103 protein-coding genes, 2 tRNA genes, 1 pseudogene and 2 riboswitches (2 of these 108 cut by a window edge) are annotated in these 114,836 nt (G+C 70.9%); of the genes and pseudogenes, 63 read left to right on the top strand and 43 right to left on the bottom strand.

Annotated elements, in window-relative coordinates; translation table 11 throughout:
* From DEI96_RS04410 to DEI96_RS04435, 6 genes are all read left to right on the top strand, one after another.
* On the top strand, window positions 1–616 hold the 3' portion of the coding sequence (locus tag DEI96_RS04410) for a sugar phosphate isomerase/epimerase family protein (protein ID WP_017887103.1). 338 nt of this gene lie to the left of the window's left edge; only the last 616 of its 954 coding nucleotides appear in the window; its start codon lies beyond the left edge, outside the window; its stop codon occupies window positions 614–616.
* 44 nt (window positions 617–660) lie between these two features.
* Window positions 661–1,722: a Gfo/Idh/MocA family protein gene (locus DEI96_RS04415; RefSeq protein ID WP_111022588.1), complete on the top strand. Its 1,062-nt coding sequence runs from the start codon at window positions 661–663 to the stop codon at window positions 1,720–1,722.
* A gap of 3 nt (window positions 1,723–1,725) precedes the next feature.
* Window positions 1,726–2,595: a sugar phosphate isomerase/epimerase family protein gene (locus DEI96_RS04420; RefSeq protein WP_027464526.1), complete on the top strand. Its 870-nt coding sequence runs from the start codon at window positions 1,726–1,728 to the stop codon at window positions 2,593–2,595.
* Window positions 2,592–3,704, top strand: a complete 1,113-nt coding sequence (locus tag DEI96_RS04425; RefSeq protein WP_111022589.1) for a transaldolase family protein — start codon at window positions 2,592–2,594, stop codon at window positions 3,702–3,704. The genes DEI96_RS04420 and DEI96_RS04425 overlap by 4 nt, the downstream gene beginning before the upstream one ends.
* A gap of 230 nt (window positions 3,705–3,934) precedes the next feature.
* A complete protein-coding gene (locus tag DEI96_RS04430; RefSeq protein WP_111022590.1) occupies window positions 3,935–5,128 on the top strand; it encodes a Gfo/Idh/MocA family protein in 1,194 nt (397 codons plus the stop codon).
* A 61-nt stretch (window positions 5,129–5,189) separates the two neighbouring features.
* A complete protein-coding gene (locus DEI96_RS04435) occupies window positions 5,190–5,597 on the top strand; it encodes a tautomerase family protein (protein ID WP_111022591.1) in 408 nt (135 codons plus the stop codon).
* Between the two features lie 143 nt (window positions 5,598–5,740).
* On the opposite strand, the gene DEI96_RS04440 is transcribed toward DEI96_RS04435, so the two are convergent.
* Window positions 5,741–6,499, bottom strand: coding sequence for a GntR family transcriptional regulator (locus DEI96_RS04440; RefSeq protein WP_071405736.1), 759 nt, complete (start codon window positions 6,497–6,499; stop codon window positions 5,741–5,743).
* 139 nt (window positions 6,500–6,638) lie between these two features.
* Window positions 6,639–7,304 carry an exonuclease domain-containing protein gene (locus DEI96_RS04445; protein WP_181435780.1) on the bottom strand — a complete coding sequence of 222 codons (666 nt, stop codon included), beginning with the start codon at window positions 7,302–7,304 and terminating at the stop codon, window positions 6,639–6,641.
* 44 nt (window positions 7,305–7,348) lie between these two features.
* On the opposite strand from DEI96_RS04445, the gene DEI96_RS04450 reads away from it, so the two are divergent.
* From DEI96_RS04450 to DEI96_RS04465, 4 genes are read left to right on the top strand one after another with little or no spacing between them, the layout of a single operon-like run.
* Window positions 7,349–7,906, top strand: coding sequence for a hypothetical protein (locus tag DEI96_RS04450; protein ID WP_111022592.1), 558 nt, complete (start codon window positions 7,349–7,351; stop codon window positions 7,904–7,906).
* Window positions 7,907–7,915: 9 nt separating this feature from the next.
* Window positions 7,916–8,125 (top strand): hypothetical protein, encoded by a 210-nt coding sequence (locus DEI96_RS04455; RefSeq protein ID WP_111022593.1) that lies wholly within the window; start codon window positions 7,916–7,918, stop codon window positions 8,123–8,125.
* A gap of 59 nt (window positions 8,126–8,184) precedes the next feature.
* Complete coding sequence (gene ychF / locus DEI96_RS04460; RefSeq protein ID WP_111022594.1) at window positions 8,185–9,258, top strand: redox-regulated ATPase YchF; 1,074 nt, start codon at window positions 8,185–8,187, stop codon at window positions 9,256–9,258.
* Between the two features lie 37 nt (window positions 9,259–9,295).
* Complete coding sequence (locus tag DEI96_RS04465) at window positions 9,296–9,685, top strand: DUF2510 domain-containing protein (RefSeq protein WP_083404368.1); 390 nt, start codon at window positions 9,296–9,298, stop codon at window positions 9,683–9,685.
* A 164-nt stretch (window positions 9,686–9,849) separates the two neighbouring features.
* Here DEI96_RS04465 and DEI96_RS04470 read toward each other — a convergent pair whose 3' ends face one another.
* Together DEI96_RS04470 and DEI96_RS04475 are read right to left on the bottom strand one after the other, a co-directional pair.
* Window positions 9,850–10,137, bottom strand: a complete 288-nt coding sequence (locus DEI96_RS04470) for a hypothetical protein (RefSeq protein WP_017887091.1) — start codon at window positions 10,135–10,137, stop codon at window positions 9,850–9,852.
* A 272-nt stretch (window positions 10,138–10,409) separates the two neighbouring features.
* Window positions 10,410–11,021 carry an HD domain-containing protein gene (locus DEI96_RS04475; protein ID WP_111022595.1) on the bottom strand — a complete coding sequence of 204 codons (612 nt, stop codon included), beginning with the start codon at window positions 11,019–11,021 and terminating at the stop codon, window positions 10,410–10,412.
* Window positions 11,022–11,160: 139 nt separating this feature from the next.
* On the opposite strand from DEI96_RS04475, the gene DEI96_RS04480 reads away from it, so the two are divergent.
* Both DEI96_RS04480 and DEI96_RS04485 read left to right on the top strand, forming a co-directional pair.
* The gene (locus DEI96_RS04480; protein WP_111022596.1) at window positions 11,161–11,970 is read left to right on the top strand and encodes a hypothetical protein; all 810 of its coding nucleotides are present in this window, start codon (window positions 11,161–11,163) and stop codon (window positions 11,968–11,970) included.
* A complete protein-coding gene (locus DEI96_RS04485) occupies window positions 11,967–13,823 on the top strand; it encodes an amidase family protein (protein WP_111022597.1) in 1,857 nt (618 codons plus the stop codon). Before DEI96_RS04480 ends, DEI96_RS04485 begins: the two co-directional genes overlap by 4 nt.
* A gap of 142 nt (window positions 13,824–13,965) precedes the next feature.
* Here DEI96_RS04485 and DEI96_RS04490 read toward each other — a convergent pair whose 3' ends face one another.
* The gene (locus tag DEI96_RS04490) at window positions 13,966–14,742 is read right to left on the bottom strand and encodes an isocitrate lyase/PEP mutase family protein (protein ID WP_111022598.1); all 777 of its coding nucleotides are present in this window, start codon (window positions 14,740–14,742) and stop codon (window positions 13,966–13,968) included.
* A gap of 112 nt (window positions 14,743–14,854) precedes the next feature.
* Between DEI96_RS04490 and DEI96_RS04495 the strand changes: the two genes are divergently transcribed.
* Window positions 14,855–16,042 carry a MalY/PatB family protein gene (locus DEI96_RS04495; RefSeq protein WP_258372720.1) on the top strand — a complete coding sequence of 396 codons (1,188 nt, stop codon included), beginning with the start codon at window positions 14,855–14,857 and terminating at the stop codon, window positions 16,040–16,042.
* A 394-nt stretch (window positions 16,043–16,436) separates the two neighbouring features.
* Complete coding sequence (locus tag DEI96_RS04500) at window positions 16,437–16,817, top strand: hypothetical protein (RefSeq protein ID WP_071404182.1); 381 nt, start codon at window positions 16,437–16,439, stop codon at window positions 16,815–16,817.
* A gap of 28 nt (window positions 16,818–16,845) precedes the next feature.
* Here DEI96_RS04500 and DEI96_RS04505 read toward each other — a convergent pair whose 3' ends face one another.
* Together DEI96_RS04505 and DEI96_RS04510 are read right to left on the bottom strand one after the other, a co-directional pair.
* Window positions 16,846–17,031: a hypothetical protein gene (locus DEI96_RS04505; protein WP_017887087.1), complete on the bottom strand. Its 186-nt coding sequence runs from the start codon at window positions 17,029–17,031 to the stop codon at window positions 16,846–16,848.
* Window positions 17,032–17,094: 63 nt separating this feature from the next.
* Window positions 17,095–17,583, bottom strand: coding sequence for a GNAT family N-acetyltransferase (locus tag DEI96_RS04510; protein WP_111022600.1), 489 nt, complete (start codon window positions 17,581–17,583; stop codon window positions 17,095–17,097).
* A gap of 68 nt (window positions 17,584–17,651) precedes the next feature.
* On the opposite strand from DEI96_RS04510, the gene DEI96_RS04515 reads away from it, so the two are divergent.
* The gene (locus tag DEI96_RS04515; RefSeq protein ID WP_111022601.1) at window positions 17,652–18,536 is read left to right on the top strand and encodes a LysR substrate-binding domain-containing protein; all 885 of its coding nucleotides are present in this window, start codon (window positions 17,652–17,654) and stop codon (window positions 18,534–18,536) included.
* A gap of 46 nt (window positions 18,537–18,582) precedes the next feature.
* Here the strand turns inward: DEI96_RS04515 and DEI96_RS04520 are convergent, their stop codons facing one another.
* Genes DEI96_RS04520 through DEI96_RS04535 form a run of 4 tightly spaced genes read right to left on the bottom strand, consistent with a single transcriptional unit; the run spans window position 18,583 to window position 20,482 of the window.
* Complete coding sequence (locus DEI96_RS04520) at window positions 18,583–18,837, bottom strand: hypothetical protein (protein WP_111022602.1); 255 nt, start codon at window positions 18,835–18,837, stop codon at window positions 18,583–18,585.
* Window positions 18,834–19,316: an FBP domain-containing protein gene (locus DEI96_RS04525; RefSeq protein ID WP_027464546.1), complete on the bottom strand. Its 483-nt coding sequence runs from the start codon at window positions 19,314–19,316 to the stop codon at window positions 18,834–18,836. The genes DEI96_RS04520 and DEI96_RS04525 overlap by 4 nt, the downstream gene beginning before the upstream one ends.
* Window positions 19,317–19,356: 40 nt before the next feature.
* Window positions 19,357–20,094, bottom strand: coding sequence for a M56 family metallopeptidase (locus DEI96_RS04530; RefSeq protein WP_071404179.1), 738 nt, complete (start codon window positions 20,092–20,094; stop codon window positions 19,357–19,359).
* Between the two features lie 13 nt (window positions 20,095–20,107).
* Window positions 20,108–20,482 carry a BlaI/MecI/CopY family transcriptional regulator gene (locus DEI96_RS04535; RefSeq protein WP_110860589.1) on the bottom strand — a complete coding sequence of 125 codons (375 nt, stop codon included), beginning with the start codon at window positions 20,480–20,482 and terminating at the stop codon, window positions 20,108–20,110.
* A 96-nt stretch (window positions 20,483–20,578) separates the two neighbouring features.
* A riboswitch (glycine riboswitch) is annotated at window positions 20,579–20,749 on the top strand.
* Window positions 20,750–20,851: riboswitch (glycine riboswitch) on the top strand.
* A 49-nt stretch (window positions 20,852–20,900) separates the two neighbouring features.
* On the opposite strand from DEI96_RS04535, the gene gcvT reads away from it, so the two are divergent.
* From gcvT to DEI96_RS04575, 8 genes are all read left to right on the top strand, one after another.
* Window positions 20,901–22,046, top strand: a complete 1,146-nt coding sequence (gene gcvT, locus DEI96_RS04540) for a glycine cleavage system aminomethyltransferase GcvT (RefSeq protein WP_111022604.1) — start codon at window positions 20,901–20,903, stop codon at window positions 22,044–22,046.
* 4 nt (window positions 22,047–22,050) lie between these two features.
* The gene (gcvH, locus tag DEI96_RS04545) at window positions 22,051–22,428 is read left to right on the top strand and encodes a glycine cleavage system protein GcvH (protein ID WP_017887079.1); all 378 of its coding nucleotides are present in this window, start codon (window positions 22,051–22,053) and stop codon (window positions 22,426–22,428) included.
* Window positions 22,425–25,346: an aminomethyl-transferring glycine dehydrogenase gene (gene gcvP / locus DEI96_RS04550; RefSeq protein ID WP_111022605.1), complete on the top strand. Its 2,922-nt coding sequence runs from the start codon at window positions 22,425–22,427 to the stop codon at window positions 25,344–25,346. Before gcvH ends, gcvP begins: the two co-directional genes overlap by 4 nt.
* 487 nt (window positions 25,347–25,833) lie before the next feature.
* Window positions 25,834–27,459, top strand: a complete 1,626-nt coding sequence (locus tag DEI96_RS04555; RefSeq protein WP_111022606.1) for a peptide ABC transporter substrate-binding protein — start codon at window positions 25,834–25,836, stop codon at window positions 27,457–27,459.
* 224 nt (window positions 27,460–27,683) lie between these two features.
* Window positions 27,684–28,613, top strand: coding sequence for an ABC transporter permease (locus tag DEI96_RS04560; RefSeq protein ID WP_111022607.1), 930 nt, complete (start codon window positions 27,684–27,686; stop codon window positions 28,611–28,613).
* Window positions 28,603–29,553 carry an ABC transporter permease gene (locus DEI96_RS04565; protein WP_111022608.1) on the top strand — a complete coding sequence of 317 codons (951 nt, stop codon included), beginning with the start codon at window positions 28,603–28,605 and terminating at the stop codon, window positions 29,551–29,553. Before DEI96_RS04560 ends, DEI96_RS04565 begins: the two co-directional genes overlap by 11 nt.
* Window positions 29,550–31,292, top strand: a complete 1,743-nt coding sequence (locus tag DEI96_RS04570; protein ID WP_071404173.1) for a dipeptide ABC transporter ATP-binding protein — start codon at window positions 29,550–29,552, stop codon at window positions 31,290–31,292. Before DEI96_RS04565 ends, DEI96_RS04570 begins: the two co-directional genes overlap by 4 nt.
* 62 nt (window positions 31,293–31,354) lie before the next feature.
* On the top strand, window positions 31,355–31,861 hold the full coding sequence (locus tag DEI96_RS04575; RefSeq protein WP_071404172.1) for a PH domain-containing protein: 507 nt from the start codon (window positions 31,355–31,357) through the stop codon (window positions 31,859–31,861).
* 179 nt (window positions 31,862–32,040) lie between these two features.
* On the opposite strand, the gene DEI96_RS04580 is transcribed toward DEI96_RS04575, so the two are convergent.
* Genes DEI96_RS04580 through DEI96_RS04590 form a run of 3 tightly spaced genes read right to left on the bottom strand, consistent with a single transcriptional unit; the run spans window position 32,041 to window position 36,100 of the window.
* Entirely contained in the window at window positions 32,041–34,185 is a 2,145-nt protein-coding gene (locus tag DEI96_RS04580; protein ID WP_111022609.1) for a dipeptide ABC transporter ATP-binding protein, read from the bottom strand.
* Window positions 34,178–35,116: an ABC transporter permease gene (locus tag DEI96_RS04585; RefSeq protein ID WP_071404170.1), complete on the bottom strand. Its 939-nt coding sequence runs from the start codon at window positions 35,114–35,116 to the stop codon at window positions 34,178–34,180. Before DEI96_RS04585 ends, DEI96_RS04580 begins: the two co-directional genes overlap by 8 nt.
* A 3-nt stretch (window positions 35,117–35,119) precedes the next feature.
* Complete coding sequence (locus tag DEI96_RS04590; RefSeq protein WP_110864437.1) at window positions 35,120–36,100, bottom strand: ABC transporter permease; 981 nt, start codon at window positions 36,098–36,100, stop codon at window positions 35,120–35,122.
* Between the two features lie 255 nt (window positions 36,101–36,355).
* Between DEI96_RS04590 and DEI96_RS04595 the strand changes: the two genes are divergently transcribed.
* Both DEI96_RS04595 and DEI96_RS04600 read left to right on the top strand, forming a co-directional pair.
* The gene (locus DEI96_RS04595) at window positions 36,356–38,074 is read left to right on the top strand and encodes an ABC transporter family substrate-binding protein (protein ID WP_110864438.1); all 1,719 of its coding nucleotides are present in this window, start codon (window positions 36,356–36,358) and stop codon (window positions 38,072–38,074) included.
* A 211-nt stretch (window positions 38,075–38,285) separates the two neighbouring features.
* Entirely contained in the window at window positions 38,286–38,750 is a 465-nt protein-coding gene (locus DEI96_RS04600) for a hypothetical protein (RefSeq protein ID WP_111022610.1), read from the top strand.
* Between the two features lie 114 nt (window positions 38,751–38,864).
* Here the strand turns inward: DEI96_RS04600 and DEI96_RS04605 are convergent, their stop codons facing one another.
* The 3 genes from DEI96_RS04605 to DEI96_RS04615 all read right to left on the bottom strand — a co-directional run bounded on the left by DEI96_RS04605 (window position 38,865) and on the right by DEI96_RS04615 (window position 40,951).
* Window positions 38,865–39,416, bottom strand: coding sequence for a PH domain-containing protein (locus DEI96_RS04605; protein ID WP_111022611.1), 552 nt, complete (start codon window positions 39,414–39,416; stop codon window positions 38,865–38,867).
* Between the two features lie 193 nt (window positions 39,417–39,609).
* The gene (locus DEI96_RS04610) at window positions 39,610–40,089 is read right to left on the bottom strand and encodes a peroxiredoxin (protein ID WP_071404167.1); all 480 of its coding nucleotides are present in this window, start codon (window positions 40,087–40,089) and stop codon (window positions 39,610–39,612) included.
* A gap of 112 nt (window positions 40,090–40,201) precedes the next feature.
* Entirely contained in the window at window positions 40,202–40,951 is a 750-nt protein-coding gene (locus DEI96_RS04615; RefSeq protein WP_111022612.1) for a CPBP family intramembrane glutamic endopeptidase, read from the bottom strand.
* A gap of 121 nt (window positions 40,952–41,072) precedes the next feature.
* Here DEI96_RS04615 and typA point away from each other — a divergent pair, with 121 nt between their 5' ends.
* The 7 genes from typA to DEI96_RS04650 all read left to right on the top strand — a co-directional run bounded on the left by typA (window position 41,073) and on the right by DEI96_RS04650 (window position 49,103).
* Window positions 41,073–42,995 carry a translational GTPase TypA gene (typA, locus tag DEI96_RS04620; protein WP_027464562.1) on the top strand — a complete coding sequence of 641 codons (1,923 nt, stop codon included), beginning with the start codon at window positions 41,073–41,075 and terminating at the stop codon, window positions 42,993–42,995.
* Between the two features lie 97 nt (window positions 42,996–43,092).
* On the top strand, window positions 43,093–44,286 hold the full coding sequence (locus DEI96_RS04625; protein WP_220039109.1) for an amidohydrolase: 1,194 nt from the start codon (window positions 43,093–43,095) through the stop codon (window positions 44,284–44,286).
* A gap of 117 nt (window positions 44,287–44,403) precedes the next feature.
* Window positions 44,404–44,952, top strand: a complete 549-nt coding sequence (locus DEI96_RS04630) for a hypothetical protein (protein ID WP_071404165.1) — start codon at window positions 44,404–44,406, stop codon at window positions 44,950–44,952.
* Between the two features lie 19 nt (window positions 44,953–44,971).
* Window positions 44,972–46,156 carry a PIG-L family deacetylase gene (locus DEI96_RS04635; RefSeq protein ID WP_111022614.1) on the top strand — a complete coding sequence of 395 codons (1,185 nt, stop codon included), beginning with the start codon at window positions 44,972–44,974 and terminating at the stop codon, window positions 46,154–46,156.
* A gap of 35 nt (window positions 46,157–46,191) precedes the next feature.
* Window positions 46,192–46,509 (top strand): ferredoxin, encoded by a 318-nt coding sequence (gene fdxA, locus DEI96_RS04640; protein WP_017887060.1) that lies wholly within the window; start codon window positions 46,192–46,194, stop codon window positions 46,507–46,509.
* Between the two features lie 12 nt (window positions 46,510–46,521).
* Window positions 46,522–47,640, top strand: coding sequence for a succinyldiaminopimelate transaminase (gene dapC, locus DEI96_RS04645; protein ID WP_111022615.1), 1,119 nt, complete (start codon window positions 46,522–46,524; stop codon window positions 47,638–47,640).
* Window positions 47,641–47,804: 164 nt separating this feature from the next.
* Complete coding sequence (locus tag DEI96_RS04650) at window positions 47,805–49,103, top strand: citrate synthase (protein ID WP_111022616.1); 1,299 nt, start codon at window positions 47,805–47,807, stop codon at window positions 49,101–49,103.
* A gap of 130 nt (window positions 49,104–49,233) precedes the next feature.
* Here DEI96_RS04650 and DEI96_RS04655 read toward each other — a convergent pair whose 3' ends face one another.
* The 3 genes from DEI96_RS04655 to dapD form a co-directional block, all read right to left on the bottom strand.
* Window positions 49,234–49,410, bottom strand: a complete 177-nt coding sequence (locus DEI96_RS04655; protein WP_181440459.1) for a hypothetical protein — start codon at window positions 49,408–49,410, stop codon at window positions 49,234–49,236.
* Window positions 49,411–49,435: 25 nt separating this feature from the next.
* Window positions 49,436–49,990, bottom strand: a complete 555-nt coding sequence (locus DEI96_RS04660) for a hypothetical protein (protein WP_111022617.1) — start codon at window positions 49,988–49,990, stop codon at window positions 49,436–49,438.
* A gap of 109 nt (window positions 49,991–50,099) precedes the next feature.
* Window positions 50,100–51,065, bottom strand: coding sequence for a 2,3,4,5-tetrahydropyridine-2,6-dicarboxylate N-succinyltransferase (dapD, locus tag DEI96_RS04665; protein WP_111022618.1), 966 nt, complete (start codon window positions 51,063–51,065; stop codon window positions 50,100–50,102).
* A 184-nt stretch (window positions 51,066–51,249) separates the two neighbouring features.
* Between dapD and dapE the strand changes: the two genes are divergently transcribed.
* The 4 genes from dapE to DEI96_RS04685 all read left to right on the top strand — a co-directional run bounded on the left by dapE (window position 51,250) and on the right by DEI96_RS04685 (window position 54,713).
* Window positions 51,250–52,332, top strand: coding sequence for a succinyl-diaminopimelate desuccinylase (gene dapE, locus DEI96_RS04670; RefSeq protein ID WP_071404160.1), 1,083 nt, complete (start codon window positions 51,250–51,252; stop codon window positions 52,330–52,332).
* On the top strand, window positions 52,317–53,561 hold the full coding sequence (locus DEI96_RS04675; protein WP_111022673.1) for a hypothetical protein: 1,245 nt from the start codon (window positions 52,317–52,319) through the stop codon (window positions 53,559–53,561). The genes dapE and DEI96_RS04675 overlap by 16 nt, the downstream gene beginning before the upstream one ends.
* A gap of 147 nt (window positions 53,562–53,708) precedes the next feature.
* Window positions 53,709–53,879 (top strand): DUF3117 domain-containing protein, encoded by a 171-nt coding sequence (locus tag DEI96_RS04680; protein ID WP_017887054.1) that lies wholly within the window; start codon window positions 53,709–53,711, stop codon window positions 53,877–53,879.
* A 114-nt stretch (window positions 53,880–53,993) separates the two neighbouring features.
* Entirely contained in the window at window positions 53,994–54,713 is a 720-nt protein-coding gene (locus tag DEI96_RS04685; protein WP_111022619.1) for an AAA family ATPase, read from the top strand.
* A gap of 27 nt (window positions 54,714–54,740) precedes the next feature.
* On the opposite strand, the gene DEI96_RS04690 is transcribed toward DEI96_RS04685, so the two are convergent.
* On the bottom strand, window positions 54,741–55,373 hold the full coding sequence (locus tag DEI96_RS04690; protein WP_017887052.1) for an O-methyltransferase: 633 nt from the start codon (window positions 55,371–55,373) through the stop codon (window positions 54,741–54,743).
* Window positions 55,374–55,437: 64 nt separating this feature from the next.
* On the opposite strand from DEI96_RS04690, the gene DEI96_RS04695 reads away from it, so the two are divergent.
* Window positions 55,438–55,806 carry a twin-arginine translocase TatA/TatE family subunit gene (locus tag DEI96_RS04695; protein ID WP_111022620.1) on the top strand — a complete coding sequence of 123 codons (369 nt, stop codon included), beginning with the start codon at window positions 55,438–55,440 and terminating at the stop codon, window positions 55,804–55,806.
* Between the two features lie 99 nt (window positions 55,807–55,905).
* Here the strand turns inward: DEI96_RS04695 and DEI96_RS04700 are convergent, their stop codons facing one another.
* From DEI96_RS04700 to DEI96_RS04720, 5 genes are all read right to left on the bottom strand, one after another.
* The gene (locus DEI96_RS04700; RefSeq protein WP_111022621.1) at window positions 55,906–57,204 is read right to left on the bottom strand and encodes a carbohydrate-binding protein; all 1,299 of its coding nucleotides are present in this window, start codon (window positions 57,202–57,204) and stop codon (window positions 55,906–55,908) included.
* Window positions 57,205–57,367: 163 nt separating this feature from the next.
* Window positions 57,368–58,216 (bottom strand): class I SAM-dependent methyltransferase, encoded by an 849-nt coding sequence (locus DEI96_RS04705; protein WP_111022622.1) that lies wholly within the window; start codon window positions 58,214–58,216, stop codon window positions 57,368–57,370.
* 9 nt (window positions 58,217–58,225) lie between these two features.
* A complete protein-coding gene (locus DEI96_RS04710; protein WP_111022623.1) occupies window positions 58,226–59,386 on the bottom strand; it encodes a P-loop NTPase in 1,161 nt (386 codons plus the stop codon).
* Complete coding sequence (locus DEI96_RS04715) at window positions 59,379–59,876, bottom strand: DUF1003 domain-containing protein (protein WP_042539423.1); 498 nt, start codon at window positions 59,874–59,876, stop codon at window positions 59,379–59,381. Before DEI96_RS04715 ends, DEI96_RS04710 begins: the two co-directional genes overlap by 8 nt.
* A gap of 52 nt (window positions 59,877–59,928) precedes the next feature.
* Window positions 59,929–61,248, bottom strand: a complete 1,320-nt coding sequence (locus DEI96_RS04720) for a magnesium transporter MgtE N-terminal domain-containing protein (protein WP_027464574.1) — start codon at window positions 61,246–61,248, stop codon at window positions 59,929–59,931.
* A gap of 104 nt (window positions 61,249–61,352) precedes the next feature.
* Between DEI96_RS04720 and DEI96_RS04725 the strand changes: the two genes are divergently transcribed.
* The gene (locus DEI96_RS04725) at window positions 61,353–62,237 is read left to right on the top strand and encodes a YflT domain-containing protein (RefSeq protein WP_111022624.1); all 885 of its coding nucleotides are present in this window, start codon (window positions 61,353–61,355) and stop codon (window positions 62,235–62,237) included.
* A gap of 386 nt (window positions 62,238–62,623) precedes the next feature.
* On the opposite strand, the gene DEI96_RS04730 is transcribed toward DEI96_RS04725, so the two are convergent.
* Both DEI96_RS04730 and DEI96_RS04735 read right to left on the bottom strand, forming a co-directional pair.
* Complete coding sequence (locus tag DEI96_RS04730; RefSeq protein ID WP_163343880.1) at window positions 62,624–63,094, bottom strand: GNAT family N-acetyltransferase; 471 nt, start codon at window positions 63,092–63,094, stop codon at window positions 62,624–62,626.
* A 15-nt stretch (window positions 63,095–63,109) separates the two neighbouring features.
* On the bottom strand, window positions 63,110–64,594 hold the full coding sequence (locus tag DEI96_RS04735) for an aminopeptidase P family protein (RefSeq protein ID WP_111022626.1): 1,485 nt from the start codon (window positions 64,592–64,594) through the stop codon (window positions 63,110–63,112).
* A 70-nt stretch (window positions 64,595–64,664) separates the two neighbouring features.
* Between DEI96_RS04735 and DEI96_RS04740 the strand changes: the two genes are divergently transcribed.
* The gene (locus DEI96_RS04740; RefSeq protein WP_111022627.1) at window positions 64,665–65,537 is read left to right on the top strand and encodes a PHP domain-containing protein; all 873 of its coding nucleotides are present in this window, start codon (window positions 64,665–64,667) and stop codon (window positions 65,535–65,537) included.
* A 179-nt stretch (window positions 65,538–65,716) separates the two neighbouring features.
* Here the strand turns inward: DEI96_RS04740 and DEI96_RS04745 are convergent, their stop codons facing one another.
* Window positions 65,717–67,222, bottom strand: coding sequence for a DEAD/DEAH box helicase (locus DEI96_RS04745; protein WP_111022628.1), 1,506 nt, complete (start codon window positions 67,220–67,222; stop codon window positions 65,717–65,719).
* 191 nt (window positions 67,223–67,413) lie between these two features.
* Between DEI96_RS04745 and DEI96_RS04750 the strand changes: the two genes are divergently transcribed.
* Complete coding sequence (locus tag DEI96_RS04750; RefSeq protein ID WP_231564082.1) at window positions 67,414–68,127, top strand: ferritin-like fold-containing protein; 714 nt, start codon at window positions 67,414–67,416, stop codon at window positions 68,125–68,127.
* Between the two features lie 66 nt (window positions 68,128–68,193).
* Here the strand turns inward: DEI96_RS04750 and DEI96_RS04755 are convergent, their stop codons facing one another.
* The gene (locus tag DEI96_RS04755) at window positions 68,194–68,490 is read right to left on the bottom strand and encodes a hypothetical protein (protein ID WP_111022629.1); all 297 of its coding nucleotides are present in this window, start codon (window positions 68,488–68,490) and stop codon (window positions 68,194–68,196) included.
* A gap of 4 nt (window positions 68,491–68,494) precedes the next feature.
* Window positions 68,495–68,719, bottom strand: coding sequence for a DUF3107 domain-containing protein (locus tag DEI96_RS04760; RefSeq protein ID WP_111022630.1), 225 nt, complete (start codon window positions 68,717–68,719; stop codon window positions 68,495–68,497).
* A gap of 127 nt (window positions 68,720–68,846) precedes the next feature.
* Here DEI96_RS04760 and DEI96_RS04765 point away from each other — a divergent pair, with 127 nt between their 5' ends.
* Together DEI96_RS04765 and DEI96_RS04770 are read left to right on the top strand one after the other, a co-directional pair.
* A complete protein-coding gene (locus tag DEI96_RS04765; protein WP_181440460.1) occupies window positions 68,847–72,002 on the top strand; it encodes a UrvD/REP family ATP-dependent DNA helicase in 3,156 nt (1,051 codons plus the stop codon).
* The gene (locus tag DEI96_RS04770; RefSeq protein WP_258372723.1) at window positions 71,999–75,310 is read left to right on the top strand and encodes an ATP-dependent DNA helicase; all 3,312 of its coding nucleotides are present in this window, start codon (window positions 71,999–72,001) and stop codon (window positions 75,308–75,310) included. The genes DEI96_RS04765 and DEI96_RS04770 overlap by 4 nt, the downstream gene beginning before the upstream one ends.
* 172 nt (window positions 75,311–75,482) lie before the next feature.
* Here the strand turns inward: DEI96_RS04770 and DEI96_RS04775 are convergent, their stop codons facing one another.
* On the bottom strand, window positions 75,483–76,481 hold the full coding sequence (locus DEI96_RS04775; protein ID WP_111022632.1) for a phosphotransferase: 999 nt from the start codon (window positions 76,479–76,481) through the stop codon (window positions 75,483–75,485).
* Between the two features lie 116 nt (window positions 76,482–76,597).
* On the opposite strand from DEI96_RS04775, the gene nudC reads away from it, so the two are divergent.
* Both nudC and DEI96_RS04785 read left to right on the top strand, forming a co-directional pair.
* On the top strand, window positions 76,598–77,533 hold the full coding sequence (gene nudC, locus DEI96_RS04780) for an NAD(+) diphosphatase (RefSeq protein ID WP_111022633.1): 936 nt from the start codon (window positions 76,598–76,600) through the stop codon (window positions 77,531–77,533).
* The gene (locus tag DEI96_RS04785; protein WP_181440461.1) at window positions 77,530–79,296 is read left to right on the top strand and encodes an ATP-dependent helicase; all 1,767 of its coding nucleotides are present in this window, start codon (window positions 77,530–77,532) and stop codon (window positions 79,294–79,296) included. Before nudC ends, DEI96_RS04785 begins: the two co-directional genes overlap by 4 nt.
* Here DEI96_RS04785 and DEI96_RS04790 read toward each other — a convergent pair.
* Both DEI96_RS04790 and DEI96_RS04795 read right to left on the bottom strand, forming a co-directional pair.
* Window positions 79,187–80,044: a TOMM precursor leader peptide-binding protein gene (locus DEI96_RS04790; protein ID WP_111022634.1), complete on the bottom strand. Its 858-nt coding sequence runs from the start codon at window positions 80,042–80,044 to the stop codon at window positions 79,187–79,189. The genes DEI96_RS04785 and DEI96_RS04790 overlap by 110 nt on opposite strands.
* A gap of 60 nt (window positions 80,045–80,104) precedes the next feature.
* Window positions 80,105–81,523 (bottom strand): zinc-dependent metalloprotease, encoded by a 1,419-nt coding sequence (locus DEI96_RS04795; RefSeq protein WP_111022635.1) that lies wholly within the window; start codon window positions 81,521–81,523, stop codon window positions 80,105–80,107.
* Window positions 81,524–81,675: 152 nt separating this feature from the next.
* Between DEI96_RS04795 and DEI96_RS04800 the strand changes: the two genes are divergently transcribed.
* From DEI96_RS04800 to DEI96_RS04815, 4 genes are all read left to right on the top strand, one after another.
* A complete protein-coding gene (locus DEI96_RS04800) occupies window positions 81,676–82,785 on the top strand; it encodes a YlbL family protein (protein WP_111022636.1) in 1,110 nt (369 codons plus the stop codon).
* 165 nt (window positions 82,786–82,950) lie between these two features.
* Window positions 82,951–85,938 carry a UPF0182 family membrane protein gene (locus DEI96_RS04805; RefSeq protein WP_181440462.1) on the top strand — a complete coding sequence of 996 codons (2,988 nt, stop codon included), beginning with the start codon at window positions 82,951–82,953 and terminating at the stop codon, window positions 85,936–85,938.
* Window positions 85,939–86,001: 63 nt separating this feature from the next.
* Window positions 86,002–86,078 (top strand) — tRNA-Met (locus tag DEI96_RS04810).
* A gap of 161 nt (window positions 86,079–86,239) precedes the next feature.
* Window positions 86,240–87,079, top strand: coding sequence for a carbon-nitrogen hydrolase family protein (locus tag DEI96_RS04815; protein ID WP_181440463.1), 840 nt, complete (start codon window positions 86,240–86,242; stop codon window positions 87,077–87,079).
* A gap of 32 nt (window positions 87,080–87,111) precedes the next feature.
* On the opposite strand, the gene DEI96_RS04820 is transcribed toward DEI96_RS04815, so the two are convergent.
* Window positions 87,112–88,320 (bottom strand): aminotransferase class I/II-fold pyridoxal phosphate-dependent enzyme, encoded by a 1,209-nt coding sequence (locus DEI96_RS04820; protein WP_111022638.1) that lies wholly within the window; start codon window positions 88,318–88,320, stop codon window positions 87,112–87,114.
* A gap of 191 nt (window positions 88,321–88,511) precedes the next feature.
* On the opposite strand from DEI96_RS04820, the gene DEI96_RS04825 reads away from it, so the two are divergent.
* The 5 genes from DEI96_RS04825 (at window position 88,512) to DEI96_RS04845 (ending at window position 94,708) form a co-directional block, all read left to right on the top strand.
* Window positions 88,512–90,461, top strand: coding sequence for a S1C family serine protease (locus DEI96_RS04825; protein ID WP_258372725.1), 1,950 nt, complete (start codon window positions 88,512–88,514; stop codon window positions 90,459–90,461).
* A gap of 182 nt (window positions 90,462–90,643) precedes the next feature.
* Window positions 90,644–91,687 carry a glycosyltransferase family 2 protein gene (locus tag DEI96_RS04830; protein ID WP_111022639.1) on the top strand — a complete coding sequence of 348 codons (1,044 nt, stop codon included), beginning with the start codon at window positions 90,644–90,646 and terminating at the stop codon, window positions 91,685–91,687.
* Window positions 91,688–91,691: 4 nt separating this feature from the next.
* Window positions 91,692–92,513, top strand: coding sequence for a CDP-alcohol phosphatidyltransferase family protein (locus DEI96_RS04835; protein ID WP_110864465.1), 822 nt, complete (start codon window positions 91,692–91,694; stop codon window positions 92,511–92,513).
* A 44-nt stretch (window positions 92,514–92,557) separates the two neighbouring features.
* Entirely contained in the window at window positions 92,558–93,433 is an 876-nt protein-coding gene (locus tag DEI96_RS04840; protein WP_220039111.1) for a glycosyltransferase family 2 protein, read from the top strand.
* A 42-nt stretch (window positions 93,434–93,475) separates the two neighbouring features.
* A complete protein-coding gene (locus tag DEI96_RS04845) occupies window positions 93,476–94,708 on the top strand; it encodes a CDP-glycerol glycerophosphotransferase family protein (protein WP_111022640.1) in 1,233 nt (410 codons plus the stop codon).
* A gap of 47 nt (window positions 94,709–94,755) precedes the next feature.
* Here the strand turns inward: DEI96_RS04845 and DEI96_RS04850 are convergent, their stop codons facing one another.
* The 4 genes from DEI96_RS04850 to DEI96_RS04865 all read right to left on the bottom strand — a co-directional run bounded on the left by DEI96_RS04850 (window position 94,756) and on the right by DEI96_RS04865 (window position 97,509).
* The gene (locus DEI96_RS04850) at window positions 94,756–95,058 is read right to left on the bottom strand and encodes a hypothetical protein (RefSeq protein WP_071405447.1); all 303 of its coding nucleotides are present in this window, start codon (window positions 95,056–95,058) and stop codon (window positions 94,756–94,758) included.
* A gap of 116 nt (window positions 95,059–95,174) precedes the next feature.
* A complete protein-coding gene (locus DEI96_RS04855) occupies window positions 95,175–95,945 on the bottom strand; it encodes an ABC transporter ATP-binding protein (protein WP_071405446.1) in 771 nt (256 codons plus the stop codon).
* On the bottom strand, window positions 95,945–96,769 hold the full coding sequence (locus DEI96_RS04860; protein ID WP_084741093.1) for an ABC transporter permease: 825 nt from the start codon (window positions 96,767–96,769) through the stop codon (window positions 95,945–95,947). The genes DEI96_RS04855 and DEI96_RS04860 overlap by 1 nt, the downstream gene beginning before the upstream one ends.
* Window positions 96,770–96,813: 44 nt before the next feature.
* A complete protein-coding gene (locus DEI96_RS04865) occupies window positions 96,814–97,509 on the bottom strand; it encodes a phosphocholine cytidylyltransferase family protein (protein WP_017887019.1) in 696 nt (231 codons plus the stop codon).
* A 297-nt stretch (window positions 97,510–97,806) separates the two neighbouring features.
* On the opposite strand from DEI96_RS04865, the gene DEI96_RS04870 reads away from it, so the two are divergent.
* From DEI96_RS04870 to DEI96_RS04880, 3 genes are all read left to right on the top strand, one after another.
* The gene (locus DEI96_RS04870; RefSeq protein ID WP_258372728.1) at window positions 97,807–99,099 is read left to right on the top strand and encodes an ABC transporter ATP-binding protein; all 1,293 of its coding nucleotides are present in this window, start codon (window positions 97,807–97,809) and stop codon (window positions 99,097–99,099) included.
* Entirely contained in the window at window positions 99,075–100,646 is a 1,572-nt protein-coding gene (locus tag DEI96_RS04875; RefSeq protein WP_111022641.1) for an ABC transporter permease, read from the top strand. The genes DEI96_RS04870 and DEI96_RS04875 overlap by 25 nt, the downstream gene beginning before the upstream one ends.
* Before the next feature lie 74 nt (window positions 100,647–100,720).
* Complete coding sequence (locus DEI96_RS04880; protein WP_099051947.1) at window positions 100,721–100,981, top strand: DUF3039 domain-containing protein; 261 nt, start codon at window positions 100,721–100,723, stop codon at window positions 100,979–100,981.
* A 179-nt stretch (window positions 100,982–101,160) separates the two neighbouring features.
* Here the strand turns inward: DEI96_RS04880 and DEI96_RS04885 are convergent.
* Window positions 101,161–102,453: pseudogene (locus DEI96_RS04885) on the bottom strand (nicotinate phosphoribosyltransferase); the annotation flags it as partial.
* 112 nt (window positions 102,454–102,565) lie between these two features.
* Here DEI96_RS04885 and murI point away from each other — a divergent pair.
* From murI to rdgB, 3 genes are read left to right on the top strand one after another with little or no spacing between them, the layout of a single operon-like run.
* The gene (murI, locus tag DEI96_RS04890; RefSeq protein ID WP_111022679.1) at window positions 102,566–103,411 is read left to right on the top strand and encodes a glutamate racemase; all 846 of its coding nucleotides are present in this window, start codon (window positions 102,566–102,568) and stop codon (window positions 103,409–103,411) included.
* Window positions 103,408–104,145 carry a ribonuclease PH gene (gene rph / locus DEI96_RS04895; protein ID WP_111022643.1) on the top strand — a complete coding sequence of 246 codons (738 nt, stop codon included), beginning with the start codon at window positions 103,408–103,410 and terminating at the stop codon, window positions 104,143–104,145. The genes murI and rph overlap by 4 nt, the downstream gene beginning before the upstream one ends.
* A complete protein-coding gene (rdgB, locus tag DEI96_RS04900; RefSeq protein ID WP_027464602.1) occupies window positions 104,142–104,735 on the top strand; it encodes an RdgB/HAM1 family non-canonical purine NTP pyrophosphatase in 594 nt (197 codons plus the stop codon). Before rph ends, rdgB begins: the two co-directional genes overlap by 4 nt.
* 95 nt (window positions 104,736–104,830) lie before the next feature.
* On the opposite strand, the gene DEI96_RS04905 is transcribed toward rdgB, so the two are convergent.
* The 3 genes from DEI96_RS04905 to DEI96_RS04915 all read right to left on the bottom strand — a co-directional run bounded on the left by DEI96_RS04905 (window position 104,831) and on the right by DEI96_RS04915 (window position 107,237).
* Entirely contained in the window at window positions 104,831–105,538 is a 708-nt protein-coding gene (locus DEI96_RS04905; RefSeq protein WP_027464603.1) for a DedA family protein, read from the bottom strand.
* Window positions 105,539–105,682: 144 nt separating this feature from the next.
* Window positions 105,683–105,763 (bottom strand) — tRNA-Leu (locus tag DEI96_RS04910).
* 166 nt (window positions 105,764–105,929) lie between these two features.
* Window positions 105,930–107,237 carry an MFS transporter gene (locus DEI96_RS04915; protein ID WP_111022644.1) on the bottom strand — a complete coding sequence of 436 codons (1,308 nt, stop codon included), beginning with the start codon at window positions 107,235–107,237 and terminating at the stop codon, window positions 105,930–105,932.
* Window positions 107,238–107,293: 56 nt separating this feature from the next.
* On the opposite strand from DEI96_RS04915, the gene mnmA reads away from it, so the two are divergent.
* From mnmA to DEI96_RS04935, 4 genes are all read left to right on the top strand, one after another.
* Window positions 107,294–108,400: a tRNA 2-thiouridine(34) synthase MnmA gene (mnmA, locus tag DEI96_RS04920; RefSeq protein ID WP_111022645.1), complete on the top strand. Its 1,107-nt coding sequence runs from the start codon at window positions 107,294–107,296 to the stop codon at window positions 108,398–108,400.
* A gap of 66 nt (window positions 108,401–108,466) precedes the next feature.
* Window positions 108,467–110,797, top strand: coding sequence for an NAD-dependent DNA ligase LigA (ligA, locus tag DEI96_RS04925; protein ID WP_111022646.1), 2,331 nt, complete (start codon window positions 108,467–108,469; stop codon window positions 110,795–110,797).
* A gap of 193 nt (window positions 110,798–110,990) precedes the next feature.
* Window positions 110,991–112,397, top strand: coding sequence for an alpha/beta hydrolase (locus DEI96_RS04930; protein ID WP_111022647.1), 1,407 nt, complete (start codon window positions 110,991–110,993; stop codon window positions 112,395–112,397).
* A 261-nt stretch (window positions 112,398–112,658) separates the two neighbouring features.
* Window positions 112,659–114,836: the 5' portion of a transglycosylase domain-containing protein gene (locus DEI96_RS04935; RefSeq protein WP_111022648.1), read on the top strand. Its footprint extends 141 nt past the window's final position; the window shows 2,178 of its 2,319 coding nt (coding positions 1–2,178); the start codon lies at window positions 112,659–112,661; its stop codon lies beyond the right edge, outside the window.

Genomic DNA, 114,836 nt, shown 5'->3' on the forward strand with positions numbered 1-114,836 from the left:
AGCGAAGCTCGGCGCCGAGCACCTGGTGACGATCCCGGACCTGTGGCGCTCGGACGCCACCGAAGAGGTGCTCGAGGCGCGCACGCTCACCGACGAGCAGTGGGAGCGTCTCGGCAAGGGACACGACCAGCTCGGCAAGGCGCTGCTCGAGGAGTACGGCGTCCACCAGCAGTTCCACACCCACGCGGACAGCCACGTCGGCACCTACAAGGAGACCGTGCGGTTCCTCGAGGTCACGAACCCCGAGTACACCAACCTCTGCCTCGACACCGGCCACTTCGCCTACTACGGCGGCGACAACCTCAAGCTCATCGCCGCCCACCCGGAGCGCATCGGCTACCTGCACCTCAAGCAGGTCGACACCGACCTGCTGTTCGACGTGCTCAAGAACGACGTGCCGTTCGCCACCGCCGTGTCGCAGGGCATCATGACCGAGCCGCCGCACGGCACCCCGGAGCTCGCCCCGATCATCGAGGCCGTCGCCGCGATCAACCCGGACGTCTTCGGCATCGTCGAGCAGGACATGTACGGCTGCTCCGTCGACGCCCCCGGCCCGATCGCCGAGCGCACCTTCCAGCACATCTTCGGCTCGACCTCGGCCGCCCGCGCCTCCTGACGCGCCGTCCACGCAGCGTCAACAACCACCAGGAGAACACCACCATGACCACCACGCAGAACCTCCGCGTCGCCGTCGTCGGCGCCGGCATGATGGGCGCCGACCACGTCCGCCGCATCACCGCCAAGATCTCGAACGCCGACGTCGTCGCCGTCGTCGAGCCCGACCAGGCCCGTGCCGCTGCGGCAGCCGCCCTGGCGCCCGGCGCGATCACCGCCGCGTCCTTCGACGAGGCGCTCGAGCAGACCGAGATCGACGCCGTCATCATCGCGACGCCGGGTTTCCTGCACGAGCCGATCCTGGTGACCGCGCTCGAGCGCGGACTCACCGTCCTGTGCGAGAAGCCGCTGACGACCAGTGCCGAGGACTCGCTGCGCATCGTCGAGCTCGAGCAGCAGCACGCCGCCCGGCCCGTCATCCAGGTCGGCTTCATGCGCCGGTTCGACGCCGGGTACCAGGAGCTCAAGGCCCTGCGCGAGTCGGGGGCGAACGGTGCCCTGCTCGCCCTGCACCACGCGCACCGCAACCCGACGACGCCGCCGAACTTCAGCGAGTCGATGCTCATCCACGACTCGGTGATCCACGAGATCGACATCATCCCGTTCCTGACCGGCGAAGCCATCACGAGCGTCGAGGTGAAGAAGCCGCGCAAGAACTCCCTCGCGCCGGCCGACCTGCCCGAGCCGCAGTTCGTCCTGTTCACCACCGAGTCCGGCACGATGGCGATCGTCGAGATCAACGTCAACGCCCAGTTCGGCTACCAGGTCACCACCGACGCCGTGTTCGAGTCCGGTGTCGCCTACATCGGCCGCGACACGTCGCTCTCGCTCGTCGCAGCCGGAGCGACCTCGCAGGGCGTCACGCCGTCCTTCAAGGAGCGCTTCGGTGCCGCCTACGACGAAGAGGTCCAGCGCTGGGTCGACGCTGCCCGGACCGGCGGCATCGACGGGCCGAGTGCCTGGGACGGCTACACCGCCTCCGTCGTCGCCGAGGTCGCGGTCCGGGCCCAGCAGTCCGGCGCACACGAAGTGGTCGAGTACGCGGTCACCAAGCCGGCGTTCTACGACGAGACGAGCGACGCGACCGCCGCGCTCGCCGGGGCCTGATCGATGCCGAAGATCGCGCTCGACCCGACCCCGTTCCACCACGACCTGTCGCTGCTCGAGTTCCCGCGCAAGGTCGCGGAGCTCGGCTACGAGTACCTGCAGCTCACCCCGCACAAGGACTTCATCCCCTTCTACCGGCACCCCAAGGCCGACGACGACCTGGTCGACGCGTTCGCCGCGGCCTGCCGTGACGCCGGGGTCCAGGTGGCGAGCGTGCTGCCGGTGCTGCGCTGGTCGGGTCCGGACGAGGACGCCCGACAGGCTGCGGTGCGGAAGTGGAAGCGGGTCATCGAGATCACGAAGCGCCTCGGCGTGGACACCATCAACACGGAGTTCTCCGGTCGCCCCGAGCGCGCCGAGGAGTCCGAGGACCAGTTCTACCGGTCGATGGAGGAACTGCTGCCGATCATCGAGGACGCCGGCATCCGTGTGCTCATCGACCCGCACCCCGACGACTTCGTCGAGGACGGGCTCGAGGCGCTCCGGGTGATCCGCGGCCTGAACTCGAGGCACGTCGGCTTCGTGTACGTCGCCTGCCACACGTTCCACTACGGCGGCAACATGGACGAGATCATCGACGCCGCCGGTGACTCGCTGCAGCTGGTCCACGTCGCCGACGCGTACGACCACCGTCGCTCGCACGGCCTGCGCTACATCACGAACCCGCCCGGAAACCCGGTCCGCGTGCACCAGCACCTGCCGGTCGGCCAGGCGGACGTCGACTTCGACGCCTTCTGGGCGGCACTCGACCGGGTCGGTTTCTCGGCGCGCGAGGACACCGTCGCGGTCTCGAGCGTCTTCGCCGAGGACGAGAACGCCGACGCGGTGTCGCGGTTCCAGCTCGACACGATCACGAAGGGACTCCACCGATGACCACCACCCTCGAGACGCAGGTGTCCACCGACGCCGATTCCCGTCCCGTCACCCTGCAGGCCGCGGAGCAGACCCCCACCGCCCTGTGGAACGACTCCGCCGACCCGCGCGAACTGTCGACCGCCATCCACGAGTACGGTGCCGTCGGTGCGACCTGCAACCCGGTGATCGCGTACACCTGCATCCAGCAGGACCCGGAGACCTGGGTCCCGCGCATCCGCGAGATCGCCGAGGAGCACCCGACGGCGGGGGAGTCCTGGATCGGCTGGAAGGCCGTCGAGGAGCTCTCCATCGCCGCCGCGGCGCAGCTGCTGCCCGCGTTCGAGGCGTCCGGAGGCCGGAACGGTCGACTGTCCATGCAGACCGACCCCCGGTTCCACCGCGATGCCGACGCGCTCGTCGAGCAGGCCGTCCGGTTCTCGCAGCTCGCGCCGAACATCATCGTGAAGATCCCCGCCACCAAGGTCGGCATCGCCGCGATCGAGGAAGCCGCCTACCGCGGGGTCTCGATCAACGCCACGGTGTCCTTCACCGTGCCGCAGGTCGTCGCCGTGGGCGAGGCCATCGAGCGCGCCCTCGACCGCCGTGCTGCCGAGGGCCTGCCCGAGCAGGAGTTCGGCCACGTCGTCACCCTGATGGCCGGCCGCTTCGACGACTGGCTGAAGACCGTCGTCAAGCGCGACCACGTGATGGTGGACCCGGGCATCCTCGAGTGGGCCGGTGTCGCCGCGGTGAAGAACGCCTACCGCGTCTTCCAGGAGCGTGGGTTCCGGTCGCGCGTGCTGGTCGCCGCGTTCCGCAACGCACTGCAGTGGTCGGAGTTCCAGGGCGGGGACCTGGTGGTCTCGCCGCCGTTCCAGTGGACGAAGGACATCAACGACAACGCGTTCCCGTTCCGTCCGCACGCCATCGACGACGAGGTCCCCGTGCACGTCATCGAGGCGCTCCGGGCCGCGACGCCGGAGTTCGCCCGCGGTTACGATGTGGACGGCATGACGGTCGACGAGTTCGACCGCTTCGGTGCGACCGTGACGACGCTCCGGCAGTTCCTGGACGCCGACGCGAAGCTCGACGCCCTGGTCCGCGACATCATCGTCCCCGCGATCTGAAACGCGATCTGAAACGCGATCTGAGTCGCGGTCTGATGCGCGGCACGATCCGCGGTCGCACCCACGGGTCGCGCCCCGCGCGCTGACGCACCAGCCTGGAGGCCCGGTGCCGGTCCCCGAGACCGGCACCGGGCCTCCAGGCGGTTGCGTCATGTGCTGACAAAGTCCGCCGCATCGGCTACGCTCGTTGTCGCGCTCCAATGCGCGTCACCTGAACGAAGGAGTTCTCCATGGACAGCATCGGCGTCGGGCTGATCTCGGTCGGCTGGATGGGGCGGTTGCACTCGCGTGCCTACCGAGCGTTGCCGGACCACTTCCCGGAGCTCGGCGTCCAGCCGCGGCTCGTCGTCGCGGCCGACCCGATCGAGGCGGCACGCGACCAGGCGGTGACGCGGCTCGGGTACGAGCGGGCCGTCGCCGACTACCACGAGGTCCTCGCCGACCCGGCGGTCGACGTCGTGTCGATCTGTTCGCCGAACTTCCTGCACCGCGAGATGGCCGTCGCCGCGGCCGAGGTGGGCAAGCCGTTCTGGATCGAGAAGCCCATGGGCCGGTACGCCAGCGACTCGCGCTCCATCCACCAGGCGGTGCAGCGGGCCGGCGTCATCACGAGCGTCGGCTTCAACTACCGGCACGCCCCGGCGATCGAGCGTGCCCGTGAACTCGTCCGGAGTGGACGGCTCGGCCGGATCACGAACGTGCGCGGCTCGTTGCTCGCCGACTACTCGTCCGACCCGGCGGCCCCGCTGACCTGGCGCTTCGAGCGTGAGCGAGCCGGATCAGGTGTGCTCGGCGACCTGCTGTCGCACGGACTCGACCTGGCGCAGTACGTGGTGGGGCGGATCGCCTCGGTCAGTGCGCTCGCCGAGACGTTCATCGAGTCGCGTCCCCGCCCGGGTGCCGGCATCGTCGACCGCAGTGCGGCGGCCACCGGCGAGCTCGGTGCCGTCGAGAACGAGGACTACGCCGCCCTGCTGTTCCGGTTCGAGGACGGTGCGGTCGGCACGATGGACTCGAGTCGGGTCATGCGTGGGCCGCACGCCGAGTACACGCTCGAGATCTACGGCACCCGCGGCTCGGTCCGGTGGGACTTCCAGCGCCTCAACGAGCTCGAGGTGTACCTGGACGGGCAAGAGGTCGACGGGTACGCGACGCACTACGTCGCACCCGGGGACGGCGACTTCGGTCGCTTCCAGCCCGGCGCCGGGACCGCGATGGGCTACGACGACCTGAAGACGATCGAGGCGGCGCAGTTCATCGCGAGCGTGCGGCGCGGGGAGCAGCTCGCACCCTCGGTCGCCGACGGGCTGGCTGCCGCGTCGATCGTCGAGGCGGCAGAGGCCTCGCTGGTCGACGGCGCGTGGCACGACGTCGATCGTGTCGACGGGCCGCTGACGTACGGGGCGCCGACGCCGAGGTTCTAGACACGTCGCGGTGCTTGCTTGTTAGTATGTAAGGACAAAGTCCGAGCAACCAGGAGGCACCATGCCGCTCGTCCGTATCGACCTCGCCACCGGCCGCTCGCCGGAGGCCGTCCGTGGCATCGCCGACGCCATCCACCAGGCCATCGTCGACGTGTACGGGATCCCGGTGCGGGACCGGTTCCAGGTGATCACCGAGCACCCGGCGCAGCAGATCATCGCCGAGGACGCCGGCCTGGGGTTCGAGCGCACCGAGGGCGTCATCGTCATCCAGGTGTTCACGCAGCGCGGGCGGACCGACGAGGCGAAGGCGGCGCTGTACCGGGCGATCCACGACGCCCTCGCGGCGATCGGTGTCGCGTCCGAGGACGTCTTCATCGGCTACGTCGAGAACGGGCCGCAGGACTGGTCGTTCGGCTTCGGACGGGCCCAGTACGTCACCGGTGAGCTCGGGGTGCCCGCGCTCGGCTGAGGCCGTGCGTTCGCGGGGTGGTCACGACACCCCGCTCAGTTCCGCCGAGTGGTCACGAACTGTCGGTTGCCGGGCGTCCGGGCGACAGTTCGTGACCACTCGGCGCATCACCGGCAGCGTGTCGTGACCCCTCGCCGAGCGACCTACTTGTCGACGAGCGTGACCTCGAACGAGTACCGGTCGGGGCGGTAGCAGTGCACGCCGTACTCGACCGCACGGCCCGAGGCGTCGTACGCGGTACGGCTCATCGTGAGCACCGGGTCGCCGTCCTCGATCTCGAGCAGGCCAGCCTCTTCGTCGGTGACCGCACGGGCGCCGATCCGCTGCTTCGCCACCCGCATCGTCACGCCGCGGCCGCGCAGCAGCTGGTACAGCCCGTACGCCTGCAGGTCCTCGTCGGTCAGGTCGAGGAACTCCGGCGGCAGGTAGTTCTCGAGGATCGCCATCGGGACGTCCTCGGCGAACCGCACCCGCCGGATGTGCGCGACGGTCGTGCCGGGCTCGATGCTCAGTGCCGCGGCGACCTCGTCGGACGCGGGGACGTCGTTGCGCTGCAGGAGCTTCGTCGCCGGAGCCTGCGCACCCTGCGCCAGGTCGTCGTACAGGCTCGTCAACTCGACCTTGCGGGTCACCGGCCCGTGCACGACCTGGGTCCCGATGCCCCGGCGGCGCACCAGCAGACCCTTGTCGACGAGGTCCTGGATCGCTCGACGGATCGTCGGCCGCGACAGACCGAGGCGCTCACCGAGGGCGATCTCGTTCTCGAGCCGGGCCCCTGGTGGCATCGCGCCGGAGCGGATCGACTCCTCGATGCGCGAGGCGACCTGGAAGTAGAGGGGCATCGGACCCGACCGGTCCAGGTCCATGAACAGGTCGGACGGCAGCTGGCCTTCGTTGGTCATCGCGGTCCTTCACACGTGCGGAGATGCCGGCGTCGGTGCCGACGGCATTGTCGTGACAATACCACCGGGGATGTGGCACCCCGGCCGCGCGCAGCGGGCGTTGCGTCAGTCGGTGAACACCGTCAGTCAGCGCAGACCGTCAGTCGGCGAACACCATCGGCCGGTTCGACAGCCGCGGCTGGTTCGCGGCCTTCGGCTTCTCGGCACGCGCACGGACCGGGGCGATCGTCACCCGGGTCACCGCGCCGAGCGCCTCGACCGTCTCGACCCCGTGGTGCCCGGCTGCGTGCACGACGATCGCGGCGCAGGCCTCGGCGTCGGCGGCGGCGTCGTGGTGCTGGAAGCCCTCGAACCCGGCGGCCATCGCGGCGACCGGCAGGCGGTACGAGTCGAGCGTGTAGGTCTTGCGGGCGACCGCCAGGGAGCACAACGAGTGGTGCTCGGCCAGGTCGATGCCCGTCGCGGAGCACCCACCGGCGATGACGCCCATGTCGAACCGGGCGTTGTGGGCCACCAGGACGTCACCCTCGGCGAAGGCCACCAGGTCGGGGTACTGCTGCTCCCACGTCTTGGCGTGCGTGACGTCCTCGGCGACGATGCCGTGGATCCGGGTGTTCCACTCCAGGAAGGCGTCGTGCCCGAACGGCGGGCGGATGAACCACGACGCCCGATCGACGACCCGGCCGGCGCGGACCTTCACGAGCCCGACGGAGCAGGCGCTCGCGGGCGAGCTGTTGGCGGTCTCGAAGTCGATCGCGGTGAAGTTCAACGGCACGGTCCCGATCGTCGCACGGGGTTCCGACATCGCCCTCCGTTCCCGTCGGCGTTGCGTGTGGCTACTGTCGGCGCATGGGGAACGAGACCGACCGCCGTCCGCTCGTCCTGGTGCTCGCCGGCGCCGGCTACGGGCAGCAGGCGCCGCTGCTCTGGTGGACGAGCGAGATCGCCGCCGCGGCCGGGTGCGAGGTCCTCGCGCCACGCTGGCACGTCGACGACGCCGCCGGTGCCGATCCGGTCGGGTTCGTCGAGACCGCTGTCGCCGCGGCTCTGGGGGACCGGCTGCCCGACCTCGTCGTCGCGAAGTCGTTCGGCTGCTTCGCCCTGCCGTGGGCGATCCGCCACGAGGTGCCCGGCGTCTGGCTCACCCCGGTCCTCACCCATGACGACGTGGCCACAGCGCTCGCCGCCGCCACCGACGTGCACGTCGCGATCGGGGGTGGCGACGACACCATGTGGCGGCCGGAACGGGTCCCGGGGACTACTGCGCGCCTCCAGACCGTCGACCGTGCCGACCACTCGCTGCAGGTGCCGGGGGACTGGCGGCGATCGCAGCGGCTGCAGGCCGACGTCTTCGACGTCGTCGAGCGGCGCATCACGGCCCTTCGTCCGCCGATGACGACGGACTAGGTTCGGCGCATGGGGGAACCGCAGGACATGGACGAGCTGTTGGCACAGGCGGAGCGCGTCGACGCAGCGCCGCACACCACGCGACGTGCCGTCGGGGTGGCCGCCGCGCTGATCGCGGCCGGTGCCGCCGTCGCGATCGTGGTGACGGGATCGGCGCACGGCCTGCTCGTCGCGATCCTGTGGCTCGTCACGCTGGGCGGGTCGCCTCCGCTGTCCTGACGGACGGACTGGAGGCCCGGGTCGGCTCCGACGGGCCGCCGCCGGTAGGCTCTTCTTCCGTGGCTCTCACCATCGGAATCGTCGGTCTCCCGAACGTCGGCAAGTCGACCCTGTTCAACGCCCTGACCAAGAACCAGGTCCTCGCCGCGAACTACCCGTTCGCGACGATCGAGCCGAACGTCGGGGTGGTGAACCTGCCCGACTCGCGGCTCGACCAGCTCGCCGAGCTCTTCCACTCGGAGAAGACCGTGCCGGCGCCGGTGTCGTTCGTCGACATCGCGGGCATCGTCAAGGGCGCGAGCGAGGGCGAAGGCCTGGGCAACAAGTTCCTCGCCAACATCCGCGAGGCCGACGCCATCGCGCAGGTCGTCCGCGGCTTCACCGACGACGACGTCGTGCACGTCGCGAACAAGGTCTCCCCGAAGGACGACCTCGAGGTCATCAACACCGAGCTGATCCTCGCCGACATGGAGACCATCGACAAGGCGCTCCCGCGGTACGAGAAGATGCTCAAGCTCAAGCAGGCCGAGCCGGTCGTGCTCGAGACCGCTCGCGAGGCCCGTGCCGCGCTCGAGCAGGGCACCCTGCTGTCCGCCACCAAGATCGACCTGACGCCGATCGCCGAGCTCGGCCTGCTCAGCGCCAAGCCCTTCATCTTCGTCTTCAACGTCGACGAGGCGATCCTGACCGACGAGTCCCGCAAGGCCGAACTGGCCGCGCTCGTCGCCCCGGCGCAGGCCGTGTTCCTCGACGCCCAGGTCGAGTCGGAGCTCATCGACCTCGACCCGGCCGACGCCGCCGAGCTGCTCGAGTCGACCGGGCAGACCGAGTCGGGCCTCGACCAGCTCGCCCGCATCGGGTTCGACACCCTCGGACTGCAGACCTACCTGACGGCCGGTCCGAAGGAAGCCCGTGCGTGGACGATCGGCAAGGGGTGGAAGGCTCCCCAGGCTGCCGGCGTCATCCACACCGACTTCGAGAAGGGCTTCATCAAGGCCGAGGTCATCTCGTTCGACGACCTGGTCGAGACCGGCTCCATCGCCGAGGCCCGCGCTGCCGGCAAGGCCCGCATCGAGGGCAAGGACTACGTCATGCAGGACGGCGACGTGGTGGAGTTCCGCTTCAACAACTGATCTGCCGGGGTGGTTCGTCGTGCGCCAGGATGAGCGCATGACGAATGCACAGGCAGGGTGGTACGACGACGGCTCCGGCACCATGCGGTGGTGGGACGGTTCCGCGTGGACGGAGCAGGTGCAGCAGCAGGCACCCGCGGCGTCGGGCGTCGGCGGAGTGATCGGCCGGATCCAGGCCGAGGCTGCTTCGGGTGGTCAGCCGCGTCCGGCACAGAACGGCATGAGCTACGTCGTGCTGCAGGTGGTGCTCAAGGAGAAGTTCTTCGGAACGGGGTCGGGCAACCTCACCGAGCTCGAGAAGGCGATCAACGCGCAGGCTGCGCTCGGGTACCGGCTGCACACGATCACGACGGCTTCCTCGGGGAGCACGGGCTTCGGCGGCGGAGACCGAGTGCAGGCCACGATGGTCTTCGAGCGCCTGAACTGAGGCGATGCCACGAACGGTGCGAGGTTCCGTGAACGGTGCGATGACCGCTGCCTCGCACGATTCACGGAACCTCGCACGAAGCCCGCAGTGATCCACGCTGCCCCGTGAACGACGAAGCGCCGCCGAGCGGACTCGGTGGCGCTTCGTGGTGGTGGTGGTCGGACCTAGGCCGCGAGGGCCATCTCGCCCGCCTGCACGGACTGTGCCTGCAGCAGGGTGCGGCTGGCCTCGCCCGCCCAGGAGCGGCCCGGGACGGTCCAGCCGGCCTCGCCGACGGCGTCGAGCCGGGTGCCCCGGGTGACGAAGGTCCCCAGGTCGTCGGCCGCGATGCGCACGAGGTACTCGCGCTGCGAGCGGTCGTCGCGAACCGGGAACTCGGCGATGCGGTCGGGGGTGATCGTCGGGGCCGCGAGTGCGGTCCCGAACACGGTGATTCGTTCGTTGCTGGTCATGGTGCTGTACTTCCTGGTCATTCGGCGCCAGGGCGACTCGGTGTCGGCGGACGTCTCAGTCCAGCGCGACGCATCGAGTGCGGGGCGCGCACGTCGAGTTTCAACGTGCAGCTCGTCCGTTCGGATCGAGCGGTATCTCGAGTGGAATGCGACTCGGGTGAGTCGGTGTCGAGAGGTTGGTGTGCGCGAGTCAGATGGGTTCGCTGCAGTGCACCAACCAGAGACTATACGCCCACCCTGCCGAGAAGTCCAGCGAGCGACCGGACCGAGCGTCAGGACGCCAGGAAGGCCGCCCAGCGGTCCCCGCCGGCGGCCACGTTGCCCGAGCCGTCGAGGCGGGCGGCCGCGGATGACGGCTTGCGGTCAGCCTGCTCGTGGATCAGCCCGTCGAACGACGCCGAGAAGTCCAGACGGGGCAGCGCGGCCGTGACGTCCCGCAGGTCGTCCGACGCCCACCTGTCGAAGCCCACGCCGGAGACGTCGAGCGAGGTCGCCACCTCGAGCAGGTGCCCCTCGGCGTCGAGCTCCGGGTCGACGGACCGCCACATGTGCCGCTCGACGATCTCCCCGACCCGACGGGCTCGCACGGCGTCCCACCCGGCACCGAGCGCGAACACCGAACCGACGGCGCCGCCGGCGTCCTCGAAGGGCACCTGGTGGGCGTCGAACGACGGGGTCACGCCGAGGTCGTGGAGCATCGTCGCGACGAAGAGCAGCTCGGGATCCGGTTCGAGGTCGACCGTCGGGGCGAGCAGGACGGCCCAGGCCCACGAGCGCAGGCAGTGGTGCACGAGGGCGGGTTCGGACCATGCCCGCACGACGTCCAGTGCGCGCGCAGCCACGGGGGAGGGCGGGGTGAGCAGGGCTTCGACGTCGAGCGACATGGCACGACAGTAGCGGCAGGAACGAGCCGTAACGGGGCGGAAACGTGCCGGGCCAGAACCGGAAACAGCGCCCCGTTAGCTTTCCGTTCACTGAGTACCCGCTCAGCGCCCCTCCACCCCACCCGAAGGAACTGCGCCCATGCAGCACCGACCACGGCTGCGCCCACGCGCGACGATCGTCTCCTCGACGCTCGTCGCCGCCGGGGCGTTCGGCCTCGCCGTCCTGACGGCCGCTCCGGCCCAGGCAGCGCCCACCGCGACCACCGCCACCATCGACGCCCCGGCCACCGTGACCGTCGGCACGGCGTTCGACGTCGACCTGACGATCCCGGACACCGCCGACGTCTACGCGTACGAGATCACGCTCGAGGCCGACTCGGTGGAGTACCGGGACGACAGCGTCACCGGCCCGGACGGCGGCTTCGACACTGTCGAGCAGGACGGCGACGCCCTGACGATCGTGCACACCCGCCTCGGCACCTCGCCGGCACTCGACGGCGACCTGACCACCTCGATCTCGCTGACCCCGACCGCGGTCGGCAGCGTCGACCTCGACGTCACGGGCATCACCCTCGTCGGCTCCGACGGCACGTCGACGACCCTCGACGACCCGGCGAGCACCACCGTCGTGGTCGCCGCGGCCGCGACCACCGCCCCGACGGCCACGCCGACGCCGGGAGCGACCACGCAGCCCGGCGCCGGTGGCGGCACGGGTGGCCCCAGCGCCCCCGGCGACCCGACCGCCCCGGGCACCGAACCGACCAGCGGCGCCACCGCCGTGGCGGCAGCCGGCGGGGACGACCGTCCGACCGGAGGCGACCTCGCCTGGACCGGCGCCGACGTCGCGCCGTGGATCGCCGCGTCCATCGCCCTGCTCGCAGCCGGCGGCACCCTGATCACCCTGCGGGCCCGTCGTGCCCGCCGCGACCGCACCGGAGCCTCCGCATGACCGCCACGAAGCAGGCCGCCAGCAAGCAGCGCACCACCGTCGCCGGCGCATCGCTCATCGCCCTCGTCGGCACCGTCCTCGCCGCCACCCCCGCGATCACGGCCGCCGCAGCACCCGCGGCCGTCGACGCCAGCCCCGCCGCCATGCTCGCGCCGTACTACACGGACCTCGACCTGACCGGCGACGACCAGGTGACGAAGGCCGACCTCGCCGTGCTCACCGACCACCTCGGTGCGACGACCGCGAGCACCGACTGGGCGACGGTCAGCGCCGCGGACACCGACGCCGACGGCACCATCACCGTCGCCGACCTGGCCGGGTTGTCCCAGCGGATGATCTACGACGACGGCCCCTTCCAGCTCGTCGAGGCATCGACCATCGACATGCAGGCCGCGATGAACGCCGGGATCACCACGTCGGTCGCGATCACGCAGGACTACCTCGACCGCATCGCCGCGTACGACCGCACGAAGGTCGACACCGCGTCGACCGGGCGCGCGCTCAACTCGATCGTCACCACCAACGCCGACGCCCTGGCCGCCGCGAAGACCGCGGACGCCGAGCGCGCCGAGCACGGGATGACGAGCATGCTGCTGGGCGTGCCGATCGCGGTGAAGGACAACTACGACACGAAGGACATGCCGACCACCGGTGGTTGCGGCTGCTGGGACGACAACCAGACCGACACCGACGCCGCCATGGTCACCGGCCTGCGCGACGCCGGCGCCGTGATCCTGGCGAAGGCCAGCCTCGACGAGTTCGCCTTCGGCTTCGTCTCCGAGTTCTCGTCGAACCAGCCCGCCGGCTCGTCGCTCCTGGTCGCCAGCCCGTACAACACGGCGCAGACGGCCGGTGGCTCGAGCGGCGGTACCGGTGCGGCGATCTCCGCGAACCTCGCCGGGATCGGCTTCGGCACGGACACGGGCGGGTCGATCCGTGTGCCGTCGACGTACAACCAGCTCGTCGGCATCCGGCCGACGGTCGGCCTGGCCAGCCGCGACGGGATCATCCCGCTCGCCCTGTCCCAGGACACCGGCGGCCCGATCACGCGCTCGGTGACCGACGCCGCGGTCGCGCTCGACGCCGTCACCGGCGTGGACGCGGCGGACCCGGCGACGAGTGCGCAGGCCGGCAAGGTGCCGACGTCGTACACGTCGTCGCTCGACGCCGACTCCCTGCGGGGCGCCCGCATCGGCTACGTGACGAGCATGGTCGGCACGAACGCCACGACGAAGCGCCTGTTCGACGCCTCCGTCGCGAAGCTCGAGGCCGCCGGTGCCACCGTCGTCCCGATCACCGCGACGACGGCCTTCAACCGGGTCCTGTCCGAGGGCAGCGGCAGCACGAACGAGTTCAAGCACGACCTGGACGAGTACGTCGCGAAGCACCTCGACCCCGACGTCACCGCGCGTTCCCTGCAGGGCATCCTGGCCTCGGGCGAGTACGTGCCGAGCCGCAAGAGCACCTACCAGTCGCGCGACCTGATCACCGACACGCAGTACCAGGCGTGGGCCGGACCGACGGGGTCGCACACGACACAGCTCGCCACCGGCAAGCAGCTCGTGACGCAGATGCTCGACGACCAGGACCTCGACGCGCTCGTCTACCCGTCGGGCACGCCGTACGGCACGCAGTCGACGAACATGCGCCTCAGCCCGAACACCGGCATGCCGGCGATCACCGTCCCGATGGGCCAGGCGACGGCTGCCGACAACACCATCACCGGTGCCGGCGTGAACCTGGAGTTCCTCGGCCGTTCGTTCGACGAGAGCACGGTCATCGGCCTCGGCTACGCCTTCGAGCAGGAGACGCACGCGCGCACCGCGCCCGCGCTGTACCCCGCGCTCGGCTGAGCTGAGCGGGTCGCGTGACGCGACCACATGCAAACGGGCGCGCCCCGCTCAGCGGCAACGCGAAGCGTTGCGCGGGGCGCGCCGACCGAGCCTGCGAGGGAGGGGGTGCCAGCTGGCACCGGGCCTCCCGTCTGCACTGGGCTCAGTTCAGGGTCGGGGTGTCCTCCGGCACGACGCCGTCGGCGTACAGGTCGGTCGCCAGGTCGCGGAGCGCGCGCAGCGCGACCCGCTGCGTGAGCGGGCCGTAGGAGATGCGGGCGACGCCGAGCGCCTCGTACTCGGCGGCGGGCAGGGCGCCGGGCAGGCCGATGACCGAGAGCTTGCCGCGGCCCAGACCGGCCACGAGTCGCTCGACCACCGAACGCTCGATCGCGCCGGGCACGAAGACCAGGGCGGCCCCGTTGTCCAGGAACGCCTTGCCGCGGGCGATCGCGTCCTCGATGCTCTCGTCGATCGGGCGCTCGCCGCCCCGCACGATCGCGTCGGTGCGGGCGTTCAGCTGGAAGTCGACGCCCTCGGCCTGTGCGGCTGCGGTGATCGCGGCCACGCGGGCGACCGCTTCGTCGAAGGGACGCAGCCGGTCCTCGACGTTGGCGCCCACGATGCCCGAGCCGATGGCGCGGCGGATCGTCTCGGCGGGGTCCTCGTAGCCGTCGTCCAGGTCGGCGGTGACCGGTAGGTCCGTGGCTGCGGCGACGATCGCCGCCCCGGACAGGGCGAGGTCGAGGGACATCCCGCCGTCCTCGTACCCGTACGACGCGGCGATCGAGTGCCCGGCAGTGGCGATCGCCTTCGTGCCGGGCAGGTCGCTGACGACCTTGGCGGTGATCGCGTCCCACACGTTCACGACGCGCAGGATCTCGGGGGCTTCGTGCAGCTGCTTCAGGGTGACGGCCTTGTCGGCGGTGCTCGTGCTCATGTTGCCGACAGTAGGCCGACGGGGCGGCCCCCGGCCGCGAGCCCAGCCGAAGACGACGTGGGATGACGTCGGGAGTCGCGCCGGGCCTCCAGGCAGGGGCATGCTGGGACGCATGGCGAGCGACGAGCAGGACCCGGTCGGCACGCTCCGCGGGGTCCGGACGAGCATCAAGTGGACGCGGTACGCGCCCGACGTGCTGCCCCTGTTCGTCGCCGAGATGGACCACGACGTCGCGCCGGCGATCCGGCAGGCCCTGATCGAACGGGTCTCGCAGTCCGACCTCGGGTACCTCGACGGCCCCGGTCCGCTCGCTCCCGCGTTCGCGCAGTTCGCGCGGGACCGCTGGGGCTGGGAGATCGATCCGTCGCGCATCCACCTGGCCACCGACGTCAGCGTCGGGATCGTCGAGTCGCTCCGGCTCGCGCTGCCTGACGGCGGCCGAGTCGCGATCGCGCCGCCGGTGTACCCGCCGTTCTTCGAGCTCGTCGAAGAGGCCCGATGTCAGGTCGAGGAGGTCCCGCTGCTCGAGCAGTGGGGGCAGTACCGGCTCGACCTCGAGGGCCTCGAGCGGGCGTTCGCCGGCGGGGTCGGCGTCTTCCTGCTCTGCAACCCGCGCAACCCGGTCGGGCTCGTGCACGACCGGGCCGACCTCGTCGCGATCGCCGAACTCGCTGCGAAGTACGACGTCCTCGTCATCAGCGACGAGATCCATGCACCCCTGACCCACCCCGGCGTGCAGTTCACCCCGTTCGCAGCCGTCGCCGAGCCGCTCGGTGCCCGCAGCGTGTGCGTGACCTCGGCGAGCAAGGGCTGGAACCTCGCCGGTGTGAAGTGCTCGGTCATCGTCGCCGGCGATCCCCGGACCGCCGCGCTCCTCGACACCCTGTGGGAGGAGGTCGCCTGCCGCACGAGCATCCTCGGGCTGCACGCGAACCTGGCGGCGTTCACCCTGGCGACGGACTGGCTCGACGACGTCGTGGCGCGCATCGTGGCGAACGACCGGCTGCTCGCCAAGCTCCTCGCCGAGCACCTGCCCGGGGTCGTCTACACGCGGCCGCGCGCCGGGTACCTGGCGTGGCTCGACTTCCGCGGCATCGGCCTCGGCGACGACCCCGCGGTGCCGCTGCGCGAGAACGCGTACGTCGCGCTCAACTCCGGGCTGGGGTTCGGGTCCGAGGGGCGCGGGTTCGTCCGGCTCAACCTGGCGTGCTCACCGGAGACCCTGCGCGAGGCCGTGTTCCGGATCGCCTCGGCGTACCCGTCGAGCGCGCAGGAGGGGCTGGTCTGGCACGTCGCCTGACCTGCTCCTGACCGGAGCGTGCCGGGAGGCTCGTCCTCCACAACTCGCCGTTGCTGAAATCTGTCCACAGATCGCGTTGGGTGTCCTGGATCGTGCTCCGCGGAGCGCCACGGTCGGTGCATGCAGAGATCCGATCCGACAGTGTCCAATCGAGATAGGCAAGATTGCCTCGTCACGGTTGGCCAGCTACGGTGAAGCGCACGGAGTTGCTCCGCCGGCTCGCTCGGAAGGCTGACGAGAACGACGTCGAGTTTGTGTTCCACCGCCACGGCGGGAGCCACGACCTTTTCCGCTTCGGTCGGAACACGGTCGTCGTTCCGAGACACCGAGAGGTGGAGGAGATGACGGCGCGCGGCATCCTCCGTGACTGCGACCGACGAGGAGATGGGCGACGATGAGCCGACACACCGTGCGCGCGGAGCGCGGCAAGAAGTACTGGGTGATCTGGATCGACGGCGTCATCCGGACCCAGGCGAAGCGCGAACGAGAGATCGAGCTGATGGCCCGCGACTGGCTCTCGCTGATGAACGACGACCGCGATCCGGAGTCCTTCGAACTCGTCGTCGAGGTGGCGATGCCCGAAGCGGCGCAGGCGCACCTGGACCGGGCGGTCGCGCTCCGCGAGGAGTCTGAGCGCGCACGCATCGAGGCAGCGAAGGAGACGGCCGCCGCGGCGTTGGTCCTGCACGAGTCCGGGCTCACGGTGCGTGAGATCGGACCACTGCTCCACGTCTCGCACCAGCGAGCGCAACAGCTGGTCGCCGCGGCCCGCTGACCGTCCGGGTCAACGCGCTCCGCTGCGGTCAGGCCACGTACTGGTTGCGGCCGACGACGCGGATGCGCAGGTCGTCGTCACGGTCCATCGCGAGGAGCTCGCGGGCCACGAACCCGACGGACGGCCACCGGGACACCTCGGTCACCATGAAGCCGTCGATGAAGACCTGCCACGCGCCGGCCTCGCGGACCGCCTGCACCTCGTACGTCGCCATGCCGCGAGCGTACCGGGACCGGGCCGCCGTCAGTGCAGTTCGAACGTCGGCGCAGGTCGAACGTCAGCGCAGGTCGAGGGTCATGTGCACATCGGCCCGCACGTACGGGCTCGGGGCGATCTCGTCCGCGCGCAGGTGCCGGAACCCGAACGCCTCGTACAGGTGCACGGCGCTGGTGAGCTGCGCGTTGCTCTCCAGGTCGATGCGGCGGGCGCCGAGCTCGCGTGCCCGGTCGAGCGCCGCGGCGATGAGCTTCCGCCCGGTGCCGTGCCCCTGGTGGTCGGGGGAGACCGCCATCTTCACGAGCTCGAACACGCCGGGGGTGGTGGGCACGACCCCGATGCACCCGACGACCTGGTCGTCGAGCCGGGCGACCAGGACGGCCCCGCCCCGTTCCACGACCCGGCCGACGGGATCGGAGAGGAACACGCGGTCCTCGTCCTCGAGGGTGAAGTACCGGGTGATCCAGGCCTCGTTGAGCGTGCGGAACGCCGCGGCATCCGCGGAGGTGGCGAGGTCGGTGATGGTGACGGTGGAGGTCGCTTCGGGCATGCATCCATCCTCGATCGACGATGCAGTCACGTCCAATACTCGTTCGAGCTGATCGATAGCCTGTGTGCATGGATCGAGAACCGGACGTCGACCTCCGGCAGCTGCGGGCGTTCCTCACCGTCGCCGACGAGCTGCACTTCGGCCGCGCGGCCGAGCAGCTGCGGATCGCGCAGCCCGCACTGTCCCAGCAGATCCGGCGGACCGAGCGCGCGCTCGGCGTCGACCTGTTCGTCCGGACCAGCCGCAGCGTCGCCCTGACCGCCGCCGGCCGGGTGCTGCAGGGCCGTGCGCGGTCGTTGCTCGGGCACGTGCGACGGGACCTCGACGAGACGGTGCGGGTCGGGCGGGGCGAGGTCGGTCGGCTCGACGTCGGGTTCGTCGTCTCCGCGCTGCCCCTCGGCCCGATCGAACGTGTGCAGGCGTTCCGGGAGCGCTACCCCCTGGTCCGGGTCGAACTGACCGAGGGGTACTCGTCGACCCTGTTGGCACGGATCGTGCGCGGCGAACTCGACCTCGCCGTCGTCCGCGATGCCGACCCGGACCCCGCCGTGCGGCTGCTGCCGTTCCGTTCCGAGGCCTTCGTCGCCGCTGTGCCGCGCGGCCACCGGTTGGCAGATCGGGATCGCATCCGCGGCACGGAGCTGGTCGACGAGCCGTTCGTGTTCTTCCCGGCGGTCGCGGGGGCCCTGGCGACCGAGCGCAACCTCGCGCCGGTCACCGCCGGTGGCCGGCTGCCTGTCATCGTGCAGGAGGCCACGACCTGGGCGACCGTGCTGCACCTGGTCGGGGTGGGCCTCGGTGTCACGGTGGCGCCGGAGAGCGCCGCGCTCGCTGCACCCGACACGGTGGCACTCCTGCCGCTCGAGGGCAGCGACCACCGCAGCGAGCTCGCCTGGGCGATGCGCGCCGACGACGACCGCGAGATCCTGCGCAACTTCGTCGCCGCGGACTGACCGAGCGGACCGGTTGCGCGAGCGAACGCCGGTCGGGCGTCCTCGCTCAGCCGAGCGACAGGACGGGTGCCCGGTGGTCACCGAGCTCGTCGAGCCGCCACGGCCGAGCCCCGCGCAACGTCAGGCCGAGCTGCACGAGCACGAACCCGACGTGCGGCTCGACGTCGGGGTCCCACGGCCCCTCGACGCCCAGACCGAACGCGCCGAGTTCGTCGTCGGCCTCGTCCCGCAGCGTCAGCCGCCACCGGCCGTCGCCGAGTTCCTCGACCACGGCCCAGCGGGCGGTGCCGAACCGGCTCACGCCGTCTTGGTGATGTCCGCGGTGAAGTTCTGCACGCGCTGCAGCAGCGAGGCGCCACGCATCGCGATGGTCGCCGGCGGGTTCAGGTGCGGCGGCGCGGTGCGGATGAGCATCGGGCACCCGAGGTCTTCGCAGATGTACGTGCCGATCGTGTTGCCGTTGCGCCCGGACTCACCGGCACGCGCTGCGGAGAACAGCCGGACCTGGGTCGCGGGCTGCGGCGAGTGGCAGAACGAGCACATCGCGGCGATGCCGGGGCGCAGCGAGCCACCGGCGGACCGGACGACGATGCCCACGGGGCGCTCGTCGATCCAGGACACGATGTACCCGCGGCGGGCGGCCTGCGGGTCGCGCCACCCCAGGAACTCGCGCTCGTCCCAGAGTGTCTCGTGCAGGCCCGGGATGGGCAGCTGTGCGAGTTCGTCGGGGGTGGCGTTCACGAACGACGATCGGATGTCGGCTTCGGTCAGTGGCTTCACGGTCCGATCACCATATGCCTCGCCCCCGACACATGGTGCGTCACGACAGCCTGGAGGCGCGGATCGCGCCGAGCGCGCTGCTCCCGTCCGCCACCAGCACCGCCCGGCGCAGGGCGTCGCGTCCGACGCGACGGGCCGCCGCGTCGTCCGCGGCGAACTCCACGAGCACGCGCGTCGACCGCGCCATGGCGCGCGCACCGGGCACCCACGGCACCGCACGTTCGATCGATTCCGCGACCGCGACCGCAGCCGCGTGGTGCTGGGTCAGGTGGGCGCGTTCGTGGGCGACCACGGCCTCCAGTTCGTCGGTGCGCAACCGGTCTGCCAAGCCGGTGCTGACGAGGACGCCACCGCTCCGACCCGGCACGGCGCACGCCAGTGCGTGGTCGGCCTCGACGACGGCGACGGGGGTGCCGTCGATCTCGCGGTGCGGGGCGACGCCGGAACGCATCGCCTGCCGGACGGCCTCGTGTTCCGGGCCGGGGCGCACCCGGACCGCGACGACGAACGCGACGACCGCGAGGAGCGCGACGCCGACGTTGAAGCCGTGCGTGGGGGAGCCGTCCCCGCCGAATAGCTCGGTGACCGGACGGTCGGCGAGCACCACGAGGGTGATGCCGGCCACGAAGCCGACGACGCCGAGCAGGACCGCGACCGACCAGCAGACCAGCGCGGTGCGGGGCAGGTCGATCGTCCAGGCGGAACGGGTCAGGACCCGGGGCGCGAACACCACCACCGCGAGTGCGAGGACGATGAGCGCGATGCCGGCGACGACCACGGTGCGCAGCCGGTCAGGAGCGGGCGCGGGCGTCGAGGGCGCGACGCAGGGCCTCGAGGTCGTCCGAGGCGAGCGAGCCGGTGAACTGCAGCAGTGCGGCCTCGCGGTCGGACGACGCGGCCAGTGCGCTCGACATCAGCGACGCGGTCTGCTCGTCACGACTGTGCACGGCGCGGAACGTCAGGGGAGCGTCGTCGTGCTGCTCCCGTTCCACCTGACCCTTGCGGCCGAGGCGGTCGAGCACGGTGAGGACGGTCGTCAGCGCGGGGCGGGGCTCCGGGAACGCGTCGAGCACCTGGCGTGCGGTGAGCCCGGAGTCGGCGGAGCGGAGTGCGTCGAGCACCGCCTGCTCCAGCTGCCCGCGGGGGCGCGATCGTTGTCCGGCCATCCCCGCATTCTACGAGATGTCGAAGGCTCGCTCGCGACACACGCTCGAAACGCGGCCTCGGTATGCTCGTCGCGGACAACTGAACACACCGGCCGTTCATCCGTCGCGGGAGACGCCGTGCAGTGCCTCTGGGTACATCGTGCCTCTGGGTACATCGTGCCTCTGGGTACATCGTGCCTCTGGGCGCATCGTGCCCTCGGGCGCACGCACGGCACCGAAGGAGCAATCCCCCCGTCAATCTCTCAGGTCCCACACCGCAGCGGACAGGCCACTCTGAAAAGCAGACGCTCGGTCGTCTCGCCCACGGTGAAAGCCGCCGGACCTCACGGGCCGCGGTGAAACTCTCAGGCCCATGACAGAGGGGGAGTTCCACCCGGCGATCGTCGCCGGGCCCTGCCGATGCCAGGAGAACTCCGCCATGAGTCCGTCCCCACTGCCCACGCCGGGTCAGCGTTCGTCGCCGCTCGAAGCCGTGCACGAGGCCGCCGGTGCGACCTTCACCGACTTCGCCGGGTACCGCATGCCCGTGCGCTACTCGTCGGACCTCGCCGAGCACCACGCCGTGCGCCAGGCCGCCGGGGTCTTCGACCTGTCGCACATGGCCGAGATCGGGGTGACCGGCAGCGATGCCGTCGCCTTCCTCGACCACGCGCTCGCCGGGTCCTTCGGCATGATGCCGATCGGCCGCGCCAAGTACTCGCTGCTGCTCGCCGAGGACGGCGGGATCCTCGACGACCTCGTCGTGTACCGGACCGACGACGACGTCTTCCTCGTCGTCGCGAACGCGTCCAACCGCGACGTTGCCGTAACCGCGCTCACCGCCCGGGCCGACGGGTTCGACGTCGAGGTCGCCGACGATTCCGACACGACGGCCCTCGTCGCGATCCAGGGCCCCGCGGCTGCCGGCACGCTCGACGCGCTCGTCGTCGCCGACCGCCTGCAGCCCGAGACCCCGCTCGACGAACTCGGCTACTACCGCGTGCTGCACGCGCTGTTCGACGGTGCCGACGTGCTCGTCGCGCGGACCGGGTACACCGGCGAGGACGGCTTCGAGGTCTACACCGACCCGGACTCCGCCCCGGTGCTCTGGGACGCCCTGCTCGAGGCCGGTGCCGACCGCGGTGTCGTCCCCGCCGGGCTCGCCGCGCGCGACACCCTGCGACTCGAGGCCGGCATGCCCCTCTACGGGCACGAGCTCGGCACCGACGTCCGTCCGGCCCAGGCCGGCCTCGGCCGCGTCGTCGCCAAGGACGGCGACTTCGTCGGTGCGGCCGGCGTCACACCGTCCGCGGACGCCCGCGTGCTCGTCGGTCTGGTGACCGAGGGCCGCCGTGCTCCCCGCGCCGGCTACGACGTCGTGCTCGACGGCACGGTCGTCGGCACCGTGACCTCGGGCGCGCTCTCGCCGACGCTCGGCCACCCCGTCGCGATGGCCTTCGTCGACCCGGCCGCGCTCGCCGCCGTGTCGGACGGGGCACAGGTCCTCCACATCGACGTCCGCGGGACTGCCGTCCCCAGCACGGTCTCCGCGTTCCCCTTCTACCGCCGCGCCTCGAAAGGCTGACCCCATGACCGACCAGACCGCACTCCAGTACACGGCCGACCACGAGTGGCTGCTCGTCGAGGGCGACACCGTCACCGTCGGCATCACCGACCACGCCGCCGAGCAGCTCGGTGACGTCGTCTACGTCGAGCTCCCCGCCGTCGGCACCGCCACCACCGCCGGCGACCAGATCGGCGAGATCGAGTCGACCAAGAGCGTCGGCGAGCTCTTCGCCCCGATCGAGGGCGAGGTCGTCGAGGTCAACGACGCCGTCGTCGACACCCCCGACACCGTCAACCAGGACCCGTTCGGTGCCGGCTGGCTCGTGAAGATCAAGGTCGACGGCACCTCGTTCCCCGAGGACCTGATGGACCACGACGCGTACCGGGCCTCCATCGCATGACCGCGTTCGAGAACCTCCAGACGTCCTTCGCCGACCGCCACATCGGCACCACCCCGGCCGACCAGCAGGCCATGCTCGACGTCGTCGGACAGCCGTCGCTCGACGCGCTGGTCCGTGCCGCGATCCCGGAGTCCATCCACGTCGGCCCCGTCGCCGACTCGGTGATCCCGGCCGCCGTCGGCGAGACCGAGGCGCTCGCCGAACTCCGCGCGAAGGCCGGCCGCAACACCGTCCGCCGCGCCATGATCGGCCTCGGCTACCACGGCACCCACACGCCCGCGGTGATCCAGCGCAACGTGCTCGAGAACCCGAGCTGGTACACGGCGTACACGCCCTACCAGCCGGAGATCTCGCAGGGTCGCCTCGAAGCACTCATCAACTTCCAGACGATGGTGTCCGACCTGACCGGCATGGCCACCGCCGGCGCCTCGATGCTCGACGAGGGCACCGCCGTGGTCGAGGGCATGCTCCTCGCCCGCCGTGCGTCCAAGGTCAAGGGCGACGCGTTCCTCGTCGACGCCGACCTGCTGCCGCAGACCCGTGCACTGCTCGACCACCGTGCCGACGCCGTGGGCATCACGCTGCGCGCGTTCGACGCTGCCGCCGGCCCGAGCGACGACCAGCTCGACGGCGCGTTCGGCGTCATCCTGCAGTACCCGGGCGCCTCGGGCCGCATCGTCGACCCGTCGCCCGTCATCGAGCGGGTCCACGCCGGTGGCGGCATCGCCGTCGTCGCGGCCGACCTGCTCGCGACGACCCTGCTCGCCAGCCCCGGCGACCTGGGTGCCGACGTGGCCGTCGGGACGAGCCAGCGCTTCGGCGTCCCGCTCGGCTTCGGTGGCCCGCACGCCGGCTACCTCGCGGTGCGCGCCGGCCTCGAGCGTCAGCTCCCCGGTCGCCTGGTCGGGGTGTCCTTCGACGCCGACGGCCAGATGGCCTACCGCCTCAGCCTGCAGACCCGCGAGCAGCACATCCGCCGCGAGAAGGCGACGAGCAACATCTGCACGGCGCAGGTCCTGCTCGCCGTGATGGCCTCGATGTACGCGGTGTACCACGGGCCCGAGGGTCTGCGGTTCATCGCCGGCCGGGTCGCACGCACCACCGGTGCACTCGCCGCCGTGGCGCGTGACGCCGGGGTCGAGGTCGTGCACGACGCCTTCTTCGACACGCTCACCCTGCGGGCCGTCGGTCGCGCCGAGGCGATCGTCGCGGCAGCGCAGGACGCCGGCTACCTGCTGCACGTCGTGGACGCCGACACCTTCCAGCTGTCCGTCGACGAGACGACCACGCCCGACGACGTCGTGGCGCTGGCGGGCGTGCTCGGGGCGGTGGACGTCACCGTCCCCGCGACCGAGACAGCCGTGCGCGACGCGGCCACGGGCCTCCCGGCCGCCCTGCGGCGTGAGAGCGACTACCTGACGCACCCCGTGTTCAGCGCACACCGCAGCGAGACCCGCATGATGCGGTACCTCAAGCACCTGTCCGACAAGGACTACGCGCTCGACCGCGGCATGATCCCGCTCGGCAGCTGCACGATGAAGCTCAACGCGGCGACCGAGATGGCCGCCGTGACCTGGCCGGAGTTCGCGAACATCCACCCGTTCGCACCGCGCGAGGACGTCGAGGGGTACCTCGACATGATCGGCGACCTCGAGTCGTGGCTCGCCGAGGTCACCGGCTACGACACCGTGTCCCTGCAGCCGAACGCCGGCAGCCAGGGCGAGCTCGCAGGCCTGCTGGCCATCCGTGGGTACCACCAGGCTCGTGGTGACGAGGACCGGACGGTCTGCCTCATCCCGTCGAGCGCGCACGGCACGAACGCCGCGTCCGCCGTGCTCGCCGGCATGAAGGTCGTCGTGGTGGCCTGCGACGAGAACGGCAACGTCGACCTCGAGGACCTCCGGGCCCGTGTCGCCGCCCACGCCGACACCCTCGCGGCGCTGATGATCACGTACCCGTCCACCCACGGCGTCTACGAGCACGACATCCGCGAGATCTGCGACGCCGTGCACGACGCCGGCGGCCAGGTCTACGTCGACGGCGCGAACCTCAACGCGTTGCTCGGCCACGCCCGCTTCGGCGACTTCGGCGGCGACGTGTCGCACCTCAACCTGCACAAGACCTTCTGCATCCCGCACGGCGGTGGCGGCCCCGGCGTGGGACCCGTCGCCGCGAAGGCACACCTGGCACCGTTCCTGCCCGGTCACCCGTTCGCCCAGCAGGCCGACCGGCGCTCCGGTGCGACCGCCGCCGAGGCGGACGACCGCCTGGCGCACGCCGGTGGCCCGGTCAGTGCTGCTCCCTACGGCAGCCCGAGCATCCTGCCCATCACGTGGACGTACGTCCGGATGATGGGGCTCGAGGGCCTCACCCGTGCGACCGAGGCAGCAGTGCTCGGGGCGAACTACATCGCGGCCCGTCTGCGCGACGCGTTCCCGGTGCTGTACACGGGCGACGACGGACTGGTCGCGCACGAGTGCATCCTCGACCTCCGCCCGCTGCGCGACACCACCGGCATCACGGTCGACGACGTCGCGAAGCGCCTGGTCGACTACGGGTTCCACGCCCCGACGATGTCGTTCCCGGTGGCGGGCACGCTCATGGTCGAACCGACCGAGAGCGAGGACCTCGCCGAGCTCGACCGCTTCGTCGACGCCATGCTCGCGATCCGGGCCGAGGCCGCAGCGGTCGAGCGCGGGGAGTGGCCGGCGGACGACAACCCGCTCGTGCACGCGCCGCACACCGCCTCCTCGGTGATCTCGGGGGAGTGGGCGCACGCCTACACCCGCGAGCAGGCCGTCTACCCGTTGCCGGGCATCAGCGGCCGGAAGTACTGGCCGCCGGTGCGTCGCATCGACCAGGCGTACGGGGACCGCAACCTGGTGTGCGCGTGCCCGCCGATCGAGGCGTTCGCCTGATCCCGACCGGCGCCGACACCCCGTCGTCGCCGTGCGCTCCGTGCCCCGTCCGGTCCTCCGGGCGGGGCGCGGTCGTGTCCCGGGTGGTCACGGCATCCCGCTCAGTTCCGCCGAGCGGTCACGAACCGTCGTCCGGACTCGCTCCCACCGACAGTTCGTGACCACTCGGCGCGCCACCCTCGGCATGTCCTGACCGCTCGACGCAGCCCCCGAGCCGTACCCCTGAGCGATGCTCGGCCGTCCCCCGACTTGCACAGAAGTGTGACGGAGTGCAATGGATTTCATGCGGATGCAACAAAAACGCACCCTTCACCGACACGCGCGCGAATGTTGCATCTTGTCGCAAGGATCGTGCAAGTTGGTTACCGGCGTGTAACCGTTCGCCCCTGGGTTTGGACGCCGCTGTTCACCTTGCCTACGCTGCAAAGGTCAAACGCGCCCGGGCGACACCGCTGTGCCCTGCGCGTCCCATGCACCAGGAGGAACCTTGATCAAGAAGCGCGCCGGGCTCTCAGCCCTCGCCGTGCTCGGGGCCACAGCACTCGCCCTGACCGCCTGCTCCAGCAACAGCTCCGACGGGGGTGGCTCGGGCTCGGCGAACGCGTCCGGGATCGTCACCACGAACGGGAGTGAGCCGCAGAAGCCCCTCATCCCGTCGAACACCACCGAGACCGGTGGCGGCAAGGTCATCGACTCGCTGTTCGAGGGCCTCGTCTCGTACGACGCCGACGGCAAGCCCGTCAACGAGGTCGCGAAGAGCATCGACACCGATGACTCGAAGACCTTCGACATCAAACTGAACACGGGTTACACCTTCACGAACGGCGAGAAGGTCACCGCCGAGTCCTTCACGAAGGCGTGGAACTGGGCGGCCCAGTTCTCGAACAAGCAGAGCGCCTCGTACTTCTTCGAGAACATCGAGGGGTACAACGCCGAGAAGGACTCCGAGCTCACCGGCCTCAAGGTCGTGAACGACGACGAGTTCACCGTGAAGCTGAAGTCGGCACAGTCCGACTTCCCGCTCTCGCTCGGCTACTCGGCCTTCGTGCCGCTGCCGTCGGCGTTCTACGACGACACCAAGGCGTTCGGTGAGAACCCGATCGGCAACGGTCCGTACAAGCTCGACGGCAAGAAGGCCTGGACCCACAACCAGTCCATCAAGCTCGTCGCCAACAAGGACTACGAGGGCAAGCGCAAGCCGAAGAACGGTGGTCTGACGATCACGTTCTACACCTCGCAGGACACCGCCTACGCGGATGCTCAGGGCGGCAACCTCGATGTCCTCGACGCCGTGCCGGACGCCAACTTCCAGACGTACAAGTCCGACTTCCCGGACTCGAACGTCAACCAGCCCGCCGCGATCTTCCAGGGCATCTACCTGCCCTACTACCTGGACCACTGGAAGGGTGAAGAGGGCAAGCTCCGTCGCGAGGCCGTCTCGATGGCGATCAACCGCAAGGAGATCACCGACAAGATCTTCGACGGCACCCGCACCCCGGCCAAGGACTTCACCTCGCCGGTGATCGCCGGTTGGAACGACGACCTCGAGGGCTCTGACGTCCTGGAGTACGACAAGTCCGAGGCCAAGAAGCTCTGGGCCGAGGCCGACAAGATCTCGAAGTACGACGACACCCTCACCATCACGTACAACGCCGATGGTGGACACCAGGCATGGGTGACCGCGGTCACGAACTCGATCTCGAGCACGCTCGGCATCAAGGCCGAAGGCAACGCGATCCCGACGTTCCAGGAGGCCCTCGACCTCCAGACGAACGACAAGCTCACGGGCGGCAGCCGCACCGGTTGGCAGGCCGACTACCCCTCGCTGTACAACTTCCTCGGCCCGACCATGGGCAAGGGCTCGTCGAGCAACTACGCGCGCTACGACTCGGCTGAGTACAACGAGCTGCTCGCGAAGGGCCGTTCGGCAGCCACTGTCGAAGAGGGCAACAAGATCTTCGACCAGGCTCAGGAACTCCTGTTCGAGGACCTGCCCGAGATCCCGCTCTGGTACTCCAACGTGACCGGTGTCTGGAACGCGGACAAGGTGTCGAACGTCAAGTTCGGCTGGAACTCGGTGCCGCTGTACTACGACGTCGAGGTCAAGAACTGACCCTGGTCTCGTAGAGACCACCACGCGAGCAGGTATCCTGCCTCGCGACCACCGGACGGGGGTTCGGGGGCCACATGGTCCCCGAACCCCCGTACCGCGGCGGTAAGACCTTCCCCCACACCGCGGGCGCCCTCCCGCACCGGACTTCCGTGCCGACCCTCGGACCGTCCACCCCTCACCACAATGAACCTGATCGACATCGCTCCGGACCGGGCAGTGATCTGATGCTCTGGTACCTCGGCAAGCGCCTCCTGCAACTCATCCCCGTGTTCTTCGGGGCCACGTTCCTCATCTACTTCATGGTCTTCTCGCTGCCCGGCGACCCGATCGCCGCGCTGTTCGGCGACCGCCAGCCGACACCGCAGGTGATCGAGCAGCTGCGACAGCAGTACAACCTCGACAAGCCGTTCATCGTGCAGTACCTGCTCTGGATCGGCGGCGTGTTCCGCGGCGACCTCGGCGTGACGTACTCGGGTCTGCCGGTCAGCTCGCAGCTCGCCTCGGCGTTCCCGATCACCGCCCGTCTGGCGATCCTGGCGCTGCTGTTCGAATCGGTCGCCGGCATCGTCGTCGGTGTCATCGCTGGTCTGCGCAAGGGCAAGCTGTTCGACGCCACCGCACTCGTCGTGTCGCTGCTGCTCATCTCGGTCCCGACCTTCGTCGTCGGGTTCCTGCTGCAGTACGTCTTCGGCATCAACCTCGGACTGTTCCGGGTGACGGTGTCCGGCGAAGCGCCGTGGGACGAACTCGTGTTGCCCGCGATCGTGCTCGCCTCGGTGTCGTTCGCGTACATCGTGCGTCTGACGCGCGCGAGCGTCGCCGAGAACATGAGTGCTGACTTCGTCCGCACCGCGACGGCCAAGGGCCTGCCCCGTCGTCGTGTCGTCGGCGTGCACATCTTCCGCAACTCACTCATCCCCGTGGTGACGTACCTGGGTGTCGACATCGGCAACCTGATGGTCGGCGCCGTGGTGACCGAGGGCATCTTCAACATCCACGGTGTGGGTGGCACGGTGTTCCAGGCCGTCAAGCTCGGCGAAGGACCGACCGTCGTGTCGTTCGTCGCCGTGATGGTCATCATCTTCATGCTCGCCAACCTCCTGGTCGACCTGCTCTACGCCGTCCTGGACCCGAGGATCCGCTATGCCAAGTAACGCCGCATCCCGCTCGGCGACGCACTACGTCGCTCCGATCGAGGAGACCCCGCTCCAAGCGGTCGACCAGGTCGACGAGAACGAGAAGACCCGGTCCACCTGGACCGATGCCTGGGACTCCATGCGTGTCCGCCCGATGTTCTGGGTGTCCGCCGTGCTCATCCTGCTCATCATCGTCGTGGCGTTGTTCCCTGGCCTCTTCACGCACATCGACCCGAGGAAGGCGATCCTCGCCAAGAGCAACGAAGGCTCGGAAGCAGGCCACATCTTCGGGTACAACCGCCAGGGCTACGACGTGTACTCACGTGTCATCTGGGGTGCACGGAACTCGCTGATCGTCGGCATCGTCGCCACGGTGCTGGTCACGATCGTCGGTGTCATCATCGGCGCTCTCGCCGGCTTCTACGGCGGATGGCTCGACACGATCGTGTCCCGCATCGCGGACATCTTCTTCTCCATCCCCACCGTGCTCGGCGCAATCGTGATCATGTCGGTCATCCCGGCGCGGAACGCGATCACAGTGGCGTTGGTCCTCGCCGCGTTCGCCTGGCCGCAGATCGCTCGCATCATGCGTGGTGCCGTGCTCAGCGCGAAGCAGTCCGACTATGTGATGGCCTCGGCCGCGCTCGGCGTGAGCCGCTTCAAGACGCTGGTCCGTCACGTGATCCCGAACTCCGTGGCCCCGGTCATCGTCGTGTCGACGGTGTCGCTCGGCACGTTCATCGTGGCTGAGGCGACCCTGTCGTTCCTCGGCATCGGGCTCCCGGACTCAGCGCTCAGCTGGGGCCTCGACATCGGAACCGCACAGGTCTCGATCCGAACGGCACCGTCGACGATCTTCTGGCCGTCGGCAGCCCTGTCCATCACCGTGCTCGCGTTCCTGCTCCTCGGTGACGTGGTGCGCGACGCGCTCGACCCGAAGGCGAGGGCCCGCCGATGAGCGAGACACTGACCCAGACGAACAGCAGCCGCACCGGCGGTTCCGGCGCCCCGCTGCTCGAGATCACCGACCTGCAGGTCGGCTTCAAGACCCAGAGCGGCCTCGTGCAGGCCGTCCGCGGCGTCAACCTCACCCTCGAGCAGGGCGAGCGCCTGGCCATCGTCGGCGAGTCCGGTTCGGGCAAGTCGACGAGCGCCCAGGCGATCATCAAGCTGCTCCCCGGCACCGGTGAGGTCACCGGTGGCTCGATCAAGTTCAACGGGCGCGAGCTCGTCGGGCTGAGCGACAAGGAGATGTCGGAGATCCGCGGGAAGGAGATCGGCTACGTCCCCCAGGACCCGATGTCGAACCTCAACCCGCTGTGGTCGATCGGCTTCCAGGTCGAAGAAGCGATCCGTGCGAACGGCATGGCGACCGGCAAGAAGGCCGTCCGTGACCGTGCTGTCGAGGTCCTGCAGGAGGCCGGCCTCGGCGACGCCTCGACCCGCCTGAAGCAGTACCCGCACGAGTTCTCCGGCGGCATGCGCCAGCGCGTGCTCATCGGCATCGGTCTGTCGAGCCGCCCGCAGCTGCTCATCGCCGACGAGCCGACGAGCGCGCTCGACGTGACCGTCCAGCGCGTCATCCTCGACCACCTCGAGAGCCTGACCCGCGACTTCGGCACCTCGGTGCTGTTCATCACGCACGACCTCGGCCTCGCCGCCGAGCGCGCCGAGAAGCTCGTCGTGATGTACAAGGGCCAGGTCGTCGAGGCCGGTCCCTCGAAGGAGATCCTCGCCAACCCGCAGCACCCGTACACGCAGCGGCTCGTCGCGGCGGCCCCGTCGCTGGCCAGCCGTCGCATCCAGTCGAAGGTGCAGCACGCACGCGTCGACATCGCCGACGCCGGCAACGACGACGCCGAGCTGATCGCCCGGGCCCAGGAGCGCGAACACCGTCCGGCCGAGGACCTCATCGTGGTGAAGAACCTCGAGAAGGTCTACAAGCTGCGCGGCAAGAGCCTCGCCACCCGCGAGCTCAAGGCCGTCGACGACGTGTCGTTCTCGATCCAGAAGGGCACCACCACGGCGCTCGTCGGCGAGTCCGGTTCGGGCAAGTCGACCGTCGCGAAGCTCGTCCTGCAGCTCGAGAGCATCACGAGCGGCACAGTGCAGTTCGACGGCATCGACATCGGCGCGCTGAAGGGCAAGGACCTCTTCGACTTCCGCCGTCGCGTGCAGCCGGTGTTCCAGGACCCGTACGGCTCCCTGGACCCGATGTACAACGTCGGGAACACGATCGCCGAGCCGCTCGCCACGCACAAGGTGGGCGACAAGGCATCGCGTCGCGCCCGGGTGCTCGAGCTGCTCGACCAGGTCGCGCTGCCGAAGTCGATGGTGAACCGCTACCCGAACGAGCTGTCCGGTGGCCAGCGACAGCGCATCGCCGTCGCTCGCGCGCTGGCGCTCAAGCCGGAGGTCATCGTCCTCGACGAGGCCGTCTCCGCGCTCGACGTGCTCGTGCAGGGGCAGATCCTCGACCTGCTCACCGAGCTGCAGACCGAGCTCGGCCTGACGTACCTGTTCATCACGCACGACCTCGCGGTCGTCCGCCTCGTCGCGGACAACGTGTGCGTCATGCGCCGTGGGCAGATCGTCGAGAAGGCGACGACCGACGAGGTCTTCGCCGCCCCGAAGGAGCAGTACACGAAGGACCTCCTGGCCGCCATCCCCGGCGCCGGGTTCGAGTTCGGACGCTGATCCACCTGGACACGAACGAGGCCGGACGCCCCGTCGTCCTCCGCGCTGGTCGCGGGGGCGCGGTGGCGTCCGGCCTCGTCGCCGTCCTGGGCCTGTTCCTGCTCGGCGATGCGGCGTTCCGGGGGAGCTGGGACGTCGTCCTCCGTGCCGCCGGCCCGATCGCCGTGCTCGTCTGGGCGCTCTGGGTCCTGACCTACCGTCCGTGCATCGTCATCGACGAGCGCGCGGTCACCGTGGTCAACCCGCTCCGCCGCACCGTGGTGCCGTGGCAGGCCGTCGCCGACGTCCGGCTCCGCTGGCAGATCGTGATCGAGACGGTCGCCGGCCGGAAGGTCCAGTGCTGGGGCGGGCCGTCGCTGCCGCGGCCGAAACCGGCCCGGCGCGGTGAGCGGGCCGTCCTGCGACAGCCCGACGAGATGACGGTGCTGCTCGACCGCTGGTCCGAGCACCGCGACGGCACCGGCGCCGGCGACGCCGTGCGCGGCTGGGACGTGCCGGCCCTGGCGGTCGGCGCAGCGGCGCTGGCGCTGCTCGCCGCCTCGCTGCTCAGCCTGTGGCTGGGAGCCTGACGCGGCTCGCGATCGCGACCACACGACGGACGGGAGGCCCGGTACCAGCTGGTACCGGGCCTCCCGTCCGTCTGCTGGTCACGTCCACTGCCGCGCTCTGTGAGCAGGAATGGTCGAGTCCGCGGACGGGACCCGACCCTTCCTGCTCACGATCTGGAGCGGTGAACGTGACCGGGTCGTCAGACGACCGCGCCGACCCGCTCGGTGAGCAGGTGCTCCTGGTCGGTCTGGATGCAGGCGACACCGCGGCCGTGCACGGGCTCGAGACCCGGGTCGATCGTGCGGCACTGCTCCTGCCGGCCCTCGTCGAGGAGCTGGTAGAGCGGGCAGCGCGTGCGGAACCGGCAGCCGTCGATGCGCTCCGTGGGGGAGGGCAGGTCGCCGTCGAGCAGGATGCGCCCGCGGGCGGCCTCGGCCATGGGGTCCGGCACCGGCACGGCCGACAGCAGCGCCCGGGTGTACGGGTGCTGGGGGTCCGAGAACACCGCGTCGCCGTCGCCGTACTCGACGATGCGGCCGAGGTACATGACCGCGACGTCGTCGGCGATGTGCCGGACGACGGACAGGTCGTGCGCCACGAACAGGTAGGACAGCCCGAGGCGGTGCTTGAGGTCCTCGAGCAGGTTGATCACACCGGCCTGCACCGAGACGTCGAGCGCGGAGACCGGCTCGTCGAGCACCAGGATCTTCGGCTCGACGATGAGCGCACGGGCGATGCCGATGCGCTGCCGCTGGCCGCCGGAGAACTCGTGCGGGTACCGGTCGATGTAGCTCGGCTCGAGCCCGACCAGCTCGAGGACCTCGCGCACCCGCCGGCGGATCTCGTCCTTCGCGACGCCGTGCACGGTGAGGGGTTCACCGATCACCGAGCCGATGTCGAGGCGCGGGTCGATCGACGCCATCGGGTCCTGGAACACGACCTGGATGTCGCGGCGCAGTGCCAGACGGTCCTTCTTGGACAGCGAGGCGGTGTCGACGCCGTTCACCCGGATGGTGCCGTGCTGGGCCCCGGCGAGCTCGAGGATCTCCATGATGGTGGTCGTCTTGCCGCAGCCGGACTCGCCGACCAGACCGAGCACCTGGCCGCGCTTGAGCGTCAGGGAGATGCCGTCCACCGCGTGCACCTCGCCGATCTGCCGGCGGAAGAGCGCGCCCTTGGTGAGCGGGAACGTCTTGACGACGTCCTGCAGCTCGAGCACGACCTCGTCGCCGTGGTCGACCGCTGCCTCGGGGACGTCCTCGGGGCGGGGGAAGATCTCCGAGCGCTCGAGGGTGCCCGCGGCGATCTCGTCGCGACGGATGCACGCGGCGGTGTGGTCGTCGAGCAGGGTGCCGTTGCCGATCGTCTGGACGGCACCGGTCAGGACCGGGTTGTCGGCGCTCTGCGGCACCGTCGGTGCGACGAGGGCGGGTTCGCCGTCGCGGCACGCGTCGATGACGGCGGGGCAGCGGGCGGCGAACGGGCAGCCGGTCGGCTTCTGCGTGAGCAGGGGCGGGCGGCCGTCGAGCGGGACGAGCCGCTCGGTGCGGGCGGACGTCATGTTCGGCATCGAGCGGAGCAGCCCGATCGTGTACGGCATCACCGGTTCACGGAACAGGGGGAGCACCGGCGCCGTCTCGACGATCCGGCCGGCGTACATCACGGCGACGCGGTCGGCGTTGCCGGCGACGACGCCGAGGTCGTGCGTGATGAGCACGACGGCCGCACCGGTCATGTCCTTGGCGGTCTGCAGCACGTCGAGGATCTGCGCCTGGATCGTCACGTCGAGCGCCGTGGTGGGCTCGTCCGCGATGATCAGCTTCGGGTCGTTCGCGATGGCGATGGCGATCATCGCGCGCTGGCGCATGCCGCCGGAGAACTCGTGCGGGAACGCGTCCAGTCGTCGCGCCGGGTTCGGGATGCCGACGATGCGCAGGAGTTCCTCGGCGCGGGTGCGTGCGGCGTGCTGGGTGAGGGAGCGGTCGTGCAGGCGCAGGCCCTCGATGATCTGCTGGCCGATCGTGTACACCGGCGTCAATGCGGACAGCGGGTCCTGGAACACCATCGCGATGTCGCGGCCGCGCAGCGCCGACATCTCGCGGTCGTTCCGGCCGACGAGCTCCTGCCCGTCGAACCGGATGCTGCCCTGCACCTGGGCGGACGACGGCAGCAGGCCCATCACGGCCATCGAGGACACCGACTTGCCGGAACCCGACTCGCCCACGATGCCGAGGAACTCACCGGGGGCCACCGAGTAGTCGACACCCCGGACCGCGTAGACGGGCTTGGTCTTCGGGTTGAACGTGACCGACAGGTCGGACACGGTGAGCAGCGGCTCAGTCACGGTTGGCTCCGGAGGTGGGGTCGATGGCGTCGCGTAGGGCGTCGCCGAGCAGGCTGGTCGAGAGCACGGTCGCGACGAGGGTCGCGGCGGGCAGGACGAACAGCCACGGGCGGGTGACGGCGGACTGGCTGCCGGCGGCGAGCAGGGTGCCGAGCGACACGTCGGGGATCTGGATGCCGAAGCCGAAGAAGCTCAGCGAGCTCTCCGCCAGGATCGCGGCGCCGACGCCGAGCGTGGCGTCGATGATGAGCAGCGACGCCACGTTCGGCAGGATGTGCCGACGGATGATCGTGAACGCCGGGACGCCCATGAACCGGGCGGCCTTGACGTAGTCGCGTTCGCGGAGCGACATCGTCTGACCGCGGATCACCCGGGCCATCACCATCCAGCTGAACACCGCGAGGCCGACGATGAGGGCAACCCACGTCAGGTTCTTGAACACCGGGCTGAGCAGCACGAGCGCGTAGAACGACGGGATCACGAGCAGCAGGTCGATGACCCACACGAGCAGCCGGTCGGTGAGGCCGCCGAAGTACCCGGCGATCGCGCCGACGATGCCGGCGATCAGGGTCGCTGCCGGTCCGGCGATCAGGCCGATGAGCAGCGACTTCTGCAGGCCGACCAGGGTCTGCGCGTAGATGTCCTGGCCGATGTCGTTCGTGCCGAACCAGTGCGCAGCGCTCGGCGGCATGCCGAACGCCAGCCCGTCGGAGTCGACGGCGTTCCAGTGGTACAGGTACGGGCCGAGGAACGCCCAGAGGATGATGAGGAGCAGGGCGCTGCCGCCGATGCGCGCGCGCCAGGTGCCGAACACCTTGCGCCAGAGCGGGGTGCGGCCGCCCTTCACCTCGATGACGTGCGCCGGCGTCCCGGCGTTGCCGTCGCCGGGGTCACCGGCGGTGGTCGTGGTCGTGGGGTCGAGAACAGACACGGGTCACACCCTCACTCGCGGGTCGAGCGCGGCGTACAGCAGGTCCGCGAGGGTCCCTGCGATGAGCACGAGGATCGCCGTGAAGAGGATCGTGCCCGACGCCGCGTTGATGTCGTTGTTGCTGATGCTCTGGACGAAGTACTCGCCCATGCCGTGCCAGCTGAAGACCAGCTCGGTGATGCTCGCGCCGGTCAGGATGAGTCCGAACGAGTACGCGAAGAAGGTCGACATCGGGATGAGGGCGACCCGCACACCGTGGCGCATGATCGCCGAGCCGCGGGTGCGGCCCTTCGACCGTGCGGTCCGGATGAAGTCGTTCGACAGCACGTCGAGCATCGCCGAGCGCTGGTAGCGCGAGTAGGTGGCGACGGCGCCGATGGTCAGCGAGATCGTCGGTAACAACAGGTGCACGAGCCGGTCGCCGAGCACCGGGAAGAACCCGGTCACCCCCGGCGTGTACTCGCCGGTGAACCGGATCACCTGCGTCCCGACGCCCTGGTTGAGCGTGGTCGCGAGGATCATCAGCACGACCGCGATGACGAAGGTCGGGGTGGCGAGCACCGCGAACGACAGGTACGTCGACACCTGGTCGGAGGTGCGGTACTGCCGGACCGCGTTCCAGACGCCGAGGAGCACCCCGAGGATCGCGCCGAGCAGTGTGCCGATCACGAGCAGCCGCAGGCTCGTCCCGGAGCGGGCGATGATGTCGGCCGTCACCTCGGTGCCGCGGGTGCTCATGCCCAGCGAGCCGTGCGTCACCAGCCCGACCCACCAGTCCCAGGTGCGGACGAGGAGCGGGGTGTCCGGATCGGCGCCGAGCTTGCGGAGCGACGCCTGGATGGTGCCCGGCGGCACGGCCGGGTTGCGCCCCAGGAACCGGGCTGCCGGGTTGAGCGTCGTGCTGGCGAGGATGTACCCGAGCGTGGTCGCCACGATCGTCAGGACGATGTAGTTGACGATCCGCTTTGCGATGAAGGCGAGCATGTGGTTCGTGACCTCTGGGTGCGGCCGTCCGACCGGACGGCGTTGTCGGTGGCGACAGGCTAGCCGTTCGAGCGACTGGGTGGGACAACGGAAGTGACGCTATGCAACATTCGTTACGAGCGTGTTTCGATTCATCGCACAGACCCTTGTGCCGCCTTCGGATGTGGCTAGGGTTCTCAACCAACAGGCGCGACGGCGGGGGCCGCCGCGGTCCAGCGCGATCTGCGCGAACCACAACGAAAGGGAATCCTCGCCATGCGAAAGAGGATCAAGGGCATCGCCGTCCTGGCCACCGCTGCGGCAGCTGCCGTCGTGCTGGCAGGCTGCTCCGGCGGCGGAGAAGCGGGCGGCGACAACTCCGCGGTCGCCGAGTCGTCGCTGAAGTCGACCGGCTGGACCGTCGCGGACCGCGCCGACGTCAAGGACGGCGGGTCGATCACCCTGCCGATCGACACAGCTCCGGCGAACTGGCAGCTGCTCAACCTGGACTCGGGGACCGTCGACGACACGACGATCTCGCAGACCTACCTGCCGAGCTTCATCCAGTTCAAGGAGAACGGCGAGTGGGAGGCGAACAAGGACTACGCGACGTCCGTCGAGCTGACCAAGGACTCGCCCCAGACCGTCGAGATCAAGATCAACCCGAAGGCCGTGTGGTCGGACGGCACCCCGATCAGCGCGAAGGACGTCATCGCGAACTGGAAGGCGCTGAACGGCTCCGACAAGGCCTTCGCGCCGCTGTCCACCAACGTGTGGGAGGACGTGGACTCGGTCAAGCAGGGCTCCGACGAGCGTGACGTCATCATGACGTTCTCGAAGACCAACGCCGACTGGGCGAGCGTCTTGACCGCCATCTACCCGTACTGGGCCGTCGACACCCCGGACCACTTCAACAAGGCCTGGGCCAAGGCGCCGTACGCCGCCGACGGCAAGACCTACGTCTCCGGTGGTCCGTACATCCTGAAGTCCTTCGACACCAACGGTGGCGTCGTGACCTTCGAGAAGAACTCGAAGTGGTGGGGTGACGAGGGCAAGCTCGACACGATCGTCTTCAAGACGGTCTCGCGTGACGGCGTCGCCCAGGCGTACGGCAACAAGGAGCTCGACGCGTTCAACCTGAACGGCAGCGCCGACAACCTCAAGACGGCGAACTCGCGGTCCGACTCGAAGATCGAGCGCTCGCTCGGCACCACGCAGCGTCAGATCACGCTGAACGGTACCTCGGACGTCTTCAAGGACCAGGACGTGCGCCAGGCGTTCGCACAGGCCATCAACCGCAAGGTCGTGGCCCAGGCGATCCTGTCGCCGGTGAAGAGCCCGGGCGACGTGCTCAACAACCTCGTCTACCTGCCCGGACAGCAGGGCTACGAGGACGACGCGTCGAGCGTCTACGGCTACAGCACCGACAAGGCGAAGTCGAAGCTCGAGGACGCCGGCTGGAAGATCGGCTCGGACGGCTACGCGACCAAGGGCGGCAAGGAACTCGACGTCCGCTTCGTGATCCCGTCGGACAACCCGAACTCGGCGAACGTCGCGCAGCTCGTGCAGCAGCAGACCAAGCTCGCCGGCTTCAAGGTGACCATCGACACCGTGCCCACCGACGACTTCTTCACGAAGTACATCACCACGACGACGCGTGACTTCGACGCCACGTACTTCGCGTGGCAGGGCACCCCGTTCCCGATCTCGTCGCTGAAGTCGATCTACTACCCCGCCGACGCCGGCCAGAACTACACCGGCGTGACGGACGACTCGCTCGGTGCCGCGTGGGACAAGGCGAACGGCGAGCTCGACCCGGATGCCCGCATCAAGGACGCGCAGGCCATCGACAAGAAGATCGTCGCGGTCGCCGGCACCATCCCGCTGTTCGCCGAGCCGTACGCCTGGGGTGTGCGCAAGGACCTGGTGAACTACGGTCCGGCGCAGTTCCAGCAGTCCTCGGTCAAGTGGCAGGACGTCGGCTACACGAAGTAGTCGGCACCGCGTTCACGAACGACACCGTTCACGAACGACACGGTTCACGAACGACACCCTCGACGTCGCACGACGTCGGGGGTGTCGTTCCTTGCCGGGCCTGTCGCCTGCTCAACTGCCAGGACCTTCATTTGACGCGTGATGTTGTGTCCTGCAACCCTTGCCGAGGGCGGTAGGGGCTATCGCCCTTCGCGAGACAAGGGGCAAATTCATGCGAAAGAAGAAGATGATGATGGGCGTCGCAGCGATGACGCTCGCGTTCTTGGGGTTCACCGCCACGTCGGCGAGCGCTGCCGAGGTCGTCATCGTGCACATCGGCGGGAGCACGGTCGTCGGTGGGTCGAACACCTTCAAGGACGACAGCGGCAAGACCAACGTCTACCGGACCACTGCAACCTTCAGTGAGGTGAAGTCGACCAGCGCACGGTTGGTGAGCTTCCGTGTGTGCTTCAGCCGCACCGGTGGCGGGCAGGCGACGCTGTCGCCGTACACGCGGAACTCGACTGGGGCCAGCGGAACGTTCTGGGATTCGGGCGTCTACAAGGTGATCACTTCTGGCACTTGCTACACGTACAAGCCCAACAAGGTTTACAAGAAGGGATCCAACGGTGAGATCGTTCGGGTCGTGAACCGCATCACGCCGAACCGCGAGGAGACCGTCGGCTTCTACCGCTGAGCACAGCTGTGGACGGAAAGTCCCAACGACACCCCCGACGTCGCACGACGTCGGGGGTGTCGTTCTGCGTCGGGCTGCCGGCCGACCGGACCGGCCGCGACGACTGCGCGACCGCTAGAACCGTGCCGCCGCCAGCGACGCCGCGACCCCGAGGACGACCATCGCCAGGATCGTCCAGCCGTGGGTGCGGTGCGTGATCGGCGCAGCCGTCACGGTCGACGGGGGTGGGCCGTCCTGCTCGGCCGGGGCGGGCACGTGGGCCAGCATCCGCGCGGCCGCAGCGTCGACGTCCAGGCGATCCGGGCCTCCCGGCTGGTCACCGGTGTGCGCGGCGAGACGCGCCGTCGGACGGGTCGCGATCCAGACGCGGCGGACGCCCTCACTGGTGACCACCTCGATGCCGTACTTCGTGCGCACCTCGCTGATGCGGGACCAGGTGTAGGTGCTGGTCCGCCGGACGTCCACGATGCGCAGGTGCTCCGGCGTCAGCTCGATCCGGGGACGCCAGAGCGCAGCCCAGGCGACGAACGCGACGGCGATGCTCGGGATCGGCACGAGCCAGGGGGCGCCGCCGCCGAGCAGCGCCAGTGGGACGAGCACGACGGCCACGACCCAGAGGACGACGGCGAGGGCGCGCAGGCCGGGGGCGACGATGGTGGTGGGCACCGGACGAGGGTACGAGATGCCTCCCCGGAGACGCCCGGGGAGCGGGTGTGACACACCGGCGCGTATCTCCGGACGACCCGATTCCCCGGGGAGGCAGATCCTGGACGGACCCTCGTGCCGTCAATGGTCGTCGCCCCCAGTTGGGGTGTCAATACCCCATCGCGACGCATTCAGGGGAATCCCACGCCGAGGACTACGAAACGAGCAGTTCGATCTGTTCGCGGATCGTCTCGGCCTTCGGGAACCGCAGGCCGACCAGACCGACGTGCCGCCACCGGACCACGCCGTCGGGGCCGATCACGAAGACCGACCGACGCAGACCGATGCCGGGGGCCTGCACCCCGTAGGCACGGATCACCGAGCCGGCGGTGTCGCTGAGCAACGGGAACGCGAGCGAGGACCCGCGGGCGAACCCCTCGTGCGAGTCGAGTGCCTGCGGGCTGATGCCCCACACGGTCGCGCCGAGGTCGGTGAACTCGTCGAGTTCGGCCTGGTAGCTGCAGAGCTGCGCCGTGCAGACCGCCGTCGCGTCGCCCGGGTAGAAGGCCAGCACGACGGTCCGGCCGATCTCGGCGGACAGGTCGTACTCGTCGTCGGAGCGGACGCCGCCGCGCACGACCATCCCCGGCAGGGTGAACGACGGGGCGGACTCGCCGATCGCGGGGATGCTCATGCGTCTCACGGTAGGGCGGCCCGGCGGTGGTTGCCCCTCGGCGCGCTGAGCGGGGGCTGTGGATGCGCCCGCGACGCGCTGAACGGCCAGCGACGCGTCGACGCCCCGCGGCCTACGAGAACAACTGCGGGAACGCGTGCGCCACCCAGGGGTACCCGACGAAGACCACCGCGTCGAGCAGGGCGTGCGTGATGACGAGCGGCAGGAGTCGGCCCCACCTCGTGTAGATCCAGCCGAACACGACGCCCATCACCGCGTTGCCGATGAACGCCCCGAACCCCTGGTACAGGTGGTAGCTGCCGCGCAGCAGAGCGGTCGACAGGATCATCTGCCAGCGGCCCCAGCCCAGGTCGCCGAGTCGGGCGTAGAGGTACCCGATCACGATCACCTCTTCCTGCAGGCCCGAGCGGATCGCGGACAGCAGCAGGACCGGGACCGTCCACCAGTACGAGTTCAGCGCGGCAGGGTCGACCGCGACGGTGATGCCGAGCGCCCGCCCCGCGAAGTACAGCGCGAGCCCCGGGATCCCGATGCACAGGGCGATGAGCGCCGGGCCGCCCAGGTCCGGCTTCGCCCGGAACCGGTCGATCCCGAGCCGGCCCAGGTGGGGTCGCGACGTGCTCCACAGCAGGTAGCAGACGAGCGCCACCGGGGCCAGGTCCACCGCGATGCCGAGGAGCTGCCGGGCGAGGTCGACGTACTGCACCGTCGTCGACGAGGTGTTCAGCGCCGTCGACTGCTCGCCGAGCGGGGTCCTCTGCGACAGGTCGTCGATGATCTGCAGGATCGAGTAGAGGGCGCTGGCACCGAGCGAGAGCAGCAGGACGATGGTGATCTCGACCCACGTTCGCCGACGGCTCATGCGCTGTACTCCTGTCGCTTGCGAACTACCGGTAGACTGGCGTGTCGGGCGTTCTGCCCACGGGTGCGGTGCTGTGAAAACACTGGCCCGACACTCTCCCAGAAATTGAAGGATGTCCTGTATGGCGCTCGCCACCCGGTCCGACCTGCGCAACGTCGCCATCGTGGCACACGTCGACCACGGCAAGACCACCCTCGTCGACGCGATGCTCACGCAGACCAACTCGTTCGACGCCCACTTCGAGGGCGAAGACCGCATGATGGACTCGAACGACCTCGAGCGCGAGAAGGGCATCACGATCCTCGCGAAGAACACGTCGGTGCTCTACAACGGCAAGCACGCGACCGAGTTCGGCGCGGACGGCCCCATCACCATCAACGTGATCGACACGCCCGGCCACGCCGACTTCGGTGGTGAGGTCGAGCGCGGCCTCTCCATGGTCGACGGTGTCGTGCTGCTCGTCGACGCTTCCGAAGGTCCCCTGCCCCAGACCCGCTTCGTGCTGCGCAAGGCGCTCGCCGCGAAGCTCCCGGTGATCCTGCTCGTCAACAAGACGGACCGGCCCGACTCCCGCATCGACGAGGTCGTCTCCGAGTCGCAGGACCTGCTCCTGGGCCTCGCCTCCGACCTGTCGGACGAGGTCGACGACCTCGACCTCGACGCGATCCTCGACGTCCCGGTGGTCTACGCCTCGGGTCGCAACGGCGCCGCGTCGCGCAACAAGCCGAACGACGGCGAGCTGCCCGACAACGACGACCTCGAGCCGCTGTTCGAAGCGATCCTCCAGCACGTCCCGGCCCCGAAGTACGACGACGAGCACCCGCTGCAGGCGCACGTCACGAACCTCGACGCCTCCCCGTTCCTCGGTCGCCTGGCGCTCCTGCGCATCTTCCACGGCACCATGAAGAAGGGCCAGACGGTCGCGTGGGTCAAGCACGACGGCACCGTCGTCAACGCCCGCATCACCGAGCTCCTCATCACGAAGGCGCTCGACCGCTACCCGGCCGAGTCGGCGGGCCCCGGTGACATCGTCGCCGTCGCCGGCTTCGACACGATCACCATCGGCGAGACCCTGACCGACCCCGAGGACGTCCGCCCGCTGCCGACCATCACGGTCGACGACCCGGCGATCTCGATGACGATCGGCACGAACACCAGCCCGCTCGTCGGCAAGGTCAAGGGCCACAAGCTGACCGCCCGCATGGTCAAGGAGCGCCTCGACCGCGAGCTCGTCGGCAACGTCTCGCTCAAGGTCCTCGACATCGGCCGCCCCGACGCGTGGGAGGTCCAGGGTCGTGGTGAGCTCGCACTCGCCATCCTGGTCGAGCAGATGCGTCGCGAGGGCTTCGAGCTCACCGTCGGCAAGCCGCAGGTGGTCACGAAGCGTGACGAGAACGGCAAGCTGCAGGAGCCGTACGAGCACATGACGATCGACACGCCGGAGGAGTACCTCGGCGCGATCACGCAGCTCATGGCCGCCCGCAAGGGCCGCATGGAGAACATGACGAACCACGGCACCGGCTGGGTGCGCATGGAGTTCATCGTCCCGTCGCGCGGCCTGATCGGCTTCCGCACGTCGTTCCTCACGGAGACCCGCGGCACCGGCATCGCCAACGCGATCTTCCACGGCTACGACGAGTGGGCCGGCGCGATCCAGACCCGCATCAACGGCTCGATCGTCTCCGACCGCTCCGGTGTGGTGACGCCGTTCGCCATCACGAACCTCCAGGAGCGGATGTCGTTCTTCGTCAACCCGACCGAAGAGGTCTACGAGGGCATGGTCATCGGCGAGAACTCGCGCGCCGACGACATGGACGTGAACATCACCAAGGAGAAGAAGCTCACCAACATGCGGTCGGCCAACGCCGACACGTTCGAGTCGATGACGCCCTCGCGTCAGCTCTCGTTGGAGGAGTGCCTCGAGTTCGCCCGTGAGGACGAGTGCGTCGAGGTCACCCCCGCCGCCGTGCGCATCCGCAAGGTCGAGCTGGACGCTTCGGCTCGCCAGCGCTCCTACGCGCGTCTCAAGCGCCAGGACGCGTAAGCACCAGCGGCAACACCCGCGGAGGCCCGTCCTCCGTCCGACGGCCCGGTCACCTGCAACAGGTGGCCGGGCCGTTCGCGGTTGTACCGTGGTCAGCGTGACTCTCGACCTGCTCTCGATCTACCAGGACCTGCACGCCCACCCGGAGCTCGGCTTCCAGGAGCACCGCACCGCCGGTGTCATCACTGCGAAGCTCGCCGAGATCGGTGGGATCGAGGTGACGACGGGCGTCGGCGGCACCGGCGTCGTCGGTGTCGTGTCGAACGGCGAGGGCCCCGTGGTCTGGCTCCGCGCCGACATGGACGGCCTGCCCGTGCAGGAACGCACCGGCCTGTCCTACGCCAGCGAGCACGTCGGCACCGACGACGAGGGCCGCGAGGTCCCCACCATGCACGCCTGCGGCCACGACATCCACGTCACGTGGCTGCTCGGCACGCTCGAGCGCCTGGTCGCGACCACGGGGGACTGGCGCGGCACGGTCGTCGCCGTCTTCCAGCCCGCTGAAGAGGTCATCTCCGGCGCCCGCGCGATGGTCGAGGACGGCCTGGTCGAGCGGTTCCCGAAGCCGGACGTCGTGCTCGGGCAGCACTCCGCACCCGCACCGGTCGGCATCGTCGCGGTGGGCACCGGCCCCGTTATGGCGTCGAGCGACCGGCTGACGGTGACCTTCAACGGCCGTGGGGCGCACGGTTCGGCGCCGCAGGCCTCGCTCGACCCGGTCGTCACCGCGGCCTCGGCCGTCGTGCGGCTGCAGACGGTCGTCGCCCGCGAGGTCTCGCCGAGCGACGCGGGGGTCGTCACCGTCGGCAGCTTCCACGCCGGCACGCGGGCGAACATCATCCCCGACGAGGCCGTCATCGAGATCTCGACCCGGGCCCGCAACGAGGAGACGCGCCAGCGCATCATCGCCTCGATCGAGCGCATCGTCCGGGCCGAGAGCACGGCCGGAGGCCTGCCCGAGCCGACGATCGTGCGCGCGCCGGGCGCCGAGGTCACCGTGAACGACGCCGAGGCCGCCGCCACCGTGCTCGAGGCCATCCGCGCCGAGGTGCCGGGAGCCCGCGACCTCGAGATCGGGCTCGCCATGGCGTCGGAGGACGTCGGCCAGCTCGCCACCGCCGCCGGAGCGCCGCTCGTGTACTGGTTCACGGGCATCACCGACCCGGAGCGCTTCCGCCGCGGCGAGGAGATCCCGAGCAACCACTCGCCGTTCTACGCGCCGCAGGCCGAGACCGCGATCCCGGTCGGCGTCGACGCCCTGGTCGCGGCGACGCGCGCCTACGTCGCCTGAACCGTCCGTCGGGAAGGAGGCCCGGGGCGGCCCCGCCGCGCACGTGACCGCCCCGGGGACGGCACGTTCACAGCCAACTCGCGCCGGGCCTCCCGGCTCGTCCGTTACGGTCGCGCCATGCGTTCCCTCCGTACCCCGCTGATCGCCGCCGTCGCTGCCGGCATCGCCCTGGCCGGACTCACCGGCTGCTCGACCCAGGCCGTGCAGCAGGCCACCGACCTCGGGTCCTCCGTCGCGTCGAACGTCGCCGACGGGGTCGCCGGCATCGACGGCAAGGCGATCCAGGACGGCATGTCCTCGGTCGCCGGGGGCATCGACGGCGCGCTCGACACGGCGCTCAAGGGCGCCGACGTGACCTCCGACGGCAAGGTGCCGGACGGGTTCCCGTCGGCCGACGTCCCGCTCGTCGACGGCACCGTGCTCGGCGGGGGAGCCGGCCCGAACGGCTCCGGGTGGGTCGCGCAGGTCCGGGCGGCCTCGGTCGACGACTTCCAGGCCGCCGTGCAGCAGCTCACCGACGCCGGGTACACCGAGTCGGCCAAGCGTGCCGACTCGTCGAGCGCGTTCGGCATGTTCCGGAGCGACGCCTACCGTGTCGTCCTGACCTTCTCGGAGACCAAGGACAGCGGCGGCGTCACGGCGACCTACATCGTCACGCCCCGCTAGTCCCGTACCCTTGGGGACGATGTCGAAGGCCCCTGCCACGCGCCCCGAGCGCGTCCTGATCGTGCACGCCCACCCCGACGACGAGACGCTCTCGTCGGGCGGGACCATCGCGACGCTGCTCGAGCGCGGCGCCGAGGTGACCGTGCTCACCGCGACCCGAGGCGAGCGCGGTGAGATGCTCACGGAGCAGTTGGCGCCGCTGGCGGGCGACCCCGCGCAGGTGGCGCGGCACCGGGAGACCGAGATCGCCGCGGCCCTCGCTGCCCTCGGCGGTCCGCAGCACCTGTGGCTCGGCGGGCGCGGTGCCCGGCCGACCGACCTGCCGGAGCGTCGCTACGTCGACTCGGGCATGCAGTGGGGCCCGGACGGGCGGGCCACCGCCGCGGACGACGCCCCGGCCGACTCGCTGACGGCGGCGGACCTGGGCGAGGTCGTCGACGACGTCCGCGCCGCGATCCGCTCCACCGGTGCCGACGCCGTGATCAGCTACGCCGACGACGGCGGCTACGGGCACCCCGACCACGTGCGGATGCACCACGCGGCGCAGTACGCGGCCCGAGCCGAGGAAGTCCCGTTCTCGATGATCGTCGACCCCGCCAGCGGCCAGGCCGACGTCACGGTCGACGTCCTGCCGGTCCGGGCCAAGGTGCGTGCGGCGGTCGAGCAGTACCGCTCCCAGGTCGCCGTCGACCCCGTGGACCCCGCCGACCCGAGCGCTCTGTCGTGGGTGATGCCGCACGGCGTCCGGCAGCACGCCCCGGCGGTCGAGGCGTTCCGGCACGACGCGGCCCCGCAGCCGGCGGCCCCGCAGACCTACGCCGAGATGTCCGGCCAGGGCAAGGCCGCGGCGGTCGTGGTCTCGCTGCTGCTCGGGCTGCTCGCCGGCGGGCTCGGGACGGTCACGCACCAGCAGACGCTCGGGGCGTTCCCGGTCGGGCTCGTCGTCACCACCCTCATCGTGCTCGGCCTGACCGTGGGCGTGCGGCTCGTCTACCGCTCGCGGACGATGGTCGCCGCGATCGGCATCGGGATCCTCGTCGCGACGCAGGTGCTCGTGTCGGTCGGCGGGGAGAGCTCGCCGCTCGTCCTCGCCAACGCTGCCGGGTACGTGTGGACCTTCGCCCCCGCGGTCATCGCCGCCCTGGTCCTCGCGTGGCCGGACCTGTCGGGGCTGCGGTCCCGGACGGCCCCGGGCCGCGAGTAGACTCGAACCCGCTCGTCGAAGGGAGCACCCGAACCGTGACCTACGTGATCGCCCAGCCCTGTGTCGACGTCAAGGACCGTGCCTGCATCGACGAATGCCCGGTCGACTGCATCTACGAGGGTGACCGCTCGCTCTACATCCACCCCGACGAGTGCGTCGACTGCGGTGCGTGTGAGCCGGTCTGCCCCGTCGAGGCCATCTACTACGAGGACGACCTGCCCGACCAGTGGGCCGACTACTACAAGGCCAACGTCGAGTTCTTCGACGAGGTCGGGTCGCCCGGCGGCGCTGCGAAGGTCGGCGTGATCCACAAGGACCACCCCGTCGTCGCGGCCGAGCCCGTCCGCGGCTGACCGGACCCCCTCGTGGCGCTCGACCTCCCCGACTTCCCCTGGGACCAGCTCGTCCCGTTCAAGCAGCGCGCCGCGGCGTACGAGGGCGGCATCGTCGACCTCAGCGTCGGATCGCCCGTCGACCCCACGCCCGAGGTCGTCCGCACCGCCCTGGCCACCGCGACCGACGCGCACGCCTACCCGCAGGTCGCCGGCACCCCGGCACTGCGGCAGGCCATCGCCGACTGGTACGGCCGCCGGCACGGCGTCGCCCTGACCGAGGCGAACGCGCTGCCGACGATCGGCTCGAAGGAGTTCATCGCGGGCCTCGCGCTCTGGCTCGGCATCGGGCCCGGTGACACCGTGGTGTTCCCGGCCGCCGCGTACCCGACGTACGAGCTCGGCGCCGCACTGGTCCGCGCCGAGGCCCTCGCGTCGGACGACCCGGCGGCGTGGCCGTCCACCACGAAGCTCGTGTGGCTGAACTCCCCGGGCAACCCGGACGGCCGCGTGCTGACCATCGACGAGCTCCGTGCCGCCGTGGTGCGCGCCCGCGAGCTGGGGGCCGTCATCGTCGGCGACGAGTGCTACGCCGAGCTCGGGTGGGACCCGGAGTACGCCACCACCCCGACGCCCACGATCCTCGACCCCCGCGTGGTCGGTGACTCGCTCGACGGCGTGCTCAGCGTGTACTCGCTGTCGAAGCAGTCGAACCTCGCCGGCTACCGTGCGGCCTTCGTCGCCGGTGACGCCGCGATCCTGGCCGATGTCCTGGCCGTCCGGAAGCACGCCGGGCTCATGCCGCCGCTGCCCGTGCAGCAGGCCATGGTCGTCGCGCTCCAGGACGAGACCCACGTGCAGCAGCAGAAGGCCCGCTACCGGGCGCGCCGGAACATGCTCCGGCGAGCACTCGAGGATGCCGGGTTCCGGATCGACCACAGCGAGGCCGGGCTCTACCTCTGGGCGACCCGGGGCGAACCCGCACTCGACACCGTGGCCTGGCTCGCCGACCGCGGGATCCTCGTCGCACCGGGCACGTTCTACGGCGCAGCGGGGGGCGAGCACGTCCGCGTGGCCCTGACGGCGACCGACGAGCGCATCGCCGCAGCGTCGCAGCGACTGGCGAGCAGCCGTCGCCTCGGCACCGCGTAGCACGGACACGAGTCGTTCCGGTGGTGCCCGCAATCCCTGGGAACCACCAAATCGTCACCTGGGATGTGTGCACGACCGACAGGTGCCGCGATTAGGCTGTCCTCGTGACTGACACTGCCAATGACGCTCAGAAGACGGCCACACCGCCCACCACGCCCGTCCCCGTGAGTCCCGCCGCCGAACAGCAGGGCGCGACCGCGACGCTGACGTTCCCGGGTGGCACGGCGGAGTTCCCGATCCTGCAGAGCGTCGACGGCGCGTCCGCGATCGACATCTCGACCTTCAAGAAGCAGACCGGGATGAACACGCTCGACTACGGGTTCGTGAACACCGGTGCGACGAAGAGCGCGATCACCTACATCGACGGCGACCAGGGGATCCTGCGCTACCGCGGGTACCCGATCGACCAGATCGCCGGCAACTGCACCTTCCTCGAGGTCGCGTGGCTCCTGATCTACGGCGAGCTGCCGACCCCCACCGAGCTCGAGCAGTTCGACGCCCGCATCCGTCGGCACACCCTGCTGCACGAAGACCTCCGCCGCCTGTTCGACGCCCTGCCGCACTCGGCGCACCCGATGTCCGTGCTCTCGAGCGCCGTGAGCGCCCTGTCCACGTACTACGAGGACGACATGGACGTGGACGACCCCGAGAAGGTCGAGCTGCAGACCGTCCGGCTCCTCGCCAAGCTCCCGGTCATCGCCGCGTACGCCCACAAGAAGGCCATCGGGCAGGCGTTCCTGTACCCGGACAACTCGCTGTCGTTCGTCGACAACTTCCTGCGGCTGAACTTCGGCACCATGGCCGAGACCTACAAGCCCAACCCGGTGCTCTCGAAGGCGCTCGAGCGGCTCCTCATCCTGCACGAGGACCACGAGCAGAACGCCTCGACCTCGACGGTGCGCATGGTCGGCTCGACGAAGGCGAACATGTTCGCCTCGATCTCGGCCGGCATCAACGCCCTGTACGGCCCGCTGCACGGCGGTGCGAACGAGGCCGTGCTCGAGATGCTCCAGCAGATCAAGGACTCGGGCGAGCCCGTGACGCGCTTCGTCGAGCGGGTGAAGAACAAGGAGCAGGGCGTCAAGCTCATGGGCTTCGGGCACCGCGTCTACAAGAACTACGACCCGCGCGCGAAGCTCGTCAAGGAGTCCGCGCACGAGGTCCTCGAGTCCCTCGGTGTGCAGGACGACCTGCTCGACATCGCGATGGAACTCGAGCAGATCGCGCTCGAGGACGAGTACTTCGTCAGCCGCAAGCTCTACCCGAACGTCGACTTCTACACCGGCATCATCTACAAGGCGATGGGCTTCCCGCCGCGGATGTTCACCGTCCTGTTCGCCATCGGTCGCCTGCCGGGCTGGATCGCCCAGTGGCGCGAGCTCAACAACGACCCGCTCAACAAGATCGGTCGCCCGCAGCAGCTCTACGTGGGTGCGCCCGAGCGCGACGTCCCCGGGCGCTGAGCGCTCGCGCGCTTGGTGAGCAACAATGGTCGGGTCCTGCGAGAGGACCCGACCATTGCTGCTCACCATGTGACGGGAAGGAGGCCCGGTGCCGGTCTTGCGGACCGGCACCGGGCCTCCAGGCATCGTTTCAGGGCCGCTTCCGGTGATGCCGGATCGCGGTCCCGGTGATCAGGATCGCGGCGAAGAGCGCGACCGTCCCCAGAGCGTTGCTCGTCCACAGTCCTGCCGTCGCTGGAGACGTCGTGACGACGACGGCGAACGCCACCAGGCAGATGCTGACGGCGGTCGCGACGAGTAACTGCATCAGCTGACTCCGACCGGTCGTGGCCTCACACACATCGGGGATTCCGTGAGCCGTTGAAGGGGTAGACACGGAGGGACTTCGATCCGCATCGAATCCCGTTGGTGGTCACTGCCCACGTCGCAGCGGCGATGATCGCTCCGGCCACCACGCAGAACGTCCCGGCGCTGATGGCGCAGACACCTGCGCCCAGCGCCCAGCCAGCACCGCTGATGATCGCGGACTGATCAGTCGCGTTGAAGGAGACGTAGGTTCCGTACTTGTCGCTGCCCGCACCGAGACGAGCTCGAGGATCGCCCTGCACGATGTCGAACGAGAAGCCGTCTCCCAGCTCGATGGTGGTCGTGCGCGCGCCGTCACGCCCGATCCGCTCGTCGATGACGTACCCGCTGGCGCGGGCTTCAGCGACGGCGACGTCCAGTTGCTCCGGCGTGACGTCCGTCTGCGGTTGTGTTGTCGACTGACCGGCCGCGCTGCTGGGCGCGGAGCGGTCGACTGCTTGCGCGGACGGCGCGACGAGCACGCTCGACGCGATGATCGCGACGGTCGCCCCGAGCGTGATGCCGGTGGTGCGAAGTGACATGTTCTCCCCTTGGCTCGCAGCGCCGCGACAGTGCGACGCTGACCTCACCGTACCGAGGTGAAACGTGACGTGCAAGAGGAGAAATATCAGGCTGTGGAGCCCTCGAGCGCTACGCGTGCAGCGCGGTGTTCAGCTGGATGCCCTCGCCCTTGCGCTGCAGCGCCTCGACGGCGCCGCTGATGCTGTTGCGGCGGAACAGGATGTTCGGGGTGCCGGAGAGCTCGGCGGCCTTGACGGTCTTCGGGGTGCCGTCGGGGTTCGGTGCCGCGCCGACCAGCACCACCTTCGTGCCGGCCGTGACGTAGAGCCCGGCCTCGATGACGGAGTCATCGCCGAGTGAGATGCCGAGGCCCGCGTTCGCGCCGAGGAGCGCGCGTTCCCCGAGCGAGACGCGGTGGGTGCCACCGCCGGACAGGGTGCCCATGATCGAGGCGCCGCCGCCGATGTCCGTGCCGTTGCCGACGACGACGCCCTGCGAGACGCGGCCCTCGATCATCGCGTCGCCGAGGGTGCCGGCGTTGAAGTTCACGAAGCCCTCGTGCATGACGGTCGTGCCCGGCGCCAGGTGTGCGCCGAGGCGGACGCGGTTGGCGTCGCCGATGCGGACGCGGTCCGGCACGACGTAGTCGAGCAGGCGCGGGAACTTGTCGATGGCGTGCACGGCGATGCCGGCGCGCTGCAGGGACGGGCGCAGGCGCGTCAGGGAATCGGGGTGCACCGGGCCGGCGTTGGTCCACGCGACGATCGGCAGGTGGCCGAAGACACCGTCGAGGGAGACCTCGTTCGGGCGGACGTGCAGGTGGCTCAGCAGGTGGAGGCGGAGGTACGCGTCCGGGGTGCTCGTCGGAGCGGCGTCGATCGTGATCTCGGTGGTGACGGCCTCGATCCGGACCTCGCGGCGCGGGTCGTCACCGACGTGCGCCTGCAGCTCGGCGGGGAACACGGCGTCGGAGGGCAGCGGGCCGAGGTGCGTCTCCGGGTACCAGGTGTCGAGCGTCGTGCCGTCGGCGGCGATCGTCGCGAGGCCGTGGCCCCAGGCGTGGGTCGGGCGGTCGGAGGCAGTCGTGTCGGTCACGGCTCCAGGGTACCGAGCGGCCGTCGGCGGGCACCGTCCGGCCGGACGGCCGGGGCGGTGGGGTCGCGACCGTCCCGACTGCCGGGTCGGTGGGGTTCCCGACCGTCCGGACTGCCGGGTCGGTGGGGTTCCCGACCGTCCGGACTGCCGGGGCGGTGCGAGGGGCGGCCGGTAGGCTGCCCGCATGCCGGAGCACCTCGACCTCACCGCCTCGTCCATCGACATCACCCGTGCCATCTGCGACATCGAGTCGGTGTCCGGCAACGAGCAAGCCCTCGCCGACGCGATCGAGGCCGTGCTCGCACCGCTGCCGCACCTCGAGGTGATCCGCGACGGCGACGCGATCGTGGCGCGGACGAACCTGGGCCGCGACCGCCGCGTCGTCATCGCCGGTCACATCGACACGGTGCCGCTCAACGACAACCTGCCGACCGAGTTCCGGACCACCGAGGACGGCACCGAGATCCTCTGGGGTCGCGGCACCGTCGACATGAAGGCCGGCTGCGCGGTGCAGCTCAAGCTCGCGTACGACCTCGTCGACCCCTCGGTCGACGTCACGTGGGTCTGGTACGACCACGAGGAGGTCAGCGACGCCCTGAACGGCCTCGGCCGCCTGGCCCGGACGCGACCCGAACTCCTCACCGCCGACTTCGCGATCCTGGGAGAGCCGTCCGGGGCGCAGATCGAGGGTGGCTGCAACGGCAACCTCCGCGCCGAGATCCGCACGTTCGGCAAGCGATCGCACAGCGCCCGGAGCTGGATCGGCGACAACGCGATCCACAAGACCGCCCCGATCCTGGCCACCCTGGCCGCCTACGAGCCCCGCACCGTCACGGTCGACGGGCTCGAGTACCGCGAGGGCCTGAACGCCGTCGGCATCAGCGGCGGCATCGCGGGCAACATCATCCCCGACGAGGCGATGGTGCACGTGAACTACCGGTTCGCTCCCTCGCGCTCGGCCGACGAAGCCGTCGCCCACATCCGCGAGCTGTTCGACGGGTACGAGGTCACGATCGTCGACCTCGCCGCCGGTGCCCGCCCCGGGCTCGACGCCCCGCTCGCGCAGGACTTCGTCGCGGCCGTCGGCGGACCGGAGCCCCGTCCGAAGTACGGCTGGACCGACGTCGCACGCTTCTCGGCGCTCGGGGTCCCCGCGGTCAACTACGGGCCCGGCGAGCCGGTCTTCGCCCACCACGACGACGAGCAGGTCCCGGTCGCGCAGATCACCGCGGTCGAGGCCGGGCTGCGTCGGTGGCTGACGGCCTGACGACGGCGGGGGTCACCCGGAGGACCCCTGCTCGGAACCGCTGGCGGGCCCGGTACCGGGTCGTCCCGTGGTGGGTGCGCATCACGGTCGTCTACGTGCTGGCGCGGCTCGTCACGGGCGCGATGATGCTCGCCTTCGCCCGCGTGCAGGCGGCGAACTCGTTCACCGTGCAGAGCCCGGGGTACCTGTCGTTCGCGTCGATCTGGGACGGCGCCTGGTACCGCGTGATCGCCACGGGCGGGTACCCGTCGACGCTGCCCGTCGACGCCGCGGGGCACGTGACCGAGAACGCGTGGGCGTTCATGCCCGCGTACCCGTTCCTGGTGCGCGGGCTCACGCTGCTCACCGGAGCGTCGTTCGAGTTCGTCGCGGTCTCGGTGTCGTTGCTCGCCGGACTCGGGGCCGCGCTGGTGTTCCGCCGGCTCATGGGACGGTTCCTCGACCCCGCGCGGGCGACGTTCGCCACGGTGCTGTTCTGCGTCGCACCGGTGTCGGCGATGTTCCAGGTGGCCTACGCGGAGTCGATGGGTCTGTTCCTGCTGCTCGTCGCGCTGCTGCTCATGGTGGATCGACGGTGGTGGGCGATGCTGCCCGTCGTGCTCCTGCTCGGCATGACCCGACCGACGGGGCTCGCCTTCGCGTTCCTGGTGGTGCTCTTCGTGGCCGCGTGGGCGATCCGTCCGGCGTGGGTGCGCTCGTCGGAACCGCTGACCCTCCGCCGGCTCGTCCCACCCGCGGTGGTCGCCACGGTGTCGGGTCTGGTCGGTCTGGCCTGGCCGGCCATCGCGTGGGCGGTCACCGGCGCACCGAAGGCCTACACGGACACCGAGCTCGCCTGGCGGTCGTCGTACATCGGGTGGAAGGAACTCGTGCCGTTCGCGCCGTGGGTGCAGGGGTTCGGGTGGTGGTTCGGGCAGCCGGCCGGCACGGTGCTGCTCGTCGTCGTGCTCGTCGGGTTCGCGGCGTTCGTGTGCATGCCCGCTGCGCGCCGGATCGGCATCGAGCTGCGACTCTGGGGCGTGGCGTACCTGGTGTACCTGCTGGCGGTGTTCTTCCCGCAGTCGAGCACCTGGCGCATCCTCGTGCCGATCGCGCCGTTGCTCGGCATCGTGGCGCTGCCGCGGTCGCGGGTGTACCGCGTGGCCGTCGTCGTCGCGTTCGTCGGGCTGCAGTGGGTCTGGCTGTACTACACGTGGTGGATCGACGGCTACGACTGGACCCCGCCGTGATCGATGCGGGACGCGTGAGGCCCGTGGATCCGCGTTCTGCGGAGCATCAGAACGGCGCATCCGACACCCCCAACCTGGGCGGTTTCGCAGTTGCCCCCTCCATACGGGATAATGGGACAGCATTTACTGCACGAAAGGGGACATCTGATGGCAGCCATGAAGCCGAGGACCGGTGACGGGCCGATGGAGGCTGTTAAGGAGGGTCGACTCATCATCGTGCGGGTTCCGCTCGAAGGTGGAGGCCGCCTGGTCGTCTCGGTCAACGATGCCGAGGCCAAGGAACTCCACGACGCACTCGCTGAGGTCGTCTCGGCCTAGTACGTCGAAGCACCAGAACGGAAGGCCCGGAGCGTGTACGCTCCGGGCCTTCCGTCTGCCCGCCGGTAGCGGGCGTCCACACGCGGTGTCGGTCGGCTCCGGCAGGATGGGGCCGTGCCGAGGACGAGACTGCCGATCCGCCGCGTCGAGGAGTACGCGCCCGACCCGATGCCGCGCAGCGTCTGGCCGGCCACGCTCGCGCCCGTGCGGCAGCTGCTCGACGACGGGCTCGACCTCGCTCCGGTGACGGTGCTGGTCGGCGAGAACGGTGCCGGCAAGTCCACCCTGGTCGAGGCGATGGCGCTCGCCTTCGGGATGGGGCCCGAGGGTGGTTCGACGAAGTCCGGGCACAGCACCCGCCCGAGCGAATCGCAGCTCTGGGAACACATCGCCCTGCACCGGGAGCCCGGAGCGGTGCGGTCCGGCTTCTTCCTGCGCGCGGAGACCATGCACGGGGTCTTCACCTACCTCGAACAGCACCCCGGGGGAGCCGAGCCACTGTTCCACGAGCGGAGCCACGGTGAGTCGTTCCTCGACTTCGTGATCCACCGGTCGCAGTGGCCCGGGCTCTGGATCCTCGACGAGCCGGAGTCCGCGCTGTCGTTCTCGGGGTGCCTGGCGCTGATCGGACTCCTGCAGTCCATCGTAGAGACGGGCGTCGGCCAGGTCGTGCTCTCGACCCACTCACCTGTGCTCGCCGCGTTCCCCGGGGCCGAGATCCACGAGGTCGGCGAGTGGGGCCTGCGGCGCACCGAGTGGAGCGACCTCGACCTGGTGCGGAACGAGCGTGCGTTCCTCGAGTCGCCCGAGCGGTACCTGCGGCACCTGGACTGACCTGCGCGAGCGCCGGCGGGTCGAGCGCTAGTTGGTGACCTTCGTCAACTGCAGCAGCCCGTCACCGGCGGGCGACAGCGCGCTGCGCACCGCACCCGAGGTCGACACCTCGGTCAGGAGCAGCCGGAAGTCCGTGGTGGCGCGGTCGCGCTTCACCGGGTCGGCCACGCGTCCGCGCCACAGGGCGTGCGGCACCAGGACGGTGCCACCCAGGCGGGCGAGCCGCAGACCGTGCTCGACGTACTCGATGACGTGCTCGGGGTCGGCGTCGACGAGCACGACGTCGTACGAGGCCTCGTTCATGCGGGGGAGCACCTGGTTCGCCCGACCGGGGATGAGCCGGATCCGTGCGGGAGCGGTGCCGGCGCTGATGTAGGCGTCGCGGGCGAACTGCTGGTGGTCGACCTCGACGTCGATCGTCGTCAGGGTCGCGTTCGGGGCGCCGGCGAGCAGGTACAGGCCGGAGACCCCGAGGCCGGTGCCGATCTCGATGATGCTCGTGGCTCGCGAGGCTGCGGCGATGACCCCGATCTGCGCACCGATCGCGGGCGAGATCGCTTCGACCCCGAGTTCCAGGGAGTGCTCACGAGCACGGGCGATCGCCTCGGTCTCCGAGACGATGTCCTCGGCGAACTTCCAGTTCGACTCTTTCTCTGACACGCACACTCCGTTCGGGAGACAACTCTAGAGGTGCAACGCAGCAGCACGCGTTAGGCTCGCTCGCGTGGACATCCCGCTCGACAAGATCCTGATCATCGGGGTCATCGGCGTCCTCTTGCTCGGGCCGCAGCGCCTGCCGATGTACGCCCAGAAGCTGGCCGAGTTCGTCAAGGCCATCCGTCGGTTCGCCGACACCGCGAAGGAGCGGATGCGCGACGAGATGGGCCCCGAGTTCGACGACATCGAGTGGCAGAAGCTCGACCCGCGCCAGTACGACCCGCGCCGCATCATCCGAGACGCCCTGCTCGACTCCGGTTCCAGTGCGGCCGCGGTGCAGACCGCGCAGGTGACGGCCTCCAAGGTGCGCGCGACGGCTCCCGTCGTGCCCCTGGCCGCCGGTGAACCGGCACCCTTCGACGCCGAGGCGACCTGACGCCCGTCACGTCCCCATCTGACGGACTGGAGGCCCGGTGCCAGCTGGCACCGGGCCTCCCGTCCGTCACGGGGTCGCGTCGCGACGCCCGGTCCTTCCCTACTTGAAGGCCGCCAGGAAGCGGTCGGTCCAGGCGAGGGCCGTGGTGCCGGCCACCGAGCTGCAGGTGGGTGACGCGGTGCTCTGCGCCGTCGGGCAGGGGGTGTCGCGGTCGAGCGACCAGGTGTGCACGCCCGCGAGCCCGTGGGACTTGGCGTACGCGGCGACGGTGTCGGCATCCGCGAGGGTGAAGACCTCGTCAGAGGTGTCGTTGACGCCGATCATCGGGGTGACCTCGATCTTCGACGAGGCGATCCCGTAGGTGTGCTGCAGGTTTGTGACCGCCTGGATCGTGGACTGCCCCATCTGACACGTCGACCCGACGATCACGCAGTTGGCCGTGGTCGCGCGTCCGAAGTCCATCGTCATGAGGTTGATCGTGTAGTTCGTGAGCGCCGAGGCCTTGATCGCCTTGACGGTGGCGTCGCCGGTGCTGTTCAGTCCACCGAACGAGCCGTCGGACGCCGCCAGCGTGGCGAGCGTGAACGAGAAGCGCAGGCCGGGGTACTTCGCCTGCGCCAGGGCCGCTGCGCTCACCAGGTTCTGCACGTCCGCGGCCGATTGCCCGCTCTCGATGTCGAAGTCGACGCCGATCATGTGCGGCGAAGCGTAGCGGGCGATGAAAGACTGCAGCGCGGTGCCGGAACACTTGAACGAGCCTGCGGCGCCACCGGTGCTGACGATGTAGTTCACGCCGGCAGCGTCGAGCTTCGCGATGTTGGCGCTGGCGAACGCGTCGGCGGCCACCCCGCCCCAGTTCTCGCTGCCGCAGGTACCGGTGGCGAAGGCGAGCGTGATGGCCTTGAGGCCGGGCTCCCGCGTCGACACGAGGCTGTTGCTCGACCCGACGACCGGGATCCGCGTGCCGGTGACCGCGGTGTTCATGACGTTCGTGTTCCAGTCGAGGTTCACGGTGATGTCCTTGTACGGGCTGAAGACCAGACCGCTCGCGGTGCCGGTGCTGCCGTTGCCGGGCGTGGTGGTCCCACCGCCGCCAGGGGTGGTGGTCCCGCCGCCGGTGCCGCCACCGGTGCAGGTGCCGGACGACGTCCACGGCTGGCCGCTGCCGGTCGCACCGGAGTGGGTCGCCGGTTCGTCGCCCTGGGTCCACCAGTTCGCGGTGTAGTTCAAACCGTTCTCGCTGACGGTGGCTCCGCCGTTGTAGGCGGTGCCGGCGCTCCAGGCGGTCGCGCAGGTCGTCGCGGCGAGGGCTGGCGCCGCTGTGAGCGAGCCCCCTGCGACGATGACGGCGGCGATGGTGGCCACGAGGCCCGATCGCACGCGGGTGTTCTGGTTCACACGGTTCTCCTGTCCTCGGTCGGACGTCGTCGTCCGGCGGGTGGAGCCCTCACGTCACATTCCGCAAGGGCATTGTGTAATGCCCCTGCATAATGCGCCGGGGTAGAACGCCCTGTCCATGAACGAACGCACAGGATGCGCCGAACGGACCAGGGGAGTCAGGTCAGTCGCGGGTGGCGACGATCGTGTAGGTGGTCGGCATCCGGTCGCGGTCGTGCTCCGGCCAGGCCCACGAGCCGGTGTCGGTCTCGACCATGCGGGTGCTGAAGCGCCACGGCAGGGTCCGGCCCTCGTCGAGCCGTCGGAGCCGCAGCCCGGCACCGAGCAGGGCGTTCACGATCTCGGACAGCGGGTGCGGCCACTCGAAGGTCCGGGTGTTCGCCACGGTCCCGTCACCGACGTAGGTGCCGGCGTCGTCCCACTGCTGCGCGGTGCCGTCCGGGAAGTACCGGTACCGGGTGACGAGGTCGTCGGCGTCCTCGTCGAGGGCGTACAGCGCCGGGTGTCCGTCGCGGATGAAGAACACCCCGCCGGGGCGGAGCAGGCCGGCGACCTGCGCAGCCCAGCGGTCGAGGTCGGGGAGCCAGCAGATCGTGCCGATGCTCGTGTAGACGACGTCGAAGTCGCCGGTGACGGCGGCGCGGGCATCGAGGACGTCGGTCTCGACCCAGGTGATGTCGAGGCCGAGGCGTGACGCGAGTCCGGCGGCCGAGGTGAGGGCGGCGGGGGAGAAGTCGACGCCGGTCAGTCGGGCGCCCTCGCGGGCGAGCGACACCGTGTCGGTGCCGATGTGGCACTGCAGGTGACAGACGTCGAGGCCTGTGAGCGAGCCGTTCGGCAACCAGGGCGTCAGGGCCGGCAGGTCCTCGCGGACGACGTCGGAACGGTGGCCGGGGTCGGCGAGGGCGTCGATCGCGTAGGCGCCCTCGTGGATCGGCACCCGGTCGTCCCAGTTCGCGCGGTTGGTGGCGCGTGCGTGCTCCCAGTCGACGTCGACGTGATCGGTGCTCATGCCCCGAGCCTAGGACAGCGACAACCCGAGCTTCCGGCCGGCGAGCCCGCGTCCCATCGTGGTGATCCGGTCGGCGATCGCGGTCAGGGCCACGGCGGACGGGTCCTCCGGGGCGCCGAGCACCACCGGCACGCCCGCGTCGCCGCCCTCGCGCAGCGGCACGGACAGCGGCACGCTGCCGAGCACCGGGACGGGGTCGTCCTGCCCGCGGGACAGCCGTGCGGCGGTCTCGGCGCCACCACCCTCGCCGAACAGGTGCAGGACCGAGCCGTCGGGCTGCACGAGCCCGGCCATGTTCTCGACCACGCCGATGACCCGCTGCCCGGTCTGCCGGGCGACGATCCCGCTGCGCTCGGCGACGTCGGCCGCGGCGGCCTGCGGGGTCGTGACGACCAGGACCTCGGCGTGCGGCAGCAGCTGCCCCACCGAGATCGCGACGTCGCCGGTGCCCGGCGGCAGGTCGAGCAGCAGGACGTCCAGGTCGCCGAAGAACACGTCGGTGAGGAACTGGTTCACGGTGCGGTGCAGCATCGGTCCGCGCCACGACACCGCGGTCGACACGTCGTCGACGAACATGCCGATCGACACGACCTTCACGTCGTGCGCCACCGGCGGCAGGATCATGCTGTCCACGCGGGTCGGACGAGGTGCGACCCCGTGCTCGTCGGTCAGGCCCATCAGGCCGGGCACGCTGAAGCCGTGCACGTCGACGTCGACGACCCCGACCCGCAGGCCCCGGCGGGCGAGCGCGACGGCGAGGTTCACGGTGACGGTGGACTTGCCGACGCCGCCCTTGCCGCTCGTGACGGCGATGACGCGCGTGAGCGAGTCCGCGGTGAACTGGATGCCCTTGGGACGGCCGGCTCGCAGCCGCTCGGTCAGCGCGGCACGAGTGGCCGGGGCCATCACGGACACGTCGACCTCGACGGCGGCGACCCCCGGGACGGACCCAGCGGCGACGCGGACGTCGCGCTCGATGGTGTCTGCGGCGGGGCACCCCACGATCGTGAGCTGCAGGTCGACGCGCACCGCGCCTCCTGGCTGCACGTCGACACCACGGATCATGTCGAGCTCCGTGACGGGGCGGCGGATCTCGGGGTCGATGACGCGGCCGAGCGCAGCGAGGACCGCCGTGCCGAGCTGATCGTCGGTGGGGACGGGGTCAGCCACGGGTGGAGCTGTCGTGTTCGTCCGCGTAGCCGGCCTCGTCGGCGTCGCGGCGGTCGAGCTCCTCGAGCAGGGAGCGGAGCTCGGCGCGGATGAAGTCCTTCGACGCCATGTCCCGCATCGCCAGGCGCAGGGCCACGACCTCGCGGGCCAGGTACTCGGTGTCGGCCAGGTTGCGCTCGGCGCGCTGGCGGTCCTGCTCGAACTGCACGCGGTCGCGGTCGTCCTGCCGGTTCTGCGCGAGCAGGATCAGCGGGGCGGCGTACGAGGCCTGCAGCGAGAGCACGAGCGTCAGAGCCGTGAAGCCGATGGCCGCCGAGTCGAACTGCCACGGCTTCGGCGCCAGGGTGTTGTAGCCCATCCAGACCACGCAGAACAGCGTGAGGCCGATGAGGAACCACGGCGTGCCCATCCCGCGGGCGATGCCCTCGGTCGCACGACCGAAGGTGTCCCCGCGACCACGGCGGCGGCTGGGCAGCACACGCGTGCGCATGCCCTTGGGGGAGTCGAGCCGGACCTCTTGGCGGTCACGGTCGCGACGGTTGTCATCCGTTCGGGCCACGGGTGGTCCTCCTTCCCGTCGTCACGGGTGTCCTGCGCGGGCGTTGGCGTGGAAGCGGTGAGGGTTCCCCCTCGCCCTGACTTCGCCAGTCGTCCGGCAGGACGTGGTCGAGGACATCGTCGATCGTCACCACCCCGACGAGACGGTGGGCGTCGTCGACCACGGGGACGGACAGCAGGTTGTAGGTCGCCATGATGCGGGTGACCTCGGCGGCGCTCGCGTCGACCCGGACCGGTTCGGTCTGCTGGTCGATGAGCGTGCCGAGCCGCTCGTTCGGTGGGTACCGGAGCATCCGCTGGAAGTGCACGAGCCCGAGGAACCGACCGGTCGGCGGCTCGTACGGCGGCAGGGTGACGCAGACGGCGGCGCCGAGCACCGGTGCGAGCTCGTGGCGGCGGACCAGCGCGAGGCCCTCTGCCACGGTGGCGTCGGCCGAGACGATCACCGGTTCGGTGGTCATCAGACCACCGGCGGTGTCCGGCTCGTACTCCAGGAGCATGCGGACGTCCTGCGCCTCCTCCGGCTCCATGAGCTGCAGGAGGGCTTCGCTCCGCTCGTCGGAGAACTGTGCGAGGACGTCGGCCGCGTCGTCCGGCTGCATCTGGTCGAGGACGTCGGCGGCACGGGCGTCGACCAGCCGGGTGAGGATCTCGATGCGCTCCTGGTCGGGCATCTCCTCGAGCACGTCGGCGAGGCGGTCGTCGGGCAGTTCCTCGGCGACCTCGAACCGGCGCTCGGCGGGCAGGTCGAGCAGCGTCGACGCGAGGTCGGCGGGCAGCAGGTCGGAGTAGGCGGCGATGACGTGCTCGGCTGACTGGGCCTCGCCGGGGAGCTCGTCCTCGGTGACCTCGTTCCACGTCGCGAACGTCGTGGGGCCCTTGCCGAACGGCGACGGCGTGGTCTTCGGCTTGCGGAGGAAGAGCTGCGCGACCTCCCAGTCGCCCTGCCCGCGGTCCTCGATCGCGACGTCCTCGATCGTGGCGCGGATCCGCTGGTTCTTGATGAGCACCTTGCGGCCGAGCATCTCGGCGATGACGCGGACCTCGCCGCCGCGCTGCTCGAAGCGGCGCATGTTCACCAGGCCGGTCGTGATGACCTGCCCGGCACCGATGGAGGTGATGCGGCCGATGCTCACGAAGATGCGGCGCTTGCCGGGCACCTCGACGATCAGCCCGACGACGTGCGGGGGATCGGCCCGGCGGTAGACGACCAGGACGTCCCGGACCCTGCCGACGCGGTCGCCCGCGGGGTCGAAGACGGAGCACCCGGCGAGGCGGGCGACGAAGACCTTCGTGGCGCTCACCCGACCCAGCGTAGTCGCTCGGGTGTGGGCGTTCGCTCGCGCCGGTCGGCTGCTTCCCTGAGAGTGCACGTGCGATTGCAAGGTGTGCGGTGAATGATGGCTGTGTGAGCAATCAGAGCCCCTTCGCCGGCAGGACCGCCCAGGCGTTCCCGACGCTGCCCAAGGGCGACGTCCTGGGAACGTACGACAGCTACCCCGACGCGCAGCGCGTGGTGGCGAAGCTGGCCGAGGCCGACTTCCCCGTCAACCAGCTCTCGATCGTCGGCAACGACCTGAAGACGGTCGAACGGGTCACCGGCAAGATGACCTACGGTCGTGCCGCCATCGCCGGTGCGCTGTCCGGCCTGTGGCTCGGCATCTTCTTCGGCATCGTGCTCACGCTCTTCTCGCCGAGCGCCGGCGGCCTGATCCTGGCCGCTGCGATCATCGGTGCCGCGTTCGGCATGCTCTACGGCATCGTCTCGTTCGCGATCACGAAGCGGCAGCGCGACTTCACGAGCGTGCACCAGGTGCTCGCCACGAACTACCAGATCGTCGTCAACCCGCAGTTGACCGGGCAGGCGCAGCGGATCCTCGGCGAGCACGGGGCGACCCCGTCCACGCACTGGAACGACGCTCCCCAGCAGCAGCAGCAGCAGGAGCAGTGGCGTCCGGGCCCCGGTGGGGTCCCGCCGCAGCAGCAGCAGTCGCCGTACGGCGGGCACGCCACACCGCACCAGCAGCCGGGAGGCCCGCAGAACCCCGGCACGTCGGCCCCCGGCGCGCAGACGGGTGCGCCTTCGGGCCCGCCGCGCTACGGCACGAACGACGGACCCCGGTACGGGGAGACCCCCGAGACGGCCGCCGCCCCCGCGGCCCCGCCGGTGCCGGAGCGTCGGCCCGAGGAGCCGCCGCGCTACGGCGAGCGGGTCGCCGGTGCCACGCCGCCGGAGCCCTCGTCCTCGCCGGACGCCCAGCGCGACGGTGACGGGAGCAGCGACCGCCGTTAGCCGGTCTCCGGCTGACGCGACCGGGCTTCGTCCTCGGGTCGCGCGAGGTCGGGTCGTGCGAGGTCGGGTCGTGCGAGGTCGCCAGACACGCCGTTCACGTCCGCCGAGGTCGCACGAACTGTCGCCGCCGAGCTGCGTGCGCGGCACTTCGTGCGACCTCGCTGGCTGAGTCCGGACGATCGGGCGGTCCGGGCGGTCGCAACACCCCGCGCGCACGGCCTCGAGCGGTCGGAGATCGTCGTTCGGCACCGGCCCAGACGACGGTTCGTGACCGCTCGGCCTCGGGCAGACGGCACGTCGTGACCGGGCGCGGTGCGGGCTTGCGCGCGGCGCGGGCCTGCGGATGGAACGGCACGGCACGGCACCGCCGGGCAGGTTCGGCGCGGCTAGAGGACCTTCGAGTAGCAGACCGACAGGGGCGCCCCGACGTAGGGCCCGAAGTTCGCGATCCGCCGGAACCCCTCGCGCTGGTAGAACCCGACGGCGCGCTGCTGCTCCGTGCCCGTCTCGAGGACGAGTGCGGGGGACCCGAGGTCGAGCGCCGCTTCTTCCAGCCGGCGCAGCAACGCAGCCGCGGCGCCGGACCCGCGGGATTCCGGCCGGACGTACATCCGCTTGATCTCGGCGATGCCGTCGTCGACGATGCGCAGGCCCCCGCACCCCAGGGGAGTCCCGGACTCGTCCCGTGCGACGAAGAACACCGCGATCGACTCGGCGGTCGGCTTCTCACCCGGTTCGGTGTCGCCGCCGTGCGCCCGGTCGATCTCCAGGCGCTGGGCGGCGCGGAGTCGCTGGGCGTCAGGGGAGTCGAAGTGCTCGACCTCGATCGAGATGGTGTTCGGGGAGGCCTCGGGCATGGTCACCCGATCAGGCTAGCGGCCCGAGCGGGCGATCCACCCCTCCACTTCCGAGGGGGTCCGGGGGATGCCGACCGACAGGTTCTCGGCACCGTCCTCGGTCACCAGGATGTCGTCCTCGATGCGGACACCGATGCCGCGGAACTCCTCCGGCACGGTCAGGTCGTCCTGCTGGAAGTACAGTCCGGGCTCGATCGTGAAGACCATGCCGGCCTGCACGGTGCCGTCGAGGTACATCTCACGACGGGCCTTCGCGCAGTCGTGCACGTCGAGGCCGAGGTGGTGGCTCGTGCCGTGCACCATGTAGCGGCGGTGGAACTGGTTGTCCGGCTCGAGCGACTCGGCGGCGGAGACCGGCAGGAAGCCCCACTCGGCGGTCTTGCGCGCGATGACCTCCATCGCGGTGGCGTGCACCTGGCGGAACGTGATGCCCGGCTTGACGATCGCGAACGCGGCGTCGGCTGCCTCGAGCACGGCTTCGTAGACCATGCGCTGCACGGGCGAGAACGTGCCGCTCACCGGCAGCGTGCGGGTGATGTCGGCGGTGTAGAACGAGTCGACCTCGACCCCGGCGTCGATGAGGATGAGGTCGCCCGGCTGCACGGCGCCGTCGTTGCGGGTCCAGTGCAGGATGCAGGCGTGGTGGCCCGAGGCGGCGATGGTGTCGTAGCCCACGGTGTTGCCGTCGGCGCGGGCCCGGCGGTTGAACGTGCCCTCGACGATGCGCTCACCCCGCGGGTGTGCGAGCACGGCGTCGAAGTCGCCGATGACGTCGTCGAACCCGTGCTTCGTGGCGTCGACGGCCTTGCGGAGCTCACGGACCTCGTACGCGTCCTTGAGCAGTCGCAGCTCGGACAGGTCGCGGGAGAGCAGGTCGTCGGTGGCCGGCGACCCCTCGGTCTCGTCCGCGCCACCGATCGCTGCGCCGATACGGGCGTCGAGCGAACGGGTCAGGTCGTCGTCGGCTTCACGCACGAGCAGCGCCGACGCGTCGAGTGCGTCGGCGACGGCCGTGAACGCCCCGAGGTCGGCCGTGGCCAGCCCGAGGTCGGCGGCGACGGCGTCGAGCGAGGGGCGCGGCCCGACCCAGAACTCCCCGATCTCGGGGTTGGCGTAGAACTCTTCCGAGTCGCGGCCTGCGGTGGCCCGGAAGTACAGCGTGGCGTCGTGCCCGGAGCCGTTCGGCGTCATCACGAGCACGGAGCCGACGACGGTGTCGGTGCCCCAGCCGGTCAGGTGCGCGAAGGTGGAGTGCGGGCGGAACGGGTAGTCGCAGTCGTTCGAGCGGACCTTGGCCTGCCCGGCCGGCACCACGATCGTGCGGCCCGGGTGCAGCTCGGAGATGCGTGCGCGACGCTCGGCCGCGAACGCGGCCTGCTCGCGGGGCTCGGGCTGCGCTTCCGAGCGCTCGGCCCACTGCGACCCGATGAAGTCCTTGAAGGTCGAGGACCCGGGGGTCGTGGATCGGTTGCTCGTCGCGCGGGGAGTCGTGTCGGCCATGCGTCCATCATCGCACCGCCGGGCGACACCCGGCCTGTGCGGCCGCTCACCTGTGGATAGCATTGGCCACGTGCCAGACCCGTTCATCGACCTGCACGCGCACTCCAGTGTCTCCGACGGCACCGAGCGTCCCGCGGAGCTCGTCCGAGCGGCCGCGGCCGCCGGACTCGACGCCGTCGCGCTGACCGACCACGACACGACCGCGGGTTGGGCGGACGCCACGGCCGCGGCGCACGAGCTGCCCCTGACCCTGCTGCCGGGCCTCGAGCTGAGCACCCGGATCGGCTACCGCAGCGTGCACGTGCTCGGCTACCTGGTGGACCCCGAGCACCCCGGACTGGTCGAGGAGACGACCCGGATCCGCGACGGCCGGCTCTCCCGCGCGCACCGCATGGTCGACCGCATCGCCGAGGACCACCCGATCACCTGGGCGGACGTCCTGGCCCAGTCCAGCCCCGGTGCCACGATCGGCCGTCCGCACATCGCCGACGCCCTGGTCGCCCGCGGGCTCGAGTCCGACCGGTCCGCGGCGTTCCGCGGCATCCTGCACCCGGCGTCCGGCTACTACGAACCCCACGAGGCACCGTCGCCCCTGCGCGGCGTCGAACTCATCCGGCAGGCGGGCGGCGTGCCCGTCATCGCGCACCCCGCGGCGTCCTCGCGCGGGATCGTCATCGACGAGGCGATGCTCCGCGACCTCGTCGACGCCGGGCTCGGCGGGCTCGAGGTCGACCACCGCGAGAACCTGGCACACGGCAAGCGCACCCTGCTCGACTGGGCGACGCGCTACGGCCTGTTCGTCACCGGTTCGAGCGACTACCACGGCACCGGCAAGCCGAACCGGCTGGGGGAGCACCGCACCGCACGCGTCTCGTTCGACGCGATCGTGTCCGAGGCGACGGGCAGCGCTCCCGTGGTCGGACCCGGCTCGCGCCTGTCCTGACGCGTCGCGTCGTCCCACCGAAGCGACAGATCTCGGTCGGCGCGGCTTGACCCATCCGCAAAAGCGACAGATCCCCGCTGACAATTCGCGGCGATCTGTCGCTTTCGCGGGGGGCAGTCGGCGGGTGGGGACGACGAAGGGCCCGTCGCGTCAGCGACGGGCCCTTCGGCCTGGAGGCGCTACTCGCCGTCCGACGTGCCCTGCGGTGCCGAGGCGGTCGCCGAGGCATCGCCGGTGCCGGCTCCGCGACGGCGGCGACGACGGCGACGCTTCGCGGCGCCGTCGGTGGTACCACCTTCGGCGGCCGAGCCGTCCTCGGTGCCGGCCACGGCGGTGGGGGCGACCGACTCGGTGGCGGGAGCCTGCGGGGCGGACTGCTCCGAGCCTCCTGACCGGGTGCGGCTGCGCGACCGCGAACGCGACGCGTCACGCGAACCCGAGGCCGGGCGGTCGCTGGCGCGCTTCTCGACGGGGGCGCCGGCAGAAGCGGCGTGCGACGAGGAGCCGGGCAGACGGCCCTTGGTGCCCTTGGGGATGTCGAGTTCCTCGAACAGGTGGGGCGACGACGAGTAGGTCTCGACGGGCTCGGGGATGCCGAACTCGAGGGCCTTGTCGATCAGCGTCCACTTGTGCAGGTCGTCCCAGTCGACGAACGTGACCGCGATGCCGGTCTTGCCCGCACGGCCGGTACGGCCGGCGCGGTGCAGGTACGTGTCCGGGTCGTCCGGGATCGTGTGGTTGATCACGTGCGTGACGTCGTCCACGTCGATGCCGCGGGCGGCGACGTCGGTGGCGATGAGCACGTCACGCTTGCCGGCCTTGAACGCCGCCATCGCGCGCTCGCGCTGCTCCTGGTTGAGGTCACCGTGCACCGCTGCGGCGTTGAACCCGCGGTCCTTCAGCTCCTCGACGAGCTTCGCCGCCGCACGCTTGGTGCGGGTGAAGATCACGGTCTTGCCGCGGCCCTCGGCCTGGAGGATGCGGGCGATGACCTCGTCCTTGTCCAGGGAGTGCGCACGGTAGATGAGGTGCTTGATGTTGGCCTGCATGAGGCCCTCGTCCGGGTCGGTCGCCCGGATGTGCACCGGACGGCTCATGAACCGGCGGGCGAGGGCGACGATCGGCGCGGGCATCGTCGCCGAGAACAGCATCGTGTGCCGCACCTCGGGGACGGCCTGGAAGATGCGCTCGATGTCCGACAGGAAGCCGAGGTCGAGCATGCGGTCGGCCTCGTCGAGCACGACCTCCTGCACGTGGGAGAGGTTGAGCAGACGCTGCCGCTGCAAGTCGATGAGCCGCCCGGGCGTGCCGACGACGATCTGGGCACCGGCCTTGAGCTGCTCCACCTGGCCCTCGTAGGCCTTGCCGCCGTAGATCGAGACGACCGTGGTCGGACGGTTCGAGGCCGCGAGCTCGAGGTCCTCGGTGACCTGGACCGCGAGTTCACGGGTCGGGACGACGACGAGCGCCTTCACGCCGTGCGCCGGGTCGGCACCGAGTCGCTGGATCAGCGGCAGGCCGAAGCCGAGCGTCTTGCCGGTACCCGTCTTGGCCTGGCCGATGATGTCCTGGCCGGTCAGGCCGAGCGGGATGGTCTGTTCCTGGATCGGGAAGGGCTCGATGATGCCCTTGCCGGCCAGCGCATCGACGATGTCCTGGTCGATGTTGAGGTCTGAGAAAGTCAAAGAATCACCTTAGTTCTGGTGGAAGTCCGGGCCAGTCTACCGACGGGCTGGTGGTCCGGGGCACTCCGGCTCCCGACGGGCGCGTGGTCCGGGGCACTCCGGGGTGACGCTGGGCGTCGGGGCGGGCGTCCGGCGGGCGCCGCTGGGCGTCGGGCGGGTGACCGGCGGGTGCCCTCTATGCTGGTCGGGTGGTGTCGTGGTGGAACCGGAAGCGCGCGGCGCAGCTCGCTGCCGCATGGCTCGCGTCGCGGAACCCGCGCGGAGCCGCGCAGGTCAAGCGGCTCGCGCTCGACGACGTCACCCCGGAGCTCGACGTCTACCTGGGGCAGGCCGCGTACCTGCAGCTGTCCGTCTACGAGACGATGGGACGAGCCGGTGCTTCGGCCCCGACGCTCTCCGGCCGCCTGGTCACCGGGGTGCTCGCGACCACGGCGCTCGAGCGGCACCGCACGATCGTGGCCGAGATCGAGCGCACCGGCGGGGACCCGGCAGCGCTGATGGCCCCGCACCGCGAAGCGATCGACCTGTTCCTCGAACGGACGAGCGGCGCCGACTGGTACGAGTCGATGCTGACCGGCTACGTGACGGCCGGCATCCTGAACGACCTGTTCGGCAACCTGCTCCGCTCGCTGCCGATCGACGTGCGGCAGCGGCTGCGGTCGGTGTTCGACGCGCGCGAGGAAGCGGCGGTCGTCGAGGAACTGACGGCCCACATCGAGGACGACCCGCAGATCGGTTCGCGTCTGGCGATGTGGGGACGTCGCCTGGTGGGCGACACCCTGCTCGTCGCCCGGTCGGCGCTGGCGTCGCACGCCCGCGAGGACCAGGAGCGGCTCGAGCCGGTCTGGACCGAGCTCATCGCCGCGCACACCCGACGGATGGACGCGCTCGGGCTGACGGCCTGAGCGGTCAAGCTGCCCGAGGGGCGGGCTGGTCGAGCGTCAGGTGCTTGGGCTTCGGCTGCCTGGGCGTCAGGCGCCGCGCGTCTTGAGCAGCTCGTAGTACTCGGCGTCGCGCTTGTCGCGCTGGGTGCCGAGGAGCCACTCGACGACGAGGGTGATCGCGCCGGACCCCACGAGGGCCACGACCCAGATCCAGGTGCCGTCGTACCGCCACCCGGCCCAGGTCAGCGCTTCCCAGAGCACTGCTGCGGCGATGCCGCCGACCGCTGGGCCGACGAGCACGCCACGGTTCGACCGCCACGGCAGGATCACGTGCGCGACCGCACCGATGATGACGCCGCCGAGGACGGCGAAGAGCAGTTCCACGTCGTCAGGCGACGAAGCCGATGCGCCGTGCCTCTTCCGCGCCCACCTCGACGTACGCCAGGGCCGAGACGGGGACGATGAAGCGACGGCCCTTGTCGTCCTGCAGCGACAGGTGCGTCGACTTGGCGGTGAGCGCCTCGGACACGGCCTTCTCGACCTGGTCCGCGGTCTGGGCGGTCTCGAAGGCGATCTCGCGGGGGCTGTTGATGATGCCGATCTTGATGTCCACGAGCACAGCGTATCCGAGCGCCCCCGTGCGGCATCGGGCGTTCGCCGCGGGCGCACTCGACGGCGTGACGACCGGTGCCCCGCGCGTCCGCAGCGGTGCTGTCGGCGGTCCTGGGTACCGTACGAGCGTGCCGCAGACCACGCTGATGCCCGCTCCCGAGGACACCGGGTTCGCGCGCGCACTGGTCGACGACCCCTCGCAGGCTGCGGTGCTCGCGTTGCCGAACGGCCGTCACGCCGCGGTGATCGGTGCGCCGGGCAGCGGCAAGACGACCACGCTCGCGCGGCTCGTCGCCGACCGGCTCTCCCGTCCCGACGCGATCACCCCCGACGGCCACGCGACGGTGCTCGCCCTGACCTCGGCGCGGACGGCTGCGACGGCGCTGCGCGACCGGCTCGCACGGGCGGTCGACCGGGTCGTGCCGGGTGCCCTCGCACGCACCGTCAACTCGCTCGCGTTCCAGATCGTCACCCACGCGGCGTCCGTGCAGGGCCAGGAACCCCCGACGCTGCTCACCGGTGGGGAGCAGGACCGGATCATCGCCGACCTGCTCGCCGGGCACGAACTCGACGGAGCCGGACCGGCCTGGCCCGACCCGATCACCGCCGTCGTCCGTGAGCGAGCGGGGTTCCGTACCGCCCTGCGCGACGTCATGATGCGTGCGGTGGCCGCCGGCGTCGAGCCCGATGACATGCGGGAACTCGGTGACGAGCTCGGACGGCCCGAGTGGCGGGCCGTCGGAGACTTCGTGGACGACTACCGGGCATCGGTGACCGCGTTCCGACCGACCGGGCTCGACTCCGGCGAACTCGTGGCGTACGCCACCGCCGCGGTGCTGCGGCACGAGCTCCCCGCCGGCATCGCCGCCCTGCGCCTGGTCGTGGTCGACGACACGCAGGAACTGGTGGAGGGTGAGATCGCGCTGCTCGGGGCACTCGCGCGCTCCGGCGTGCAGGTCGTCGCCTTCGGGGATCCGGACATCGCCGCCTCGGCGTTCCGCGGCGCCGAACCGGACGTGCTCGGTCGGCTGGCCGTGCGACTCGGGGTGGACCGCGTCGACGAGCTGTTCCTCGGCGCCGTGCACCGGCACCCCGCCCCGATCCGTGCCCTGGTCACCGGCGTCACGGGTCGAATCGGCACCGCGGCGGCCGGTCGGCAGCGCAGCGCGTCGGCGGGCGACCAGGATGCGCGGTCCGACGCCGTCGTGCACCTCGAAGCCGCCAGCCGGTCCGCGCTCGTCGTGGCGATCGCCCGTCGACTGCGCGAACACCGTCTGCTCGACGGTGTGCCGTGGCACCGGATGGCCGTGGTCACCCGCAGCGGTGCTGCCATCCCCGAACTCGTCCGGGCACTCTCCGTGGCCGAGGTCCCGGCGACCGCCGGGGCCGCGCCCGTCCGCCCGCGCGACGACTCCGCGGCGCGGGCGCTGCTCGACGCGGCCGCGGTGGCGCTCGACGTCCTGCCGTTGGACGCTGCCCTGGCCACCGCGTTCGCCACCGGGCCCCTCGGTGGCCTCGACACCCTGGCCATGCGCCGGCTCCGGCTCGCCCTGCGGCGCGAGGAACTCGCGGGCGACGGCAGCCGCACCGCCGACGAACTGCTGGTCGATGCCCTGGGCGCGCCGGAGCGCCTGGCGACCGTTGACGCCGGGTTCGCACGACGGGCGACCCGGCTGGCCCGGAGCCTGGTGCAGGCGCGTGCCGACGCCCAGGCAGGATCGAGCATCGAGGAGATCCTCTGGGGCCTGTGGGAGCGCAGCGGTCTCGCGAAGTCATGGGGTGCCCAGTCCGCCGCCGGTGGGGTCGGCGCCGGGGAAGCCGACCGCCACCTGGACGCCGTCGTCGGCTTGTTCACCGCCGCCAAGCGCTTCGTCGAGCGCACGCCGGACGCCCCCGCGCGGGTCTTCGTCGACGACCTGCTCGGCGCGGATCTGCCCGAGGACTCGATCGGCCCCGACCGGACCGCCGGCCGGGTGCGGGTGCTGACGCCGTCGGCGACGATCGGACTTGAGTGCGACGTCGTCGTGGTGCTCGGTCTGCAGGACGGCGTCTGGCCCAACACCCGGGTGCGCGGCAGTCTGCTCGACCCGGACGGCCTGGTCCGCGCCGCTGCCGGGGTCGAGCGTTCGCCCATCGACGACCGAGCCGCCGTGGTCGCTGACGAACTGCGGCTGTTCGCCCGGGCCGTTTCTCGGGCCACCACCCAGGTCGTCATCGGCACGGTCGCGAACGACGACGAGTCGCCGTCACCCTTCGTCCGGCTCGTCCCGGTGCCGCCGGACCGCCAACCGACCGTCCACCCACTGTCCCTGCGTGGGCTCGCCGGGTCGCTGCGCCGCCGGGTGGTGGGTTCCGGCGACCACGAGGCGGCTTCCGCCCTGGCCCGCCTGGCCGAGGCCGAGGTCCCCGGGGCGGCTCCGGACGAGTGGTACGGGCTCGCCGAGCCGACCACGGACGACCCCCTGGTCGACCTCGACGCCGAGCCCGTGCCCGAGGTCGAGGGCGGCGAGCCCGTCGCCCCGGCCGTGTCGGTGTCGCCGTCGCGGATCGGCACCTTCGAGGAGTGCCCGGTGCACTGGTTCGCGCAGACCTTCGGCGGCGGTGCCCCGAGCCCGGCGATGGGCATCGGCACGATCGTGCACGAAGCGATGGAGCACGCCACCGAGATCGACGTCGAGTCGCTGTGGGAGCGGGTCGAGGCACGGTGGGACGAGCTCACGTTCGAGTCGCCCTGGGTCGCCGACCGCGAACGTGCCCGGACCCGGCGGATGATCGAGGGGCTGAGCGACTACCTCCGCACCTTCGCCAGCGCCGGCCGCAGGCTGCTCGGCGCCGAGACCTCGTTCGCGCTCGTGACCGGGCCCGCCCGGATCCGGGGGAGCATCGACCGCATCGAGGTCGACCCCGAGGGGCGCGTGAGCGTCGTCGACCTGAAGACCGGTCGTTCGATGCCCAGCGAGAAGAACGACATGCCGGAACACCCACAGCTCGGCGCCTACCAACTCGCGGTCGAGGACGGCGCGGTCGAGGGCGTGCCGGCGGGGTCGCCGATGACCGACGCTCGGCTGGTCTTCGTCCAGAACCCCCGCGGCGGACAGGCGTACTCCGAGCGGACCCAGCACGCGTTCGACGCCGAGGCGCGCGAAGCCTACCGCGAGCGGTTGCACGGGGTGGCGCGGGGCATGGCCGGACGCACGTTCGTGGCGAACGTGGACGACCACTGCGAGAAGGCCCGGACCGGGGTCGAGTGCCGGATCCACGTGGTGGCGGAGGTGACCTGGTGAGTGACACGACCGAGGCGGCGGACACGGCCGACACGGCCGACACGACCGACACGGGTGACGCGACCGGCACGGCTGCCGCTGCGGCTGGCTCGGCTGCCGCTGCACCGCCCGTCATCCGGCACGGCGCCGACGCCATCGCCGACGCCCTCGGCCGCCCTCGTCCCACCGCCCAGCAGCGTGCCGTCATCGAGTCACCGCTCGTGCCGGCGCTGGTCGTCGCCGGTGCCGGCAGCGGGAAGACCGAGACGATGGCCTCGCGCGTCGTCTGGCTGCTGGCCAACGGACTCGTCCGCCCCGACGAGGTCCTCGGCCTGACCTTCACCCGCAAAGCCGCCGGCGAGCTCTCCGTCCGCATCAACGACCGCATCCGTGCGCTCGAGGACGTGGGGTTGATCACCCCCGGTGACGCCTTCGAGGCACCCACCGTCTCGACGTACAACGCCTTCGCCAACGCGGTCTTCCGCGAGAACGCCCTGCTCGTCGGGCGTGACGGCGAGTCCCAGGTGCTGACCGAGCCCTCGGCCTGGCAGCTCGCCCGTCGGGTGGTGGTGGCCGCCCGCGACGACCGGCTCGCCGGGCTCGACCGCGACGTCGACACCCTGACCGCAGCCGTGGTCGCGCTCGCCGGCGCCACCTCGGAACACCTCGTCGAGCCGGAGGACCTGCGCCGGTTCGCGATCGAGTTCTCCGAGCTGCTCGAACTCCCCGGCAACCGCGGCAAGCCGTACAAGGCGATCACCGACGCGGTCGCCGCGATCGGCGCCCTCGAACCCCTGGCCGACCTGGTCGCCGAGTTCCGACGACAGAAGGTCGACCGCGGGTTCGTGGAGTTCTCCGACCAGATCGCCCTCGCGCTCGCCGCGGCAGAGTCGGCGCCGCGGGTCGTGACGGACCTGCGGAGCCGGTACGGGGTGGTGCTCCTCGACGAGTACCAGGACACCTCGGTGGTGCAGACCCGGTTCCTCGCCCGGCTGTTCCGCGGGCACTCGGTGATGGCGGTCGGCGACCCGCACCAGTCGATCTACGGGTTCCGCGGTGCGAGTGCCGCGAACCTCGCCCGGTTCCCGCACGACTTCGGCGGCGACGAACCCGGCGTGGCCGAACCCGTCACCTTCGCGCTGTCGACCAGCTGGCGGAACCCGGTGGACGTGCTCGCGGGGGCGAACGCGATCGTGTCACCGCTGTCCGAAGCGTCCGAGGTCGACGTCGAACGGCTCTCGCCCCGGCCGGGTGCGGACGCCGGCACCGTGCGGGTGGTGTTCCCCGAGACCCTGCCGGAAGAGGCCGACGAGGTCGCGGCGTGGTTCCAGGACCACCGCAGGCAGAACCCGGCGGGCTCGATGGCGCTGCTGCTGCGGGCTCGGAAGGACCTCGCGGCGTTCACGGCGGCGCTCGGCGCCCGTGGGGTGCCGTACCACGTGCTCGGCACGGGCGGACTGCTCCAGCGTCCGGAGATCGTCGACCTGGTGGCGTGCCTGCGCGTCCTGCACGACCCGGCGGCCGGCAACGACCTGATCCGGCTGCTCGCGGGTGCACGGTGGCGGGTCGGGGCGGCGGACATCGTCGCCCTGCACCAGCTCGCCCGGTGGCTGTTCCAACGTGATCACACCCAGCAACGCCTCGACGACGACCTGACCGCGGCCTTCCGGGCCTCGGTGGCCGCCGGGGAGCACGGGTCGATCGTCGACGCGCTCGACTTCGTCGCGACCGCACCCGACGAGCACGGCGCGCTCGAGGGCATCACCCCCGCGGGTCGCAGCCGGATGCGTGCGCTCGGCGGGCAGCTCGCGATGCTCCGCTCACGCGCGGGGAGCGACCTGGTCGACTTCGTGACGCTCGTCGTGCAGGAGATGCGACTCGACATCGAGGTCGCCGCGCACGAACAGGGCAGCGGCGCGTACCTCGACGCCTTCATCGACGAGCTCGCCGGTTTCGTGTCGACCGACGACCGCGCCGACCTCGGTTCGTTCCTCGGGTGGATCGACGCCGCAGCCCGACGGGACGACATGGGCCCGCGGTCCGAGGAGCCTGAGGCCGGCACCGTGCAGATCCTGACGATCCACGGGTCCAAGGGGCTGGAGTGGGACGCCGTCGCGGTGCCCCGGATGGTCGAGGGCGGCCTGCCGGCCCGTCCGCAGGAGGGCTCGTCGGGCTGGCTCGGGTTCGGCCGGCTGCCGTACGAGTTCCGCGGGGACGCCGCCGAGCTGCCGCGACTCGCATGGCGCGGGCAGGAGACCCAGAAGGACGTCACCACGGCGATCGACGCCTTCAAGGAACAGGTGAAGGCCCGCAACGAGGACGAGGAACGCCGGCTGACCTACGTCGCCCTGACCCGCGCCAAGCACGACCTGCTCGTGTCCGGCTCGTTCTGGGCCGGCGGGGTCCGACCCACCGAGCCGAGCCGCTACCTGCGCGACCTGGTGGACGCCGACGTCATCGACGGTGCGGCGATCCCGGAGACGACGGTGCACGACGAGAACCCGATGGGGGAGAGCGGCGCGACCCAGACCTGGCCGCACGTGCCGTTCGGACAGCGCGCACCGCGGGTCCTCGCCGCCGCCGAGCGGGTGCGGAACGCGAACCCCGGCGCTGCGGGGCGCTTCGCTGCCGACATCGACCTGCTGCTCGCTGAACGGCATGCCACCCGGAACGCGAAGCACGCGGTCGCCGTCCCGCACCGTGTCCCGGCGTCGGGCTTCAAGGACTACCTGACCGAACCCGACTCCGTGGCCGAGCGGCTCCGCCGGCCGATGCCGGAGCGACCGTACCGCGCCACCCGGCTCGGCACGCTCTTCCACCAGTGGGTGGAACAGCGGGCGCGGAGCGGCGGCGCGCTCGAGACGCTCGACGTCTGGGACGGCGAGCTCGACCTCGATGCCGACGACCTCGCCGATTCGTCGCCGGACGCCGTGGTCACCGACGACGACGCCCGTCGCCTTGCTGACTTCCAGGCGACGTTCGCCGGCTCACGGTGGGCCGGGCTGACGCCGATCGAGGTCGAGCGCGAGATCCACATCCCGTTCCTCGGCCACAGCGTGGTCTGCAAGCTCGACGCCGTGTACGAGATCGACGGGCGCGCCGAGGTGGTCGACTGGAAGACGGGCAAGGCACCGTCGGGGGCGGACGACCTGGCCCGCCGCACCCTACAGCTCGCGTTGTACCGCGTCGCCTACGCCGAGTTCACCGGGCGGCCGCTCGACCAAGTCGACGCGGTGTTCTACTTCGTCGCCGACGACTTGGAGGTCCGTCCGACCGAGCTGCTCGACCGCGCCGGACTCGAGCGTGCCTGGTCGGAGGCCATCGGCTGACGTCCTGCGGCCGCGCTGCGTTCGTGTCGTGCTCCGCCCTGGAGGCCCGGTGCCGGTCCGCCGGACCCGCGCCGGGCCTCCAGGCGGTCGCGTCCACGACTCCTGCCGCACGTTGGTGAGTAGAAATGGTCGGGTGCGCCGCAGCGACCCGACCATTCCTGCTCACGAAGCGTCAGCCGTGGCGGCGTTCGGTGGAGGACAGCAGCTGCTCCACCTCGCCGATCTCCATCGTCTCCGGTGACACGGACTGCAGCGGTTCCGCACTCGGGGCGTGCACCGCATCGACCAGGCGGTGCATCATCGCGACGGCGTCGTCGACGACCTCGGTGCTCTTCGCCTGGACGCCGTGCAGCAGCCAGTGCGCCGTCTCGAGTTCGTGGTGCACGCGTGCACGCTGTGCGAGCTGTCGGTCACGCCCGCCGCCGTTCGCCTCGTAGGCGCTGAGGACGGTGTCGAAGGCGTCGCGGCGGCCGGCGAGCACCCAGGCGAGGTCCTTCGCCGGGTCACCGAGCCGCAGCTCGCCCCAGTCGAGGATCCCGGTCACCGCGTCGCCGTCCACGAGCAGGGCGCCTGTGCCGAGCGAACCGTGCACGACGGTCGGCGTGAACTGCCAGAGCTGCTGGTCGCGGGCGGCACCCTCCCAGCGTTCGACGAGCGCGGCGGGGACGAGCTTGGTCGCCACGGCGCGGTCCATCACCGAGACGGCGGACCGGAGCACCTCGAACGGCGTGAGCGACGGCAGGCCGGCGTCGGAGACGAAGCTCGTCGGCAGCTGGTGGATCGAGGCGACGGCACGGCCGACGCTGGTGGCGAGGTCGGGGCGTTCGACGAGCGACGCGAGGGTCGGGTGGGCCCCGACCAGCCGCGTCGTGACGATGGCGCGCGTCGACCCGATCGGCGCCTGGCCGCGGTACTCGGCGACGCCGAACGGCAGGCGTGTGCGGATGCCGGCGCTCAGCGCGCGGATGGCGACGAGGTCGGCCGACTGCCGCGCCTCGGCGCGCTGGTTCCGGGGGCGGCGGATGACGATCTCGGCACCGTCGGCGTCGCGGAGGAGCGCCGACTCGTAGTCGCCGGCCGCGGCCGAGCCGAGCGTGCGCGTGCCCGTGACGAGGAGACCTGGAACGGCCGTCGTCGCCAACGCGGCTAGAGTGAACTGGGATCCCGCCATGCCCCTCAGGGTAGGCGCGTGACGCGTGCACGGCTGCACGCCACGCTGTTCGGCGGCCCGCACGCCCACCGCACGTCTCCTGCACGTCCGCACCCGATCCGAGGAGCTCTCCCGCCGTGACCGTCGAGTTCGCCGCCCGGCTCCCGCTCTCCCGCAACGAACTCGACCGCGACGCCGAGTTCCGCACGACCGACGACGTCGAGCGGGTCCTGCGCGAGGACGAGCACACCCGGTACCTGCCGGTGCGTGGTGCCGAGATGCTCCGGAACGCCGACGGCACCCTGCGCTTCGTGACCGCGGTGGAGATCCCGGCCGACACCGTGACCCTGTACCTCGGCCGTGCGGTGTCGGACGCCGCCGATGCCCCGGCGGGTACCCGCTTCGTCGCCGCCCTGATCGACAGCGCGACGGCGTCCGCCATCGAACCCGACGACGACGCCTGGCAGAGCCTCCGGATGTTCGGCACCGAGCTCTCGCCGCGCGACCAGGGCCTGGCGGTCGAAGCCGTTGCGATGGCCAACTGGCACGCCGTGCACGGCTTCTCGCCGCGCACCGGGTCGCCCACCGCCGTCGTGAGCGGCGGATGGGTCCGCCGCGATCCCGAGGGGCACGACCTCTTCCCGCGCACGGACGCGGCGATCATCGTCGGGGTCGTCGACGCCGACGACCGGATCCTGCTCGGTTCCAACGCCGCGTGGGACGCCGACCGGTACTCGCTGCTGGCCGGGTTCGTCGAGCCGGGGGAGTCGCTCGAGGACGCCGTCCGCCGCGAGGTCTGGGAGGAGTCCGGCGTCCGTGTCGAGGAGCCCGAGTACCTCGGCTCGCAGCCGTGGCCGTTCCCGGCGTCGCTGATGGTGGGCTTCCGTGCCCGCGCAGCCGGCGGCGACCCGACGACCGCCCGCCCCGACGGCGTGGAGATCCTGGACGTCCGGTGGTTCTCGCGCGACGAGATCCGCGAGCGCGCCGGCGACACCCTGCTGCTGCCGGGACGCACCTCGATCGCCCGCGCCATCATCGAGGAGTGGTACGGCGGGCCGCTGGACCTGCCGTGAGCGTCACCGGTCCGCGCGGTGCAACGGGTGCCGGGGCAGTCGAGCCCCGGCCGCCGTCGCCCGACGAACTGCTCGCCGCGCTCGACGCCGAGCAGCGGACGGTCGCCCGCACCCTGCTCGGTCCGGTCGCCGTGCTCGCCGGCGCCGGGACGGGCAAGACCCGCGCGATCACGCACCGGATCGCCTACGGCGTCGCCACCGGGACCTACGCGCCGAACCACGTCCTCGCGCTGACCTTCACGACCCGTGCCGCAGGCGAACTGCGGTCGCGCCTGCGCGCGCTCGGGGCCGGGACGGTCCAGGCGCGCACCTTCCACGCCGCCGCGATGGCGCAGCTCAGCTACTTCTGGCCGGACACCGTCGGCGGGCACGCCCCCAAGATCGTCGAGTCCAAGGGGCGGATGATCGCCCACGCCGCGGACACGGTCGGCATGCACGTCGACACCCCGGTGCTCCGCGACCTGGCCGCCGAGGTCGAGTGGCGCAAGGTGCAGATGCTCTCCCTCGACGAGTACGAAGCCGCCGCCGCCGACCGGGTGATGCCGCGCGACACCACGCCGCGCCGGGTCATCGACCTGATGAAGGCGTACGAGCGACTGAAGGACGACCGGCGGCAGCTCGACTTCGAGGACGTCCTGCTGGCGACCCTCGGCATGGTCGAGTCCGAACCCCGCGTGGCGTCGTACGTGCGGCAGCAGTACCGGTTCTTCGTCGTCGACGAGTACCAGGACGTCTCGCCCGTGCAGCACGACCTGCTGCGGGCCTGGCTGGGCGGCCGTGACGACCTGTGCGTCGTCGGCGACGCCAGTCAGACCATCTACTCGTTCGCCGGCGCCTCGAGCGACTACCTGCTCGGGTTCGGCTCGGAGTTCCCGCGCGGGTCGGTCCTGCGTCTCGAGCGGAACTACCGCTCCACCCGCGAGGTCGTGTCCGCGGCCAACACGCTGATGCGCGGCCAGCCCGGCGCACTCGACCTGGTGGCCCAGAGCCAGGAACCGGGCCCGGAACCGGTCGTGCTGGCCTGCGTCCACGACGGTGACGAGGCACAGACCATCGCCCGGCGCATCGCCGAGCTCGTCGGAGCCGGAGCGTCCTACGGGGACTGCGCCGTGCTCTTCCGCGTCGGAGCGCAGTCCGCTGCGCTCGAGTCCGCGCTCGGCCGGAACGGCATCCCGTACCGCGTGCAGGGCGGGACCCGGTTCTTCAACCGCCCGGAGGTCAAGCTCGCCGTCCACCACATGCGCGGCGAGGCGATCCGGCAGACCGACGACGAGCTGACCCGACGTGTCCGGCTGGTGCTGCAGGTCAGCGGCTGGACGGAGACGCCGCCGGAGGGCACCGGCGCAGTCCGCGAGCAGTGGGAAGCGCTGCAGGCGATCATGGGCCTGGCCGAGGACGCCCCCGCCGGCACGACGATGCAGCAGTTCACCCAGGACCTGGTGGACCGTGCGGCGACGCACCACGAGCCCGAGGTCGACGCCGTCACGCTCGCGACGCTGCACTCGTCGAAGGGTCTGGAGTGGCCGCACGTGGTCATCGCCGGCGCGGCCGAGGGGCTCCTGCCGATCTCGCACGCGTCGACCGACACCGAGGTGGACGAGGAACGACGCCTGTTCTACGTCGGGCTGACACGCGCCCGCCGTTCCGTCACGATCACGTGGTCGCAACAGGGCTCCACGCGTGGGGGAGCCCGGGCTCCGAGTCGGTTCCTGGCAGTGCTCGGCACGCGCACCGCGGATGGGGCCGGACCGGCGAACGGCTGACCGACAGGTCGTCGCGCTCGAAGACGAGCTGGTCGGCATCGGCTCGTTGCGTCCGGAGCGGGAGCCGTTCCAGCAGCATCCGCGTCGTGGCGGCGGCCACCGCCGCCGACCGCCACGGTGACAGCGGTGTCGGGTGCCGCCCCCACACCTGGGCGGCGATGGCCGGCCAGGCAGGGTCGTCGTCGACGCGTGCGTACTCAGCGCACTGGAGGCACGGCCCGGCTCCCGGCACGACGAACGGCCCGAGACGGACGCGTCCGTCGCCGACGACGACCGCCAGGTGCGGCACGCCCCGGCGGGTCCACGCGGCGCGGAGCGCCGGGTCGACGACGTGGTCGGCCACCACCACGGCGAGGCGCGGTTCGGGCTCGGGCAGCACGATCGGGCCCCCGGCGGGCGCGCTGGTGCGGCTGACCGTCACGCCCTCGCCGGACAGGAACGTCGCCACGGTGTCGGCGAGGACACCGGCGCCGTGCACCTCGATGCGTTCGAGCGGCTCGGGCAGGACCTCGACCACCGCGGGCGACGCGGCACCGAGCACACCCGCAGCACGTTCCGGCGAGCACCCCGACGCGACCGCCAGGCCTGCCAGCACGTCGTGGCCGGTCTCGCGGCGCAGACCGTTGAGGAACCGTTCTTCCCCCGTGGTGGGCACCGCGATGACGGCGCGTGGAGGGTCGACCCCGAGCTGGACCGTGGCGGGGTCACGCCAGACGAACTCGAGCGTCGGATCGATGCGGATGCCCATGACCCCACGGTGCCGGAGTGTGCGGCACGCGTGGGGTCACAAGAGGGATCTGTGGAGAACTCAGCGGGGCTGGTCGCCCGTGTCGTTCCCGGGCTCGTCGGCCGCTCCACCCTCGGTGTCGTCGGCCACGCGGCCGGACTCGTCCTCGTGCGGACGCGCACCGGTCGAGTCGTTCAGCAGGTCCTCGAGGGCCTTGTCGAACGCGTCGTCCTCGTCGGTCTGGGACGGGTTCCGCAGCCGTGCGACGAGGGCATCGGGTGCGTCGACGTCGTCCGAGGTCGGTACCAGGTCGAAGTGCGACCAGAGGGCGTCACGCTGTTCGGCCCCGAGCTCGTCCGTCACCCGCTGCCACATCGCGGCGGCCTCACGCAGACGACGCGGACGCAGCTCGAGGCCGACGAGTGTCGCGAACGCCGACTCGGCCGGGCCGCCGGCCGCACGGCGACGGCGCACCATCTCGGCGATCGCTCCGGCCTTGGGGAGACGGACCGTGGCCGCGGCGGTGACCGTGTCCACCCAGCCCTCGACCAGGGCGAGCATCGTCTCGAGCCGGGCGAGCGCGGCGTCCTGCTCGGCGGTCCGCGGCGGGATGAGGGCACCCGAGGCGAGTGCGTCGCGCAGCTGCTCCTGGTTGGTCGGGTCGATGTCGGCCGCGAGTTCCTCGACGCGGTCGAAGGGGATGTGGATGCCCCGCGCGTAGTCCGTGATGGACGAGATGATGTGCAGCCGGAGCCACCGTGCCGACCGGAAGAGCCGGGCATGGGCGAGTTCGCGGACCGCGAGGTAGATGCGGACCTCGTCCTCGGAGACGTCGAGGCCCTCGGCGAACTCGGCGACGTTCTGGGGCAGGAGGGCTGCCACCTGTTCGTCGAGGAGCGGGACGCCGACGTCACCCCCGGAGACGACCTCCTTCGACAGCTGCCCGACGACCTGGCCGAGCTGGATCGCGAACAGTGCCCCGCCGATGCCGCGCATCGCCTTCGAGACGTCGCCGAGCATCGCCTTGAGCTGCTCGGGAGCACGCTGGTCGATCGCCTCGGTCAGGGCATCGGCGATGCTGAAGGCCACCGGCTCGGCGATCTGCGTCCACACCGGGACGGTCGCCTTGGCCCACTGCTCACGCGTGTAGAGACTCGGGGTCGCGGTCAGCTCGGCGACCGTCGTGACCTCGTCGAGCCACAGCGCGGCGACCTGGAACGCCTGGTCGGCCGCCTGCGAGGTGGCCGGGTCGACGGGGTGGCCGCCGTCCCGAGCGATCGCGCTGGCGCGTTCCGCGGTGGCCGAGAAGTCGATGCCGTCACCGCCGGACTGCGCGGCACGCTGGAGCTGGCTCATCAGGTTCGCCACGGAGGCCGGGTCGTTCGGCAGGCCGGCGGCACCGGCGAGCTGCGACGGGTCGATCTGCCCCTCGCCCGAGAGCAGCTTGCGCAGCATCTCCTGGAAGTCTTCGTCCGGCCCCGGCTGTGGTTCATCAGGCATGCCGACTACGCTAATCGCTGCTCACGGGGCCGCACCTGGGATGCCCCCGTGGGAACGCCCGAAGCGCTGCGCCCAGGGCGAACAGCCCCGTCGCGAGACGTGGGCGACCACCCTGCCGCCAGGCGCGGGTGCCCACCTCGGAAGGACCCCGCGTGACCCTCTTCGCCCCCGCGCCCCGTCGTCGCTCGCGTGCCCGGACCGTCGGGTGGGCGTTCCTGATCGGCGCGGTCGTGCTGGGGCTGCTGGCGAGCCTGCTGCCCAGCCCGTACCTCATCGAGGTCCCCGGGCCGGTCTACAACACGATCGGCACGCAGGAGCAGGGGACGGGCAAGGACGCGAAGGACGTCAAGCTCATCCAGGTGTCCGGCCACGAGACGTACCCGACGGCCGGCGCCCTCGACATGCTCACCGTCGGCATCCAGGGCGACGCCACGAACCGCCCGTCGTGGACCAGTGTGATCCGCGCGATCTTCACCAGGTCGCAGGCGGTGATCCCGGTCGAGGCGATCTACCCGAGCGGCACCACGACCGAGCAGGTGAACGAGCGGGACTCCGCCGACATGCAGGCGTCGCAGCAGTCAGCCGTCGCCGCCGCGCTCATCCAGCAGGGGAACGACCTGCCCACCGAACTCGAGGTCAGCGCCGTGCAGGAGGGCTCAGCGGCCGACGGCGCGATCGAGAAGGGCGACGTCATCACGGCGTTCGACGGCAAGTCGCTCACGACCAACGCCGACGCGGTGAGCCTGCGCGAAGCCGTCGCGCAGCACGGTACCTCGAGCCCAGCGACCGTCACCGTCGAACGGGACGGCGCGACGAAGGACGTCCGGGTGACGCCCCGCAGTGAGCAGGGCACGGCGCTGCTCGGGGTCGGCGTCACCGAGCGCTACGAGTTCCCCTTCAAGGTGTCGATCCGCCTGCAGGACGTCGGCGGTCCGTCCGCCGGCATGATGTTCGCGCTCGGGATCATCGACGAGATCACGCCGGGCAAGCTCAACGGCGGCAAGCACGTCGCGGGCACCGGCACGATCACGGCGGACGGCGAGGTCGGGCCCATCGGTGGGATCCGGCAGAAGCTCTACGGTGCCGCGGACGCGGGCGCCACGGTGTTCCTCGCCCCCGCGGACAACTGCGACGAGGTCGTCGGGCACGTGCCGGACGGGCTCGACGTCTACAGCGTCTCCACGCTCGACCAGGCCGTCACCGACCTGCAGACGATCGCTGACGGCGGGAGCACCGCGAAGCTCGCCCGCTGCGGGTCCTGACCCGGTCCTGAGTCCCCGTACAGGTTCACGCTCGGTCCGGTCCCATAGGATCAGTGTCACTGACGGCCCGCCGCGAGCCGGGCCCGCCGGTCCGACACGTCTGGAGCACATCAAGTGACGACAACCTCGTCCACCTCGGGGCGGCGTTCGCCGCGGGTCCCCATCGTGGTCACGATCATCGTGCTGGCCGCACTGGTGATCGCCTTCTTCATCTTCGCCAGCCTGTACACCGACTACGCGTGGTTCGCGCAGCTCGGGTTCCAGCAGGTCCTCACCACTCGCTGGATCGCCGGGACCCTGATGTTCCTGGCGGGCTTCCTCGGCATGGCGGTCCCGGTCTTCGTGAGCATCGCGCTCGCGTTCCGGTTCCGGCCGGTCTACGCGAAGCTCAACTCGCAGCTCGACCGCTACCAGCAGGTCATCGAGCCGCTGCGGCGCGCCGTGATGATCGGCATCCCCGTGGTCCTCGGCATCTTCGCCGGGCTCTCGACCGCGGGCCGCTGGAGCATGGTCCTCGAGTACTTCAACCGCACGCCGTTCGGCAAGACCGACCCGCAGTTCGGACTGGACATCGGGTTCTACGTGTTCGAGCTGCCGTTCTGGCGCTCGATCGTGGCCTACTCGTCGGCCGTCGTCCTCATCGCCGGCCTCGCCGCGCTCGCTGCGAGCTACCTCTACGGTGCGCTCCGCTTCGGTGGTCGTGAGGTCCGGATCTCCCGTGCCGCGCGCATCCAGCTGGCGGTCACGGCGGCGCTCTACATCGCGCTGCAGGCCGTCAGCCTCTGGCTCGACCAGTACGCGGCCCTGACGAAGTCGAACTCGCTCATCACCGGTGCCCAGTACACCGACGTCAACGCGGTCATCCCCGGCCGGGAGATCATGGCGGGCATCGCGGCGATCGTCGCGCTGCTCTTCATCGTCACGGCGGTCATCGGTCGCTGGCGCATCTCGATCGTCGGCACGGGCCTGCTGCTCGTCGCCGCGATCGTCGTCGGCGGCATCTACCCGTGGGTCGTCCAGCGTCTGCAGGTGAAGCCCTCGGAGCGCACCTTCGAGTCCGCCTACATCGAGCGGAACATCAAGGCCACGCGAGACGCCTACGGTGTCGCCGGCGTCGAGGAACAGAACTACGACGCCACGACCGAGACGAGCTCGGGTGCGCTCGCGAAGGACGCGCAGACGACGGCGAACATCCGCCTCATCGACCCGAAGATCGTCTCCGACACGTTCAGCCAGCTGCAGCAGTACCGGCAGTACTACCAGTTCCCGAAGGAGCTGGACGTCGACCGCTACGACGTCAAGGGCGAGACCGAGGACACCGTCATCGCGGTCCGCGACATCGACCTCGCCGGGCTCAGCTCGGCTGCGAACACCCAGTACAACCGGGCGTTCGTCTACACCCACGGCTACGGCGTCACCGCGGCCTACGGCAACCAGCGCGCGAGCGACGGCAAGCCGGTGTTCCTGGAGTCCGGCATCCCGTCGAACGGTGCACTGGGCGACTTCCAGCAGCGCGTGTACTTCGGTGAGACCTCGCCGCCCTACTCGATCGTGGGTGCGCCGAAGGGCACGAAGGACGTGGAGCTCGACTACCCGTCCGGTTCGGACGACGACAACGGCGGCAACGCGACCACCACCTACGCCGGCGACGGCGGTCCGAGCCTCGGCAACTTCTTCAACCGGCTCGTCTACGCCGCGAAGTTCCAGTCGGAGCAGATCCTGCTCTCGAACGCGGTGAACAAGGACTCGCAGATCCTCTACGACCGCGACCCGATCACCCGCGTGCAGAAGGCGGCGCCGTACCTGACCGTCGACAGCGACGCCTACCCGGCGATCGTCGACCACCGCATCCAGTGGGTGGTGGACGGCTACACCACGAGCGACGCGTACCCGTACTCGCAGAGCCAGAGCCTGTCGGACAGCATCGCAGGCGCCGAGTCCTCGACGTACCGCACCGACCAGGTGAACTACATCCGGAACTCGGTGAAGGCCACGGTCGACGCCTACACGGGCAAGGTGACGCTGTACACGTGGGACACGAAGGACCCGGTCCTGAAGACGTGGCAGAAGATCTTCCCGACGTCGATGAAGCCGGTGTCGAGCATGAGCGCCGAACTCCTCGACCACGTGCGGTACCCGACGGACCTGTTCAAGGTGCAGCGCTCGATCCTCGGGACGTACCACGTGACCAACGCCAACTCGTTCTACTCGGGCGACGACGCGTGGAACACCCCGCAGGAACCGACCAGCACGGCGACGTCGGACAGTGACGCCGACACCGCGGCGACGTCGACGAACGCGCTCGGCGCGCAGACGACGACGACCGCCAACAGGGCGAACCTGCAGGACCCGTACTACCTGACGATGAAGGTGCCGGGGCAGGGGACGGCGTACTCGCTGTACACGACCTACATCCCGCAGCAGTCGGCCGGGGCGAACAACCGCAACGTGCTGACCGGCTACCTGGCGGTGAACTCCGACGCGGGTGGTGCCGGCAAGGGCGAGAAGGCGTCGGGCTACGGCAAGCTCACGCTGTTGACGATGCCGAAGACCGACAACATCCCGGGCCCCGGGCAGGTGCAGAGCCTCTTCAACGGTGACTCGACCGTGTCGCAGGAGCTGAACATCCTGAAGCGGGGCAACTCGACCGTGAAGCAGGGCAACCTGCTCACGCTCCCGGTCGGCGGTGGGTTCCTCTACGTGCAGCCCGTCTACGTGCAGTCGACCTCGAGTGGTTCGTACCCGTTGCTGCAGAAGGTCCTCGTGGCCTTCGGCGACAAGATCGCGTTCGAGGACACCCTCGACGAAGCGCTGAACTCGCTGTTCGGCGGCGACTCCGGTGCGGCGGCCGGCGACTCCGGCGCAAGCGGCAGCGGCAGCGACAGCGGTTCCGGTTCCGGTTCCGACAGCGGATCCGGCTCCGACACGGGGTCCGGTTCCGACACGGGTTCCTCGGGCTCCGGCTCGACCGGCTCCACGGGTTCCGGCTCGACCGACAACGACGCCCTGCAGGAAGCCCTGGCTGACGCCAAGGCAGCGCTGCAGGACCGCCAGGAGGCCTACGCCGACAACGACCTGGTCGCCGCGGCGGAAGCCGACCAGCGCCTCCAGGACGCGATCGAGGCCGCCACGGCAGCCGAGAACGGCAACTGACACACCGTGGCGGGGCACTCGATTTGTGTCCCGCCACGGCCCCGTGTAGGCTTCTAAACGTGCCGCGGGGTGGAGCAGTTCGGTAGCTCGCTGGGCTCATAACCCAGAGGTCGTAGGTTCAAATCCTGCCCCCGCAACCAAGCGTCACATGAAGGCCCCGGTCCAACAGGACCGGGGCCTTCTTCGTGTCCCCTCCGCGAGACGCCCAGCCACGAGACGCGAGACGCGAGACGCGAGACGCTCGGTGCAGGACGCCCAGCCGCAGGTTCGCCCGCCACAGACCCCCGGGTACGCTCGCCCCATGGCCACCCTCACGATCGCGGCGGCGCAGTTCGCCCCCGTGGACGACCCCGTCGCCAACCTCGACACCGTGCGCACCGCCGCGGTCGACGCGGCGGCCCGTGGCGCGGACCTCCTCGTCACGCCGGAGTACACCTCCTACTTCACCGCCGACATCGACGATCGGTTCGTCGCGGCCGCGCAGCCCCTGGACGGTCCGTTCGTCTCTGGGCTCCGCGACATCGCCCGCGAGACGGGCATCGCCCTGGTCGTCGGGATCGCCGAGTCGGCAGACACGCCGGAGCGCTTCCGGAACACCCTGGTCGCGGTGCTCCCGTCGGGCGGCGTGGCGGCGACGTACCGGAAGGTCCACCTCTACGACGCCTTCGGCTCGCGGGAGTCGGACCGCATCGAGTCCGGCGACCCGGAGCAGCTGCCGGTCTTCGACCTCGGCGGGGTCCGCGTCGGGCTCGAGACCTGTTACGACCTGCGCTTCCCCGAGGTCACGCGACGGCTCGCCGCTCCCGAGACCGGAGCGGCCGACGTCGTCGTCCTCCCCGCCGAGTGGGTGCGCGGCCCCGGCAAGGAGCACCACTGGCGCACGCTCCTCACAGCGCGGGCGATCGAGAACACCGTCTGGGTCGTCGGGGTCGGGCAGACGCCGCCGATCGGGATCGGCGGCTCGGTCGTCCTCGACCCGTCGGGCGTCGCGGTCGCCTCGGCTGGCGCCTCGCCGACCACGCTCACCGCCACGATCGACACCGCCGTCACCGACGCCGTTCGGCGGGTGAACCCGTCGCTGTCGCTGCGGCGCTACGACGTCGCACTGCGCACCCTGCCTGGAGGCCCGGGGCAGCCCTGACGCGTCGGTCGCGTCCCCGACGCGGTCGCGTCTCAGGCGCGGGGGCGCGCTCCGAGGGTCGCCAGGCGTGCGGCGGCGTCCTCCAGGACACTCCGGCGCTTGCAGAACGCGAAGCGCACCAGGGACCGGTAGCCGGCGACCCGGTCCGGGCGGACGAACGCCGAGACCGGCACGCCCGCGACTCCGGCCAACGCGGGCAGTTCGAGGCAGAACGCACGGGCGTCGTCGTAGCCGAGCGGCGCGGCGTCGGCGAGCACGAAGTACCCGCCGTCGGGTCGTATCACGTCGAAGCCCGCTGCCGTCAGTCCGTCGGCGAGCAGTCCGTGCTTCGCGCGCAGGTCGGCGGCGATGCCGGTGAAGACCGCGTCGGGCAGACGGAGTCCCACGGCGACGGCCGGTTGGAAGGGTGCGCCGTTCACGAACGTCAGGTACTGCTTGACCGTCGTGATCGCGTCGACGAGTGCCGGGGGAGCGGTGAGCCAGCCGACCTTCCACCCGGTCGTGTTGAAGGTCTTGCCCGCGCTCGACACCGACACCGTCCGCTCGGCGGCGCCCGGCAGGGTCGCGACGGGCGTGTGCGGGACGTCGAACGTCAGGTGCTCGTAGACCTCGTCCGTGATGATCACCGCGTCGCGCTCGGTGGCCAGGTCGACGATCGTCTGCAGCACCTCGGTGGGCAGGACCCGGCCGGTCGGGTTGTGCGGGGTGTTCACGAGCACGGCGCGGGTGCGGTCGGTGAAGGCCGCGCGGAGCGTGCGCTCGTCGGGCAGGAAGTCGGGCGCGGTGAGCGGGACCGTGACGTGCACGCCGCCGGCCAGCCGGATGAGCGCGCCGTAGGCGTCGTAGAACGGCTCGAAGGTGATCACCTCGTCGCCGGGTTCGACCAGCGCGAGGATCGTCGCGGCCAGCGCCTCGGTGGCACCGGCGGTGACGAGGACCTCGCGGTCGGGGTCCACCTCGAGCCCGTACCACCGCTGCTGGTGCTCGGCGATCGCCGCCCGCAGGTCGGGGGTGCCCCGGCCCGGCGGGTACTGGTTCACACCGTCGCGGATCGCCTGCACCGCGGCCTCGAGCACCTCGGCCGGCCCGTCCTCGTCGGGGAAGCCCTGCCCCAGGTTGACCGCGCCGGTGCTGGCGGCGAGGGCGCTCATCTCGGCGAACACCGTCGGTGCGGGGACCCCGTCCGGTCCGAGCAGCATCGCTCCGTCGGCGGCTCGCAGCCACGGTCCTGCCTGGCGCATGTGGTTCCCTCCCGTGCGGGCGACGACGTGTCGCGCTGAACGGACCCCAACCTAGCTGTCCGTCCCGCGGCGGACCGGGGCACCGTGTACAGCGCACGCATAAGATCGCCAGGGGTGGCTCGCAGCCTCGCCAGAAGGACCGCTCAGGTGCTTGCGACAGACTGCACGAGCTTGAAAGGAGCACGTCCAGCATGACCGACACCACGCCCAGCGGGCAGGGCGACGACCGCCGTCCGGACGATGCGGCTCCGCCTGCCGCCAGTGAGGACGCCGCAGCAGCGGCCACGAGAGGGAACACGTCGATGCCGAACGACTCCGACCAGCCGGACGAGACCCCTCGCCCGAACCAGGACCAGAACCAGAACCACGAGACGACCCCGGACCACACGGATGTGATCCCGTCGTCGACGGACCACCCGACCGACCGCTACACCGCGCCGTACCCCGCCGTCCCGGGCGACTCCTCGGGTGCGCAGCAGGGCGGCTACGGCCAGCAGACGTCGCCGTACGGCCAGCAGTCGCAGCAGAGCCAGAACCCGTACGGGCAGCAGCCCCCGCAGAGCCAGAACCCGTACGGCCAGCAGTCGCAGTACGGCCAGCAGACGCCGCAGGCCCAGAACCCGTACGGCCAGCAGAGCCAGTACGGCCAGCAGCCCCAGAACCCCTACGGGCAGCAGAGCCAGTACGGCCAGCAGCCCCAGAACCCGTACGGCCAGCAGTCCCAGTACGGCCAGCCGGGCGGCGAACGGCCCCGCTACGGCGAGTACGCCCAGCCGACGTCCTCGGCCGCTCCGAGCCTGTCCTCCGAGTACGCGAACGCGTCCGCGCAGGCTCCGCAGTCGGCCACGAGCGGCTTCGGTGACGTCGACGGCGCGAACCAGCGCAACGGACACTACTTCAGCGACGACGCCTCGGGCGCCACGACGACCAAGGACCGCTCGGGCCGCAACCGTCTGCTCCTGCCGGTCATCGCCGCGGTCATCGCCGGCGGTCTGGTGGGCGGCGGTGCCGGTTGGGCCGTCTCCTCGGGCAACGACGGCGGCAGCGTGGTGTCCTCCGGTTCGTCGCAGGGCGGCAACCTGACCGTCAACGACTACGACTCCGCCACCGTGGTCACCGCCGTCGCGGCACAGGCCACCCCGTCCGTCGTCACGATCAACGTGTCGGCGAGCAACGAGGCCGGCACCGGTTCCGGCGTGGTGATGAGCAAGGACGGCTACATCGTCACGAACACCCACGTGGTCACCCTCGACGGCGACAGCTCGAACGGCCGGATCACCGTCACGACCTCGAACGGCAAGATCTACGCGGGCAAGCTGATCGGTACCGACCCGACGGTCGACCTCGCGGTCATCAAGATCGACGCGACCGACCTCAAGCCGATGGAGTTCGCGGACTCGTCCAAGCTCAACGTTGGCGACACCGCGGTCGCGATCGGCGCGCCCCTGGGCCTGTCGAACACCGTCACCGACGGCATCGTCTCGACGCTGAACCGCAGCATCCAGGTCACCTCGAGCGCGCCCAGTGAGGGCGGCGACTCGAACGAGGGCGGCAACGGCGGCTCGGGTCCCTTCGACTTCTGGGGCAACGGGGACAACGGCAGCAGCTCGTCCGCGAACACCACCGTCTCGCTCCCGGTCATCCAGACCGACGCATCGATCAACCCGGGCAACTCCGGCGGTGCGCTGCTCGACTCGAAGGGCCGACTGATCGGCATCAACGTGGCCATCGCCTCGGCCGGCAGCTCGTCGTCGTCGGAGTCGGCCGCCGGCAGCATCGGCGTCGGCTTCTCGATCCCGGCCAACCTGGTCAAGCGGGTCGCGAACGAGATCAAGGACAACGGCTCGGCGACCCACGGTCTCCTCGGCGCAACGGTCGGCGACGCCACCGAGGACGCCAGCGCCACCCAGGTCGGTGCCCTCATCAAGTCGGTGTCCAACGGCGGTGCCGCGGCGAAGGCCGGTCTGCAGAAGGGCGACGTCGTCACGAAGATCGGCTCGGCGTCGGTCTCGGACGCCACCGACCTGACCGCGCAGGTGCGCTTCTTCGCGGGTGGCGCCTCGACGACGATCAGCTACGTCCGCGACGGCCAGACCCGCCAGGCCGACGTGAAGCTGGGAACGTTCGACAGCAAGGGCTGACGCCACCACACGACGGACAGGAGGCCCGGGGCACGACGTGCGCCGGGCCTCCTGTCCGTCACGGGGCGCGTCCGGCGCCGACGCAGGTGGGCGGTTCGGCCTCTTGATAGGCTCATGGTCGCTCTGCGGGGCGGCACCGCCCCGGTGCGTCCCGTGCCGCCAGCCAGCACCCCGAGGTACGCATGCAGTCAGACGGACAGCCCCTGCCGGGCGTCTCGTACGTGATGCCCGTGCTCAACGAGGTCACCGAGGTCCGGGCCGCCGTCGGCAGCCTGCTCGACCAGGACTACACGGGCCCGTTCGAGGTCATCCTCGCGCTCGGGCCGTCGATCGACGGCACGAACGAGCTCGTCGCCGAGATGAGCGCTGCCGACCCCCGGATCCGCGCGATCGACAACCCCGTCGGGTCGACGCCCGCCGGGCTGAACGTCGCGATCCGTGCGTCCGTGCACCCCGTCGTCATCCGGGTCGACGCGCACTCGGTCCTGCCGACCGACTACACGCGGATCGCGGTGCGCACGCTCCTCGAGTCCGGTGCGGACAACGTCGGTGGCATCATGCGTGCCGAGGGCCGCACCCCCTTCGAGCGGGCCGTCGCCCTGGCGTACGGCAGCCGTGTCGGGCTCGGTGGCACGCCGCACCACGTCGGCGGCACCGCGGGCCCGGCCGAGACCGCCTACCTCGGCGTGTTCCGACGCGAGCGGCTGTTCGACGTCGGACTCTTCGACGAGGGCATCAAGCGCGGACAGGACTGGGAACTCAACCGGCGGCTGCGCCAGACCGGTGGGACCGTCTGGTTCACGCCCGAACTCGTCGTCACGTACCGCCCGCGGCCGAGCCTGAAGCGCCTGGTGCGGCAGTTCGTCGCCACCGGGCTCTGGCGCGGCGAGCTCGCCCGTCGGTTCCCGGCGAACAACGGCCTGCGCTACTTCGTGCCGCCGGCCATGGTGGCGGCGATGGCGCTGGGCATCGTCGCGGGGCTCGTCGGCATCGTCGGCGTCGTGCTCGGCACGCCGCTCGCCTGGGCGCTGCTCGGGTTCGTGGTACCCGTCGTCTACCTGCTCTTCGTCGTCCTGGGGTCGATCGCCGTGGCGCGCCGCTCCGGGCTGCCGACGCTCCTCTGGCTGCTCGTCGTGCTGCCCTGCATCCACGTGGGCTGGGGGCTCGGGTTCATCATCGGGTTCCTGACCCGCACGTCCGAGCTGACCACCCACACGGGACGGTGACCGAATGACCGACCAGCCCACGACCGGCCGCGGATCCGCACGGCCGACCTCGATCGCCGAGCTCCGGGCCGTCGCCCAGCCGGACGAGGTCCGAGCCCGCGCCAACGCCGAGCACTGGACGGCCTCGCTGTACCTGCGCGACGTCTCGCCGTACCTGACCTGGGTGCTCCTGAAGACCCGTGTCAGCGCGAACCAGGTCACCGGCCTGATGATCCTGGTGGGCTGGAGCGTCGCCGCCGCCCTGCTCATCCCCGGCATCTGGGGCGCCGCGCTGGCGCTCGTGCTCGGCCAGCTGCAGATGCTCGTCGACTGCTCGGACGGCGAGGTCGCCCGGTGGCGCGGCACCAAGTCGCCCGCTGGGGTGTTCCTCGACAAGGTGGGGCACTACACGACCGAGGGGCTGATCCCGGTCGCGCTCGGCATCCGGGCAGCCACCTGGCCGATCCACGACGCCGACTGGATGTGGACGACGATCGGCTGCGCACTCGGCCTGGTCATCGTGCTGAACAAGGCCCTCAACGACATGGTGCACGTGGCCCGTGCGAACGCCGGGCTCGACAAGCTCGTCGACCGGCGGGACGCCTCCACCGCGCCGTCCGGTCGGAAGCTCGCCTCGCTCCGCCGTCTGGCGAAGTTCCTGCCGTTCCACCGCCTGTACCACTCGGTCGAGCTGAGCATGCTCGCGTTCGTCTTCGCCCTGCTCGCCCTGGTGATCGGCGACCCGCTCGCCAGCCGGATCCTGGTCGGTGCGCTGTTGCCGCTCGCCGTGCTCGCGACGGTCGGGCACTTCCTGGCGATCATCGCCTCGAAGCGGGTCAAGGCGTGACCGAGGACACGACCGTGCCCGGAACGCTGCGCCGCCACGCGGTGGTGCACCGCGGGCGACCGCGCGTCGCCGTCGTGAGCCTGTCGCAGGGCACCCGGTCGGACGACCTGCGCCGCGGGCTGGACAGCGTGCTCGCGCAGCAGGACGTCGAGCTCGACGTCGTCTGCGTCGGCAACGGCTGGGCGCCGACCGGGCTGCCGGACGGCGTTCAGGCGCTGGCCCTGCCCGAGAACGTCGGGATCCCGGCCGGGCGCAACGCCGGGGCCGATGTCGTCGACGGCGACTACGTGTTCTTCCTCGACGACGATGCCTCGGTGCCGTCGCCGACGTTCCTGCGCGACGCGATCGCGGTGTTCGAGCACGATCCGTCGCTCGGCCTCGTGCAGCCACGGGTCGTCGACCCCACGGGCGCCGCGAACCCCCGCCGGTGGGTGCCGCGGATCCGGAAGGGCGAGCCGGACCACTCGTCGCCGGTCTTCTCGGTCTGGGAAGGCGCCGTCGTGCTGCCGATGGACGTGTACCGGGCCGTCGGCGGCTGGGGTGCCGAGTACTTCTACGCCCACGAGGGCATCGAGCTCGCCTGGCGCGTGTGGGACGCCGGCCGTCGGACCTGGTACGCCGGGGACCTCGTCGCGCACCACCCCGCGATCGACCCGGCACGGCACACCGAGTACTACCGGTTGAACGCCCGGAACCGGGTGTGGCTCGCTCGGCGCAACCTGCCCGCCGTGCTGCGACCGCTGTACGTCGGATCGTGGGCCGCGATCCAGATCGCGCGCTGGTGGCGTCACCCCCGCCGACTGGCCACCTGGTTCGGGGGCATCCGCGAAGGATGGACGACCGACTGCGGTCCGGTCCGCCCGATGGGCTGGCTCACAGTCGCACGCATGACCATCGCAGGGCGGCCGCCGGTCGTCTGACCCGCCCGCCCCGTACCGCCCGAGCAGACCCGGAGAACGACCATGTCGATCATCAGCGACCTGCGGACCGCCCTGCGGCTCGTCGAGCGACTCCTGACGTCGCGCCGGAGCCGGCGGCAGCTCGCACAGCGACTGCCGTCCGCGCCGAAGCCGGCGCCCGGGTCGGTCGAGATCGCCGTGTACTTCGCCGACGGTCCGGTCAACATGTACCAGGTGCGCCAGTGGTACGCGCCGCTGGCCGAACTCGCGAAGACGCACCCGGTGGCGATCGTCTCGCGGAGCCCGGGCACGATGCTGACCCTGCTCGACGAGTCGCCCGTCCCCGCGGTCTACGCCCGGCAGGTGGTCGACCTCGAGCACTTCGTCGACACCCAGGCGCCGAAGGTGGTGCTGTACGTCAACCAGAACGCCCGCAACTTCCAGATGATGCGGTACGGGCGGATGTGGCACGTCTTCGTCAACCACGGCGAGAGCGACAAGATGTACATGACCACGAACCAGTTCAAGGCGTACGACTACGCCCTGATCGCGGGGGATGCAGCACGCGATCGTCTGGCCGAGGCGCTGTGGGACTACGACCTGGACGCCCGGACCATCGCGATCGGACGCCCGCAGGCCGACCACTTCGCCGGAGCGGCCCCGTACCCGGACGACGACCGGACCGTCGTGCTCTACGCCCCGACGTGGGAGGGCGACCGCGGTGCCGCAGCGTACGGGTCGATCGCGTCGCACGGCACGGTCATCGCCGAGCAGGTGCTGGCGTCGCCCCGCCACCGGCTGGTCTACCGCCCGCACCCGCGCAGCGGTGTGCTCGACCCGGCGTACCGCGCGGCGCACGAGCGGATCGTGGCGGCGATCAGCGCGGCCAACGCGGCCGACCCCGCCGCGCACCACCTGTACGACGACGGCGGTGACCTCGGCTGGCAGCTGGCGGACGCCGACGTCGCGATCACGGACATCAGCGCGATGATCTACGACCGGCTGGCGGTCGGCAAGCCGCTCATCGTCACGCGGCCGGTCTCGCCGGAGGCCGACGTCGACGAGCGAGGCTACCTGAGCGACGCGAACTGGTTGACCGCGGCCGATGCCCCGTCGGTGCTCGCCCGTGTCGACGCGGCCGCGAGCGACGCCGAGGAGCTCGCACGCCTGCAGCACTGGGTCGCACGGTACTTCGGCGACACGACCCCGGGTGCCGCCACGGAGCGGTTCCACGAGGCCGTGGAGTGGCTGCTCGAGCGGTGGCGGACCGTTGCGGCCGAACGCGACGGGCGCTGACGGCCGGTCGTCACCCCGGGTGCTCCGTGGCGCAGGTCGACGCAGGGTCACGGCTGGAGCCCCGGCCCGACGAGCGACATCCGCCAGAGGTACTCGGACCGGTCGGGCCGACGCCACCGCACGATGACGACACCCGTGTCCTCAGGGTCGGCGCCGAACACCGCCAGCGACAACGACCTGCCCGGGTCGAGGCGGCGCACCGCGAGCGGCGGGCAGTAGCCGTTGCCCAGATGGGTGAGGGAGAGCCCGTCGACCGGCTCGGGGCCGGTGTTGACGAGGTCGTACCGACGCGGTGCGTGCGATCGGTCGACGGCGAACGGGACGGCGTACGCGGTTGGTGGGTGGTGCATGGGTGGAACGCTAGGGGGAGGGTCCGACGGCGGGACCCCGGGGGTGCTCACGAGGGCCGGGGCTGTGGAGGGAGCCAGCGATACCGGTGTTGGTGCAGGGGGAGTACCCCGTCCGGTCAGGAGCCGTAGTCGGCCGCGTACCGGGCCAGCGCGGCCTCGATGGTGCCGTCGAGCTGCAGACGACCCTTGTCGAGGTAGAGCCCCCGGTCGCAGAAGCGGCGGAGGTCCTTGTCGCTGTGGGAGACGAAGAACAGCGTCCGGCCGCCGGCCAGGAGCTGCTCGATCCGCTTGTAGCACTTCTCGCGGAAGGCCTTGTCGCCCACCGCCAGCACCTCGTCGACCAGGATGACCGGTTCGTCGAGCCGCGAGATCACCGCGAACGCGATGCGGACCTTCATGCCGCTCGACAGGTGCTTGTAGGGGGTGTCCACGAAGTCGGCGATCTCGGCGAAGTCGATGATCTCGTCGAAGGCGTCGCGGATCTCGGCCCGCGACATGCCGTGCAGGCCCGCCGTCAGGTACACGTTGTCGCGTACCGTGAGGTCCCCGACGAAGCCACCGGTGATCTCGATGAGCGGGGCGACGCCGGCACCCACGTCGACGCGGCCCTCGTCGGGCAGCATGACCTGCGCCACGAGCTTCAGCAGGGTCGACTTGCCCTGTCCGTTCCGCCCCACGACGCCGATCGCCTCGCCCGGGCGGACGTCGAACGACACGTTGCGGAGCGCCCAGAACTCATCGGCACGCTTGCGGCGCCCGCGTCCGGCGAACAGGTCCTTGAAGTTCCGGCTCGCGCGACGGTTGCGCTTGAAGCAGATGCCGGCGTCGCGCACCGAGATGACCGGTGCGACGGTCTCGGTGCGACGGGTCTGGTCGGTCGCGGTCATCACAGCTCCTTCAGCACGCGGTGCTCGCTGCGGCGGAACACCGCGAAGCCGATCACCAGGACGATGCCGGTCACGACCACCGAGGCGCCGACCTCGAGCCAGTCGAGCTGGCCGGGGAAGAACGCCGCGCGGTACATGCCGAAGATGCCGGTGAGCGGGTTGATCGCGGCGATGTCGCGCAGGGCGGAGGGCAGCGCGTGCGTGCCGTAGATGATGGGGGACGCGTAGAACAGGAACCGCAGCACGAGCTTGGTGGCACGCTCGAGGTCGCGGAAGAAGACCACCAGCGGGGCGACGATGAGGCCCAGGCCGTAGACCAGCGCGCACTGCAGCACGATCGCCAGCGGGAAGAACACGACCTGCCAGTGCAGGTGGGCACCCGTCGCGATCGCGAAGGCCGCCAGGACCGGCAGGCTCAGCAGGAACTCGATGCCCTTCGACGCGATGATCCGTGCCACCCAGATGGTGCGGGGGATCGTGGTCGAGCGGATGAGCTTCGATTCCTTGATGAACGCCCGGGTGGAGTCCGAGACGCCGCCGGTGAACCACATCCACGGCAGCAGCGCGGACAGCAGGAACACGATGTACGGATCCTCACCGACCGAGCCGCGGTGGAAGACCTGCGTGAAGACGAACCAGTAGATCCCCGACATCACGAGCGGGTCGAGGATCGACCACACGTAGCCGAGCGCCGACGTCGAGTAGCGGACCCGGAGGTCGCGGACGGTCAGCAACCACAGGGCCTGACGATAGCGCCGACCGGCGCTCCGGGCCTTCGCGGGTGCGGGAGCCACGGGCGCGGTCGGCGCACTCGCTGTGGTCACGGTTTCCCTCCGGGCGGAACCGCCGAGGGGGTCCTGACGGTGGTTCAGGCGAACAGGTTGTTCGCGCGCTCGAGGTCCTCGGCGAAGTCGATCTCGACCGCGTACAGGTCGGAGATGTCGATCGGCGTCCAGCGTAGCCCGTCCTCGGCGATGGCAGCTTCGATGCCGCCCTCGAAGTACTCCTGGTCGTCGACGCGCCCGAGCTGGCGGATGAGGGCCTGCTTGTCGGCGGCGGAAACGTAGTTGATGCCGACGGCTTCGCCGAGACCCCCGACGACCTGCTTGGAGAGCTTGTGGATGAAGCCCTCGGCGTCGACGGTGTACTTGACCTCTTCGTCGGAGACCTTGTCGGTGTTGACGCTGACGAAGGAACGGCCCTCGTCGATCATGTCGGCCGCACGGACGAGCGCCATCGGGTCGAAGACCACGTCGCCGTTCATCCAGAGGACACCGCTCTTGCCGGTGGCCTTGAGGGCACGCAGCAGGCTCTTCGAGGTGTTGGTGGAGTCGTAGGACTCGTTGTAGACGAAGTTCGCCTCGGGGAACGCCTCGACGATGTGCTCCGACTTGTAGCCGACGACGATCGTCACGCGGGCGCTCGAACCGAACGCGGCGCGGATGTTGTCGAACTGCTGCTGCATGATGGTGCGGCCGTCACTGAGCTCCGTGAGCGGCTTCGGCAGGCTGCGGCCGAGACGGCTGCCCATCCCCGCTGCGAGGATCACGATCTGCGTGGTCATGCTGGTCCCTTCTGGTGTCCGCCCGCGCACCCTGGGGTACGGGCGGGCCTCGTCGAGTCTGCGCTTCCAACGTCCGAGTTGCCCGAGAACCGGTCGCGTCGACGTGGTCGTCGCAGCGAGGAGGCTGCCGGGATCGCCTGCTGGAGCAGGTTTCCAAGTGGTGAACACTCCTTCGTGCCCTGGTGAATGATACGGAAACACCCCCTCGCGGGGTACGGGTCTGCGCGCTTCGTACTCAATTCGTGACCCTGGCCGAGACGGTTCCCGACGGTCGGAGAGCGTTGGTACGGTGGGTCGATGCCAGCGCGAGCAGAGAACGAGGACGTGTACGCCACGGCCGACGCTGCTTGGATGACCGAGGCGGGGGACGCCGACGATGCGGACACCGCCGCGGCTGCTGAGGACGACGCAGCCGACGACGACACGGGGGACACTGATGCGGACGACGCCGCCACTGATGACGCGATGACCGACGGGACGGCCGTCCGCACCGACGCGACGACGGAGACCCACCCGGACGACGCGACGACCGGCACCGACGCGACGACCGGCACCGAAGCGACGACCGAGACCCGCACCGACGACGCGACGACGGACAACCGCACCGACGACGCGACGGCCGCGGCGCCCCGCCCCGCGAAGGCGCGCAACGGCAAGGGACGCGCCAAGCGCCCGACGAAGGCCGCCCCGCGGACCGACGCCGCGCCTCCCGTCCCGACCGACGCGGACGACGCGACCGACGACGCCGAGCGGACGACCGCCGCAGCCGCGCCCGCGGCGAAGAAGCGTGCGCCCCGCACCGCCGCCCCGAAGCAGCCGCAGACGCTCCAGCCCGTCGTGCTCGCGGCGAGCGGCCTGGTCAAGCGGTACGGGCAGACCCTGGCCGTCGACGAGGTCGACCTCGAGATCCGGCAGGGCTCCATCTTCGGCGTGGTCGGCCCGAACGGCGCCGGCAAGACGACGACCCTCTCCATGATCACCGGACTGCTGCGCCCCGACGCCGGCTCGGTGACGGTGCTCGACCACGACGTCTGGGCCGACCCGACGGCGGCGAAGCGCAGTCTCGGTGTGCTGCCCGACCGGCTCCGCCTGTTCGACCGGTTGACCGGCGCGCAGCTCCTCTACTACTCGGCCACACTCCGCGGGCTCGACGGGGCCACCGCCCGGAAGCGCAGCGCCGACCTCGCCGAGGCCTTCGGGCTGGGCGAGGCGCTGGGCCGCCAGGTCGCCGACTACTCCGTCGGCATGGCGAAGAAGATCGCCCTGGCCGCGACCCTGATCCACTCGCCGCGGGTGCTCGTGCTCGACGAACCGTTCGAGTCGGTCGACCCGGTGAGCGCGGCGACGATCACGGACATCCTGCGCCGGTACACCCGGGGCGGCGGCACGGTCGTGCTGTCCAGCCACTCGATGGAGCTCGTGCAGCGCACCTGTGACTCGGTCGCCATCATCGTCGGTGGCAAGGTCCTGGCGTCCGGCACCATGGCCCAGGTCCGCGGGCGCAAGAGCCTCGAGGACAAGTTCGTCGAACTCGCCGGCGGTCGTGTCGTCGCGGAGAGCATGGAATGGTTGCACAGCTTCTCCGGCTGAGGGCGGACCTGCTCGCGGGCGAGGTCCGCGGCACCGCCCGCCGGTCCGTCGCCGTCGTGCTCGCCAGCCTCGTCGGACTCCTCGCCGCCGTGTTCGTCGCGTCGCAGACCATCGCCCTCGGTGACGCCGACCCGGACGTCGCGCGTGCCGTCATCGTGCCCGTGGGCACCCTGATCACCTTCGGGTTCACGGTCGTGCCGCTCGTCGTCGGCCGGAGCGACCAGCTCCACCCGCGGCGCTTCGCGGTCTTCGGCATCGAGCGCCGTCGCCTGGCGATCGGACTCGTCGTCGCCGGCCTCGTCGGCATCCCGGTGATCGGTGTGGTCGTCGTCGCGGTCGGCCAGGTCGTCGCTTGGGCTCGCGACCCCGGTCTCGGGCTGCTCGCGGTGCTCGGTGGGCTGCTCGGCGTCGCCACGTGCGCGCTCCTCATCCGGGTCTGCTGCACCGTCGGCTCCCGGCTGATCGGGCCGGACCGCTCCCGCGACGCCGGGTGGCTGGTGGCGCTCGTCATCATCGCGCTCTCGATCCCGACGGTGGCGCTGCTGCTGCGCGTCGACTGGCTCGACCCGCAGGGCGCCGAGATGCAGCGCGTCGCGGACGTCGCCGGGTGGACCCCGTGGGGTGCCGCGTGGGCCGTGCCCGCCGAGGTCGCGAGCGGCCACGTCGGCGCGGGTGTCCTGAAGCTCCTCGTCGCGGTCGCCGTCGTCGCGCTCCTCGCCTGGGCGTGGTGGGCACTCGTCGGCCGTGCGCTCGAGACCGTCGACGACCGCGCCCGCACCCGCCGCTACCAGGGCCTGGGCTGGTTCGACCGGTTCGGTTCGGCCCCGGTGTCGGCCGTCGCTGCCCGGGCGCTCACCTACTGGGTCCGCGACCCGCGGTACCGCACGTCGTACCTCATCATCCTGCTCGTGCCGATCGTGGTCATCCCGCTCGGTGTCGCCGGGGTGCCGTGGCAGTGGACCGCGCTCGTGCCGCTGCCGCTGATGGCCCTGATCGCCGGGTTCCTGCCGCACAACGACGTCTCGTACGACAACACCGCCGTGTGGCTGCACGTCGCCTCGGGTGCGCCCGGGTGGAGCGACCGGCTCGGTCGTGTCGTGCCCGTGCTGGTCGTGGGGGCGCCCGCGATCGTCGCCGGGGCCGCGCTGTCCGCCCGGCTGTTCGGAGACTGGGCCGCGTTCCCGCTGCTCATCGGCGTGAGTGCGAGCGCGCTGCTGTCCGGCCTCGGGTTGTCGAGCGTCCTGTCCGTGCTCATGCCCTACCCGACGGTGCGGCCGGGCGACCACCCCTTCCAGCAGCCCCAGGCCGCCGGCGTCACCGCCACGGTCGCGCAGGCGTCCATGGTGATCGGCATCGTGCTCTGCACGGTCCCCGCAGCCTGTCTCGCGGTGCTCGCCGTCGTGCAGGGTCCGGAGCCCTGGTCGGTGCTGACGCTCCTGGTGGGCATCGGGGTCGGTGCCGTCGTGCTCGTGATCGGTGTCTCCGCCGGCGGACGCCTGTTCGACCGCCGCGGCCCCGACCTGCTCGCCGCGGCACAGCGCAACTAGCGACACAGCGCAACGAGCGGCGCAGAGCGCGGACGAGCGGCGCGCCCGAGGGCGGACCGTCGTACCCTGGACCCATGAGCATGACGGAACCAGGCGGCGGCCTCGACGTGATGGACCGGGAGCTCGAGAAGCTCCTCGAAGACGAAGCGATCGAACCCGGTGACCACGAGCGGTTCTCGCACTACGTCAAGAAGGACAAGATCCTGCAGTCGGCGCTGTCCGGCAAGCCGGTCAAGGCGCTGTGCGGCAAGAAGTGGATCCCGGGTCGCGACCCGGAGAAGTTCCCGGTCTGCCCGGACTGCAAGGCCATCTACGAGAAGATGAAGGCCGAGTAGACGCGACCAGCAGACGGACGGGAGGCCCGTGGCGACGCCGCCACGGGCCTCCCGTCCGCCTGTCGGCCGCTTCGTGAGCAGCAATGGTCGGGTCCGTCACGCAGACCCGACCATTGCTGCTCACGAAGCGGCGCCGCGACGCGATGTGACGCGCGACGCGTCGCGACGCGACGCGTGCCCTAGATCACGAGCGTGGGGATGGCGGCGTCGCCGCGCCCGATGCGCGACGCATCGGCGGGCAGCTCCGCCTTCGCGCGCTTGTGGTGCGCGCGTGCGGCCTCGACCCCCTGCGTGCCGAGGAACGCCGGGTCGACCTCGCCGCCGGTGACCACGGGGACCAGCAGCGGCCGCTCGTCCGGGCCGACCTGCGCGCCGGTGAGCACGATCTCGGCGGTGGCGACGCCGTTGCGGAGCCGTCGGCCCGCCTCCTTCCGGCCGCCGATCGACGCCTTGTCGGCCGACTTCTTGGCGACGGGGACCCAGTCGCCGCCGTCCGCGTCCCGGTGCGCGACGAGCTTGAACACCATGCCGGCGGCCGGGTGCCCGGAGCCGGAGACGACCGAGGTGCCGACGCCGTACGAGTCGACCGGGGCGGCTCGGAGCGCGGCGATCGTGTACTCGTCGAGGTCGTTCGTCACCGTGATCTTCGTGCTCGTCGCGCCGAGGCGGTCGAGCTGCGCACGCACGGCGGCGACGACGGACGGCAGGTCGCCGCTGTCGATCCGGACGCCGCCGAGCTTGCCGTCGGTGAGCCGGACGGCCGTCTCGACCGCGGCCTCGATGTCGTAGGTGTCGACGAGCAGGGTCGTGCCGTTGCCGAGCGCGTCGAGCTGCGACCGGAACGCCTGCTCCTCGGAGTCGTGCAGCAGCGTGAAGGCGTGCGCGGCGGTACCCATCGTGGGGATGCCCCAGGTGCGGCCGGCCTCGAGGTTGCTCGTCGCACCGAAGCCGGCGATGTACGCGGCACGGGCGGCGGCGACGGCGTTCCACTCACCGGTGCGGCGGGAGCCCATCTCGGCGAGCGGGCGGCCGTCGGCGGCGGACACCATGCGGGCGGCGGCCGAGGCGATCGCGGAGTCCGCGTTGAAGATGCTCAGGGCGAGGGTCTCGAGCACGACGGCCTCGGCGAAGGTGCCCTCGATCTGCAGGATGGGGGAGTTCGGGAAGTAGACCTCGCCCTCCCGGTAGGCGCGGACGTCGCCGCTGAACCGGTAGTCGGCGAGCCACGCGGCGGTGCCGGCGTCGATGACACCGCGGTCGCGCAGGAACCCGATCTCCTCGTCGCCGAAGCGGAAGTCGCCGAGGGCGGTGAGGAAGCGTCCGAGCCCGGCCGCGACGCCGTAGCGGCGGCCGTCCGGCAGCCGCCGGGCGAACACCTCGAAGACGCATCGGCGGTCGGCGGTGCCGTCCTTCAGGGCGGCGTCCACCATGGTGAGCTCGTACTGGTCGGTGAGGAGCGCGCTGGTCACGTCTCCGACACTAGTGACGTGACGGTGGGGAGGCCCGGATCACCCCGTGCGCCCGGCCTGCGTGGCGCGCGTGGTCGCGTCGGTGCTGGTCGGCGGGCGTCGGTACGCTGGTGCCGTGACGGATGCACCGATCGGAGTCTTCGACAGCGGGGTCGGCGGCCTCACCGTGGCCCGCGCCATCATCGACCAGCTCCCGCGCGAGAGCATCCGGTACGTCGGCGACACCGTGCACTCGCCCTACGGCCCGAAGCCCATCGCCGACGTCCGCCGCTACGCGCTCGAGGTCATGGACGACCTGGTCGAGCAGGGCGTCAAGGCGCTGGTGATCGCGTGCAACACCGCCTCGTCCGCCGTGCTCCGCGACGCCCGCGAACGGTACGAGCAGGCGTACGGCATCCCCGTCGTCGAGGTCATCCAGCCCGCGGCCCGCGCCGCCGTCAAGCAGACCCGGACGGGCCGCGTCGGGGTGATCGGCACCGTCGGCACCATCGCGTCGCGCGCCTACGAGGACGCCTTCGCGGTCGCCGCCGACGTCACGCTGACCACCGCCGCGTGCCCCCGGTTCGTCGAGTTCGTCGAGGCCGGGGACACCTCGTCGCCGTCCCTGCGCGAGATCGCGGCCGGCTACCTCGACCCGATCCGTGCCGCCGACGTCGACACCCTCGTGCTCGGCTGCACCCACTACCCGCTCATGTCCGCCGCGATCCAGTTCGTCATGGGTCCGGAGGTCACGCTCGTCTCCAGCGCCGAGGAGACCGCGAACGACGTCTACCGCCGGCTCGTGGAGCACGGGCTCGAGCGCACCGCGACCACCGCCCCGACCTACTCGTTCGAGGCGACGGGCGACGACAAGAACGGCTTCATCCGGCTCGCCCGGCGCTTCCTCGGTCCCGAGGTCTCGAGCGTCGGCCACCTCCAGACGGGGGCCATCACGCTGCCCCGCACCGAAAGGACCCCATGACCGACACCCTCCGCGTCGACGGCCGCACCGCCACCGACCACCGTCCCGTCACCATCGAGCGGGGGTGGAGCACGCAGGCCGAGGGCAGCGCGCTCATCTCCTTCGGCGACACCAAGGTGCTCTGCACCGCGTCCTTCACCAACGGCGTGCCCCGCTGGCTCGCCGGCAAGGGCACCGGCTGGGTCACCGCCGAGTACTCGATGCTGCCGCGGTCGACGAACGAGCGCATGCAGCGCGAGTCCATCAAGGGCAAGGTCGGCGGCCGCACCCACGAGATCTCCCGCCTGATCGGGCGGTCGCTCCGCGCGGTCGTCGACACGAAGGCCCTGGGCGAGAACACCCTGGTCATCGACTGCGACGTGCTGCAGGCCGACGGCGGCACCCGCACGGCGTCGATCACGGGCGCGTACGTGGCGATGGCCGACGCGATCGAGTGGGGCCGCGCCAAGGGCTTCATCGCGAAGAAGGCCACCCCGCTCACCGACAGCGTGCAGGCGATCTCGGTCGGCATCGTCAAGGGGGAGCCGATGCTCGACCTCGCCTACACCGAGGACTCCGCCGCCGACACCGACATGAACATCGTCGCGACGGGCTCGGGCAAGTTCATCGAGGTGCAGGGCACCGCCGAGCACGCGCCGTTCGACCGTGACGAGCTGAACGTCCTGCTCGACCTCGGCCTGGCCGGCAACCAGTCGCTCGCGGCGATCCAGCGTTCGGTCCTGGGTCTGGCGTGACGTCCCGCGAGGTGGTGCTGGCCACCCACAACCAGGGCAAGGTCGTCGAACTGCGCGAGATCCTCGGGTCGGCCCTGGGCGAGGGTGTCGAACTCGTCGGGTACGACGGCCCCGAGCCGGTCGAGGACGGCGACAGCTACGCCGCGAACGCCCTGATCAAGGCGCGTGCCGCGGTCGCCCACACGGGGCTGCCGGCGCTCGCCGACGACTCCGGGATCGCGGTCGACGCCCTCGGGGGCGCACCGGGCATCCACTCGGCCCGCTACGCCGGCACCCGCTCGGACGCCGACAACATCGCGCTGCTGCTCACGAACCTGCAGGGTGTCGTCGAGCGGACCGCCGCATTCGTGTGCGCTGCGGCCTTCGTGACGCCCGACGGTCAGGAGCACGTGGTCGAGGCGGTCTGGAACGGCGAGGTGCTGACGGAGCCCGTCGGTGACGGCGGCCACGGCTACGACCCGGTGTTCCGGCCGGACGACGCCGACCGCTCGTCGGCGGAGCTCACCCGCGACGAGAAGAACGCCCTGTCGCACCGCAGCAAGGCGTTCCGGGGCATCGCGCCGATCGTGCGGGAGCACTTCGGCGTCTGAGCACCGGCGCGCTCGTCGTTCCGCACAACCGAAGTCGCCCCGAACCACGTGATCACGTGGTCCGGGGCGACTTCGGTTGTGCGCCGGTGCTGCGGCTAGAGCGTCGGGTCGACGGTCGGGGCCGTGGTGGCCTCGGCCTCGTTCGTGTGCTTCGCCTTTCGGGCGTTGCGCAGGTACGTCAGCGCCATCGGTACGACGGTCACGACGACCGCGGCGAGCAGGATGATGTCGATGTACTCGCGGACGATGTGCGCCACGAACGGGATGTGCCCGATGAAGTACCCGAGGAACGTCACGCCGACGCCCCAGACCACGGCGCCGATCGCGTTGTAGAGCGAGTACTTCTTGTAGTCCATCCGGCCGACGCCCGCGGCGATCGGGGCGAAGGTGCGGACGACCGGCACGAAGCGCGCCAGGATCACGGCCAGGGGGCCGAAGCGGTGGAAGAACGCGTTGGTGCGCTCGACGTTCGCCTTCGAGAAGAGCCCGCTGTCCTTGCGTTCGAAGATCGGGGGCCCGGCCTTCTTGCCGATGTAGTACCCCAGCTCGCCGCCGAGGAACGCGGCGGCGCCGATCATCAGCGCTGCGACCCAGATCGGGATGCCGCCGATCTCGCCACCGCGGTCGAAGGCGAACAGGCCGGTGATGACCAGCAGGCTGTCGCCCGGGAAGATGAAGCCGATGAGCAGACCGGTCTCGGCGAACACGATCGCGCAGACCACGAGCACGGCGATGGCCCCGAAGTGGTCGAGGATGTACTGCGGATCGAGCCACGGGATCAGGGCGAGTGCGACGGAGTGCATGGTTCTTCCGGTCGTGGAGCGGGAGTCACGGGGAGGACTCCCGCGGGATGAGGGTACCGCCCGGAAGTGACCGGGCCATCCCTCGCAGGGTCGACCTGCACGAGGCGTGCGGATGACCGCAACGGTGCGCCAGGAGGGACTCGGTGCGGAAGGAGGGACTCGAACCCTCACGCCTGGGGCACAGGAACCTAAATCCTGCGTGTCTACCGATTCCACCACTCCCGCGAGCAGCGGCAGTCTACCGAGCGCGGGGTGCGGGGCGGACGTGCGCCGGGCCTCCAGGCCGTGGGACGCACCGTGCGCGCTCCGCGACCCGGTGCGAGGAACCGGACGTGGTGCGGGGTGGGCCGAGTGCCACCGAGAACGGAACCCCGCACGGGACGGCAGCGCGTCAGCGCAGCGGGCGCGGCAGGTACCGGGGCACGTACCGGAGCAGGATGCCCGCGCCGACCAGGCCGAGCACGCCCATCACCCCGCTCGCGACGGCGATGGACGCGACGGCGGTCACGCCGGAGATGAGGAGCGGTGCGGCCGCCGACCCGAAGTCGCCGGTGAACCGCCACGCCCCCAGGAACGGTGCCGGAGCGTCGCGCGGTGCGAGGTCCGCGCCGAGCGTCATGAGGATGCCGGAACCGACCCCGTTGGCCAGGGACATGCCCATCGCGATCGCGACGAACCAGCCGACCCTGGCGTCCAGGTGGCCGCTCCAGGCGAGCAGGAAGTAGCTGATGCTCAGGCCGAGCATGCAGGGCAGGGCGCTCGCGAGCCGTCCCCACCGGTCCATGATCTGCCCGCTCGTGTAGAAGAGCGCGAAGTCGACGGCTCCGGCGATGCCGATCACGAGTGCCGCGGTCGAGTCGTCGAGACCGACGCTCACCGCCCAGAGCGGCAGGATCACCTGCCGGCCGGCGCGCATCGCACCGATCAGGCCGGCGCCGCTGCCGAGCCGCAGCAGGACCGCCCCGTTCGCGCGGATGGTGCGGAAGAGCCCCTGCGCCTCCTGCTGGACGAACTGCGCGCCGGTGTCGGCAGGCGGTTCGGTCGCGTGGTCGCTCGCGTCCGTCGTGTGGTCGGCCGACAGCCGGGAGGCCCGTGGCGGCAACCGCAGACCGCGCGTGCCCGTCGCGGGGTCGCGCAGCACCAGGAGCACGGTCGCCGCCGCCAGGCAGCAGACGACGTGGATCCAGAAGGCGCTGCTGGTGGTGCCGGTCAGGTGGATGACGCCGGCGGCGATGAACGGGCCGACGAAGTAGCCGAAGCGGAAGACGCCGCCCAGGCTCGACAGCGCCCGGGCACGGATCCGCAGGGGGATCGCGGTGGTCATGTAGGCGTGCCGGGCGAGGGCGAACACCGCGGTGGAGACACCGACCAGGAACACCCCGAGTGCCAGGACCCAGGCGTTCGCGGCCGTCGTGGCGACGACGAGCCCGACCACCGAGACGAGCGCGGCGCCGATCATCGCGTTCCGCTCACCGATGCGGGCGACGACGATGCCGGACGGCACGTCGCCGATGAGCTCGCCGACCAGGATGAGCGAGGCGACGAAGCCCGCGAACGCCAGGCTGGCACCGAGCGAGTCGGCCGCGATCGGGATGATCGGGATGATCGCGCCCTCGCCGATCGCGAAGAGCGCAGCGGGCAGGAACCCGGACAGCAGGACGGACCGGAAGTCGAATGAGTCGTTCCCCGTCGTGGCCATCGCCCGACCAACGGTACGCCAGCGGTACCGCTTCGTCGGCGGGTTACCCTGGACGCATGCGTGTTCTTGCGGCGATGAGCGGTGGTGTCGACTCGGCGGTGGCCGCAGCCCGGGCGGTCGACGCCGGCCACGACGTGGTGGGTGTGCACCTGGCCCTGAGCCGGATGCCCGGCACCCTGCGCACCGGCAGCCGCGGGTGCTGCACCATCGAGGACTCGATGGACGCCCAGCGCGCCGCGTCGGCTCTCGGGATCCCGTACTACGTGTGGGACTTCTCGGCCCGGTTCAAGGAGGACGTCGTCGACGACTTCGTGGCCGAGTACCAGGCCGGCCGCACCCCGAACCCCTGCATGCGTTGCAACGAGCGGATCAAGTTCGCGGCGCTGCTCGAGAAGGCACTGGCCCTGGGCTTCGACGCCGTCGCGACCGGGCACTACGCCTCGATCGTCACCGGTCCGGACGGCTCCCGCGAACTGCACCGTTCGGCCGCGTGGGCGAAGGACCAGTCGTACGTGCTCGGGGTCCTGACCGCCGAGCAGCTGCAGCACGCGATGTTCCCGCTCGGAGCCACCCCGTCGAAGGACGAGGTCCGGGCCGAGGCCGCCGAGCGCGGGCTGACGGTCGCCCAGAAGCCGGACTCCTACGACATCTGCTTCATCCCGGACGGCGACACCCGCGGCTGGCTGGCGGACCGCGTCGGCACCGCGCCCGGCGAGGTCGTCGAGCGCGACGGCACGGTCGTCGGCTCGCACGAGGGCGCCACCGGCTACACCGTCGGACAGCGTCGCGGCCTGGCCCTCGGTCGCCCGGCACCGGACGGCAAGCCCCGGTTCGTGCTCGAGATCCGCCCGAAGGACAACACCGTCGTCGTCGGCCCGAAGGAAGCCCTCGCCGTCACCTCGATGTCCGGCTCACGGTTCACCTGGGCGGGCACGGCCCCGGCCGACCCCGCGACGCCGTTCGCCTGCGACGTGCAGATCCGCGCGCACGCCGACCCGGTGCCCGCGACCGCCCGGGTGCAGGACGACGTGCTCGTGATCGACGTCGACGAGCCGCTGCACGGGGTCGCTCCCGGGCAGACGGCCGTGGTCTACGTCGGCACGCGGGTGCTCGGCCAGTGCACGATCGACTCCACGGTCAGCGCCGTCCCCGTCGACGCCTGACCCCGCCGCTCCCGGGGCACACGCTCGCTGCACGCCGCGTCGGTGGCGCACGGTAGAACTGATGCCATGAGCGAGACCGACGCGACGTTCGAGACCATCGACCCCGACGGGCTCGACGCCGCCCAGGCCGCGCGCGAGGTCGACCGGTTGCGCGCCCGCGTCACCGAGCTGCGCCACGACTACTACGAGGGCAATGCCTCGCCCCTGTCGGACGCCGACTACGACGCCCTCGTGCACCGCCTCGACGCGATCGAACGGCGGTTCCCGGAACTCCTGACGCCCGACAGCCCCACGCAGACCGTGGGCGGGCAGGCGCAGACGACGCAGTTCGCGCCGGTCGAGCACGCCGAGCGCATGCTCTCGCTCGACAACGTCTTCAGCCCCGACGAGCTCACCGAGTGGGCACTCAAGGTGCAGCGGGACGCCGGTGCCGAGCGCGTGCGGTTCCTGACCGAGCTGAAGATCGACGGCCTGGCGATCAACCTGCGGTACGAGCACGGTCGGCTCGTCTCCGCCGCCACCCGCGGTGACGGCGTGGTCGGCGAGGACGTCACCGGCAACGTCCGCACGATGGGCACGATCCCGGACCGCCTGTCCGGCACCGGTCACCCGCCCCTGGTCGAGGTCCGGGGCGAGATCTTCTTCCCGGTCGCCGAGTTCGACGAGCTCAACGCCAACCAGCGCGAGGCGGGGGAGCGCGTGTTCGCCAACCCGCGCAACGCCGCCGCCGGGTCCCTCCGCCAGAAGGAAGAGGGCAAGTCCGAGGCGAAGCGGGCACTGATGGTCGACCGGCTGCGGCGTCTGCGGATGCTCGTGCACGGCATCGGCGCGTGGCCCGTCCGTGAACTCGAGCAGGGCACCGACGTCCGCAGCCAGTCCGAGGTGTACGAGCTGCTGCAGACCTGGGGACTCCCGACGAGCAGCCACTACCGGGTGTTCGACACCATCGACGAGGTCAACGCCTTCGTCCGGACCACGGGTGAGCGCCGGTCGTCCGTCGAGCACCAGATCGACGGCGTCGTCGTGAAGGTCGACGACCTCGCCCTGCACGAGGAACTCGGGTCGACGTCGCGGGCGCCGCGGTGGGCGATCGCCTACAAGTACCCGCCGGAAGAAGTGCACACGACGCTCACCGACATCGTGGTCAGCGTCGGCCGCACCGGCCGTGCCACCCCGTTCGCGGTGATGGCCCCGGCCGAGGTCGCCGGGTCCGTCGTCCGCCAGGCCACGTTGCACAACCAGCAGGTCGTCAAGGCGAAGGGCGTGCTGATCGGTGACACCGTCGTGCTGCGGAAGGCCGGCGACGTCATCCCCGAGGTGCTCGGCCCGGTGGTCGAGCTCCGTGACGGCTCCGAGCGTGAGTTCGTGATGCCGACGAACTGCCCGGAGTGCGGCACCGAGCTCGCCCCCGCGAAGGAAGGCGACATCGACCTGCGCTGCCCGAACGCGAAGAGCTGCCCGGCGCAGGTGCGCGGTCGGGTCGAGCACATCGCCTCGCGCGGGTCGCTCGACATCGAGGGGCTCGGCGAGGTCGCGGCCGCAGCACTCACGCAGCCGCTCCGCCCCGAGACCCCGCCGCTCGTCACCGAGGCCGGACTGTTCGACCTGACGATGCAGGACATCGTCCCGATCGAGGTCATCGTCCGCGACGCGGAGACCGGCATGGAGAAGGTCGACGACGACGGCACCCCGAAGCGCGTCACACCGTTCAGCCGGGCGCGCAAGAAGACCGACCCGCCGTTCGACCCCGAGGCACGCGGCGCCGACTACACCGGTGAGCCGAGCCGCTACCCGTCGAAGAACGCGTTCGAGATGCTCGCGAACATCGACGCGGCGAAGACGAAGCCCCTGTGGCGGATCCTGGTCGGCCTGAGCATCCGCCACGTCGGACCCGTCGCCGCCCGGGCCCTGGCGAACCACTTCGGGTCCCTCGACGCGATCCGGTCGGCATCGCGCGAGGACCTCGCCGCCGTCGACGGCGTGGGCGGGATCATCGCCGACGCCCTGCTCGCCTGGTTCGACGTCGACTGGCACCGCGAGATCATCGACCGCTGGACCGCGGCCGGCGTGCAGTTCACCACCCCGGGCCACCCCGGCCCGGGCAGCGCCGACGTCGAGGGCGGCGTGCTGACCGGCGTCACCGTCGTCGCGACCGGGTCGCTCGAGGGCTACACGCGCGAAGGTGCCCAGGAGGCGATCATCACCGCCGGTGGCAAGGCTGCCTCGAGCGTGAGCAAGAAGACCGATTTCGTGGCCGCCGGTCCGGGTGCCGGTTCGAAGCTCACGAAGGCCGAGCAGCTGGGCGTCCGGATCATCGACGCCGAGCAGTTCCACCTGCTCGTGACCGAGGGGCCCGCGGCGCTCGCCGAACCGGAAGCGCCCACGACCGAGGACTGAGGACCGAGGACCGACCGGGGCGCACAGCACGACCGGTCGCATCCGCTGAGCGCGGCGCGCCGTCGAACGCGCCCAGTTCGGGGGACAAGTTGCATCGCGCATGGATGATCCGCGGACATCTCCATAGACTCGACCGAGCATCACCCGTCGTCTGCAGGGGGACGTCGGGACGGCCTTCCCGGGGGAGACCCGAATGCTGCTCATCGCTGCGGCTCTGCTCACCGCCTCGGTGCACTCGCTCGGAGTGATCGAGGCCCCAGGCATGCCCCCGGCGCACCCGGTCACGGTCGCCAGCACCGCCACGTCCCGCATCGTCCCGGTCGACGACGTGCTCTCGTCGGCGGCGGCGTCGGCATCTGCGTCGGCACCGCTGGCTGCAGTGGCGTCGTCCACGACAGCGGTGCGGGTCGACGACCTCGCCGCCGCACACGGACGAGCCTTCGTAGAGGACCTCGGTGCGCTCGGTGCCGCCGACCTGCGGAGCGCGGCAACCGACCGCGGCGTCGTGGCGACGGTGCAGGACGACCCGCCGCCCGCCCAGACCGTCGCGCAGTGGTGGTCGCACCTGCCCGCCGACGAGCAGGACCGACTGCTCGCGCACGCGCCCGCCCTGGTCGGGAACCTCGAGGGCGTGCCGTACGCCGTCCGTGACCGGGCGAACCGCGCGACGCTGACGTCCGGCCTCGCCGACGCCGACCTCGGTGCAGCCCGGGCCGCGATGCTCGGGCAGGTCCGGGACTCCCTGGTGCAGCAAGCCGGCGACCCGCGGCGCTTCCTGGTGGCGCTCGACACCCGGGGGTCCGGGCGTGCGGCGATCAGCATCGGCGACCTCGACACCGCGGCCGACGTCACCGTCGTGGTGCCGGGCATGTTCTTCACGGTCACCGGGCAGATGACCGACTTCACGAACACCGCCAACGACCTGTCCCGCGAGCAGGCCACCCTGGCGCCGCTCGCCGCCACGGGCAACGGGTCGGGAGCCGCCGTCGTCGCGTGGATGGGGTACCGCACGCCGGACCTGTCCAACATCCTGTCGCTCGGGCTTGCCCGGACCGGAGCGGAGCGGCTCGAACGGACCGTCGCGGGACTGCGTGTGATCCGCACCGGCGACCAACCGCGCGTGAACATCGTCGCGCACTCGTACGGGTCGACCACGGCGATGACGGCCCTGGCGTCGGGGCGGATGACCGCCGACACCCTGACCGTGCTCGGATCGCCGGGCAGCGACGTCCGGACGGCGGCCGACCTCGCCGTCGCCACCGGGCAGGTGTTCGTCGGCGGCGCGCACAGCGACCCCATCGCGGGCTCCGGGTACTTCGGCACCGACCCGGGCGGGGCGTCGTTCGGGTCGACCGTGCTCGACCTGGCCGGGGGTGCCGATGCGCTGTCGGCCGGTGACGTGTTCCGCCGCCCCGTGGGCCACAACGACTACCTCAAGCCGGGCACGGCATCGCTGCACGACGTCGCCCTGATCGGCATCGGACGCGGCGACCTGGTGCGCGAGCAGGTCCGACGCGGCAAGTCGGGTGGTGACGGTATCGTCGGCGCCTCGCCGGACATGTACCTCGTGCGCCCGCAGGACCTGCAGCCCCGTGACTGACCGGCCGTGACCGACGGGCCGTGTCCGACCGCGCCCTGACCGACCGGGCGGACCCGCCGGTCGTGGCGACGCGGTGGGCGTGACCCGATCGTGACCGGCGGCCGACGTGGCGGAGCCGATGCGGGCCTCCCGGCCGGATCGGTGCGCCCGCGCGGATCGCGACCCGACCTCGGAACCGCCTGGGTGGCAACCTGAGCGCGACCGCAGCCTGCACTCGTTCCAGGGCAGAACCAGTACAGCCCTGCTGCCTACGGTGCCGTCATGCGTGTGGTGCGATGGCCTGGTGCTCTCCTGATGTTCGTGGTGATGTCCGTGCTCGCCGGCATGCTCGTCGCCGTCGCGGTGACCCCGGCGGTCGCCGTCGCGGGTGAGGGGACGTCCGGGGCGGTCTCGTTCTTCGAGGACCTGCCGACCTACCTCGACGTGCAGACCCCGCAGCAGGTGTCGTCCGTGTTCGCGGAGCAGGGCGGGAAGCAGGTCAAGATCGCCTCGTTCTACGCCGAGAACCGCACGAACGTGACGGCGGACCAGATGGCGGACTCGCTCAAGCAGGCGGCGATCGACACCGAGGACCCGCGCTACTACGACGAGGGCGGCATCGACGTGCTCGGAACGCTCCGCGGGGTCGCCGCGACCGTCGTCGGCGGGGACGTGCAGGGCGGCTCGAGCATCACGCAGCAGTACGTCAAGAACGTCCTGGTGCAGCAGTGCGAGGAGCTCACGGGCAAGGACCAGGCCGCCACCGAGAAGAAGGTCGAAGCCTGCTACGAGGACGCGGCCGGCGTCACGCCGCAGCGCAAGCTGCAGGAGATGCGGTACGCGATCGCGGTGAACAAGAAGTACTCGAAGGACGAGATCCTGACCGGGTACCTCAACATCGTCGGGCTCGGCGGGCGGGTCTACGGGGCCGAGGCCGGGGCCGAGTACTACTTCGGCGTGCACGCGAAGGACCTGTCGCTCGTGCAGTCGGCCACGCTCGTCGCGATCCTCAACAACCCGTCGAACCTGCGCATCGACGTGCCGAGCGACAAGGACAACGGCAAGGCCAACGGGTACGAGCTGACGAAGGATCGCCGCGACTACGTGCTCCGGCGGATGCAGGCGCACGGGTCGATCACGAAGGCCCAGATGACGAAGGCGATCGCGACGCCGGTCACGCCGAAGATCACCGAGACCGCCAACGGGTGCTCGACCGCCGCGACGCACTACGACGCCGGTTACTTCTGCGACTACGTCCGCGACCAGGTGCTGCAGGACCCCGCGTTCGGCAAGACCGCGGCGGCACGCATCGCCACGCTCGACACCAAGGGCCTGCAGATCCACACCTCGCTAGACCTCGACCTGCAGGGCCAGGCACAGTCCGCCCTGTCCACCTACGTGCCGGCCACGATGACCGGCGTGGACGTCGGCGGCTCGAACGTCACCGTGGAGCCCGGCACCGGCCGGATCATGTCGATGGTCCAGAACACCACGTACACGCAGGGGGACAACGCCGCGGCCGGCGCCACGGCGGTGAACTACAGCGCCGACTCCGGGTACGGCAACTCCGGCGGGTTCCAGACCGGCTCGACCTACAAGGTGTTCACCCTGGCCGAGTGGCTCGCCAGCGGGCACACCCTGTCCGATTCGGTCACCACCTCGGAGCACCAGTTCGAGAACGCCGAGTTCACCAACACCTGCCAGAACGTCGCGGGCGGCACCTGGAACGTCGCCAACGCCGAGAGCGTGCCGTCGTCGATGTCGGTCGAGGCGGCGACGGTCGAGTCGATCAACACCGCGTACGCCCAGATGGGGAAGCAGCTCGACCTGTGCAAGATCGCCCAGCTCGCGCAGTCGATGGGCATCCACCGCGCCGACGGCGGGGACCTGACGCAGACGCCGTCGTCGATCCTCGGCGTGAACGAGCTGTCGCCGATCGACCTGGCCGAGGCCTACGCGGGCTTCGCCAACGGCGGCATCGTGTGCACGCCCACCGCGATCGACTCGGTGACCGAGGCGGACGGCACGAAGATCACCCCGACGCCGTCGTCCTGCACACAGGGCGTCTCCGCCGACGTCGCGGGCACGGTCGACTACGCGCTGCAGGGCGTGCTGTCCGGGTCGGGGACGGCCGCGAGCGCGAACCCCGGCGACAGCGTGGCGAAGTTCGCGAAGACCGGCACCACCGACGGTGACGTGCAGAACTGGCTGGTCGCGTCGTCGACGAAGTACACGAACGCCACCTGGGTCGGCAACGTGCAGGGGAGCGTGAGCCTGGCGAACTGGCCGTTCCTGCAGGGCACCACCGGGTACAGCGCGAAGTTCGGGGTCGGGAAGTCGATGATGGCGTACCTGGACCAGACCGTCGGCGGGGGAGCGCTGCCGGCGCCGAGCCAGGCGATGATCGGGCAGGCGAGCAAGTCGTCTTCGTCGTCTTCGTCCTCGTCCTCGTCGGGGTCC

The sequence above is a fragment of the Curtobacterium sp. MCLR17_031 genome (assembly GCF_003234775.2).
Taxonomy (GTDB): domain Bacteria; phylum Actinomycetota; class Actinomycetes; order Actinomycetales; family Microbacteriaceae; genus Curtobacterium; species Curtobacterium flaccumfaciens.

Excerpts from the sequence above, each read along its gene's own strand:
- DEI96_RS04505 (WP_017887087.1), bottom strand. The coding sequence starts at position 17,031 with ATGGCGACGTACGAGGTGCAGGCGGTCCGCGAGGCCGGCGCGTGGCAG.
- DEI96_RS04475 (WP_111022595.1), bottom strand. The coding sequence starts at position 11,021 with ATGTCGCTCGACGTCGAAGCCCTGCTCACCCCGCCCTCCCCCGTGGCT.
- DEI96_RS04480 (WP_111022596.1), top strand. The coding sequence starts at position 11,161 with ATGCAGCACCGACCACGGCTGCGCCCACGCGCGACGATCGTCTCCTCG.
- DEI96_RS04635 (WP_111022614.1), top strand. The coding sequence starts at position 44,972 with ATGTCGAAGGCCCCTGCCACGCGCCCCGAGCGCGTCCTGATCGTGCAC.
- DEI96_RS04490 (WP_111022598.1), bottom strand. The coding sequence starts at position 14,742 with ATGAGCACGAGCACCGCCGACAAGGCCGTCACCCTGAAGCAGCTGCAC.
- DEI96_RS04880 (WP_099051947.1), top strand. The coding sequence starts at position 100,721 with ATGAGCATGACGGAACCAGGCGGCGGCCTCGACGTGATGGACCGGGAG.
- DEI96_RS04600 (WP_111022610.1), top strand. The coding sequence starts at position 38,286 with ATGCGAAAGAAGAAGATGATGATGGGCGTCGCAGCGATGACGCTCGCG.
- DEI96_RS04825 (WP_258372725.1), top strand. The coding sequence starts at position 88,512 with ATGACCGACACCACGCCCAGCGGGCAGGGCGACGACCGCCGTCCGGAC.
- DEI96_RS04655 (WP_181440459.1), bottom strand. The coding sequence starts at position 49,410 with ATGCAGTTACTCGTCGCGACCGCCGTCAGCATCTGCCTGGTGGCGTTC.
- DEI96_RS04930 (WP_111022647.1), top strand. The coding sequence starts at position 110,991 with ATGCTGCTCATCGCTGCGGCTCTGCTCACCGCCTCGGTGCACTCGCTC.
- gcvT (WP_111022604.1), top strand. The coding sequence starts at position 20,901 with ATGAGTCCGTCCCCACTGCCCACGCCGGGTCAGCGTTCGTCGCCGCTC.
- DEI96_RS04590 (WP_110864437.1), bottom strand. The coding sequence starts at position 36,100 with ATGCTCGCCTTCATCGCAAAGCGGATCGTCAACTACATCGTCCTGACG.
- gcvH (WP_017887079.1), top strand. The coding sequence starts at position 22,051 with ATGACCGACCAGACCGCACTCCAGTACACGGCCGACCACGAGTGGCTG.
- DEI96_RS04610 (WP_071404167.1), bottom strand. The coding sequence starts at position 40,089 with ATGAGCATCCCCGCGATCGGCGAGTCCGCCCCGTCGTTCACCCTGCCG.
- DEI96_RS04535 (WP_110860589.1), bottom strand. The coding sequence starts at position 20,482 with ATGGCCGGACAACGATCGCGCCCCCGCGGGCAGCTGGAGCAGGCGGTG.
- DEI96_RS04835 (WP_110864465.1), top strand. The coding sequence starts at position 91,692 with ATGACCGACCAGCCCACGACCGGCCGCGGATCCGCACGGCCGACCTCG.
- DEI96_RS04470 (WP_017887091.1), bottom strand. The coding sequence starts at position 10,137 with ATGACCAGCAACGAACGAATCACCGTGTTCGGGACCGCACTCGCGGCC.
- rph (WP_111022643.1), top strand. The coding sequence starts at position 103,408 with ATGACCGACACCCTCCGCGTCGACGGCCGCACCGCCACCGACCACCGT.
- DEI96_RS04815 (WP_181440463.1), top strand. The coding sequence starts at position 86,240 with ATGGCCACCCTCACGATCGCGGCGGCGCAGTTCGCCCCCGTGGACGAC.
- DEI96_RS04495 (WP_258372720.1), top strand. The coding sequence starts at position 14,855 with ATGGCGAGCGACGAGCAGGACCCGGTCGGCACGCTCCGCGGGGTCCGG.
- DEI96_RS04795 (WP_111022635.1), bottom strand. The coding sequence starts at position 81,523 with ATGCCTGATGAACCACAGCCGGGGCCGGACGAAGACTTCCAGGAGATG.
- DEI96_RS04735 (WP_111022626.1), bottom strand. The coding sequence starts at position 64,594 with ATGGCCGACACGACTCCCCGCGCGACGAGCAACCGATCCACGACCCCC.
- dapE (WP_071404160.1), top strand. The coding sequence starts at position 51,250 with ATGCCGGAGCACCTCGACCTCACCGCCTCGTCCATCGACATCACCCGT.
- DEI96_RS04445 (WP_181435780.1), bottom strand. The coding sequence starts at position 7,304 with ATGTCGGAACCCCGTGCGACGATCGGGACCGTGCCGTTGAACTTCACC.
- DEI96_RS04790 (WP_111022634.1), bottom strand. The coding sequence starts at position 80,044 with ATGGGCATCCGCATCGATCCGACGCTCGAGTTCGTCTGGCGTGACCCC.
- gcvP (WP_111022605.1), top strand. The coding sequence starts at position 22,425 with ATGACCGCGTTCGAGAACCTCCAGACGTCCTTCGCCGACCGCCACATC.
- DEI96_RS04485 (WP_111022597.1), top strand. The coding sequence starts at position 11,967 with ATGACCGCCACGAAGCAGGCCGCCAGCAAGCAGCGCACCACCGTCGCC.
- DEI96_RS04660 (WP_111022617.1), bottom strand. The coding sequence starts at position 49,990 with ATGTCACTTCGCACCACCGGCATCACGCTCGGGGCGACCGTCGCGATC.
- DEI96_RS04465 (WP_083404368.1), top strand. The coding sequence starts at position 9,296 with ATGACGAATGCACAGGCAGGGTGGTACGACGACGGCTCCGGCACCATG.
- DEI96_RS04615 (WP_111022612.1), bottom strand. The coding sequence starts at position 40,951 with ATGAGCCGTCGGCGAACGTGGGTCGAGATCACCATCGTCCTGCTGCTC.
- DEI96_RS04595 (WP_110864438.1), top strand. The coding sequence starts at position 36,356 with ATGCGAAAGAGGATCAAGGGCATCGCCGTCCTGGCCACCGCTGCGGCA.
- DEI96_RS04420 (WP_027464526.1), top strand. The coding sequence starts at position 1,726 with ATGCCGAAGATCGCGCTCGACCCGACCCCGTTCCACCACGACCTGTCG.
- DEI96_RS04870 (WP_258372728.1), top strand. The coding sequence starts at position 97,807 with ATGCCAGCGCGAGCAGAGAACGAGGACGTGTACGCCACGGCCGACGCT.
- DEI96_RS04865 (WP_017887019.1), bottom strand. The coding sequence starts at position 97,509 with ATGACCACGCAGATCGTGATCCTCGCAGCGGGGATGGGCAGCCGTCTC.
- DEI96_RS04430 (WP_111022590.1), top strand. The coding sequence starts at position 3,935 with ATGGACAGCATCGGCGTCGGGCTGATCTCGGTCGGCTGGATGGGGCGG.
- DEI96_RS04855 (WP_071405446.1), bottom strand. The coding sequence starts at position 95,945 with ATGACCGCGACCGACCAGACCCGTCGCACCGAGACCGTCGCACCGGTC.
- DEI96_RS04845 (WP_111022640.1), top strand. The coding sequence starts at position 93,476 with ATGTCGATCATCAGCGACCTGCGGACCGCCCTGCGGCTCGTCGAGCGA.
- DEI96_RS04730 (WP_163343880.1), bottom strand. The coding sequence starts at position 63,094 with ATGCCCGAGGCCTCCCCGAACACCATCTCGATCGAGGTCGAGCACTTC.
- DEI96_RS04820 (WP_111022638.1), bottom strand. The coding sequence starts at position 88,320 with ATGCGCCAGGCAGGACCGTGGCTGCGAGCCGCCGACGGAGCGATGCTG.
- ligA (WP_111022646.1), top strand. The coding sequence starts at position 108,467 with ATGAGCGAGACCGACGCGACGTTCGAGACCATCGACCCCGACGGGCTC.
- DEI96_RS04705 (WP_111022622.1), bottom strand. The coding sequence starts at position 58,216 with ATGAGCACCGATCACGTCGACGTCGACTGGGAGCACGCACGCGCCACC.
- DEI96_RS04915 (WP_111022644.1), bottom strand. The coding sequence starts at position 107,237 with ATGGCCACGACGGGGAACGACTCATTCGACTTCCGGTCCGTCCTGCTG.
- DEI96_RS04905 (WP_027464603.1), bottom strand. The coding sequence starts at position 105,538 with ATGCACTCCGTCGCACTCGCCCTGATCCCGTGGCTCGATCCGCAGTAC.
- DEI96_RS04510 (WP_111022600.1), bottom strand. The coding sequence starts at position 17,583 with ATGCCCGAAGCGACCTCCACCGTCACCATCACCGACCTCGCCACCTCC.
- DEI96_RS04425 (WP_111022589.1), top strand. The coding sequence starts at position 2,592 with ATGACCACCACCCTCGAGACGCAGGTGTCCACCGACGCCGATTCCCGT.
- DEI96_RS04875 (WP_111022641.1), top strand. The coding sequence starts at position 99,075 with ATGGTTGCACAGCTTCTCCGGCTGAGGGCGGACCTGCTCGCGGGCGAG.
- DEI96_RS04570 (WP_071404173.1), top strand. The coding sequence starts at position 29,550 with ATGAGCGAGACACTGACCCAGACGAACAGCAGCCGCACCGGCGGTTCC.
- typA (WP_027464562.1), top strand. The coding sequence starts at position 41,073 with ATGGCGCTCGCCACCCGGTCCGACCTGCGCAACGTCGCCATCGTGGCA.
- DEI96_RS04515 (WP_111022601.1), top strand. The coding sequence starts at position 17,652 with ATGGATCGAGAACCGGACGTCGACCTCCGGCAGCTGCGGGCGTTCCTC.
- DEI96_RS04455 (WP_111022593.1), top strand. The coding sequence starts at position 7,916 with ATGGGGGAACCGCAGGACATGGACGAGCTGTTGGCACAGGCGGAGCGC.
- DEI96_RS04440 (WP_071405736.1), bottom strand. The coding sequence starts at position 6,499 with ATGACCAACGAAGGCCAGCTGCCGTCCGACCTGTTCATGGACCTGGAC.
- DEI96_RS04415 (WP_111022588.1), top strand. The coding sequence starts at position 661 with ATGACCACCACGCAGAACCTCCGCGTCGCCGTCGTCGGCGCCGGCATG.
- DEI96_RS04560 (WP_111022607.1), top strand. The coding sequence starts at position 27,684 with ATGCTCTGGTACCTCGGCAAGCGCCTCCTGCAACTCATCCCCGTGTTC.
- DEI96_RS04715 (WP_042539423.1), bottom strand. The coding sequence starts at position 59,876 with ATGCGCACGCGTGTGCTGCCCAGCCGCCGCCGTGGTCGCGGGGACACC.
- DEI96_RS04565 (WP_111022608.1), top strand. The coding sequence starts at position 28,603 with ATGCCAAGTAACGCCGCATCCCGCTCGGCGACGCACTACGTCGCTCCG.
- DEI96_RS04435 (WP_111022591.1), top strand. The coding sequence starts at position 5,190 with ATGCCGCTCGTCCGTATCGACCTCGCCACCGGCCGCTCGCCGGAGGCC.
- DEI96_RS04630 (WP_071404165.1), top strand. The coding sequence starts at position 44,404 with ATGCGTTCCCTCCGTACCCCGCTGATCGCCGCCGTCGCTGCCGGCATC.
- DEI96_RS04500 (WP_071404182.1), top strand. The coding sequence starts at position 16,437 with ATGAGCCGACACACCGTGCGCGCGGAGCGCGGCAAGAAGTACTGGGTG.
- DEI96_RS04680 (WP_017887054.1), top strand. The coding sequence starts at position 53,709 with ATGGCAGCCATGAAGCCGAGGACCGGTGACGGGCCGATGGAGGCTGTT.
- DEI96_RS04850 (WP_071405447.1), bottom strand. The coding sequence starts at position 95,058 with ATGCACCACCCACCAACCGCGTACGCCGTCCCGTTCGCCGTCGACCGA.
- mnmA (WP_111022645.1), top strand. The coding sequence starts at position 107,294 with ATGCGTGTTCTTGCGGCGATGAGCGGTGGTGTCGACTCGGCGGTGGCC.
- DEI96_RS04830 (WP_111022639.1), top strand. The coding sequence starts at position 90,644 with ATGCAGTCAGACGGACAGCCCCTGCCGGGCGTCTCGTACGTGATGCCC.
- DEI96_RS04775 (WP_111022632.1), bottom strand. The coding sequence starts at position 76,481 with ATGGCGGGATCCCAGTTCACTCTAGCCGCGTTGGCGACGACGGCCGTT.
- DEI96_RS04450 (WP_111022592.1), top strand. The coding sequence starts at position 7,349 with ATGGGGAACGAGACCGACCGCCGTCCGCTCGTCCTGGTGCTCGCCGGC.